Source organism: Actinokineospora bangkokensis (genome assembly GCF_001940455.1).
Lineage (GTDB): Bacteria > Actinomycetota > Actinomycetes > Mycobacteriales > Pseudonocardiaceae > Actinokineospora > Actinokineospora bangkokensis.
Map to the genome: position 1 here is coordinate 124,754 of NZ_MKQR01000009.1, position 115,343 is coordinate 240,096.

Annotated in this window: 59 protein-coding genes (1 of these 59 cut by a window edge); 32 read left to right on the forward strand and 27 right to left on the reverse strand. The window is 75.8% G+C overall.

The window, feature by feature from the left end; translation table 11 throughout:
* Positions 1-75 precede the first annotated feature (75 nt).
* Entirely contained in the window at positions 76-2,097 is a 2,022-nt protein-coding gene (locus BJP25_RS09105; protein WP_075974407.1) for an MMPL family transporter, read from the forward strand.
* Here BJP25_RS09105 and BJP25_RS09110 read toward each other — a convergent pair.
* A complete protein-coding gene (locus BJP25_RS09110) occupies positions 2,056-3,114 on the reverse strand; it encodes a glycoside hydrolase family 43 protein (protein WP_075974408.1) in 1,059 nt (352 codons plus the stop codon). The two genes, BJP25_RS09105 and BJP25_RS09110, sit on opposite strands and share 42 nt — an antisense overlap.
* Positions 3,115-3,298: 184 nt before the next feature.
* Positions 3,299-3,703: a VOC family protein gene (locus BJP25_RS09115; protein WP_075974773.1), complete on the reverse strand. Its 405-nt coding sequence runs from the start codon at positions 3,701-3,703 to the stop codon at positions 3,299-3,301.
* A 125-nt stretch (positions 3,704-3,828) separates the two neighbouring features.
* Between BJP25_RS09115 and BJP25_RS09120 the strand changes: the two genes are divergently transcribed.
* Positions 3,829-4,785: a helix-turn-helix transcriptional regulator gene (locus BJP25_RS09120; protein ID WP_075974409.1), complete on the forward strand. Its 957-nt coding sequence runs from the start codon at positions 3,829-3,831 to the stop codon at positions 4,783-4,785.
* A 40-nt stretch (positions 4,786-4,825) separates the two neighbouring features.
* Here BJP25_RS09120 and BJP25_RS09125 read toward each other — a convergent pair whose 3' ends face one another.
* The 3 genes from BJP25_RS09125 to BJP25_RS09135 form a co-directional block, all read right to left on the reverse strand.
* Entirely contained in the window at positions 4,826-6,232 is a 1,407-nt protein-coding gene (locus tag BJP25_RS09125) for a S8 family peptidase (RefSeq protein ID WP_198943402.1), read from the reverse strand.
* Positions 6,233-6,462: 230 nt separating this feature from the next.
* Entirely contained in the window at positions 6,463-7,419 is a 957-nt protein-coding gene (locus BJP25_RS09130; protein WP_075974411.1) for a GlxA family transcriptional regulator, read from the reverse strand.
* 7 nt (positions 7,420-7,426) lie between these two features.
* Positions 7,427-7,978 (reverse strand): cysteine hydrolase family protein, encoded by a 552-nt coding sequence (locus tag BJP25_RS09135; RefSeq protein ID WP_075974412.1) that lies wholly within the window; start codon positions 7,976-7,978, stop codon positions 7,427-7,429.
* 86 nt (positions 7,979-8,064) lie between these two features.
* Between BJP25_RS09135 and BJP25_RS09140 the strand changes: the two genes are divergently transcribed.
* From BJP25_RS09140 to BJP25_RS09150, 3 genes are all read left to right on the forward strand, one after another.
* Entirely contained in the window at positions 8,065-9,222 is a 1,158-nt protein-coding gene (locus BJP25_RS09140; RefSeq protein WP_075974413.1) for a winged helix DNA-binding domain-containing protein, read from the forward strand.
* 121 nt (positions 9,223-9,343) lie between these two features.
* A complete protein-coding gene (locus BJP25_RS09145; RefSeq protein ID WP_075974414.1) occupies positions 9,344-10,840 on the forward strand; it encodes an MFS transporter in 1,497 nt (498 codons plus the stop codon).
* Between the two features lie 2 nt (positions 10,841-10,842).
* The gene (locus tag BJP25_RS09150) at positions 10,843-11,427 is read left to right on the forward strand and encodes a TetR/AcrR family transcriptional regulator (protein ID WP_075974415.1); all 585 of its coding nucleotides are present in this window, start codon (positions 10,843-10,845) and stop codon (positions 11,425-11,427) included.
* On the opposite strand, the gene BJP25_RS09155 is transcribed toward BJP25_RS09150, so the two are convergent.
* The gene (locus BJP25_RS09155) at positions 11,419-11,964 is read right to left on the reverse strand and encodes a TetR/AcrR family transcriptional regulator (protein ID WP_075974416.1); all 546 of its coding nucleotides are present in this window, start codon (positions 11,962-11,964) and stop codon (positions 11,419-11,421) included. The genes BJP25_RS09150 and BJP25_RS09155 overlap by 9 nt on opposite strands.
* A 63-nt stretch (positions 11,965-12,027) precedes the next feature.
* Between BJP25_RS09155 and BJP25_RS09160 the strand changes: the two genes are divergently transcribed.
* Entirely contained in the window at positions 12,028-12,924 is an 897-nt protein-coding gene (locus BJP25_RS09160) for an alpha/beta fold hydrolase (RefSeq protein ID WP_143218962.1), read from the forward strand.
* Between the two features lie 25 nt (positions 12,925-12,949).
* Here the strand turns inward: BJP25_RS09160 and BJP25_RS09165 are convergent, their stop codons facing one another.
* From BJP25_RS09165 to BJP25_RS09175, 3 genes are all read right to left on the reverse strand, one after another.
* A complete protein-coding gene (locus tag BJP25_RS09165) occupies positions 12,950-13,846 on the reverse strand; it encodes an alpha/beta hydrolase fold domain-containing protein (protein WP_084793814.1) in 897 nt (298 codons plus the stop codon).
* Positions 13,847-14,096: 250 nt separating this feature from the next.
* Positions 14,097-15,602, reverse strand: a complete 1,506-nt coding sequence (locus tag BJP25_RS09170) for an MDR family MFS transporter (protein WP_084793815.1) — start codon at positions 15,600-15,602, stop codon at positions 14,097-14,099.
* 137 nt (positions 15,603-15,739) lie between these two features.
* Positions 15,740-16,393, reverse strand: coding sequence for a TetR/AcrR family transcriptional regulator (locus BJP25_RS09175; RefSeq protein ID WP_158075622.1), 654 nt, complete (start codon positions 16,391-16,393; stop codon positions 15,740-15,742).
* A 241-nt stretch (positions 16,394-16,634) separates the two neighbouring features.
* Here BJP25_RS09175 and BJP25_RS09180 point away from each other — a divergent pair, with 241 nt between their 5' ends.
* Both BJP25_RS09180 and BJP25_RS09185 read left to right on the forward strand, forming a co-directional pair.
* On the forward strand, positions 16,635-17,546 hold the full coding sequence (locus BJP25_RS09180) for an AurF N-oxygenase family protein (RefSeq protein ID WP_075974418.1): 912 nt from the start codon (positions 16,635-16,637) through the stop codon (positions 17,544-17,546).
* Between the two features lie 5 nt (positions 17,547-17,551).
* Positions 17,552-19,027, forward strand: a complete 1,476-nt coding sequence (locus BJP25_RS09185; protein ID WP_075974419.1) for an FAD-dependent oxidoreductase — start codon at positions 17,552-17,554, stop codon at positions 19,025-19,027.
* Between the two features lie 42 nt (positions 19,028-19,069).
* Here BJP25_RS09185 and BJP25_RS09190 read toward each other — a convergent pair whose 3' ends face one another.
* Together BJP25_RS09190 and BJP25_RS09195 are read right to left on the reverse strand one after the other, a co-directional pair.
* Entirely contained in the window at positions 19,070-19,513 is a 444-nt protein-coding gene (locus BJP25_RS09190; RefSeq protein ID WP_075974420.1) for an SRPBCC family protein, read from the reverse strand.
* Between the two features lie 100 nt (positions 19,514-19,613).
* Positions 19,614-20,390 carry an isocitrate lyase/PEP mutase family protein gene (locus BJP25_RS09195; protein ID WP_075974421.1) on the reverse strand — a complete coding sequence of 259 codons (777 nt, stop codon included), beginning with the start codon at positions 20,388-20,390 and terminating at the stop codon, positions 19,614-19,616.
* Between the two features lie 175 nt (positions 20,391-20,565).
* Here BJP25_RS09195 and lysS point away from each other — a divergent pair, with 175 nt between their 5' ends.
* Complete coding sequence (gene lysS / locus BJP25_RS09200; protein ID WP_233157977.1) at positions 20,566-22,185, forward strand: lysine--tRNA ligase; 1,620 nt, start codon at positions 20,566-20,568, stop codon at positions 22,183-22,185.
* 66 nt (positions 22,186-22,251) lie between these two features.
* Here the strand turns inward: lysS and BJP25_RS09205 are convergent, their stop codons facing one another.
* Positions 22,252-23,130: an ArgP/LysG family DNA-binding transcriptional regulator gene (locus BJP25_RS09205; protein WP_143218996.1), complete on the reverse strand. Its 879-nt coding sequence runs from the start codon at positions 23,128-23,130 to the stop codon at positions 22,252-22,254.
* A gap of 69 nt (positions 23,131-23,199) precedes the next feature.
* Here BJP25_RS09205 and BJP25_RS09210 point away from each other — a divergent pair, with 69 nt between their 5' ends.
* Positions 23,200-23,784, forward strand: coding sequence for a LysE/ArgO family amino acid transporter (locus tag BJP25_RS09210; RefSeq protein WP_075974424.1), 585 nt, complete (start codon positions 23,200-23,202; stop codon positions 23,782-23,784).
* Here the strand turns inward: BJP25_RS09210 and BJP25_RS09215 are convergent, their stop codons facing one another.
* Positions 23,785-25,221, reverse strand: coding sequence for an MFS transporter (locus BJP25_RS09215; RefSeq protein WP_075974425.1), 1,437 nt, complete (start codon positions 25,219-25,221; stop codon positions 23,785-23,787). It lies immediately after the preceding gene.
* Between the two features lie 245 nt (positions 25,222-25,466).
* On the opposite strand from BJP25_RS09215, the gene BJP25_RS09220 reads away from it, so the two are divergent.
* Together BJP25_RS09220 and BJP25_RS09225 are read left to right on the forward strand one after the other, a co-directional pair.
* Positions 25,467-25,661 (forward strand): ferredoxin, encoded by a 195-nt coding sequence (locus BJP25_RS09220; protein ID WP_075974426.1) that lies wholly within the window; start codon positions 25,467-25,469, stop codon positions 25,659-25,661.
* A gap of 43 nt (positions 25,662-25,704) precedes the next feature.
* Positions 25,705-26,916 (forward strand): cytochrome P450, encoded by a 1,212-nt coding sequence (locus BJP25_RS09225; protein WP_075974427.1) that lies wholly within the window; start codon positions 25,705-25,707, stop codon positions 26,914-26,916.
* A 54-nt stretch (positions 26,917-26,970) separates the two neighbouring features.
* Here BJP25_RS09225 and BJP25_RS09230 read toward each other — a convergent pair whose 3' ends face one another.
* Positions 26,971-27,621, reverse strand: coding sequence for a response regulator (locus tag BJP25_RS09230; RefSeq protein WP_198943403.1), 651 nt, complete (start codon positions 27,619-27,621; stop codon positions 26,971-26,973).
* On the reverse strand, positions 27,618-28,766 hold the full coding sequence (locus BJP25_RS09235; protein ID WP_075974428.1) for a sensor histidine kinase: 1,149 nt from the start codon (positions 28,764-28,766) through the stop codon (positions 27,618-27,620). Before BJP25_RS09235 ends, BJP25_RS09230 begins: the two co-directional genes overlap by 4 nt.
* Positions 28,767-28,928: 162 nt before the next feature.
* Between BJP25_RS09235 and BJP25_RS09240 the strand changes: the two genes are divergently transcribed.
* Together BJP25_RS09240 and BJP25_RS09245 are read left to right on the forward strand one after the other, a co-directional pair.
* A complete protein-coding gene (locus tag BJP25_RS09240; protein WP_075974429.1) occupies positions 28,929-29,693 on the forward strand; it encodes an ABC transporter ATP-binding protein in 765 nt (254 codons plus the stop codon).
* On the forward strand, positions 29,693-32,137 hold the full coding sequence (locus BJP25_RS09245; protein ID WP_075974430.1) for an ABC transporter permease: 2,445 nt from the start codon (positions 29,693-29,695) through the stop codon (positions 32,135-32,137). Before BJP25_RS09240 ends, BJP25_RS09245 begins: the two co-directional genes overlap by 1 nt.
* A 34-nt stretch (positions 32,138-32,171) precedes the next feature.
* Here BJP25_RS09245 and BJP25_RS09250 read toward each other — a convergent pair whose 3' ends face one another.
* Positions 32,172-32,774: a TetR/AcrR family transcriptional regulator gene (locus tag BJP25_RS09250; protein WP_075974431.1), complete on the reverse strand. Its 603-nt coding sequence runs from the start codon at positions 32,772-32,774 to the stop codon at positions 32,172-32,174.
* 101 nt (positions 32,775-32,875) lie between these two features.
* On the opposite strand from BJP25_RS09250, the gene BJP25_RS09255 reads away from it, so the two are divergent.
* Together BJP25_RS09255 and BJP25_RS09260 are read left to right on the forward strand one after the other, a co-directional pair.
* Positions 32,876-33,511, forward strand: a complete 636-nt coding sequence (locus BJP25_RS09255; RefSeq protein ID WP_075974432.1) for a DUF998 domain-containing protein — start codon at positions 32,876-32,878, stop codon at positions 33,509-33,511.
* 122 nt (positions 33,512-33,633) lie between these two features.
* On the forward strand, positions 33,634-34,047 hold the full coding sequence (locus tag BJP25_RS09260; protein ID WP_075974433.1) for an ATP-binding protein: 414 nt from the start codon (positions 33,634-33,636) through the stop codon (positions 34,045-34,047).
* Positions 34,048-34,112: 65 nt separating this feature from the next.
* On the opposite strand, the gene BJP25_RS09265 is transcribed toward BJP25_RS09260, so the two are convergent.
* The 8 genes from BJP25_RS09265 to BJP25_RS09300 form a co-directional block, all read right to left on the reverse strand.
* Positions 34,113-36,896: an AbfB domain-containing protein gene (locus BJP25_RS09265; protein ID WP_084793885.1), complete on the reverse strand. Its 2,784-nt coding sequence runs from the start codon at positions 36,894-36,896 to the stop codon at positions 34,113-34,115.
* Positions 36,897-37,022: 126 nt separating this feature from the next.
* Entirely contained in the window at positions 37,023-38,033 is a 1,011-nt protein-coding gene (locus BJP25_RS09270; protein ID WP_075974434.1) for an ABC transporter permease, read from the reverse strand.
* The gene (locus tag BJP25_RS09275) at positions 38,030-38,995 is read right to left on the reverse strand and encodes an ABC transporter permease (protein ID WP_075974435.1); all 966 of its coding nucleotides are present in this window, start codon (positions 38,993-38,995) and stop codon (positions 38,030-38,032) included. The genes BJP25_RS09270 and BJP25_RS09275 overlap by 4 nt, the downstream gene beginning before the upstream one ends.
* Positions 38,992-40,524, reverse strand: a complete 1,533-nt coding sequence (locus BJP25_RS09280; RefSeq protein WP_075974436.1) for a sugar ABC transporter ATP-binding protein — start codon at positions 40,522-40,524, stop codon at positions 38,992-38,994. Before BJP25_RS09280 ends, BJP25_RS09275 begins: the two co-directional genes overlap by 4 nt.
* Positions 40,525-40,570: 46 nt before the next feature.
* Positions 40,571-41,668, reverse strand: a complete 1,098-nt coding sequence (locus BJP25_RS09285; RefSeq protein WP_075974437.1) for an ABC transporter substrate-binding protein — start codon at positions 41,666-41,668, stop codon at positions 40,571-40,573.
* Between the two features lie 116 nt (positions 41,669-41,784).
* Positions 41,785-42,612, reverse strand: coding sequence for a DeoR/GlpR family DNA-binding transcription regulator (locus BJP25_RS09290; protein WP_075974438.1), 828 nt, complete (start codon positions 42,610-42,612; stop codon positions 41,785-41,787).
* 108 nt (positions 42,613-42,720) lie between these two features.
* Entirely contained in the window at positions 42,721-43,149 is a 429-nt protein-coding gene (locus tag BJP25_RS09295; protein WP_075974439.1) for a response regulator, read from the reverse strand.
* Positions 43,128-45,065 carry a PP2C family protein-serine/threonine phosphatase gene (locus tag BJP25_RS09300; RefSeq protein WP_075974440.1) on the reverse strand — a complete coding sequence of 646 codons (1,938 nt, stop codon included), beginning with the start codon at positions 45,063-45,065 and terminating at the stop codon, positions 43,128-43,130. Before BJP25_RS09300 ends, BJP25_RS09295 begins: the two co-directional genes overlap by 22 nt.
* Positions 45,066-45,172: 107 nt before the next feature.
* On the opposite strand from BJP25_RS09300, the gene BJP25_RS09305 reads away from it, so the two are divergent.
* Positions 45,173-47,464: an ATP-binding protein gene (locus BJP25_RS09305; RefSeq protein ID WP_198943404.1), complete on the forward strand. Its 2,292-nt coding sequence runs from the start codon at positions 45,173-45,175 to the stop codon at positions 47,462-47,464.
* Here BJP25_RS09305 and BJP25_RS09310 read toward each other — a convergent pair.
* Complete coding sequence (locus BJP25_RS09310) at positions 47,446-48,156, reverse strand: SdrD B-like domain-containing protein (RefSeq protein WP_075974441.1); 711 nt, start codon at positions 48,154-48,156, stop codon at positions 47,446-47,448. The two genes, BJP25_RS09305 and BJP25_RS09310, sit on opposite strands and share 19 nt — an antisense overlap.
* A gap of 157 nt (positions 48,157-48,313) precedes the next feature.
* Here BJP25_RS09310 and BJP25_RS34055 point away from each other — a divergent pair, with 157 nt between their 5' ends.
* Positions 48,314-48,763 carry a MarR family winged helix-turn-helix transcriptional regulator gene (locus BJP25_RS34055; RefSeq protein ID WP_075974442.1) on the forward strand — a complete coding sequence of 150 codons (450 nt, stop codon included), beginning with the start codon at positions 48,314-48,316 and terminating at the stop codon, positions 48,761-48,763.
* Entirely contained in the window at positions 48,760-49,371 is a 612-nt protein-coding gene (locus tag BJP25_RS09320; RefSeq protein ID WP_075974443.1) for a VC0807 family protein, read from the forward strand. Before BJP25_RS34055 ends, BJP25_RS09320 begins: the two co-directional genes overlap by 4 nt.
* Here the strand turns inward: BJP25_RS09320 and BJP25_RS09325 are convergent.
* Complete coding sequence (locus tag BJP25_RS09325; RefSeq protein WP_143218965.1) at positions 49,316-50,497, reverse strand: FAD-dependent oxidoreductase; 1,182 nt, start codon at positions 50,495-50,497, stop codon at positions 49,316-49,318. The genes BJP25_RS09320 and BJP25_RS09325 overlap by 56 nt on opposite strands.
* Before the next feature lie 167 nt (positions 50,498-50,664).
* Between BJP25_RS09325 and BJP25_RS09330 the strand changes: the two genes are divergently transcribed.
* From BJP25_RS09330 to BJP25_RS09345, 4 genes are all read left to right on the forward strand, one after another.
* Entirely contained in the window at positions 50,665-51,615 is a 951-nt protein-coding gene (locus BJP25_RS09330) for a TIGR03557 family F420-dependent LLM class oxidoreductase (RefSeq protein WP_075974778.1), read from the forward strand.
* Between the two features lie 108 nt (positions 51,616-51,723).
* Complete coding sequence (locus BJP25_RS09335) at positions 51,724-52,110, forward strand: STAS domain-containing protein (RefSeq protein ID WP_075974445.1); 387 nt, start codon at positions 51,724-51,726, stop codon at positions 52,108-52,110.
* A gap of 63 nt (positions 52,111-52,173) precedes the next feature.
* Positions 52,174-52,953 carry an alpha/beta fold hydrolase gene (locus tag BJP25_RS09340; RefSeq protein WP_075974446.1) on the forward strand — a complete coding sequence of 260 codons (780 nt, stop codon included), beginning with the start codon at positions 52,174-52,176 and terminating at the stop codon, positions 52,951-52,953.
* 170 nt (positions 52,954-53,123) lie between these two features.
* Entirely contained in the window at positions 53,124-53,903 is a 780-nt protein-coding gene (locus BJP25_RS09345; RefSeq protein WP_233157978.1) for an SAM-dependent methyltransferase, read from the forward strand.
* A gap of 10 nt (positions 53,904-53,913) precedes the next feature.
* Here the strand turns inward: BJP25_RS09345 and BJP25_RS09350 are convergent, their stop codons facing one another.
* Positions 53,914-54,555, reverse strand: a complete 642-nt coding sequence (locus BJP25_RS09350; RefSeq protein WP_075974447.1) for a CBS domain-containing protein — start codon at positions 54,553-54,555, stop codon at positions 53,914-53,916.
* 683 nt (positions 54,556-55,238) lie between these two features.
* Here BJP25_RS09350 and BJP25_RS09355 point away from each other — a divergent pair.
* The 9 genes from BJP25_RS09355 to BJP25_RS35280 all read left to right on the forward strand — a co-directional run.
* A complete protein-coding gene (locus BJP25_RS09355) occupies positions 55,239-58,100 on the forward strand; it encodes a helix-turn-helix transcriptional regulator (RefSeq protein WP_075974448.1) in 2,862 nt (953 codons plus the stop codon).
* Complete coding sequence (locus BJP25_RS09360; protein WP_075974449.1) at positions 58,097-60,868, forward strand: AAA family ATPase; 2,772 nt, start codon at positions 58,097-58,099, stop codon at positions 60,866-60,868. Before BJP25_RS09355 ends, BJP25_RS09360 begins: the two co-directional genes overlap by 4 nt.
* A 2-nt stretch (positions 60,869-60,870) precedes the next feature.
* A complete protein-coding gene (locus BJP25_RS09365; protein ID WP_075974780.1) occupies positions 60,871-63,636 on the forward strand; it encodes an AAA family ATPase in 2,766 nt (921 codons plus the stop codon).
* Between the two features lie 976 nt (positions 63,637-64,612).
* The gene (locus BJP25_RS09370; RefSeq protein ID WP_084793821.1) at positions 64,613-65,338 is read left to right on the forward strand and encodes a helix-turn-helix transcriptional regulator; all 726 of its coding nucleotides are present in this window, start codon (positions 64,613-64,615) and stop codon (positions 65,336-65,338) included.
* A 76-nt stretch (positions 65,339-65,414) separates the two neighbouring features.
* Positions 65,415-66,623: a cytochrome P450 gene (locus BJP25_RS09375; RefSeq protein WP_075974450.1), complete on the forward strand. Its 1,209-nt coding sequence runs from the start codon at positions 65,415-65,417 to the stop codon at positions 66,621-66,623.
* A 14-nt stretch (positions 66,624-66,637) separates the two neighbouring features.
* Positions 66,638-66,838, forward strand: a complete 201-nt coding sequence (locus BJP25_RS09380; RefSeq protein ID WP_075974451.1) for a ferredoxin — start codon at positions 66,638-66,640, stop codon at positions 66,836-66,838.
* 134 nt (positions 66,839-66,972) lie between these two features.
* Positions 66,973-89,547: a type I polyketide synthase gene (locus BJP25_RS35275; protein WP_075974452.1), complete on the forward strand. Its 22,575-nt coding sequence runs from the start codon at positions 66,973-66,975 to the stop codon at positions 89,545-89,547.
* A 49-nt stretch (positions 89,548-89,596) separates the two neighbouring features.
* On the forward strand, positions 89,597-100,102 hold the full coding sequence (locus tag BJP25_RS09390; protein ID WP_075974453.1) for a type I polyketide synthase: 10,506 nt from the start codon (positions 89,597-89,599) through the stop codon (positions 100,100-100,102).
* A gap of 35 nt (positions 100,103-100,137) precedes the next feature.
* Positions 100,138-115,343 carry the 5' portion of a type I polyketide synthase gene (locus BJP25_RS35280; RefSeq protein ID WP_084793822.1) on the forward strand. Its footprint extends 7,852 nt past the window's final position, so the window shows 15,206 of its 23,058 coding nt (coding positions 1-15,206); it begins with the start codon at positions 100,138-100,140; the stop codon falls past the right edge of the window.

The window sequence follows — 115,343 nt, forward strand, 5'->3', positions numbered from 1 at the left end:
CCCCCCGACTTGCACCCCCACCCCCACCCAGCTACATTTCGCCCGTCGAACAATCCGCCGATCGAAGAGGTAGGCATGGGGACGAGACTGCGGTGGCTGCTGCCCGCGCTGCTGGCCGTCGCGTGGTTGGCGTTGGGTGGGGTGTCCGGGTCCTTCGCGGGCAAGCTCAGCTCGGTGGCGGAGAACGACGGCAGCGCGTTCCTGCCCGCGGAATCCGAGTCCGTGGAGGTCTCCGCCCTCCAGCGGCAGCTCGGCGAGGGCAAGTCCATCCCGGCCATCGTGGTGGCTGAGCGGCAGGGTGGCCTCACCGACGCCGACCGGGCGTTCCTCGCCACCCTCGCCAAGGGGTCACCCGTGATCCCCGCCCAGAACGCCGCCGAGGTGTTCGTCCCGCTCGATCCGGCAACCGGTGTCGCGGAGGCGGTCGAGGCGTTGCGGGCGGACATCGCGAGCACCGCACCGGAAGGGCTCACCGCCCTGGTCACCGGTCCTGCCGCGCAAGCCGCTGATCTCGTGGACGCGTTCGGGGGGATCGACGGGCTGCTGCTGCTCGTGGCGGGGGCGGTGGTGGCGCTCATCCTGGTCGTCGTCTACCGCAGTCCGCTGTTGCCGGTCTTCGTGCTCCTGTCGGCGGTGTTCGCGCTCGGGTTGGCGAGCCTCGTCGTCTACCTGTTGGCGGACAACGGTGTCATCGCGTTGAACGGGCAGAGCCAGGGGATCTTGTTCATCCTCGTGTTCGGGGCCGCCACCGACTACGCGCTGCTGCTCGTGGCGCGGTTCCGCGAGGAGTTGCGGGACACCGAGGACAAGTACGCGGCGATCAAGGCCGCGTGGCGGGGGACGGTGGAGCCGATCGCGGCGTCGGCGGGCACGGTCATCCTGGGGGTGCTGTGCCTGCTCCTGTCCGACCTCAACTCGACCCGGGGGCTCGGGCCGGTGGCGGCCATCGGGATCGGGGCGTCGCTGGTGACCACGGTGACGTTCCTGCCCGCGGTGCTGGCGCTCACGGGGCGGGCGGCGTTCTGGCCGTTCCGGCCCGCGTTCGGGTCCGAGCACCCGGAGAAGTCCGGGGTGTGGGCGCGGATCGCGGGTGCGGCGACGCGCAAGCCGCGGGTCGCCTGGGTGTTGAGCGCGCTGGTGCTGGTCGTCGGGGCGGCCTTCCTGCCGCAGCTCAAGGCGGGTGGCACCGACCAGTCCGCGGTGTTCCTCACCGACGTGGAATCCGTGCGGGGTCAGGAAATCCTGTCCCGGTACTTCCCAGGGGGATCGGGGTCCCCGGCCGTCGTCATCACCCCTGAGGCCACTGTGGACCAGGTGACGGCGGCGGCGCGGGTGGACGGGGTGGCCGACGTCCGCCGCGGGGTGGCCCGGGACGGTCTCGCTGAGGTGCAGGTCGTGCTGTCGGACGCGCCCGGGTCCGAAGCGGCGCTGGCGACGGTCGAGCGCCTGCGCGAGGCCGTGCACCCCGCGGGCGCGAAGGTCGGGGGGACGACCGCGACGCTGCTGGACACGCGGGACACCGCCGCGCGCGACCGGCTCGTCATCATCCCCGTGGTGCTGCTGGTGATCTTCCTGCTGCTGGCCCTGCTGCTGCGGGCCCTGCTCGCGCCGCTGCTGCTCATCGGGACCGTGGTGCTGTCCTTCGCGGCCACGATGGGGGTCTCGGCGCTGGTGTTCAACCACGTCCTCGACTTCCCCGGCGCCGACCCCGTGGTGCCGCTGTTCGGGTTCGTCTTCCTGGTGGCGCTGGGGATCGACTACAACATCTTCCTCATGACGCGCGTGCGGGAGGAGGCGAGGTCGGTCGGCACGCGGGCCGGTGCGCCGCGCGCGCTGGTGCTCACCGGCGGGGTGATCACCTCGGCGGGGGTGGTGCTGGCGGCGACGTTCTCCGCGCTGGCGGTGATCCCGATCCTGTTCCTGGCGCAGATCGCGTTCATCGTGGCGTTCGGGGTGCTGCTCGACACGCTGCTGGTGCGGTCGGTGCTGGTGCCCGCGCTGGTGGTCGACCTCGGGCCGCGCACGTGGTGGCCGTCGCGGCTGGACCAGGGCGGGTCACTCGAAGAACTTCAGGCCCCAGCCCGTGTCGGTGGGTGACCCGGGGACGTTCTGCCTGCTGTAGGTGGTGCCGCCCCACCAGGTGAAGCTGCCGGTGTACCAGAAGCGGTTGTCCCAGCTGTACGGCGTGCCCTTGGCGACGGCGTGGTACATGAGCGGGAACGTGGGCCCGGGCGGCGGGCTGGTGGCGATGTCGCCGTCGAGCAGGACGAAGGTGTGGTGGCCGGGGCCGTTGACGTACAGGGTCGGGTCCCAGCCGCCCATCATCGTCGAGCGGTTGGAGCCGAACAGGCAGCCGTTGGACTTGTACCAGTCCCACTCGTAGGTGGGGTCGCCGCCCGCGCGCAGGCGCAGGTCGGCCAGGCAGTACTGGTCGCTCCAGCTGCCGTTCGCGGAGTAGACGACGTGCAGTTGGCCGTTGGGGTCGCGGATGGCCTCGGGCGCCTCGTTGATGAACGGGTTGCCGACCACCCGCTCCCACGGCTCCCGCGGCTGGGAGATGATGAACCGGCCGCCGGTCGGGGTCTGCGGGTCGGACATCCGCGCGATGTAGAGGTTCTGCTCGACGTTGGTGTCGCCCTCCCAGCCGGACCAGACGAAGTAGCGCTGGCCGCCGAAGGTGAACAGGGTGCCGTCGATGGCGAACTTGTCGCCGGGCAGGCGCAGCTGGGTGTGCCCGGAGTAGCCGGAGTCGGGGCTCGCGGAGCTGATGACGTACATCCGGTGCGCCGCGTCGTTGCCCGCCGCGAAGTAGATGTAGTACCGGCCGCTGTCGCGCACCAGTTCCGGCGCCCACACCGACCCCAGGCCGGGGTCGGTCCACACCCGCCGCGGCGCGGCCCCCGCCAGCCCGCCCGGCGAGCCCGCCTGGCGCACCTCGATGCCCCCGCCCGCGGACTGCACCGAGTAGTACGTGCCGCCGACGCGGATCACGCTCGGGTCGGCCGCGCGCAGCCCGGTCGCCCCGGTCGCGCTCACCTCCCCGGCGCTCGCGGGCAGTGCCGCCAGCAGGAGGAAGGCGATCAGCAGGGCGCACAACCGGCGCAGTGGAGCCATCGTCGAACTCCTCGGGACAGGTCCGGTGGACCTTGCCGGGGCGGTGCGGGGCAACGCTTTCGACAAGCCTTCACCGGATGCGGGCGCGTGCTGAAAGTAACACGCGCCCGCGACCCGGGGAAGCGCGCGGCCGGTCCCTCGACCGCGGAGAGGTTCGACGGCGGAACGGGCGAGCCCGCGGGGATCAGCGGTGGCAGACGGCTTCCAGGTTGATCCCGTGCGGGTCGGCGACGAACGCGCCGTGGTAGGTGTCGTGGTACATCGGGTGCTCGCCGGGCGCGTGCAGGGTGGTGGCGCCGTGCGCGAGCGCGGTGTCGTAGAACGCGCGCACCGCCGCCCGGTCGTCCACGGTGAAGGCCAGGTGCATGTTCGAGCCCACCACCCCGCCGTCGATGAGCCAGAAGTACGGCTTGTGCGCCGAGCCGAACGCGTGCATGGCGGGCAGTTCCGGTGAGGCGGGCACCGTCATCGTCGTGCCGATGCCGATGGCGGCGAGCACGGGTTCGTAGAAGGCCACCGCGCGGGCCAGGTCCGGCACCGCGATGTTGAGGTGGTCGATGCGCGATCCGGTGAAGTCGACGTCGTCCATGGCGGGCACTGTGCCCGCCCTTGCGGACAACCGCTGTCCGCGAGGCGCCGGTGCTCCGTTGGGGTGCGCGGCGTGTCGGCCGGGTGGCCCGCACCTCTTCCCGGGTGTGATCACCGGGAGGTGGGATGGGGCTGCTGGAACCCGTGGGCTTCGGGCCCGACGACGACCGGGTGTACCTGGCGCTGCTCGACCGGCGCCGCGGCGGTGCCGCCGACCTCGCGCTGGTGCTGGGCCTGACCGTGACCGCCGTGGGCGCCGCGCTCGACCGGCTGGCCGAGGCGGGGCTGGTCTCGGAGCTGGGCCGGGCGCCCGCGGAGTACGTCGCGGTGCCGCCGGAGGTCGGCGTGACCGCGCTGGTGCACCGGCGGCGCGCGCAACTGGCGGAGGTCCAGGTGGAGGTGGAGCGGATCGCCGACCGGCTGCGCCGCGAGGTCGCCGGCGCGGGGGGCCGGGTGGTGGAGGTGGTCGAGGGCGAGGACGCGGTGGTGGCGGAGGTCTCCCGGGCCCAGGCGCGGGCGCGCTCGGAGGTGCTGGTGGTCGACGCGCCGCCCTACCTCGGCGGGGTGTCCGCGCCCAACCACGCCGAGCTGGGGCTGCTGGCCGACGGCGTGGCGTTCCGCGTCGTCTACGCCCCCGAGGCGCTGGAGAACCCCGCGCAGGCCGAGCACATGCACCGCTGCGTGCTGGCGGGGGAGCAGGCCAGGGTGCTGCCGGGGGTCGCGCGCAAGATGGTGATCGTCGACCGGGAGGTGGCGGTGCTGCCGCTGTCCTACGACGAGCCCGACCCCGCCCGGCGGGTCGTCGTGCGCCGCTCGTCGCTGCTGGACGTGACGCTGTCCTGCTTCGAGGCGCTGTGGGCGGGGGCCTCGCCGGTGTCGGTGCGCGACGGGGCGGGCATCTCCTCGCGCGACCGGCAGCTGCTCACCCTGCTCTCGGCGGGCATGGCCGACCGGTCGATCGCCCGCACGCTGGGGGTGACCGACCGGACGGTGGGGCGCAGGCTCACCGAGCTGATGCGGGTGCTCGGCGCGCAGACCCGGTTCCAGGCCGGGGTCCTCGCCGCCCGGCGGGGGTGGATCTGACGCCGTCCCGGCCGCGGGGGGCCGCGGCCGGGACGGGTGCTCAGCTGACGGCCTGCACCGTCTTCGTCGCGTCCACCAGCCCGGTGCCGCACCCGCCGGTGCAGGTGCCGGGCAGCGGCCGGGTGTTGGCCTTCAGCAGCGACTCCACGGTCGCCGGGGTGAGCGCGGGCTTCTTGGCGACCATGAGCGCCACCAGGCCCGCCACGTGCGGGGCGGCCATGCTGGTGCCCATGTAGGGCTTGTAGGTCTCCGCCGCGGGGGTCGTGGCGCCGGAGTTCAGCGTGGAGAGGATGCCGTTCTCCGGGGTCGTGGTGGTGCCGGAGGCGTCGGTCTCCCGGCGGGTCTCGCCACCCGGGGCGGTCACGTCGATCTTCGCGCCGAAGTTGGAGTAGAAGGCGCGGTTGCCCGCCCGGTTGCTCGCCGCGACGGCCACGACGTTGTTGCAGTTGGCGGGGGTGAAGCCGGAGACGTCGGCGTTGGAGTTGCCCGCCGCGACGACCACCGTGGTGCCCCGGGACACCGCGCCGTTGATGGCGTTCTGGTAGGTCGCCAGGCACGACGACTGCCCGCCCAGGCTCAGGTTGATGACCTTCGCGGGGGTGCGGTTGGCCGGGACGCCGCTGACGGTGCCGCCGGAGGCCCAGGTGATCGCGTCGGCGATGTCGGAGGTCGCGCCGCCGCAGCGGCCCAGCACGCGCACCGGCTGCACCTTCGCGCCGAAGGCGATGCCCGCCACCCCCTTGCCGTTGTTGGTGGCCGCCGCGATCGTGCCCGCGACGTGGGTGCCGTGCCAGCTTGAGGAGTGCGACGGCTGCAGGAAGCACTCGAAGTAGCCCGCCGAGTCACCGGGGTCGGACGGGTCTGCGTCGCGGCCGTTGCCGTCCTTGGCGTTGGAGGCGTCGGAGATGAAGTCGTAGCCCGCCACGACCTGCCCGGCGAGGTCGGAGTGCGCGACGTAGCCCGTGTCGATCACCGCCACGGTGACACCGGTGCCGGTGGTCTGGTCCCACGCGCCTGGCACGTTCATCCCCGCCGTCGGCTCGTACAGGTCCCACTGCTTGCCGTACTCGGTGTCGTTGGGCGCGGCCAGCGGCTGCACGACCAGGTCCGGTTCCACATAGGCCACCGCGGGGTCCGAGCGGTAGGCGGCCATCACCGACGCCACGCTGCTGCCGTCGGCCACCTCGACCAGCGCCGCACCGGTCGAGAGCCTGCGCAGCAGCTTGCCCTGCGCCCGGCTCGACTTGCGGCCCGCGTCCTGCGCGGCGGCGGTGTCGGACACCGCCGCCGCGGCGCCCGCCCGGTACCCCACGATGATCCGGGCGCTCGGCCCGGACTGCGGCTGGGCCGCCGCGGTGGGCGCGGCCACCACGGCCACCGACACGCCCATCGACACTGCCGCCCCGACAGCGGCGGCGAGCACGGCCTTGCTCCGTCTGCGCTTCACGTGTTCAGGTCCTTCCGTCCGGGGAGGGGTCGAACCGTAAGCGCGCCCTCACGCACGGCGACAGTGCCGAACCCGACATTGCGCCGAACCGGACAACCGGCACGGCCCAGACGGCCCGGCTCCCGTGCCCGAAGGGGCAAGCACCAGCCCGCTCGCCACCGTGCCGGACCGTCTTCGCAGAAGCGGGCGGCGCTGTGCCGGGGCAGGCCATGGCGGACCGGGCTGGAAGTTCACCGCCGCTGCCGGGCCGGGGACGATGCCGGGCGGGGCGAGGGGGCGGGCGGCGGGGGGCGATGTCTCAACCTGCGGAGCATCCTGGCGTCCTCGAAGCCCACGGCGCGGGCAGCGGCCTCGGCCGTCGCGCCGTGGGCCATGAGGTGCTCGGCGCGCTCGACGCGCAGGGCCTGCTGGTAGCGCAGGGGTGTCATGCCCGTGGCCTTGGTGAACAGGCGGGTGACGGTGCGCTCGCTGCACGCGGCCAGGGCGGCGAGCTCGGCCAGCGGCAGGCGCTCGGACAGGCGGGACTCGATGGTGTCCTGGATGCGGTGGACGGCCTCGCTGAGGTGGGAGCGGTGCCGCAGCAGGGCGCTGTGCTGCTGCTCGTCGCCGTTGCGCCGGGCGTAGACGACCATGGCGCGGGCGATGCGGGCGGCGGGGGCCGGGCCGTGGCGGGTGGCGACCAGGTGCAGGGCCAGGTCGATGCCGCTGGCGATGCCCGCCGAGGTCACCACCGGCCCGTCGACCACGTACAGCACGTCCGGCACGACCGTGGCCGCCGGGTAGCGGCGGGCGAGGTCGTCCTGGAGTTCGTGGTGGGTGGTGCAGCGCCTCCCGTCGAGCAGTCCCGCCCGGCCCAGCGCGTCGGCGCCCGCGCACACGCTCGCCACCGTCCCGCCCGCGGCGTGGTGCGCCCGCAGCCAGTCCAGCGCCCGCTGCCCCAGCGGGGTGGCGCGCAGCCGTCCGCCGACCCGCCACCCCGGTACCACCACGAGGTCGTCCGGGTCGGTGCTCGGCAGGTCCGCCGCGCGCACCACCAGGCCCTGCGCGGTGGGCACGTCGGGCTGCTCGGCGGCGTGCACCAGTTCGTAGGGCAGGCCCAGGTCGGCGGCCCCGGAGAACACCTGCGCGGGACCGGCGAGGTCGAGCAGGTGGACCCCGGGTGCCAAGAGGAACACCACACGGCTCACGATCCGGTCACGCTACCCCGGTGATCTCCGCGACCGTCGCGATGGTGGCGAAGCGCCCCGCGAGGGCGTACTCGGTGCGCTCGACCAGCTCGGCGGTGCCGAGCACGGCACCGGTGCGCCAGTGCGGCAGCGGGGTGGTGGCGGTCGCGTCGGTGACGAAGGTGATGCCGAAGCCGAGGTCCGAGCCCACCCGGGCGGTCGTCTCGCAGCACTGCTCGGTCCTGATCCCGCACACCCGCAGGTCGCGGGTGCCGCGCGCGGTGAGCAACTGCTGGAGGTTGGTGGTGGTGAAGGCGTTGTGGGAGGTCTTGTGCAGCAGCGGTTCGCCGTCGGTGGGGGACAGGCCCTCGATGAGCCGCACGTGCCCCGAGGCGGGGTCGAACGCGGTGCCGCTGCCCGGCTCGCTGTGCAGCACCCACACGACCAGGTCGCCCTCGGCGCGGGCGTGCTCGACCAGCGCGCCCACCTGCCCCACTACCCCCGGGTTCGACACCTGGGCCCAGTCGGGCCGCTGGCGGAAGGACTCCTGCACGTCGATGACGACGAGTGCGCTGCTCATGCCACCAGCCTGTCCCGGCGACCGCCGCGCGACCAGGGCGCGGCACGCCGTCCCGCGGAACGATCCGGTCATGGCAGGATGGCCCGGTGCGGCACGTGAGCGACGACGAACGACGCGCCCGCCTGGCCACCCGGCAGGCGCTGGCGCCCGCGAGCCGCCTGGGCTCCCCGGAGGCCGTGGCGGCGGCGATGACGGCGCTGCACGCCACCGAACCCCCGACCGTCCACCTGTCCTGCTGGGCGCGGGTGCCGGGGTTCGAGATCGCCGACGTCGACCGGGCGCTGCACCGGGACAAGACCCTGGTGAAGCAGTTGGCGATGCGCCGCACGCTGTTCGCCTTCCCCCGCGACCTGCTGCCCGCGGTCTGGGCGAGCGCGTCCGCGCGCGTCGCGGGCCAGGAGCGGGCCAAGATCGCCAAGGAGGTGCTGGCCGCCGGGCTCACCACCGACGCCGACGCCTGGGTGGACCGCGCCCGCGAGCAGGTGCTCGCCGTGCTCTCCGACGCCCCGGGCGGCTTGCAGGCCGCCGAGCTGCGCGCGGCCGTGCCGATGATCGACCAGCGGACCGGGCACTCGACCGGCGGCACCTACCTGGCCACCAACGTGATCGTGTACCTGGGCGCCCGCGGGGACGTCGTGCGCGGCCTCAACAGCGGCGGCTGGCGGGTCTCGCGTCCACAGTGGACCACCAACGCGCACTGGCTGGGCGCGCCACCGCCCGGGGTGGGCGCCGCGCAGGGGTACCGGGAGCTGGTCGGGCGCTGGCTGCGCACCTTCGGGCCCGGCACGGAGGACGACGTCGTGTGGTGGTTGGGCGCCACCAAGGCGATCGTGCGCGCGGCGCTGGCCGACCTCGACGCGGTGCGGGTGTCGCTCGACGGCGGCGGCACCGGGTGGCTGCTGCCCGACGACCTCGACGAGGTGGCCGACCCCGGGCACTGGGTGGCGCTGCTGCCGACCCTCGACCCGACGGTGATGGGCTGGCGCGGCCGCGACTTCTACCTGGGCCCGCACGGGCCGCAGCTGTTCGACCGCGCGGGCAACGCGGTCACCACGGCCTGGGTCGACGGGCGCATCGTCGGCTGCTGGGTGCAGGACGAGGCGGGCGTGGTGCGCGTGCGGCTGCTGGCGGACGTGCCCGCCGCCGCGCGCCGGGAGCTGGACGCCGAAGCCGCCCGGCTGACGGAGTGGCTGGGCGGCGAGCGGGTGACGATCCGCTACCGCGCCCCCGCCGTCCTGGGCTGACCTGCCGCGGTCCACGAACGCCGATACCTGCTGGTCAACGGGGTCCCGCCAGGGTGACGCCGGTCCCACTGGCGGCATCAGGATTGCGAAACTGTACCGGCTGGACGGTACAGTGAGCGTAATGAGCGTGGTGGAGGACGGCGTCCGGGTGGGGCGCGGGAGGTGGGCGGCGCTGGCCGTGCTGGTCGGTGCCGTGCTGCTGCTGGCGATCGACGGGACGGTGCTCTACCTGGCCGTGCCGTCGCTGGCGCGGGACCTGGCGCCCAGCGCCGCCGAGGTGCTGTGGATCGGGGACGTCTACTCGCTGGCCCTGGCGGGCCTGCTGGTGGTGGCGGGCACCCTGGCCGACCGGTTCGGGCGCAAGCGGACCCTGCTGCTGGGCACCGCCGCGTTCGGCGCCGCCTCGGTGCTGGCCGCGTTCGCGCCGACGGCCGAGGTGCTCATCGCCGCCCGGCTGCTGCTCGGGGTCGCCGGGGCGACGGTGATGCCGTCCACGCTGTCGATCATCCGCACCCTGTTCCCGGACGCCCGCGAGCGCACCCGCGCGATCGCGGTGTGGTCGGCGGCGTCCGCGGGCGGGGTGGCGCTGGGCCCGGTCGTCGGCGGGCTGCTGCTGGAGCGCTTCTGGTGGGGATCGGTGTTCCTGGTGAACGTGCCGGTGGTGCTGGTGTTCCTGGTGGCGGGCGCGGTGCTGCTGCCGGAGTCGCGCGACCCGCGGCCGGGGCGGTTCGACCTGCCCTCCGCCGCGCTGTCGATGGCCGCGGTCGTGCCGCTGGTCTACGCGGTCAAGCACGCGGTGTCCGCGGGCCCGGACGCGCGGGCGCTGTTCGCCGCGGCGGTGGGCCTGGGCTGCGGCGCGCTGTTCGCGCGCAGGCAGCGGCGGCTGGACTCGCCCATGATCGACGTGCGGCTGTTCGCCAACCCGGCGTTCAGCGGTGCCGTCGTCGCCGGGTTCGTGGCGATCTTCGCCCTCGTCGGCACGCTGTTCTTCTTCTCCCAGTACCTGCAACTGGTGCGCGGGTTCGGCCCGCTGGCGGCCGGGCTGGCGGAGCTGCCCGCCACCCTCGCCTCGATCGCGGTCATCGCCCTGGTCGGCGTGCTCACCGCCCGGTTGGGGCGCGGCCGGACCGTCGGCGCCGCGCTGCTGACGACCGCGCTGGGCCTGGTGCTCGTGGCCGTGGCGGAGGGCGCCGAGGACTACCTGTGGCTGGGGCTGGCGCTCGTGCCGATGGGGCTGGGCGTGGGGCTGGCGCTCACGGTGACCGTCGACGCGGTGGTCTCCGCCGTCGCCCCGGAGCGGGCCGGGTCGGCCTCGGCGGTGTCGGAGACGGCCTACGAGCTGGGCACGGCCCTGGGGATCGCGGTGCTCGGCTCGGTGGTGACCCTGCTCTACCGGTCGATGCTGCCCGCCTCGGTGACCGACGCGGCCACCCGCGACTCGCTCGCCACCGCGGTCGCGGCGGGGCACGCCGACGTCGCGCGCGTGGCGTTCACCGGGGCCATGCAGGTCACGGCCCTGATCGCGGCCGCCATCACCGCCGCGGGCGCCCTCATCGCCTGGCGCGCGATCCCCTCCGGTAAGAACACCGGTGCACGCACGGGTGAGGTGGAGGGCTGAGCATGCCGCGCAAGGCCGGTCGGTCGCCGGAGGACACGCGCCGCGCCCTGATGACCGCCGCCGCGGCGGCCATCCGCACCGGCGGCCTGTCGGTGCCCCTCGGCGGCATCGCGACCGCGGCGGGGGTGTCCAAGGGCGGGTTGCTCTACCACTTCCCGACCAAGGACAGCCTGGTGCTGGCGCTGGCCCAGGAGTCCGTGGACACCTTCCGCGCGGAGGTGCTCGCCGCGGTCGACCCGGACGACACCGCGCCGGGCAGGCTGTGCCGGGCCTACGTCCGCGCCTGCCTCGACACCCTCGACGACGACCAGGCCGTGCGCAACAACCTGGCCCTGGTCGCCCAGCTGCTCACCGACCCCGCCGTGGCGGACCTGCTGGCGGCCGACGCCCGGCGCTGGAACGCCGACCTGGCCGCCGACGGCCTGCCGAGGCCGATCCTGGACCTGGTCGTCGCCGCCGCCGACGGGGCCTCGGTCGCCCCCATCTGGGCGGCGACCCTCCAGCCGGGCCCGCTGGTGGGCCTGCGCCGGGTGCTGCTGGCCCTGACCAGCGACGAGGCGCTGTGGGAGCGGTTGGGGTCAGCCTGACAGCCGGGCCAAGTGGCGGTCCACCAGGGCGAGCGCCCCGGCGGGGGAGTGGTGGCCCAGCAGGACGGCGTCCGACAGGCCGGTGACGACGGCCAAGAGCAGGTCGGCCTCGGCGCCCGGGTCGGGGCAGCCGGGGTGCTCGGCGGCCAGCAGCGCTGTGAGCACCGAGCGCAGTTCGGCGTACCCAGCGCGGAAGCGCTGCGCGATCTCCTCGTCCTTGAGCGCGCGCACCAGGAACGCGGTGGCCACCAGCGCGTCCGAGCGCGCGGTGGCGTCCAGGGGGAGCAGGGAGACCAGCAGCGAGCGCAGGTCGGTGGGGGCGGCCCGGTCGCGCACCTGGTCGCGCAGGGTCGCCGTGGCGTGCCGCAGCATGGCGTCCTTGGTGGGGAAGTAGTGCTGCACCAGGCCCTTGGAGATGCCCGCCTCGGCGGCGACCTCGCCCAGGCTCACGCCCTCCAGGCCGCGGTCGGCGGCGATGCGCCGGACCGCCGCGGAGATCAGCCGCCTGCGTTCCTCGTGGTCCACCCGCTTCGGCACGGCGGCAGCGTATCGCGATACGAGCGGATTGCGAAAACCGACGCATCGCGATACGTTCGTATCGTGAAAAAGACGGGCGCACTCGGCCGCTTCACCTCCGAGCGGGCCCGCGCCGACTACGACGCCGCCTACCAGCGGGGGTTGGACGCGCTGCCCGCCCCGGACGAGGTGGTCGACGTGGGCACGGGGTTCGGCACCGTGCGCTGCTACCGCTTCGGCGCGCCGGGGCCGAACCCGGTGCTGCTGCTGCCGGGACGGGCCGGGGGGGTCGTGATGTGGGAGCCGAACCTGCCCGCCTTCGCGGGCAGCCGCCCGGTCTACGCGCTCGACCTGCTCGGCGAACCGGGGCGCAGCGTGCAGACCGCGCCGGTGCGGACCGCCGCCGACCAGGCGGCTTGGCTGGTGGACGTGCTGGAGCGGTTGGACCTGCGGGGAGCCCACCTGCTCGGGTACAGCTTCGGCGGGTGGCTGGCCGCCAACCTCGCCCTGCGCGCCCCCGAGCGCTTGGCCTCGTTGGTGCTCGTCGACCCGGTGCAGACCTTCGCCCGGTTCCCCGTCCAGCTGCTGCTGCGCAGCGCGCTCAGCGTGCTCCCGGTCGTCCAGCGGTGGGGGCGGCCCGCGTTCCTGCGGTGGATCGCGGGCGGCGCCGAGGTCGAGCCGGGCGACCCGGTGGCGACCGTGATCAACGAGGGCATCCGCACCTACCGCATCGCACTGCCCACCCCGGTGCCGTTCACCGACGAGCAGTTGCGCGGCCTCGCGGTTCCCGCGCTCGCCCTGATCGCGGGGCGCAGCGTCCTGCACGATGCCCGCCGGGCCGCGGCGAGGGCGGAGCGGTTCGGGGTGCGCGCGGAGGTCTGGGAGACCGCGACACACGCCATCGCGGGGGAACGCGCCGACGAGGTCAACACCAGGGTCCTCGCCTTTTGGTCCGAAGTGGAGGCCTCGCGCCGGGGGTGACCGCGCTGCGCGCAGGTGCGGCCGACTACGCCGAGACCGCGTCCGACACCTTGCCCGCGAGGTAGGAGTAGGCGGCGTGCACGAGGCCGGGGGAGGCGCCGGTCTGGTCGTAGCCGTGGTCGACCCCGGGCACGTCGTGGTGGTCGACCAGGGCCCCGACCTCCGCGAGCCGGGCCGCGTAGGTGACCGCCTCGGCGCGCAGCAGGTCCTGCTCGGCGGTGATCACCACCGCGGGCGCGATCCCGGTGAGGTCCTCGACGTCGGCGCCCCAGGCGGGGGAGACCAGCGGGTCGCGCCGCCGGGCCGGGTCGGGGACGTAGGCGGTGTCGAACACCTCCGACATCCACGGCCGCAGCATCGGCCGGGTCCCGGGCGGCACCGGCTTGTCCCGAGCCGGGGTCGCCAGGTCCAGCGGCGGGTAGTGCAGCACCTGCAACGCGAGGTCGGGGCCGCCCGCGCGCAGCGCCAACCGGGCCGCGGCCGCCGCCAGCGACCCGCCCGCGCTCTGCCCGCCCACGCAGACGCCCAAGCCCGCCCACTCGCGCTCGGGCTCCGCCGCCCACACCGCGGCGTCGTAGAGCTGCTCGCAGGGTGCGGGGAAGCGGTGCCCCGGCGCCAGGACGTAGTCGACGTTCACCACCACCACACCGGTGTGCTCGGCCAGGAACCGGCACAGGGCGTCATCCATGTCCGGCTTGCCCAGGACGAAGCCACCACCGTGGGCGTTGACGTAGGCACCGCCTGGGCGCCCCGGCGGGTGGTACAGCGTCGCGGGCAGCGGGCCGTGCCGGGTGGGGATCGTCGTCCCGGTGGTGCGGCGGGGGATCTCGGGGAACAGCGCACGGGGCGTGGCGCGGCGCGCGCCCGCGGCGAGCACCCGGGCCACGACGTCGGCGACGGGGCGGCGGGACAGCAGGGACATCGGCGTCCTCACTTCGTCCGGACGTGAGCCGCGGAGTCGGGCTCGGAGTCGTCGAGCAGCCGCACCGCCGGGCTCTGCACACCGGGGATCCTAGACAGCTGTCACGCGAGGTCCCAGACCTCGGCACGGCTCCACGATCCCCCCGCCGCACTGAGGTGCAGGGACGACCACGACCCCGGCGCGGTGGCGCGGGGCCGTGGTCACGAGGGGACGCCCGACCGCGTGGATGTCCCCGGGTGGACGCGGGAGGTCAGACGGTGACCTCCCCGACCTCCCCGACCTTGCCGACCTCACCCTCGGTGTCCACGGCTCCCGCGTTCGGCGCCGGGCGCTTGGGCACGGCCAGGACGGCGACCGCCACCGCGGCCAGGGCGATGCACCCGGCCACCACGAAGCCCAGGCGCAGGCCCGCCATGTCCGGGATGCCGGTGTCCGAGGCGCTGCCCAGGGTGGCCAGGCTGACGAACACCGCGCTGCCGAACGCACCCGCCACCTGCTGCAGGGTGGACAGGATGGCGCTGCCGTGGGAGTAGAGGTGGTCGCTGAGCGAGCTGAGCGAGTCGGTCATCAGCGGGGTGATCATCAGCGCGATGCCGATCATGAGGACGGTGTGGATGCCGATCACCGCCACCAGCGGCGAGCCCGGGCCGAGCAGGGCGAACAGCCACAGCGCCGCGGCCAGCGCGATCGACCCGGGGATGATCAGGGTGCGGGCGCCGAGGCGGTCGTAGAGCCTGCCCACCGGCCTGCCGAGCAGGCCCATCGCCAGCCCGCCGGGCAGCATCGCCAGACCGGTGACGAACGTGCTCTCGCCCAGCACCGTCTGCAGGTACAGCGGCACCATGATCGCCGCGGCGCCCAGCAGGGCCATGAACAGCAGCGCCGAGAGCACCACGCCCACCACGAACGTGCGGTGGGTGAACGGCCGCAGGTCGAGCAGCGCCCGGTCGTCGCGCTGCAGGCGCAGCTGCCGCCAGGTGAACAGCACCAGGGCCAGCACGCCGAGCGCGATCGGCGCCCACGGCGGCAGCACCGGGTCGCCGTGCGCGGACTCGCCGATGGCCGCCAGGCCGAACAGCACACCGCTGAACCCGATGGCCGAGAGCACCACCGAGAGCACGTCCAGCGGGATCACCCGGGACCCCGACTCCAGCCGCATCAGCCGCACGCCCGCGGCCAGCGCCGCCAGCGCCAGCGGCAGCACGAACCAGAACATCCACCGCCAGCCCAGCGAGGACAGCACGGCGCCGCCGATCGTCGGGCCGATGGCGGGCGCCACCGCGATGACGATGGAGATGGTGCCCATCGTCGCGCCGCGCCGGTCGACCGGCACCAGCCGCATCACCGAGGTCATCAGCAGCGGGATCATCATCGCGGTGCCCGAGGCCTGCACGACCCGGCCCGCCAGCAGCACGGCGAAGCCCGGGGCCAGCGCGCTGATCAGGGTGCCCAGGCTGAACAGCGCCAGCGAGGCGGTGAACACCTGGCGGGCGGTGAACCGCTCCAGCAGGTAACCGGTGGTCGGGATGACCACCGCCATGGTCAGCAGGAAGCCGCTGGTCAGCCACTGCACCGTGGTGGCGGTGACGCGCAGCTCCACGGTCAGGTCGCGCAGCGCGACGCTCATGATGGTCTCGTTGAGGACCATCACGAAGGCGGACAGCACCAGGGTCCCGATGAGCAGCACGGTGGCCCGGGGCATCGGCCCCGGTGGCGCCACCGGCGCGTCGGCGTTCGTGCTCGGGTCGGCGTTCATGCGGTCGTGTCTCCTCAGGGGCTCCCACCGCGGCGCGGCACGGGTGCGCGGTCGCGGGGGTGTGGTCAGTGTGGGCCGGGGTGGCCGCTGCGTCGCGGGTCCGGCGGTCGGGCTGGTGGTCTACCCGGTGGCGGGCGTCATGCCGCGCCCCCGCGCGGCGCGACCCGGTCGACCGCGTCGACCAGGGGTGTCGGGCTGGTCGCGCACAGGCCGTCGACCAGGATGTCCAGGTGCCGGTGGGCGGTGACGTCGACGCCCGTGGCGCTCGTCCCCGGCAGCGGCCTGCTCAGCTTGCACAGGCCGAGGAACACGTCCTCGACCCGCGCGTCCCCGCGCAGCCGCCCGAGCCGCTGGCCCCGCTCCAGCAGCCGCCCCAGCGCGGCCACCAGCCGGTCGTTGGCCGCGGCGAACTCCGCCGCGCACACCGGCGGGGGCTCGCCCGCCGCGGACCCGACCGCGCTGACGCGGCCGTCGGCGGCCCGGTGCAGCACGGCCCGCAGGGCCGCCACCGGGTCGGCGCCCGCGTCGGCGGCCAGCTCCTCGGCGGTGTCGGCGGTGCGCACCGCCGCGGCGAGGACCAGGTCCCGGATCAGCGCCTCCCGGGACGGGAAGTGCCGGTACACCGTCGCGTTGCCCACCCCGGCACGCTTGGCGATCCGGTCCAGCGGTGCGCCGACGCCCTCCTCCAGGACGACGTCGAGCGCGGCGGCGAGGATGCGCTCGTGGTTGCGCGCGGCGTCGGACCGCCTGCGCTGCGCGGTGCCGGTCGGGTTCTCGGGCACGCCCGCCACGACCATCCCCTCCCCCCTTGGTTCGAGCGATGCAGTTCGAGCGATGTGGTCCGAGCGATCTCGCGTGAACGATCTCGCGAGCCACCTCGCGAAGCGGGGACTGGCTCCCCGCTTGTGCATCCCAGCATAGCCAGGGGGGCCGACAAAACCGGTTTTCCGCCCCCCGCGCCCTCTGGTGTGACCCGGGGTTACATGTTACCTTTGGTAATAGTGAATCGGAGTCACAGGTGAGGAGGCGGTCGTGACCAGCATCGATGAGCAGCGCAGCCCGGCGGGTGACGCACGCGCGGAGACCGCGCGGCGATTGCTGGACTCGGCGCAGAAGCTCTCGTACGACCCCCTGCGGGAGGTCGACTGGGAGACCCCGCTGGACACGTCGTACCACGGGATGAGCCCGGAGTGGAGCACCCTCTACGGCACCCCGTACTGGGCGGAGCTGACCGAGGACCAGCGCAAGGCGCTGACCAGGCAGGAGGCCGCCTCGGTCGCCAGCACCGGCATCTGGTTCGAGATGATCCTGCAGCAGATGGTGCTGCGCGACTTCTACGCCAAGGACCCGACCGACCCGGCGTTCCAGTGGGCGCTGACCGAGATCGCCGACGAGTGCAGGCACTCGATCATGTTCGCCCGCGGCGCCGCGAAGCTGGGCGCGCCCGCCTACCGGCCGCAGCGGCTGGTGGTGGAGCTGGGCCGGATCTTCGCCGCGACCGCCAACGGCGAGGCCGCCTACGCCGCCATCCTGGTCGCCGAGGAGGTGCTGGACGTGATGCAGCGGGCCAGCATGCGCGACGAGCGGGTGGTGCCCTTCGTGCGCACGATCAACAACATCCACGTGGTCGAGGAGTCCCGGCACATGAAGTTCGCCAGGGCCGAGACCAAGGAGCGGCTGCAGGAGGCCGGTCGGGTGCGCCGCGAGGCGAACGCCCTGGTCATCTCGATCGTCTCCTACTTCATCGTCAGCAGCATGATCAACAAGGACGTCTACGCCGCCGCGGGCCTCGACGCCAAGCGGGCGCTGCGCGAGGCCAAGCGCAACGAGCACCACCGCTCGGTGCTGCGGTCGAGCTGCGCGGGCCTGATGGAGTTCCTCGACTCCTGCGGCCTGCTGACCAAGCCCGCCCTGCGGTTCTACCGCCGCGCCAACCTCGTCTGACGGCCATGGCGTTCGCGATCACCCAGGCGTGCTGCAACGACGCCACCTGCGTGTCGGTGTGCCCGGTCAACTGCATCCACCCGACCCCGGACGAGCCGGACTTCGCCACCGCGGAGATGCTCTACGTCGACCCGGCCACCTGCATCGACTGCGGCGCGTGCTCCGACGCCTGCCCGGTCGACGCGATCCACCCGATCGACGAGCTGACCGGGGCGCTGGCGGCCTACGCCGACATCAACGCCGCCTACTACGCCGACCGGGCCCGCCCGGTGGTCGACGGGCCGAACTTCCACGCCTGGTCCCAGCCGACCTTCGCCCACGACATCCCCAGCGACATGCCCGCGCTGGACGTGGCGGTGGTCGGCACCGGCCCGGCGGGCATGTACGCGGTGCAGGACCTGGTCCTGCACACCAGCGCCTCGGTCACGCTGTTCGACCGGCACCCCGTGCCGGGCGGGCTGGTGCGCTTCGGCGTGGCGCCGGACCACCCGTCCACCAAGATGATCGGCGAGACCTTCGCCCGCTTCCACGACCACCCCCGCGTCCGGCTGCGCTTGGGCGTGGAGGTGGGCGAGGACGTGAGCCTGGACGAGCTGCGCTCCCGGCACGACGCGGTCATCTACGCCGTCGGCGCGGCGTCCGCGCGCAGGCTGGGCATCCCGGGGGAGGACCTGCCCGGCAGCACCACCGCGACGACGGTGGTGGGCTGGTACAACGGCCACCCCGACGTCCCCGCCGACGTGGTGGACCTGTCCGCCGAGCGCGTCGTCATCGTCGGCACCGGCAACGTGGCGCTGGACGTGGCCCGCATCCTCACCGCCGACCCGGCGGAGCTGGCGGGCACGAGCATCGCCCCGCACGCGCTGGCCCGGCTGCGCTCCAGCAAGGTCCGCGAGGTCGTGCTGGTCGCCCGCCGCGGCCCGGCGACCGCCGCCTACACCGCGCCGGAGCTGCTGGCGCTCACCGCGCGCCCGGACGTCGACCTGGTGGTCGACGACCACGACCCCCAGGTGGGGCAGGCGATCGACGAGGGCACCGGCAAGGCGGGCGTGCTGCGCGGGGTCACCCGCGAGGCCGTGGACTGGTCGGTGCCGCCGCGCGGCGACCGCAAGCGGATCGTGCTCAGCTTCCACCGCCCGCCGGAGGCCATCACCGGCGAGACGGGGGTGCGCGGGCTGCTCGCGGGCGGGGTGGAGATCGCGACCGGGCAGGTCATCAGCGCCATCGGCTACAAGGGGACGCCGGTCGCGGAGCTGCCCTTCGACGACCTCACCGGCACGGTGCCGAACACCGCGGGCCGGGTGGAGGGGCTCCCCGGCGTGTACGTGGTGGGGTGGATCAAGCGCGGGCCCTCCGGCGGCATCGGGGCCAACCGCACGTGCGCGCAGGAGACGGTGGCGTCGCTGCTGTCCGACGTCACCTCCGGCGCGCTGCCGGTCCGGGCCCGCCGCCGCTTCGCGTCGGTCCTGCGCAGGCGCTGACGGGGCGCCCTGGCCCGGGGACCCGGGCCAGGGCGCGACCGGTCAGGCGTGGACGGCACCGAGGACGCGCTTCAAGCTGTCCTCGGTGTCGCTGCCCACCTTCTCGAACACGGCCTTGGCGATCGGCGAGGCGAGCTTGGCCGCGCCGTGGAACTCGATCGTCGCCTGGTAGGTGATCCGCGTCGTGCCCGCTGCCTCGCCCTCGGCGAGGGTGATCTCGTCGGTGGACGTCGCCGTCTTGTTGCGGCCCACGAACCGGATCAGCTCCGGCGTCAGCTCCTCCAGCTCGTAGACCAGCTCGGTCTCCACGCCCGCGATCTTCGACGTGTTGTGCCAGCGCGCGCCCACGCGCACCGGGCCGGACTCCATCCGCTCGCAGGACTCCGTGCCCGGGTCCCACTCCACGGCGTTGGAGAAGTCGCTGAGGTAGGCGCCCACCTCCGGCAGCGGCTTGGCGACGGTGAACGTTCGGCTTACCTGGACCATGGGCTCCTCCGCTCTCGGTGTTCCCCACGGCGGTACCCGACGGGCGCGGACCGCACACCACCGCCGAACCGGACGCGGGCGCCCGGACCCGGCCGCGAACTCAGTTCAGCGGGCGGGTGCCCGCGGGGATGCCACCGCCGGTGTGCACCGACTCCACCAGCTCGGCCAGCGCCGTCAGCGCGACCTGCTGCGACAGCGGGCCGAAGGACACCCTGGCCACCCCGAGCTGCTGGAGCTCGGTCAGCGGGGGAGTGCCCGGGATGCCGATGGTGGTGAGCTTCTGCGGGCCGAAGGCGTCGACGAGCACGCGCACCTGCTCGGTGGTGAGCCTGCCCGGCACGAACACCACCGGGGCGCCCGCGTCGAGGTAGGCCTTGCCGCGCTCGACGGCCTCCGCGAGCAGCGCGTCGGGGTCGCCGTCGCGGTTCTTGACGAACACGTCGGTGCGGGCGTTGAGCACGAAGTCCGGGACACCGGCGTCGGCCGCGGCCTTCACCACGGCCGCCACCTGCGCTGCGGCCTCGGGCAGCGGCTTGAGCTGGTCCTCCAGGTTCGCGCCGACGACACCGACGTCGATGGCCCGGCGGATGGTCTCCGGGGCGTCGCCGTAGCCGCCCTCCAGGTCGGCGGTGACCGGCAGCGCCGTCGCGGCCACGATCCGGCCGACCTCGGCGATCATCTCCGCCACCGGGATGTTCTCCCCGTCCGGGTAGCCCCGGCTCGCGGCGATGGAGTGGCTGGCGGTGGCCAGCGCGGTGGTGCCGGGGACGTCCGCGACCACCTTGGCGCTGATGACGTCCCACACGTTCACCACCGTGAGCAGGGCGGGTTCCTGGTGCAGGCGCAGCAGCTGCTGGGCGAGGTCGTTCGACGGCATGCGTGAGCTCCTATCGGTGCGGTGTGCCACGCCTGCATACCCGAACCCGCGAGCGGGCGAAACCACACGCGGGGGTGCCCGCGCCCGCTTCCCGGTGGGCGGGATACTGGTGCCGCTCGACGTGCGGAGTTAGGGAGTTGGTCGGCCAGTGGATCAGGCGGTAGAGGCGGATTGGGTGTCCCGGTTCGCCGACGAGGTTGTCGAGGCCGCGCGGCGGCGGGGGGCCGAGCGGGTCGTCTGCGCCTCCGGGCTGAGCCCGTCCGGGCCGGTGCACCTGGGCAACCTGCGCGAGGTCATGACCCCGCACCTGGTGGCCGACGAGATCGCCCGCCGCGGCGTGCCGGTCGAGCACCTGATCTCCTGGGACGACTTCGACCGCTACCGCAGGGTGCCCGCGGGCGTCGACCCGTCCTGGGCCGAGCACATCGGCAAGCCGCTGACCGCCGTCCCCGCGCCGCCGGGCAGCCGGTACGACAACTGGGCCGACCACTTCCGCGCGCCCATGGTGGCCGCGCTGGAGCAGCTGGGGGTGCCGTTCCGCGGCATCAGCCAGACCGGGATGTACCGGTCGGGCGCCTACCGCGACCAGGTGCTGCTGGCCATGCGCCGCCGCAAGGACATCGACGCCATCCTGGCCAAGCACCGCACCAAGAAGCCGGTGGACGACCCGGACGGGTCCTCCGCGGGCGCGGCGGGCGCGGAGTACTACCCGTACAAGCCGTACTGCACCGCGTGCGGCCGCGACCTGACCACCATCACCTCCTACGACGACGAGACCACCCGGCTGAGCTACACCTGCGAGTGCGGCCACGCCGAGGAGGTGCTGCTGTCGGAGTTCACCAGCGGCAAGCTGGTGTGGAAGGTCGACTGGCCGATGCGCTGGGCCTACGAGGGGGTGCACTTCGAGCCGTCCGGGGTGGACCACTCCTCGCCCGGCTCGTCGTTCGAGGTGGGCGGGCGCCTGGTCGGGGAGATCTTCGGCGGTGAGCAGCCGATCGGGCCGATGTACGCCTTCGTCGGGATCACCGGCATGGCCAAGATGAGCAGCTCGGCGGGCGCCGTGCCGACCCCCGGCGACGCCCTGTCCATCATGGAGCCCGCGGTGCTGCGCTGGCTCTACGCCCGGCGCAAGCCCAACCAGTCCTTCAAGATCGCCTTCGACCAGGAGATCCACCGGCTCTACGACGAGTGGGACAGCCTCACCGCGCGCGTCGCCGCGGGCACCGCCACCGCGGGCGACCGGTCCGCGCACGCCCGCTCGGCGCGCACCGCCGAGCGGGAGCTGCCCGACACCGAGCGCCACCTGGCCTACCGCACGCTGGCCTCGGTCGTCGACATCACCACCGGCGACCCCGAGCAGACCCTGCGCATCCTGCGCGGCGTGGACACCGACCTGGTCGACCTCGACCAGGTGCGCCCCCGGTTGGACCTGGCCGCCACCTGGGTCGAGCAGTACATGCCCGCCGACCAGCACACCGCCGTGCGCGCCGAGCCCGACCGCGAGCTGCTGGCCGGGATGGACGACGAGCAGCGCAAGATGGTGGGCCTGTTCCTCGACGAGCTGAGCCGGGACTGGACCCTCGACGGCCTGACCGACCTGGTCTACGGGGTCCCCAAGGACATGCTGGGCCTGCCGCGCGACCTCAAGAAGCCCACGCCGGAGCTCAAGGCGGCGCAGCGCTCGTTCTTCGTGCTGCTCTACCAGCTGCTCATCGGCCGCGACACCGGTCCGCGCCTGCCCACGCTGCTGCTGGCGGTGGGGGAGGACCGCGTCCGCGCGCTCCTGGACGCCTGACACCGCGCACCCCGCCCCCGCTCCGGACCCCGGAGCGGGGGCGGCGGTGTGTTCAGGGCGGTGTGATCAGGCCCGCGCGGGGTCCCAGTGCAGTTCCGCGCGCGCTGCCGAGGTGACGGCGGCGGCCACCGCGGACAGCGTCGGGGAGTCGAGCTTCCACTGCTGCCAGTGCAGCGGGACGTCGACGGGGTGGTCGGGCGCCAGCAGCACGAGGTCGGGGTAGCGCCGGACCTGGTGCTCGGTGAGCATCGCCCAGCCCAACCCGGCCGACACCGCCTCCTCGAACGCGTGGCTGTCGGCGACGAAGTGGCGGTGGTCGGAGGCGGGCTTGCCGGTGCGGGCGCGGCAGAACGCGTCCTGCAACCGGTCCTTCTCGTCGAAGGCGACGACCGGTGCCGCGGCCAGTCCGTCCACCTCGGACAGCCTGCGGGCGGCGAAGGACGCCGTGGCGGCGGCGTGGTAGCGCATGCTGCCCAGCGGGGTCGAGCGGCAGCCCTGCACGACCGTGGGGTCGGTGTTCACCGCGGCGATGACCTGCCCGCGGCGCAACCAGTCCGCGGTGTGGCCCTCGTCGTCGCGGTGCACGGTCAGCACCACGCCGTCGGTGCCCGCCAGGGCCGCGATCGCCCGGCGGAACCAGGTCGACAGCGAGTCGGCGTTGACCGCCACGGCGATCCTGGCCGGTTCGTCGAGCAGCCCGAGCGCGACGCGGGTGTCGTGGTCCAGCAGGGCCTGCGCCCGCCCGTGCCGGGCGACCACCTCGCCGGGCTCGGTGAGCCGGGCGGGCTTGCCGCGCACCAGCAGCACCCGGCCCGTGCGCTGCTCCAGCTGCTTGATGCGCTGGCTGACCGCGGACGGGGTGACGTGCAGGGCCTTCGCCGCGGCGTCGAGGGTGCCCTCGTCCACCACGGCCAGGAGCGTGCGCACGCACTCGGGGTCGAGCATCACGGCTGCTGACGATACTGAAGAAACTTGAGCTGGTGTTACCCTTTGCGCGTCCTTAACGTCGTCGCCGTGCTCAACGCAGTGCTCGCCGGGCTCGGCACCGGACTCTCGCTCATCGTCGTCATCGGCGCCCAGAACGCCCTGGTCCTGCGGCAGGGGGTGCTGCGCCAGCGGGTGCCGGTGGTCGTGGCCATCTGCGCGGCCTCGGACGCGCTGCTCATCGCCCTCGGCGTGGGCGGGGTCGGGTCGGCGCTCATGGCCTGGCCGGTGGTGCTGGAGGTCGTGCGCTGGGTGGGCGCCGCGTTCCTCATCGGGTACGGGGTGCTGGCGGTCCGGCGCGCGGTGCGCCCCGCCGCGCTGGTGGTGGGCGCTGGCTCGGCCGGGGTGGTCGCGACCTGCCTGGCGCTCACCTGGCTGAACCCGCACGTCTACCTGGACACCGTGCTGCTGCTCGGCACGGCGTCGACGGGGTTCGGCGACCAGCGGTGGTGGTTCGGCGCCGGTGCCGTGCTCGCCAGCGCGGCCTGGTTCAGCGCGCTCGGCTTCGGCGCCCGCGGGTTGTCCGGGGTGCTCGCCAAGCCCACCGCGTGGCGGGTGGTCGACCTGGGGGTGGCCGCCGTGGTGACGGCCACCGGGGTGTCGCTGGTGCTGTGATCAGGCGGTGGCGGGCTCGGCCAGTTGCTCCGCGGGCTTGACCGAGGGGGAGCGCGGGATCAGCAGCGCGATGGCGGCGGCGAGCACCGCGGCGCCCGAGCCCATCGCCAGCACCACCCGCAGGCCCGCCTGGGACGGCAGGTCCACCGGGCCCAGGGACACCGTCATGCCCGCCAGCACCGCGCCCGCCACCGCGCTGCTCACCGAGGAGCCGATGGAGCGCATGAGCGCGTTGAAGCTGTTGGCCGCCGCGGTCTCCGACACCGGCACCGCGCCCATCACCAGGGCGGGGATGGCGCCGTAGCCCAGCCCGATGCCCGCGCCGATCACCGACGACACCAGGACCAGGTGCCACACCTGGGACATGAGCACGATGCCGAGCGCGTAGCCCACCGCGACGACCACCGCGCCCGCGGCGAGGGTCACCCGCGGCCCGGCCGCGCGCGAGAGGCGGGCGGTCAGCGGGGACATGGCCATCATGACCAACCCGGACGGCGCCATGGCCAGGCCGACGACCACCAGCGACTGCCCGAGGCCGTAGCCGGTCGCGGTGGGCACCTGGAGGACCTGCGGCAGCACCAGCGACTGGGCGAACATGGCGAAGCCGAACACCACCGAGGCGGTGTTGGTCAGCAGCACCTGGCGGCGCGCCGAGGTGCGCAGGTCGACCAGCGGCGCGGGCGTGCGCAGTTCCCACCAGCCCCACGCGACCAGCACCAGCGCCGCGCCGCCGTAGAGCGCGGCGTTCGTCGCCGCGCCCCACTGCGACCCCTTGGAGATCGCCAGCAGCAGCATGATCAGCGCCGCGGACAGCCCGAGGGCGCCGAGCAGGTCGAACCGGCCGCCGCCGCGCACCGGCGACTCCGGCACCAGCACCACGACCAGCACCAGGCAGACGGCGCCGAGGGCGGAGGCGAGCCAGAACAGCGCGTGCCAGTCCAGGTGGTCGACCAGCAGCGCCGAGGCGGGCAGCCCGAGCGCGCCGCCGACGCCCAGCGACGCGCTCATCAGGGCGATGGCCGAGCCCAGCCGCTCGGCGGGCAGTTCGTCGCGCATGATGCTGATGCCCAGCGGGATGACCCCGGAGGCCGCGCCCTGGAGCACCCTGGCCACGACCATCGGGCCCAGCGTGGAGCTCAGCGCCGCCAGCACCGACCCCGCGACCAGCACCACCAGGCTCACCAGCAGCATCCGGCGCTTGCCGTACATGTCCCCGAGGCGCCCCACGGTCGGCGTGGCCACGGCTGCGGCCAGCAGGGTCGCGGTGATGGCCCACGCGGTGTCGCCCGGGTCCGCGGACAGCAGCTCGGGCAGGCGCGGGACCAGCGGGATCACCACGGTCTGCATGAGCGAGACGGTGATGCCGCCGAACGCCAGCACCGCGACGACCGCGGCGGGGTTGGTGACCCGGGTGGTGGGGGAGTGCCCAGCGGGCATCGTCGAGCCTTCCGCAGTAGGGACCCCGGGACGGGGGCGAGCGGGCCGCGCACCGGCGGCCCGGGGGCGGAGCGTACCGGGTGCGGGGTATCTAAGTCAGCTGCTTGACTTACTTCGACCCGGTCTGTTGACTTTCCGTATCAGGGCCGACACGCAAGCAGAACCAGGGGACGCCCTGCGGCCAGCAGGGCGACAACGCCGCCGCGGGCAGCGGACAGGCCCCACCACCGATCGGAGATGACACCGTGAAGGTCACCGTCGACCAGGACAAGTGCTGCGGCGCGGGGTCCTGCGTGCTCGCCGCGCCCGACGTGTTCGACCAGCGCGACGAGGACGGCATCGTCGTGCTGCTCGACGAGACCCCCGGCACCGCGCTGCACGAGGCGGTGCGCGAGGCCGCCGAGGTGTGCCCGGCGGGGGCCATCGAGGTGCACGGGTAGGCCGCGCGCACCGCCCCGACCCAGCCCGAGGAGAGAAGGTCAGATGACGTCCACGGCCGACCCGTCGCAGCAGGTCCCCGACTACCCGATGCCGCGCGCCGCGGGCTGCCCGTTCGACCCGCCGCCCCCGCTGCGCGAGCTCCAGCGCGACCGACCGGTGAGCCGGGTGCGGATCTGGGACGGCAGCACCCCGTGGCTGGTCACCCGCCACGCCGACCAGCGCGCCGTGCTGCGCGACCCGCGGGTCAGCGCGGACATGACCCACCCGGACTACCCCGGCCAGGCGCCGGGCCGGGGCAAGTCGCTCAGCTTCATCGGCATGGACGACCCCGAGCACGCGCGGCTGCGCCGGATGGTGGGCTCGGCGTTCGCGATCAAGAACGTCGAGGCGATGCGCCCCGCGGTGCAGCGCGTCGTCGACGGGCTGCTCGACGAGCTGGCCGCCGGGCCGAACCCGGTGGACCTGGTGCGCGCCTTCGCGCTGCCGATGCCGTCGCTGGTGATCTGCGACCTGCTCGGCGTGCCCTACGACGACCACGACTTCTTCCAGGACAACACCCGCGTCCTGATCAACCGCGGGTCCACCCCGGACGAGCGCACGGCCGCGATGGGCAACCTCGGCCGGTACCTGCGCGGGCTCGTGGAGGCCAAGGTCGACCACCCGCGCGACGACCTGCTGTCCGCGTTGGGCAAGCGGGTGCCCGCGGGGGAGCTGTCGGTCGACGAGGTCACCGACATGGCCGTGCTGCTGCTCATCGCCGGGCACGAGACCACCGCGAACATGATCGGCCTGAGCACGCTCCTGCTGCTGCGCAACCCCGGGCAGCTGGCCCTGCTGCGCGACTCCGACGACCCCGGGGTGGCCCGGCGGGCGGTGGACGAGATGCTGCGCTACCTCACCATCACCCACGGCGGGCGCAGGCGCCTGGCCCTGGCGGACCTCGAGGTCGGCGGGCAGCTGATCAAGGCGGGCGAGGGCATCGTCCTGCCCAACGAGATCGGCAACCGCGACCCGGAGGCGTTCCCCGACCCCGACCGGGTCGACATCACCCGCCCCGCCCGCCACCACCTGGCCTTCGGCTTCGGCGTGCACCAGTGCCTCGGGCAGCCGCTGGCCCGGCTGGAGCTGGAGGTGGTCTACCGCTCCCTCTTCCGCCGCTTCCCGACCCTGGCGCTGGCCGCGGACTTCGACGAGGTGCCGTTCAAGCACGACGGGTTCGTCTACGGCGTCTACGAGCTGCCGGTGACCTGGTAGCCCGGACTCCGGTGGTGCGCCCCGGCTGGTCGGGCTCGTGCGCGCACGCGCGGGTCAGCCGGGGGTGCACAACCCCGTCCGCCACGCCCAGGCCGCCACCTCCACCCGGTTGCGCACGCCGAGCTTGCGCTGGACGTTGCCCAGGTGCGTCTTCACCGTGGCGAGGGTGACGAACAGGGACCGGGCGACCTCGTCGTTCGTCTTGCCCTCGGCCACCAGCCGGGTCACCGCGATCTCCCGCTCGGTCAGCGGCTCGACCAGCCGCGGCGCCTCGGCGCGGGCGGGGGCGAGGTGGCGCAGCAGGCGCACGGTGATCGACGGGGAGATCAGGCTGGTGCCCGTCGCCGCCGCGCGCACCGCCTCGACGAGCAGGTTCGGCGAGGAGTCCTTGAGCAGGAAGCCGCAGGCGCCGTTGTGCAGCGCGCGGTGGACGTACTCGTCGAGGTCGAACGTGGTCGCGATGAGCACGTTGCGCGGGTCGGCCACCTCCGGCCCGGCCAGCAGCCGGGTGGCCTCCAGGCCGTCGAGCACCGGCATCCGGATGTCGAGCAGGCACACGTCCGGGCGCAGCCGCCGGGCCTCGTCGACCGCGGCCCGGCCGTCCGCGACGACGGCCACCACCTCCAGGTCCGGCTGGGTGTCGAGGATCATCCGGAACGCCGAGCGCACCATCTCCTGGTCGTCGGCGATGAGCACGGTCGTCACGCGGGCAGCACCGCCGCCACGCGCCAGCCGGACCCGGTGGGGCCCGCGGTGAGCGTGCCGCCGACCGCCCCGACCCGCTCGGTGAGGCCCACCAGGCCGTGCCCGCCCGCGGAGGCGGGTCCGGCCGCGGACCCGTCGTCGGTCACGGTGACCTCCACGCGGTCGCCGGGGCGCAGGTGCGCGCCGATCTCCACCTGGCTGACGCCGGTCGCGTGGCGCAGCACGTTCGTCAGCGACTCCTGCACCACGTGGTGCGCGGCGTCCAGCGTGCCGGGCGGCAGCGGCCGGTCCGCGACGCCCGCGCCCAGGCGCGCCACGGCCCGCGGGCCCGCGGGCGCAAAGCCCTCGACGGCCGCCGCGACGACCTCGCCCAGGGTGCGGTGCCGGGGGGTGGCCGCCCGGTGGTCGTCGCGCAGCACGGCCACCATGTTCCGCATCGACACCAGGGCGCGGGACCCGGCGTCCTCGATGGCCGCGAGCATCCCGTCCAGCTGCTCCGGCGACGGCGGCGCCCCCTGCGCCGCGGCGAAGCGCACCGCCTTGGCCTGGGTGACGATCGCGGTGACGTGGTGGGCGACGAAGTCGTGCAGGTCCCTGGCGTGGTCGAGGCGCTGGTTCTGCCTGGCCAGGTCGTCGGCGTCGGCGCGGTGGCGCTCGCGCAGCCGCAGCTGCGAGCCGATGAGCAGCAGGAACCCCGCCCCGGCCACGAGCGCGGCGCCGAGGAGCGCCATGAGCGACTCGTCCTCCCCGGTCAGCCGCAGCGGTTGCAGCCCGAGGGCGAAGGCCAGCAGCAGCGCGGCCGGGACCGCCCGGCGCGGCCGGTGCTGCACGACGACCTGCACCACCACCCAGCCGATGCCCGCCGCCTCGACGAGCCCGAAGGTGTTCTCCGACCCGCCCTCCAGGAGCACGCACGCCGCCGTCAACCCGACCGAGAGCACCCCGAGGAGCACGACGCTGCCGACGGTCATCTCCCCGCGCAGCAGCAGCGCCACCGGCAGCAGCGCGCACACCAGGTACCCGACCTTGGTCTGCACCACCCCCGCGGTCTGCGCCTCGACCAGGGCCACGAACGCCGCGGCGAGGACGAGCGCCCCCACCAGCACGCGCTGCGGCACGCTCAGCCGCGCGATCATCCCGACCATGCGGCCACGCTACGACAGCGCCGCCCGCGCGGCCTCAACCTTTCGGTTGAGACCGGGCCCAGGCCGCTCGACCGCGCGGTCGATCCGCCGCACCCCGCACCCGCAGCACGATCGTCCCCAGCACCGGGACGCGGTGCGGACGCGACGATCGGGGAGCGGGAGATGGCAGGGGAGACGGGGACGCCGGGCGCTGTGGTGGCCGAGGCGGTGGGGTTGGGGAAGGTGCACGGCAGCGGGTCGGCCGCCGTGGTCGCGCTCGACGGGGTGTCGGCCCGGTTCCGCCGCGGGGAGTTCACCGCGGTGATGGGGCCGTCCGGGTCGGGCAAGTCCACGCTGCTGCACTGCCTGGCGGGGCTGGACACCCCGTCGTCGGGCAGCGCCCGCGTCGGCGGGGTGGACCTGGGGTCGCTGGACGACGACGGGCTGACCGCGCTGCGGCGCGAGCGGATCGGGTTCGTGTTCCAGTCGTTCAACCTGCTGCCGACGCTCACCGCGGCGGAGAACATCCTGCTGCCGCTGTCGTTGGGGCGCAAGCGCCCCGACCGGGCGTGGGTCGACCGGGTCGTCGAGGTCATGGGGTTGGGCGACCGGCTGGACCACCGGCCCGCCGAGCTCTCCGGCGGCCAGCAGCAGCGGGTGGCGTGCGCGCGGGCGGTCGTGACCCGCCCGGACATCGTGGTGGCCGACGAGCCCACCGGGAACCTGGACTCGCGCTCGGGCGCGCGGGTGCTGGCCCTGCTCGCCGAGTGCAGCAGGCAGTGGGGCCAGGCCGTGCTCATGGTGACCCACGACCCGGCCGCCGCCGCGTACGCCGACCGGGTGCTGTTCCTGGCGGACGGGCGGGTGGTCGACGAGATGCCCTACCCCACCGCGGACAGCGTGCTCGACCGCATGCGCCGCTTCGACGACGAGCAGGTGCGCGGCTGATGGCGAGCTTGACCGTGAACTCGCTGCGCGCCGGTGGCACCCGGCTCGTGCTGCCCTTCCTCGGCGTCGTCCTCGGTGTCGGGCTCGTGGTCGCGGCCCTGCTCTACGGGCAGGCCGTGCGCGAGACCGCCGAGGGCCTGCGCGCCACCGCCCCGCCCGACGTCGCGGTGCGGATCAGCCCGCTGCGGGTCGACACACCCGTCACCGACGACCTCGTGCGCGCGGTGGGCGGGGTTCCCGGGGTGGCGGCGGCGCGCCCGATCTCCGAGGGGCGCGCGTTCGTCGTCGACCGCGAGGGCGACCTCGTCGGCCCGCCCGGGTACGCGGGCGGGGTCACCTTCACCGGCGCCGTCGACACCCTCACCGCGGGCCGGGCGCCCGAGCGCGCCGGGGAGGTGGCGCTGGACCGCAACACCGCCGAGCGCACCGGGTACCGCGTGGGGGAGCGCGTGCGCGTGGTCGTGGCCGGGGAGGCGCGCGAACTGGCCGTCGTCGGTGAGTTCACCGCCGTCGACGCGCGCATCACCGCGGGCGGCACGATGACCGCCTTCGACGGGGCGACCGCCCGTGCGCTGTTCGGGCCCGCGCCCGACTCCTACACCGCCGTCGACGTGGTCGCCGCCCCGGGCGCGGGCGACCTCCGGGCGGCGCTGCGCGAGGTCGTGCCCGACGACCTGGAGGTGCTCAGCGGCGCCGACCTCGACGGGTCCCTGTCCTCTTCGGACAAGGTGACCACGATCCTGCTGGCGTTCGCCGGGCTGGCGCTGTTCATCGCCGCCTTCCTCGTGGGCAACACCTTCACGATGCTCACCGCCGCCCGCGCCCGCGAGCACGCGCTGCTGCGCACCGTGGGCGCGTCCCGCAGGACGGTGCTGCGCTCGGTGCTGGCGGAGGCGGTGGTGGCGGGCTTGGCCGCCACCGTCCCCGGCTACGCCCTCGGCGTCCTGGGCGCCGTGGCGATGGGCAGGTTGTTCGAGGTGACGGACGGGCCGACGCCGGACGTGCCCGTGTTCACCCCCACGGCGGCGCTGGCCGCGGTGGGGGTGGGCATCGCCGTGACGGTGGTGGCGGCGTGGGTGCCCGCCCGGCGGGCCGCCACCGTGCCGCCGATCGCCGCCCTGCGCGCGGAACTGCCGCCGGACCGGCGTTCGCTGCGCCGCCGCACGGCCGCGGGCGTCGTCGTGACCGGGCTGGGCGCGGCCGTGGTGGCGGCGTCGACGCAGTCCTACGAGCTGATGTACCTGGGGGCACCCGTCCTGCTGATCGGGCTGGTCGTGCTGACGCCGTGGTTGGGCACGAAGCTCACCGCGCTGCTGCGGCGGCCGCTGGGCGGGGTCGCGGGCGTGCTCGGCACCATCGCGGTGGAGAACACCCGCCGCAACCCGCGCCGCACGGCGGCCACCGCGGGCGCGCTGATGATCGGCCTCGCCTCCTGCGCGGCCGTCACCGTGCCGATCGCCTCCGTGGCCGAGTCGGACCGGGCGCGGGTGGCGCTGGGCGACCGCGCGGACCTGCGGGTGGAGGCGCTGCCCTTCGCCGAGCTGGGGCAGGGCATGGTCGAGCAGGTCCGGCGCGTGCCCGGGGTGCGCGCGGTGACCCAGGTGACCACCGGGTACGTGCGGGTGGGGGAGTCGGCGCTCGACATCGCCTCCGTGGACCCGCGCGGGGTCGGGGCCTTGGTGCCGATGGCCGTGGTGTCCGGGTCGCTGGACGACCTCGACGGTGCGATCGCCGTGGCCTCGCCCCAGGCCCGCGCGCACGGGTGGTCGGTGGGCTCGCGGGTGAGCGGGTCGCTGGCGGGCTCCGGCGAGCCCGTGCGGCTGCGCGTGGCGGCAGTGGTGGACATGCCCGAGGGCTTCGACCACGACGCGGTGGTGGGCGGCACGGGGTTCGGGGGAGCCGCGTTCGACGACCACCCGGACACCATCCTGATCGGAGTGGACCGCGACAGGCTGGCGGCGGTCCAGGCGGGCGTGCGCGCCGCGCTGGGCAACCCCACGGCCGTGGTGATGACCCGCGAGGAGTACCAGGAGCAGGCGGTGGCGCCGCTGATGCTGGTGCTGAACATCCTCTACGCGCTGCTGAGCGTGTCCGTCCTCATCGGCGCGCTGGCCGTGTTCACCACGATGGCGATGTCCACCCTGGAGCGGACGCGGGAGATCGGGCTGCTGCGCGCGGTGGGGTTGAGCCGCCGGGGCGTCGGCGCGGTGCTGTGGTTGGAGGCGGTGCTGGTCTCGCTGCTCGGCGCCGCGATCGGCTTGGTGGCCGGGTGCGCGATCGGCGCGGCGGCGGTCGTGGGGCAGGACAGCGTGGCCGTGGTCGTGCCCTGGGGCCGGATGGCGGTGTTCGTCGCGGTGACGGTGCTGATCGGCGTGCTCGCCCCGCTGCTGCCCGCCCGCCGCGCGACCCGCACCCCGGTGCTGTCGGCGCTGGCGTCGGGGTGATCGCCGCCGCCTACCGCCCCTGGCCTGGAGCGGGTCAGGGGCGGTAGGCGCGCAGGAACGCCTCCGCGCCCGCCCGCGCCCGGCCCGGCTGCGGCGGCTCGTCGGTGAACAGGGCCCGGTCGAGGGAGGCGCCGAGCACCAGGAACGCGAAGTGCTCGGCGGCGAGGTCGGGATCGGGGGCGGCGAGCAGGCCGCGGCCGTGGTAGTCCCGGAACGCCGCCGACAGCGTCGTCATGACGCGGCCGGGGCCGCGTTCGTAGTACTCCCGGGCCAGGTCGGGGAAGCGGCCCGCCTCGGCGATGAGCAGCCTGCGCAACCGCAGCACGCGCGGCGCGTGCACCACCGCGGCCAACCGCTCCGCGAGGTCGAGCAGCGTCTCGGGCGTGTCGGCCAGCTCCCGCGTCGCCGCCCCCGCGAACGCCGCCGCGGTGCCCAGCACCTCGGCCACCACGTCGCGGAACAGCTGCTCCTTGCCCCCCACGACGTTGTAGATCGTCCGCTTGGACACCCGCGCCTCGGCCGCGATCTCGTCCACGTTGGCCGCCAGGTAGCCCACGCGCAGGAAGTGCTCGGCCGCCGCCGCGGTGATCACCGCCCGGGACCGGGCCACGCGCGGGTCGGTCGAGGATGCGGGCACACCGCACCCTACCGCCCCCCGCCCGAGGTGCTGCACTCACCGGTTTACTATTGCCCTCCTCAGTGCAAAACTTCCCCTCACCTGCGAAGAAGGAGAGCGCCATGGCGTCTCGACCCGGTTTCGACGGCGCCGCGGCCGTCACGAGGTCCCTGCTCGGCTGGGGCGTCGTGGCGCCCGTCTTCTACCTGGTCTTCGGGTTGGTCCTCGCCCTCACCCGCCCCGGCTTCGACCTGTCGAAGCACGCCCTGAGCCTGCTGACCTTGGGCGACGGCGGCTGGTTGCAGATCCTCAACTTCGTCCTGACCGGGCTCATGGTGCTCGCGGCCGCGTACGGCTTCTGGCGGGCGCTGCCCCGGCGCGCCACCGGCGCCCTGCTCGCGGTGTACGGGGTGTGCTTGGTGCTGAGCGGGGTGTTCCGGCCCGATCCCGTGGGCGGGTTCCCGCCCGGCGCGCCGGAGGGGGCCTCCGCCAGCGGGGTGCTGCACCTGGCGTTCGGCGGGGTGGGGTTCCTGTGCTTGGCGGCTGCCTGCTTCACCGCCGCCGGGGTCGTGGGGGCGGCTTCCCGGGTGGCCGGGGTCGTCGTGCTGCTGGGGTTCGCCGGTGGCGCCGCCACCGGTGGGGCCCCGGTGGGGGTGCTGCTGCTGTGGGTGGCCGTGGTCGTGGGGTTGGGGTGGCTGGCGTTCGCCTCCGTCCGGGCGTACCGGCAGGTGCCGCACCCGGTCCTCGCCCGGCGGTGACCCCCCGGCAAGGCCTGGTCAGCGCGGGCGCGACCCCGTGGGGGCAGTGGGGTGCGGACGGACCCGGGTGACTTCACGAGGGGCAGGTGTGAAATCCGGGCGAAGTGGGTAACAGCACCTCGATGGGCACCTCCGGTCTCCACATCGTCGTGCGCGCCGACTCCGCCGAGCTGGGCGGGGTGCGCCGCGCTGTGTCCGCGTGGCTGCGCGATCGCGGCGCCCCCGCGGGCCTGACCAGCGACGTCCTGCTCACCGTCGACGAGGCCGTGGCCAACAGCGTCGAGCACGGCTACCGCGGTCTTGTCCCCGGTCCCGTCGTGGTCGACCTCGACCTCGACCACGACGGCCTGCTGGTCAGCATCAGCGACGAGGGGCGGTGGCGCCCCCCGGTGCACGACCCCGCGTCCTTCCGGGGGCGCGGGCTGGGCATCATGCGCACCCTCGCCACGGCCGTCGCGCTCGACACCGACTCCGGCACCACCGTCACCGCCCGGTTCGCCGTGGCCGCGCCCCAGTTGGTCGCTGTCCGGACCTGAGCCGACGACCAGCGCCCCGCACCGGTGTCCGGTGCGGGGCGCTGGGGTTCGGCGACGGGATCAGGTCACGGCGTCCAGGGGTTCACCACCGCCCAGCTGCTGTCGTCGCCCCACGAGGTCGCGGTGTCGTAGCGGTGGGCGCCCCCGTTCTGGGCCACCCACACCTCCTCCGCGTAGTGGCGCCAGCTGGCGAACAGCTCGTTGACCGAGGTGAGCCGCACGCTGCCCGCGGCTTGGCCGGGGGAGGCGCAGAAGGTGGCGTCCCGCGCGAACAGGTCGCCGCCGTCGTTGCCCGCCAGGCGCAGCCGGTAGTCGGCGTGCCGGAGGAACTGGCCGGGCAGGTTCCTGGCCTCGAAGGAGTAGCAGGAGCTGTCGGCCAGGCCGCGGCGGACGACGAAGGTCGCGTCGCCCTTGAGCAGCGCGTCGCTGCCCGCGGTCACCACGTCGGTGCGGGCCAGGCCCTCGCGGTGGCGCAGGAACCGGTCGGTGAAGCCCGGCGTGGTCACCTGGAACGACTTCGCCTGGCCCAGCGGCAGGTCCGCGGTGGAGCGCCAGTAGCCGGTCGCGACCGCCCAGGAGGCGTCCGCGGCGAAGCCGGTGGCGGTGTCCCACGGGTTGGGGCCACCGGGGGTCGCCACGTAGACGCCCTCGGCGTAGTGGCGGATGAAGGAGCCCGGCTTGTTCTTCGACTCCAGCGAGGTGCCGCCGCTGAGCCCCGCGCGGGGGCAGAACGTGGCGTCGCCCGCGAACAGCGCGGAGCCGTCGTTGGCCTCGTTGCGCACGCGCGCGTCCCGGTGGCGCAGGAAGCGGCCGGGGAAGTTGCGCGACTCGAACGACACGCACGCCGCGTCGGCCAGGCCGGGCCTGGTGAGGAACGTGGCGTCCTGCTTCAGCACGTCCGAACCGGCGTCGGTGACGACGTCGGTGCGCGCCAGGCCGTCCTGGTGCCGCACCGACCGGTCGGTGTACCCGGGCGTGGTCACCCGCAGCGACACCGGCTCGCCGCGCGGCACGTCGGTGCCGTTCGCCAGCGCCAGCACGCCCAGGTTGGCCGCCCGCACCCGCGACTCCGACATCTTCAGGACCTTGCGGTCGTAGGTGTAGAAGCCGTTGACCTCGTTCTCCACGTCGTAGGGCTCGGTGAAGACCGACGCGGACAGCCCCCGGGTCTGGACGTACCGCCCGACCTGCCCGGTGATGTCGACGTAGCGGTTGGTCAGCGTCGTCTCGTCGGGGAACAGCTCGCCGTAGGCGAAGCCGCGGCCGGGCTGCCACTCGTGGCCCTCGACGCGCCTGCCGAGCCCGCCGAACTCGCCCAGCACGGCCACCCGGGTCGCGGTGGGCGGGCGCGTGCCGGTCGAGATCTGGTAGGCGTGGTCGTCGACGACGTCGCCGTTGGCGGGCTCGGGGTCGGACAGGCAGCAGTTCGAGCCCGAGTCGTGGTTGATCAGCCGGGTGCTGTCGATCGAGCGCACCAGGTCGACGATGCGCCCGTTGTCGTACTCGCCCCAGCCCTCGTTGAACGGCACCCACTGCACGATCGAGGTGATGCCCTTGAGCTGGTCGACGATCCGGCGCAGTTCCGACTCGAAGTTGGCGTGGCTGGCCGCGGGGGTCTCGTCCACCGCGTCGAGCGCGGGCATGTCCTGCCACACCATCAGGCCCAGCTTGTCCGCCCAGTAGTACCAGCGGGCGGGCTCGACCTTGATGTGCTTGCGCACCATGTTGAAGCCCAGGCGCTTCTGCTGCTCCAGGTCGAAGCGCAGGGCGGCGTCGGTGGGCGCGGTGTAGATCCCGTCCGGCCAGTAGCCCTGGTCCAGGGTGCCGATCTGGAAGACGAACTTGCCGTTGAGCAGCGGGCGCAGCGCGCCGCCGACGACCGCCTTGCCCAGCGAGCGCATGCCTGCGTACCCGCCGACCTGGTCGCCGCCGCCGGAGCCGGTCAGGGTGACGCGCAGGTCGTAGAGGAACGGGTCGTCCGGCGACCACAGGCGGGCGTTCGGCACCGGCACGCGGAGCCGCGCGCCCACCGCGCCGGTGGCGGTGCCGACGATGCGACCGCCGGTCAGCACCTCCACCTTCGCCTGCTGCCCGGTGACCCCCGTGGCCTGCACCGCGACCTGCAACGCGCCCCCGGGCACGTCCGGGGTGGTGTCCAGGCGCGTGATGTGCGCGGGCGCCACCGGCTCCAACCACACCGTCTGCCAGATGCCCGACGCCGCGGTGTAGAAGATGCCGTCGGGGTTCTTGCGCTGCTTGCCGACCGGGTAGAGCTGTCCATCCACTGTTGACTTCACGCCGACGACGATCTCGTTGGTGGCGTTGCGCTTGAGCGCCGAGGTGATGTCGAAGGAGAACGCGTCGAACCCGCCGGTGTGCGCGCCGACGTCCTTGCCGTTGACCCAGACGCGGGTCTCCCAGGTGACGGCGCCGAAGTTGAGGACGACGTTCTTGCCGTTCCAGCCGCTGGGCAGGGTGAAGGTGCGGCGGTAGAACATGTTGTCCTCGTGCCGCTGCACGCCGGACAGGGCGGACTCGATCGGGTAGGGCACCAGGACGCCCTCACCCAGTGGCCTGCCGATCGGCGGGTTGGTGAGGTTGGCCGCGCCGGAGAACTCCCAGACGCCGTTGAGGTTCTGCCAGTCCGCGCGGGTCAGCTGCGGGCGCGGGTAGTCCGGCAGGGCGTTGGTGGGGCTGACCTGGCCCGTCCACGGGGTGCTCAGCGGCGGGGTCTTGGGCGCCCAGGTGACGCTGCCTGCCGGTGGCCGGGGGTCCTTGCCCTTCCCCTTGTCCCCCTTGGCCTGCGCGCCCGCGTCGGTGACGCCCAGGACGAGGGAGGTGGTGGCCATCAGCATCGTGAGGGCTACTCTGAGTAGTGGTCTCCGGACGTGCGAGGGTGATCGAGCCACGGTGCTCTCCGGTTTCTCTCAGGGTGGGACGGACCGGGACGGGTGGATCGGGGGACGCGCCGCGCGTCAGCGCCTGCGCACCCGGGACAGCACGGTCTGGGTGACCACGACGACGATGAGCACGGCGCCGCTGACCACGGCCTGCATGTTGGAGTTGACCGAACCGCTCTGGTTGATCAGCTCCTGGATCGCGTAGAGCAGGGCGACCCCGGCGAGGGTGCCGCTGACCGCGCCCTGCCCGCCGGTGAGCAGCGTGCCGCCGATGACGACCGCGGCGATGGCGTTCAGCTCCAAGCCCACGCCGATGACGGTGACGCCCGAGCCCAGCTGCGCGGCGTTGAGCGCGCCCGCGAGCCCGGCCAGCCCGCCGGACAGCGCGTAGGTGACGACCTTCGTGCGCGCCACCGGCAGCCCCATCAGCGACGCGGCGTCCTCGGACCCGCCGATGGCGAACAGCCGCATGCCGAACGCGGTGCGCTGGAGCAGGAGCCCGCCGAGCAGGAACAGCACCAGCACGACCCACACCGGGACGCCGATGCCGAGCACCGCACCCTGGCCCAGCCACCGGAAGGCCGAGCCCGCGGGCACCAGGAACGTCTGGCTGCCCTCGTCGGTGAGGAACTGGAGCAGGCCGCGGGCGAACAGCAGCCCGCCCAGGGTGACGATGAACGGCGCCATGCCCCACCTGCCGATCAGCAGGCCCTGCACCAGCCCGATCGCCAGGGCCACGGCCAGCGGCAGCAGCAGCGCGCCGAGCACGCCCCACCGCGAGCCGTAGGCGGCCAGCACGCCGGACAGCGCGTACACCGAGCCCACCGACAGGTCGATGCCGCCGCTGACGATCACCAGGGTCATGCCCAGCGCGATCACCGCCAGGAACGACGCCTGCACGGCGACGTTGCCCAGGTTGTACCCGGTGAGGAAGGTGTCGTAGGCGATGCCGCCGTAGGCCAGCAGCAGCGCCAGCACCACCAGCGCGCCGTGCCGCTGGGCCAGCGCGGCCACCGCGGCGGCGGTGGACCGGCGCCGCGGGGCGGCGGTGGCGGTGGTGCCCGGGCGCAGGTCGGTGGTGCTCATCGCGTGGCTCCCCGGTCGCGTTGCAGCAGCACGGCCGCGGCGATGATGACCGCCTGGGCCATCTGCGCCACCGACACCGGCACGTCGTTCTTGATCAGGGTCGCGGTGATGAGCTGCATCAGCACCGCGCCCGCCACCGTGCCCGCCACCCGCACCCGCCCGCCGGAGAGCGGGGTGCCGCCGACGACGACCGCGGTGATGGCCGACAGCTCGATCAGCTCGCCCAGCCGGGACGGGTCGCTGGCGCCCAGGCGCGCGGTGCCGAGCACCCCGGCGATCCCGGCCAGCACCCCGGACACCACGTAGACGACCACCAGCGTGCGCTTGACCGGCAGGCCCGCGAACTCCGCGGCCCGGCGGTTGCCGCCGATGGCGACGACGTGCCTGCCGAAGGTGGTGCGCCCCACCAGGAACGCCACCACCAGCACGGCGACCACCGCCACCAGCACGGTGTACGGGATGCCGAGCACGGTGCCCGCGCCCAGTTCCCGGATGCCGGGGTCGCGGACGTCCTTGAGCCTGCCGTCGGCGATCACCAGCGCGAGGCCGCGGCCGCCGACGAGCAGCGCCAGGGTGGCCACGATCGGCTGCACGCCGACGAAGGCGACCAGCGACCCGTTCACCAGCCCCGCCACCGCGCCCGCGGCGACGACCAGCAGGACCGCGGGCACCGGGCCGTAGCCCAGGTACAGCGGCAGGATCGCCGCGCCGATCGCCATCACCGACCCCACCGACAGGTCGATGCCCTCGGTGCCGATCACCAGCGCCATGCCCAGCGCCACCACCAGCACCGGCACCACCTGCACGGCCAGCGTGCGCAGCGTGTCGACGGCCAGGAAGTTCGGGGTGATGGCGACGTTGACGAGCACCAGCAGGACCAGCGCGGCGTAGGCGCCGTAGTCGCGCAGCAGGCCGACCGCCTGCGCCCGGTCGACCCGTCGGGCCGCGGTTCGCGCCGTCATCCGGACTCCTTCCCGGCCCGGGCGATCGCCGACAGCACCCCGTCGGCGTCGACCTCCCCGCCCGCCAACTCCGACACCGACACCCCGTCGCGCAGCACGACGACCCGGTCGGCGCCCGCCACCAGCTCCTCCAGGTCGCTGGAGACCAGCACGATGCCCAGGCCCTGCTCGGCCAGCTCGTCCACCAGCGCCTGCACCTCGGCCTTGACACCGACGTCGATGCCGCGGGTGGGCTCGTCGAGCAGCAGCACCCGGGGCGCCATGGCCAACCAGCGCGCCAGCACCACCTTCTGCTGGTTGCCGCCGGACAGCTCGCCCACCTTCTGCTCGGGGCTCGCGGCCTTGATGCGCAACCGCCGCATGAACGCGCCCACCACCGCGTCCTGCTTGGCCCGCGACACCACACCCGCGCGGGAGAGCCGCGGCAGCGCGGCGAGCACGATGTTCTCCCGCACGGACAGGTGCGGGATGATGCCCTCGGCCTTGCGGTCTTCCGGCACGAGCACCACGCCCGCGCGGATGGCGGCGGCGGGGGAGCCGGTGCGCACGGGCTTGCCGTCCACGACGACGGCACCGCCGTCGAGCGCCTGCAACCCGGCCAGCGCCTGCACCGTCTCGCTGCGGCCGGAGCCGAGCAGCCCGCCGAGCCCGACCACCTCGCCGCGGCGCACGGTCAGGTCCACCCCGCTGAGGACGGTCGAGCGGCGCAGCCCGGTCGCCACCAGCACCGGCTCGTCCCGCTCGTCCTGCGCGGCGTGCTCGCCGGAGAACGCGGTGGTGCCCTCGGCGCGCACGGTGGCGACCTCCCGGCCCAGCATCGTCGCCACCAGCCGCACCCGGTCGAGCCCGGCCAGGGCGCCGGTGTGCACGACCTGCCCGTCGCGCAGGACGGTCACCGAGTCGCACACCCGGTACAGCTCGTCCACCCGGTGGCTGACGAACACCACGCCCACACCGCGCTCGGCCAGCCGCCGCACCAGGGCCAGCAGGGTGTCCACCTCGCGCGGCTCCAGCGAGGACGTGGGTTCGTCCATGATGACCACCCCCGCGTCCACGTCGACCGCCCTGGCCACCGCGACCATCTGCCGCACGCCCAGCCCGAGCGTGCTGAGCCGCCTGCCCGGGTCGACGTCGATGCCCAGGTCGGTCAGCAGCGCGCCCGCCCGCCGCCGCATCCCGCGGAAGTCGACCAGGCCGCGCTTGCGCGGTTCCCGCCCCAGGTAGAGGTTCCCGGCCACCGTCATCGACGGCACCAGGTTCACCTCCTGGTACACGGTGCTGATCCCCGCGGCCTGCGCGGCGGCGGGCCCGTCGAAGCGGACCGGACCGCCGCGCAGCAGCAGCGACCCCTCGTCGGGGCGGTGCACCCCGGTGAGGACCTTGATCAGCGTGGACTTGCCCGCGCCGTTCTCGCCCACCAGCGCCCGCACCTCACCGGCGCGGACCTCCAGGTCGACGCCGCGCAGCGCGTGCACGCCCGCGAACCGCTTGTGGATCCCGGACGCGGCGAGCACCACTTCCTCTGCCACGACTGCGCGCCTCCTCGCACGTCCTGCCGGTGGGTTCTGCCGCGGGTCAGTACGCGGCGGAGACCTCGGCGGCGGCGTTGTCCCTGTCGTACTGCTTGTCCTCGATCACGACCGAGGACTGGATGGACTCGCCGGAGAGGAACTTGGCGATGGTGTCGAAGGCCAGCGGGCCGAAGCGGGGGTTGGACTCGATGACGGCGTTGACCTCGCCGTCGACGATGCCCTGCACCGCGTTGCGCGTGCCGTCGACCGAGACGACCTTGACGTCGGTGCCCGGCTTCCTGCCCGCGGACTTGATCGCGGTCACCGCGCCCAGGGCCATCTCGTCGTTCTCGGCGTAGACCGCGGTGATGCCGGGGTTGGCCTGGAGCAGGTTCTCGGTGACCGTCTGGCCCTTCTCCCGGGAGAAGTCGCCGGTCTGCTCGGCGACGACCTCGATGCCGGGCGCGTTGGCGGCCACGTAGTCCTTGAAGCCGGAGGTGCGGTCGGTGGTGACGTTGTTGCCCGAGGACCCCAGCAGGATGGCGACCTTGGCGGTGCCGCCGGTGGCCTTGGCCATCGCCTCCCCGGCGCGCTTGCCCTGCTCGACGAAGTCCGAGCCGATGAAGGTCAGGTAGTCCTTGCAGGCGGTCGCGGACGTCAGCTTGCGATCGACCGTGATCACCGGGACGTTCTTGGCGCGCGCGGCCTGCAGGGCCGGTTCGAGGCCCTCGGAGTTCAGCGGTGCCACGATGAGCACCTGCGCGCCCTGGGCGAGCATCGACTGGATGTCGGAGACCTGCTTGCCCAGGTTGGAATCCGCGTTGGTGGTGAGCAGCTTGCGCACGCCCCGCTCCTGCGCCTCGGCCTTGATCGAGGCGGTCTCCGCGATCCGGAAGGGGTTGGCCTCCTTCTCCGACTGGGAGAACCCGACCACCGCGTCCTTGAGCTCGACCTTGGTCGCGCCGTACTGCTCCAGCGTGCACCCCGGGCCGCTCGCGGTCCCGGTCTTGACCACCTGCGTGCCCCCGGACTGCTCGGTGGTGCCGGAGCCGGAGCCCTCCGGGTTCGCGCACCCGGCGAGCGCGATGGCCGCCGCGGCGACCAGCGCGGCCGGGCGGGCCACGCGGTGGGAGGTGTTGGGGCGCAACGGGACCCGGGTCATCTGCCACTCCTTCGGGGCTGGGTGGACCGCGGTGGGGACGTCGCGGTCCCGCGAGGCCGACCGCTCCTCGCGTGTTCAGGACTTAACCCCGGGCGCACACCGGAGGGCAAGAACTGTCAGTGTTCTGAACGAAACCGATCGTTTGCATCCGGGAAACGGTCATCGCGGCCCGCGCCGCCCGCCTCGGCCACGTGCACGGTCGCCCCGGCGGCGCGCAGCCCGGCCAGTTCCGAAGGCGAGGCGCCGTCGTCGGTCACCACGTGCGCGATGCCGCCCGGCGGCACGGTCTGGATCATGGTGTCGACGCCGATCTTGGTGTTGTCCGCGACCACGACCACCTCGTCGGCGATCGCGGCCATGGCCCGGTCCACCGCGGCCACCGTCGCGTTCGGCGTGGACAGCCCGCGCGCGGCCGACAACCCGTTGCCGGACAGGAACGCCCGCTGCACGCGCAGCCCGGCGAACCCGTTCTCCGCCGAACTGCCCACCAGCGCGTAGATCGACCCGCGCAGCACCCCGCCCGGCATGATCACCTCCGGGCCCTTGGCCCTGGCCAGCACCTGCGCCACCAGCAGCGAGTTCGTCACCACCGTCAGCTCGGCCAACCGGGCCAGCCGCCGCGCCAGCGCCAGCGTCGTGGTGCCCGCGCCGATCACGACCGCGTCGCCGGGGGCCACCAGCTCCGCGGCCAGGTCCGCGATCGCGGCCTTCTCCGCGCTGGCCACGTGCGTCTTCTCGGTGTGGGTCGGCTCGTAGGACGGCCGCTCGGTGGCCACCGCCCCGCCGTGCCTGCGCGCCAGCAACCCCTGCTCCTCCAGGGACCGCAGGTCCCTGCGCACCGTCACCTCGCTGGTCTTGACGATCCTGGCCAACTCGCGCAGCGACACCGCGCCATTGGTCCGGACCAGCTCCAGGATGACCTGCCGACGCTCCGCCGCGAACATGCGACGACGCTAGCCCAGGCGGGGGTGTCCCGGGGAGGTCGAACCCGATCGCAATTGGTCAGGGGGTGGCTCTCCGTGATCCCGCGTGATCGGTGCCGGTCGCCGGTGTCACGTGGCGAGGTTCTGCTGCCAGTAGTCGACCGCGCCGCGCAGGACCGTGCGGAACAGCGCGAAGTTGACGGGCTTGTAGACGTAGCTGTCGGCCCCAGCGGCGTAGCAGCGGTCGATGTCCGCCGAGGCCGTGGAGGAGGTGAAGACGATGATGGTGAGCGGGCCGAGGTCGGGGTCGGCGCGGACCTGGGTGAGGACCTGGTAGCCGTCGACGCCGGGCATGTTGAGGTCGAGGAACAGCAGCGCGGGCCAGCGCTGCTCGCGGTCGCGCAGGCGGTCGAGGACGAGGTTGCCGTCCGGCAGGAACTCCAGGTCCAGCTCCGGGTGCGACCGGCTCAGCGCGCGGTCGATGGCCTCGCGGTCCTCGGCGCTGTCCTCCACGACCAGCACCAGCCGCCGGTCGTTCACGCCGTCAGCTCCGTCCACGCGACCTCGCCCTCCTCGTCGGTGATCTCCACGCGGGTCCACCGCGCGTCCCCGTCCACGGTCACCCGCACCGGGCCGGTGGCCCTGGCCAGGTGCGCCACCGCGTCGTCGGGCAGCGGGGGCGCGGTGCCGCGCAGGTCCCGCACCGCCGTCGCCACCGCGCCCGCGACCTCGTCCGGGGGCAGGCTGGCCGCCAGCGCCCGCCTGCCGAGGTGGCGCACCGCCAGGACGGCGGCGTCGTCGCCGACCCGGAACCGGCCCGCGCCGTCGAGCAGCGCGGCGGTGAAGCGGGGCAGCGGCAGCCCGCGCAGCCGGGTCAGCGTCTGCACCAGGTCGGTCTCGCCGAAGAAGCCGCCCGCCGCGTCCCTGGCCTCGGTGAGGCCGTCGGTGTGCAGGACGAGGGCGTCGCCGGGGCGCAGTGCGGTGGTGTCGGTGCGCAGCCGCAGGTCCGCCAGCACCCCGACCAGCCTGCCGCCGCACCCCATCGCCTCCACGGCGCCACCGCGGCGCAGCACCAGCGGCGGCGGGTGGCCCGCGGCGAGCGCGCGCACCGGTCGCTCGCCCGCGGCGTCGGTGGCCTCCAGGGTCACCGCGGCCAGGGTGAGGAACCGGCTGACCCGGTTGTCGATCATCTTGGCGTTGAGCGCGGCGACCGCGTGCTGGGCGGAGCGGCCGTCGGCCAGCATCGTCTCCAGGGTGTGCCGGGCCAGGCCGGTGAGCCCGGCCGCCGCCGCGCCGCGGCCGCACACGTCGCCGATGAGCGCGGTCGCCCCGCCCTGGGGCCGGTCCACCACGCCGTAGAAGTCGCCGCCGATGTCGAGGGTGTGGTCGGCGACGGTGTAGGCGGTGGCGAACTCCAGCCCCGCCACGGCGGGCAGCACGGAGGGCAGCAGGTGCTGCTGGAGTTGCAGCACGTCCTGGCGGCGCTGGTCGTAGAGGGTGGCGTTGTCGATCGACAGCGCCGCCCGGCCCGCCAGGTCGCGCAGGAACGCCCCGGACGGGGTGCGCGCCGAGCCCTGCCGGTGGAAGAAGGTCAGCAGCCCGACGTCGCGGCCGCGGGCGCGCAGCACGCTGATCGTCATGGCGTCGAGGCCGGTGTCGGCGGGCAGCCCGGTCGGGTGCGGCACGTCGTCCCAGCCGGAGCGCTCGCCCCCGCGCACCACCGCCTCGCCCGCCCAGCGGCCCGCGGACAGGTGCTCGGCGAGCAGCCGCTCGCGGTGGGCGTCGACGTGCGCCACGGCGATCTGCACCATCTCGCCGTCGCGGTTGATGTGCACCGCGGCGCCGTCGGCCAGGCCGGGCACCGCCATGCGCACGGTGGCCCGCAGGGTGTCCTCGATGTCGAGCGAGGCGTCCATCCGCAGCGAGGCCTCGGCCAGGATCGCGTCCATGGCCTGCTCGTCCTCCAGCGCCCGCTGCTCGGTGATGCGGCGCTGGGCGGCCGTCACCACCTCCGCGGCCTGGCGCAGCGCCACGGCGGCGTCCTCGGCGGCCTGCGCGCCGTCGGTGCCCAGCCCCAGCCAGCCGCGCTCGCCCTGCGCCATGGCGAACGGCAGCGCCAGCAGCTCGGTCGCGCCTGCCGCCGCCAGCCGCCGCGCCAGGTCGGGGGAGCGCTGCTCGGCCTCCGCGAGCCCCACCCCGCCGGGTTGCGCGCCGCCCGGGGCCGCCAGCCAGGCCAGCACCTCGGCGGCGAGGCCGGGGGGCGCGGTGCGGGTGCCGTCCACATCGGTCCAGCGCACCACGCGCAGCGCCCCGTCGCCGCGCAGGTGGGCGCCGACCACCGCGCACACCCCCGGGAGCGCCAGCAACCCCGGGTACAGCTCCGCACCCAGCTCCTCGACGCTGTGCGCCGAGAAGGCCGTGCGCCACAGCTCGTGCAACCTGCTCGACCAGGGCAGCCGCGGGTCCGCTCCCAAGCTGGTGCTCCGCTCGCTCCGGCACGCCGGGCCCGGCGCGCCCCCGGTCTGTAGGGTCCCCGGTACGGTAGCCGGCCGCGGCCGCCCCGGCAGGACGAGGAGACCGCGTGGCGGGCAGCGAACGGGCGGACCAGGTGCCCTGGACCCCCGACGAGCGCGACCGGGCCGCCGAGGCCGTCGCGGGCCCGGCCTTCGACCTCTCGGTGTGCCTGAGCGAGCCGATCCACCGCCTCGGCGGTATCCAGTCGCACGGCGCGCTGCTCGCGGTGGGCGGTGAGCGGGTCGCGGTCGCCAGCGAGAACGCCGCCGCCGTGCTCGGGCTGCCGCCGGGCGAGCTGGTCGGCGCGCCCGTCGCGGACCTGCTGGGCGCTGCGGTGGTCGACGCCGTGCGCGCGACGCTGGACGCGCCGACCGGGGACAGCGGGCTGGTGTCGGTGCGGCTGGGGGAGCGGGAGTTCGACGTCACCACCTACCGCGCCGACGGGTTGGCGGTGCTGGAGTTCGAGCCCGCCCTCGCGCAGCGCCCGTTCGCCTTCTCCCGGTTCTTCCCCGGCGTGCGCGCCGCGCTCACCAAGCTCCAGGCGGGCCGCTCGGTGGTCGAGGTGTGCGCCGCCGCCGTCGCGGAGGTCCGCGGGCTCACCGGCTACGACCGGGTGGTCGCCTACCGGTTCGAGGGACCGGAGGGGCCGGGGGAGGTGATCGCGGAGGACGTCGCCCCCGAGTTGGAGCCGTGGCTGGGCCTGTGGTTCCCCGCCACCGACATCCCGCCGCAGGCGCGCAGGCTCTACGAGCGCAACTGGATCCGGGTCATCGCCGACGTCGACGACGCGACCGCCGGGCTGGTGCCGCCGGTGCTGCCCGGCCTCGGCACCCCGCTGGACCTGTCCGGCTCCGCGCTGCGCACGGTGTCCGGCTTCCACCTGGAGTACCTGCGCAACATCGGCGTGACCTCGTCGATGTCGGTCTCGCTGCTGCACGAGGGCAGGCTGTGGGGCCTGATCGCCTGCCACGGCCTGCGGCCCACGGTGCTGCCCGCCGAGGTGCGGGCGGCGTGCGAGTTCTTCGGGGTGGCGCTGTCGCTCCAGCTGTCCGCGCTCGGCGAGGCGCAGGCCGCCCGCGCCCGCCAGCGGGCCAGGACGGCGCTGTCGCGGCTGGTGACCGGCCTCGACGTCGACGTGCACGAGTCCGTCCTCGGCGGCAGCGACCTGCTGGCCGAGCTGATCACCGCCGACGCGCTGGTGCTGCGCCTGGCCGGGGCCACCACCGCCACCGGCGGGGAACCGCCGGACGAGGCGGCGCTGGCCGCGCTCTGGGCGCACCTGCCGCCGCTGGCCGCGGGCCAGGTGTGGCGCAGCGACGACCTCGGTGGGCTGGGCCCGGGGATGGCCGAGCACGCCGAGCGGCTCAGCGGCGCCCTGGTGCTCGCCCTCGACGGCGACGGCGACGTGGTCGCCTGGACCCGCGGGGAGCGGCGCGCCGCGCGCACCTGGGCGGCCGACCCGCAGGCCCCGGTGCTGCTGGGCCCGCACGGGCAGCGGCTGACCCCGCGCGGCTCCTCGGCGGTGTACCGGGAGGTGGTGCGCGGCCGCAGCCTGCCGTGGACCAGGGCGGACGCCGCGGTGGCCCAGGAGTTCGGCCACGCGGTGACCACCGTGGTGCTGCGCCACAGCGCCCACCTCGCCGCCCTCAACACCGAGCTGCGCAGGGCGAACCTGGACCTGGACACCTTCACCCACGTGGCCGCGCACGAGATGAAGGAACCCCTGCGCGGCATCGCCAACAGCGCCGCGTTCATCGTCGAGGACGCCCCGGACCTCGACCCGGTGACCGCCCGCAGGCTCGACACCATCCAGGACCTCGCGGTGCGGATGGACGAGCTGGTGAACTCGCTGCTGCACTTCGCCCAGCTCGGCCAGGCCGACCTGCGCCGCACCGAGGTGGACCTGCGCGCGGCCACCGAGCTGGCGTTGCAGATCGCGGGTGCCCGGCTGGCCGAGAACCAGGTCGAGGTGCTGCTGCCGCCGCCGGGCACCACCCTGTTGGCCGACCTCGACCGGTTGCAGGAGATCCTGGTCAACCTGCTGGTCAACGCCGCCAAGTACGCCCGCGACGAGCACCCCCGCACGGTGGCGGTGGGGCTCGTCGACGGGGCGGTGTTCGTCCGCGACAACGGCATCGGCATCCCCGAGGCCCAGCAGGTCGAGGTGCTGCGGCTGTTCCGCAGGCTGCACCCGAAGGACTCCCGGGGCGGTGGCCACGGCGCGGGCCTGGCCATCGTGGACCGGATCATCGAGCGGCACGGCGGGCGGCTGTGGCTGGAGTCGACCCCCGGCGAGGGCACCACCGTGTGGTTCACCCTCGCCGAGGACGTCCCGGGACCTCAGCCGACCGGCGCGTAGCCGATGGTGACGACCTCGTCGGTGTCGGCGGTCATCGGGAAGGTCGCCGAGGACCCGGTGGCGGGGTCGATGTCGGAGTCGCCGCCGGGCGTGGTGAAGGTGTACCCCTCCAGCGCCTGCGGCTGGACCTTCCCGCTGCCCACGACGGGCAGGTCCTCGACCTGGTAGTTGCCCTGGGCGTCGGTGGTCGCGTACGCCAGGTACGGGGTGTTGACGTAGAGCGGGGCGTGCGCGGCGGCGGGCTCGCCCGCCTCGCGGACGCCGTCGCCGTCGGTGTCGATCCAGGCCGAGCCGCCCACCCGGGCACCCCGGGCGCCGAAGTCGACCACGACCGCCTGACCGGCCTCTACGCGCACCCGGACGGTCTCCGGGGTGGTCTTGGCGTACCAGCCGGTGCGGCCCAGGATCTCGTAGTCGCCGGGGGCGAGGTCGTCGACGGAGTAGGTGCCGTCCTGGTTGCTCCACAGCTTGTAGGTGACCTCGCCGGTGGCCAGGTCGGTCACCACGTAGGAGGGCGACCCGCCCATCGGGCGGTCACCGGCGCCGAAGATGCCGTCGGCGTCGCGGTCGAAGAACGACAGCCCGGTGATGCTGCCGGTGGTGGCCGGGTCCGCGGCGGCGCTGCCCGGGGTGAGCAGGGCGCCGAGGGCGAGGGCGGCGGCGACGGTGGCGGTGGTGGCGGTGCGGTTCACGGTGGTCTCCCCAGTCGCGGTGCGGGTCCGGGTGGTCCGGCCCGCGGTGTTCGTGCTGATGGGGAGAACTCTGACCGCCCGACCTCCAAGCCGACGCCGAGCCGGTCTAGAGGCCGCCTATAAGCGCCACTATCAGGATCCTGATAGCGTCGGCCGGGTGACCGGAGAGTGGAGCGAGCAGCGCCTCGACGGGCTGCCGCTGTGGACCCTGGTGCGCGCGTCGCACCTGGTCGGGCAGGACTTCGGCCAGCTGTTCGCCCGGCACCGGCTCTCGCCGGTGCAGTTCGGGGTGCTGGCCCAGCTGGCGGCAGCGCCGGGGCTGACCCAGACCGAGCTGGCGCGGCGCGTGCTGGTGCGCCCGCAGAGCATGGCCGAGCTGATCGGCGGGCTCGTCGAGCGCGGGTTGCTGGTCCGGGAGGGGCCCGGCGGGCGCGGTCGACCCGTGCCGCTGGGGCTGACCGACGACGGCCTGGCGCTGCTGCGCGCCGCCGAGCGCGACGTGGTGGAGTTCAACTCGCCCGGCGCCCTGGGCCTGACAGCGGCCGAGGCCGGGCAGCTCAACGCGCTGCTGCACAGGGTGATCGCGACCCGGCGGCCGGGCGCGTGAGGCGGTTGGCGGCGGCCGTCGCGGAGAACGTCGCCCTCCCGGTGGCGGTGTACCTGCTGCTGGGGTGGGTCGGCTGGCAGCCGGTGTGGGCGCTCGTCGGTGCCTCCGCCGCCTCGGTGCTGGTGCTGGCCGCGCGCTACCTGCGGACCGGGGAGGTCGCCGCGCTGGGGGTGCTGGTGCTGGCCCGCTTCGCCGTCGGGGTGGCGGTCGCGGTCGTCACCGGCGACGCCCGGCTGGAGCTGGCGAAGGACTCCGCGGTCACCGGGGTGGTGGGCGTCGTGGCCGCGGTGTCGCTGCTGCTGCGCCGCCCGCTCATCGCCCGCATCCGCCGCGACCTGGCCGAGGACCGCGAGCTGTTCGACCGGCGCTGGCGCGAGCTGCCCGGGTTCCGCGCCCTGCACCGCGGGCTCACCCTGGTCTGGACGGTGGGCCTGGTCGGAGAGGCCGCGCTGGCCGTGGTGCTGATCTACTCCCTGCCGCTGACGGCGGCGGTGGTGGCGACCAGCGTGCTCAGCCCGGCCGTGCTGGCGGGTCTGATCGGGTGGACGGAGGTCAGCGCCCGGCGGTGGACGGCGCGGCACGCCGCAGCGCCCGCACCGCGGAGCTGACCGCCGCTGCCACCCGGACGGCGCCGAACCCCACCGGCGAGCTGACCGCGCGACGCCACCGCAGGGGTTGCAGCGACTCCCGGACCGCCGCGGCGGCGTAGTCCGCCATGCCCCGCTGGTAATCCCGCACGGCCAGCGGGATGGTGTCGACGTCGGCGGCGGCCAGGGACGACGCCAGCAGCCACGCGTCGCGGATCGCCGTCCCGGCGCCTTGGCCCCCGGTGGGCGGCATGGCGTGCACGGCGTCGCCCAGCGCGGTCACCCGGCCCGCCTGCCACGGCGTGAGGTCGGCCGCGGGATCGACGGCGTGGAAGGGGAAGCGGGTCACCGCGCCCGCGGGCGTGCGGTCGAGCAGCACCCGAACCCAGGGCGCCCAGCGCGCCACGGCGTCGACGTCCACGTCGTCGTGGGAGATCACCCCCCACAGCACCGTGGCGGGCTGGGCGGGGGCGCCCACCGCGACCGGGTCGATGTCCGAGCTCGACGGGTCGTGCGCGGAGAGGAACATCGCCACGCCGTCCGGGCCGATGACGAAGGCCGGGCCCGACAGCAGTTCCTCGGGCATCCCGCTCGCCACGTCGTCCCACTCGGCCTGCCCCGCGAACCCGCGCTCGGGCAGCGCACGGGCCAACCGCCGCCCTGCCAGCTGGCGCACGACCCGGGACCGCACGCCGTCCGCGCCCACCAGGAGGTCGCAGTCGTCAGCGGTGCCGTCGGCGAAGTGGGCCGTGATCTGCTTGCCGCTTCGGGAAAAGGTCGTGAACTCCGAAGAGAACCGGGTGGTGGTGGGCAGGCTGTCCGCGAGCAACGACCGCAGGGCGACCCGCCCGATCAACAGGTTCTCGCCCGGTTCGGTCGCCAGCGAGGTCAACAGCCGCAACCGGTGGTCGAACATCGAGAACTGCCGGAAACCCGCCGCGCCCGCGGAACTGGCCACGACTGCTTGGTAGACGGCGGCGGGGACGGCGTGGCGCAGGGCCGCGCACGCGTCCGGGCCCAGGTGCAACCGGTACCCGCCGGTGTCGGCCGCGCGCGCGTCGCGCTCGTGCACCCGCACCTCGATCCCGTTGGCCGCCAAGCCGTGCGCGAGCACCAACCCGCCCATCCCCGCTCCGACGACCACCACGCGCACGGCGCACCCCCGTAATCAGGAACCTGATACTTGAGGGTACCCGCTCGCCGGGGTTCCGCAGCGCGGGAGGCCCCGGCCGCCGACGTGCCACCGCTGGGGGGAGCCCGATCGTGGTGGTCGTGACAGGCGTGAACCGCGCGGGAACGGGGTAAGCGATGGCCATGGTGAGCATCGGGTACTTCCTCTCCAGCGAGGAGTTCGGGCCCAAGGAGCTGGTCAGGCAGGCCAAGATGGCGCAGGACGCCGGGTTCGAGCGGTTGTGGATCTCCGACCACTTCCACCCGTGGCTCGACGACCAGGGCAGCAGCCCGTTCGTCTGGTCGGTCATCGGCGCGCTGTCCGAGGCGGTGTCGCTGCCCATCACCACCGCCGTCACCTGCCCCACGGTCCGCATCCACCCGGCGATCGTCGCGCAGGCCGCCGCCACCGCCGCCGTGCAGACCGACGGGAGGTTCACCCTCGGGGTGGGGTCGGGGGAGATCCTCAACGAGCACATCCTGGGCGACCCGTGGCCCTCGCCCGGTCAGCGGCTGGCGATGCTGGAGGAGTCGGTCGAGGTCATCCGCAAGCTGTTCGGCGGCACGGAGATCTCCTTCCACGGCGAGTTCTACGAGGTCTCCGAGGCGCGCCTGTACACCCTCCCCGAGGAGCAGGTGCCGATCTACGTCTCCGGCTTCGGCCCCCAGGCCACGGACCTGGCCGCGCGGATCGGGGACGGGTTCATCACCGTGATGCCCGACGCCGAGCTGATCTCGCGGTTCAAGGAGGCCAGCGGCGGCAAGACCGTGCAGGCGGGCACCAAGGTGTGCTGGGCCCCGACCGCCGAGGAGGGCGCCAAGACCGCGCACCGCAAGTGGCGCAACGAGGCGCTCACCGGTCAGCTGACCGTGACCCTCCCGCGCCCCAAGGACTTCGAGGCGGCCACCGAGCCGATCACCCCCGAGGCCGTGGCCGAGCAGATCCCCTGCGGCCCGGACGTGGACAAGCACATCCAGGCCGCGCGCGAGTTCGTCGAGGCGGGCGTGGACGAGCTCTACGTCCAGCAGATCGGCTCCGACCACGAGGAGTTCTTCCGGGTCTGGTCCACAGAGGTCATCCCCGCCCTGCGCTGACCTGCCCTGCGCCGCTTTGCGCTGACCTGCCCTGCGCCGCTTTGCGCTGACCTGCCCTGCGCCGGTCCGCCCGACCCCCCGATGTCCCCGCACCAGGAGGTTCCCCACATGCTGGTCCCCGCCAAGGCCGACTGGGCGAGCTGGCGCCCCGACCTGTCGATGGCCGTGCTCACCCCGACCGACGACCTAGACCTGGAGTACACCGTGCGCCTCGGCGAGGCCGCCGACGAGGTCCTGGCGATCGCCGAGCAGCACGCCGAGACCTGCCGCGCGGTGGTGGTCGACATGCGGGCGGTGGAGTTCATCGACTCCACCGGGCTGAGCAAGCTGATCGGCCTGCGCGAGGGCCTGGAGGGCTCGTCCACGACCGCGCAGCTGCACCTGGTGGTCTCCGCCGACCAGGACATCGTGCGCAGGCTGTTCGAGATCACCGGCCTGGGTGACGTGCTGTCGATCCTGCCGGACATGGAGTCGGTGGTCTCCGCGGTCGACTGAGCCGGGATACTGGGGTCCGAGCCGGGGCACCGGGTCGCCACCTCGGCCGGACGGGAGCGGACCATGAGCGCACACCGGTCGGTGTTCGTCAGCGCGCCTGACGGCACCCGCCTCGCCGTCCAGCCGACCGGGGACGGCCAGCCGCTGCTCCTGCTGGCGGGCCAGTCCAACAACCACACCTGGTGGGACCGGGTCCGCCCGGACTTCGAGCCGCACCGGCGGGTGATCACGCTGGACTGGCGCGGCACCGGGCGCAGCGGCGCGCCGGACGAGCCCTACTCCACGCCGGGGTTCGCGGAAGACCTGGTGGCGGTGCTGGACGCGCTGGAGGTCGACGAGGCCGACGTGTACGGCACGTCCATGGGCGGGCGGGTGGCGCAGTGGCTGGCCGCCCGCCACCCGCGCCGGGTGCGCAAGCTCGTCCTGGGGTGCACGACACCCGGCGGGGCGCACGCCGTCGAGCGCTCGAACGACATCCGCCGGGCGCTGGCGAAACCGGACCACGCCCAGGCCCTGATCGACCTGATGTACACACCGGGGTGGTGCGAGCGCAACCCCGGCCCCTACGCCGTGCTGGGCGACCCGGGGCTCACCGCCCACGCCCGCGTCCACCACCTCAAGGCCAGCAACAACCACGACGCCTGGGACGTCCTGCCCGACATCGCGGCGCCGACGCTGGTCCTGCACGGCAGCGACGACCTGATGGCCCCCGTGGCCAACGCGCGGCTGCTCGCCGAGCGGATCCCGGGGGCCGTGGCGCACGTGTTCCCCGGCGCCCGGCACGCCTACTTCGACGAGTGCGCGCCCGAGGCGAGCCGGGTGGTGCTGGACTTCCTGGGCTGATCGTCGGCCGATCGGAGCAGCACCGCGGTGGCGACCGCTCGCTCCGCGACCCCCGGACGAGGGAATTGCCCCGCCATGGGGATTTCCGGGGTGGGGAAAGGCCCACTCGGGGTCGTACCGGGGTGGCGCGGGCTCGTATCGTGTCCCGGGTGACGACCAACGTGGCAAAGGTGCCTGGTGGAGTTGGGGCCACCGCCATCGGCGTGGCCGCTGTGCGGGCTCGCGAGAGCCTCCGCAGGGATCGGCTGTTCCACGATCCCCACGCGCAGCGGTTCCTGCACGCCGCGGGCTGGCCGACCCCCGCGGGGGAGTACGAGCGGCCCGACCGCGACGGGCTGCCCCGCTGGAACATGGTCGTGCTGTCCATCCCGATCCGGACCCGCTTCGTCGACGACTGCCTGCGCGACGCCACCGCGGGCGGCTGCGGGCAGGTCGTGGTCCTGGGGGCCGGGCTGGACACGCGCGCCTTCCGGCTGGACTGGCCCGCCGGGACGACCGTGTTCGAGGTCGACGTCCCCGAGGTGCTCGCGTTCAAGGACAGCGTGCTCGCCGGTGAGGGCCCGCGCTGCGCCCGCCGGGTGAGCATCCCCGCCGACCTGACCCTGGAGTGGGCCGCGCCGCTGCTGGCGGCGGGCTTCGACCCGGCCGCGCCGACGGCGTGGGTCGCCGAGGGCCTGGTGGGCTACCTGAGCACCGAGCAGAACGACAGCGTGCTGCGCGAGCTGGGGCGGCTCTCGGCCCCCGGCAGCAGGCTGGTGGTGACCACCTCCGCCGACGACCCCGCCGCGAGCGCGGGCGACGGGGCGGCCTGGCTGTCCGGCTACGGCTGGACGGCGGCGTCGTTCGACCCGGCCGAGTGCGCCGCGGCCTACGGCAGGCCCGGGGTGTTCGACCGGTTCGAGCCGCGGCCCAGCCACCGCGGCTACCTCACCGCCGTCCGCACCGGCTGACCCGACCCGCTCAGGCCACCGCCGGGGCCCCGGCCGCGCGCACCTCGACGTGGACCACACCGGGGACGCCCTCGGCCAGGGCCTCGGCGGCGTACCGGTCGGTGGGGTCGGTGCCGTCCGGGTCACCGGTGCCGTGCGCGGAGTCGGTGAGCACGACCTCGCCCGCCACGACCTCGACCAGCCAGCGGTCGTCGGCGGCCAGGGCGCGCAGCCGGTGGCGCAGGTCGCCCGCGATGGCGGTGTCCGGCCGGGTGACCACGCGCAGCAGGTCGCGGCGGGTCACCACGCCCACCAGGCGGCCGAACGGGGTCACCACCGGCACGAGCGGGTGGTCGCCGTCCTGGAGCACCCGGCTGACCGCGGCCAGGTCGGCGTGCTCGCGCACCGCGTGCGCCTCGCCCATGACCTCGCCCACCGACCGGGCGGGGCGCGGCGGGCGGGCGTCGGCCTCGGCGCGGCGGGCGCGCGGGTCGACCGGGAACCGGTGGCGCAGCAGGTCGGCCTCGGTGACCACGCCCAGGACCCGCTCGTGCTCGTCGACGACCGGGGCCGCCGCCGCGCCCGCGTCCGCGAGCAGCGCCGCCGCCCGCTTCACCGCCGTCGCCGGGTGGACCACCAGGGGTGCCTTCGACATGACCTGCTGCGCGCGCATCGCCGCTCTCCTTCTCCCGTCCGTCCTTCGAGGGTGCCCCACGAAGCTGAGCCCAGCGTGTGAGATGCGGCGGCGGAGCTGTGATCCTCACCCGCGCTGAGACCCCGGCCACCCGCACCCGGGTGGGCGGGCTTGCCCCAGGTGGGTGACGTCCTGGGTGCGGCTCGGCGGTCGTCGGGGGAGAAATGGGCGTGCGGGAGCGGGCGTGAACCTGCGCGTGCAGCCGGTTGTGCGGTTCCGCTGTGAATTCTCTCAGCACCGGTGTGCGCAATCGTCCGGCCGCGGGATGTCTGTGACACAACTGGCCGGAATGTTCCACGGCGGGTGCGCCGGGTTTGCGCGTGTCCCCCGGAATGGGCCGACAGGGGCAGCCGGAACCCGTCGTGCGGCGCAAGGTCGTGCGCAGCACGTGGCACGCCGATCCCGGTGGGCGGGACGGGGGTGCGGGTCGGCGCGGCGCTCGGGAAAGTGAGCGGATATCGCGGGTATCGGCGGGCCTGCCGTTGTTCCCACTCGTTCACGCAGGGTGATTGGGCAGTTCTGCGGGGCTGCCGGGGAAGAGTTCTCCCGGGTGTTGGTCATTTGTGGGCCGAACCGCTATACCGTGAGTAGGGGGAGTGGCGCGGTGCGTCAGCGCGCGCCGGGTGTCGTGGTCCGGTTGTGGTCACCGGGAGGGGAGGCGCGTGGCGGTCTGGAACCCCGTGCGGGGCAAGCTTGTCGGGCGGGACGACGTGTGGGCGTCGGGGTTGTCGCACCTGGCCTCGGCGCGCGCGGGGGACGGGCACGCGCTGCTGCTGCACGGCGCCGCGGGCATGGGCAAGTCGAGCCTGCTGGCCGCGCTGGCCGACGCCGCGGGGGAGCAGGACGTCACCGTGCTGCGCGCGGCGTGCGGGGAGGACGGCCGCACGGTCGCCTTCGGCGCGGTCCGCCAGCTGCTCGGCGCCTACGCCGAACCCGACCACCTCGACGACGGCCTGTGGGCGGGCAGCGCCCGCCTGGCCCTGCCGGTGCTGCGCCCGGAGGGCGGGGACGAACCCGCCGCGGACAGCTACGCGGTGCTGCACGGCCTGTACTGGCTCGTGGCCAACCTCGCCGCGCGCGGGCCGCTGATGCTCTGCGTCGACGACGTGCAGCGCTGCGACGAGGCCTCGCTGCGCTGGCTCGGGCACCTGCTGCGGCGCGCCGCGGCGCTGCCGGTGCTGGTCGCGGTCACCTGCCGCACCGGGCCCGACTGCCCCGGCGACCACGCCGAGGCGCTGCCGGGGGTGGCGGTGGTCGAGATCGGGCCGCTGACGCCGGAGGACGTGGCGGTGCTGGTCACCCTGGAGTACGGCACCGAGGCCGACCCGGGCTTCAGCGCCCGCTGCGGGCAGGCCACCGGCGGCAACCCGCTGCTGCTGCACCGGCTGGTCACCGACCTGCGCCGCGGCGGCGTGCAACCGGAGGCGACCGCGGTCGACGAGGTGAGCAGGCTCGGCCCGGCGCTGACCGCCTCGGTGCTGTCGCGGCTCTCGCCGGACGCGCTGGCCGTCGCGCACGCGGTCGCCGTCCTGGGTCGGGAGCCGGACCTGCTGGCCCCGTTCTCCGGGCGCTCGGAGGCGGTGGTGGCCTCGGTGCTGGAGCTGCTGCGCGGCGCGGAGGTGCTGCGCCCCGGCAGCCTGGAGTTCACCCACGACCTCGTGCGCGCCGCGGTGCTCGGCACCATCGGGGACGCGCAGCTGGCCCGGCTGCGCGAGCAGGCCGCCCAGCTGCTCAACGACACCGGCCGCCCGGCCGAGACCGTGGCGGGCCAACTGCTGCACCTGCCCACCGACGGCCCCGGCGGGGCGGGCCAGCCGTGGATGCGGGTGGTGCTGCGCGACGCCGCCGCGGCCGCCCGCCGCCGGGGCGCGCCCGCCGCGGCCGCCCGCTACCTCGAACCCGTCGCCGCCGCCGTGCCCGAGGACGTGGTGGTGAAGGTGGAGCTGGCGAAGGTGCTCGCCCAGCTCCAACCCCGGCGGGCCATCGAGCTGCTGGAGCGGGCGATGGAGCAGGTGCCGGTGGCGCGGGCGAGCGCGCCGGTCGCCATCCAGCTCGGCATGACCGCGCTGGGCGCGCACACCGCGCCGCAGGCCTTCCGGGTGCTCGGCGACGTGCTCGACCGGCTCGACGCGGAGCTGGGCCCCGAGCCCACCGGTGAGGACCGGGTGCTGCGCACGCTGGTGGAGTCGATGCTGGTGCTCACCGGCATGGACGAGAAGTCCACCATCCAGGCGGTGTGGGAGCGGGTGCGCCACCGCAGGCCGCCCGCGGGCGACACCCCCGTCGAGCGGCAGCTGCTGGCGATGTACGCCGCGGCGGGCACGCTCGCGGGCGACTCCGCGGCGACCGTCGTCGGGCACGCCCGCCGGTCGCTGCGCACCGACGACATCGGCGTCGGCGGCTGGGTGGTGCTGGCCTCGGCGCTGCCGCTGTACCTGGCCGACGAGCTCGACACCGCCCACCGCGCCCTGGACACCCTCATCGAGCACGCCCAGCGGCGCGGCGAGGCGTGGACCTACTGCCTGGCGCTGAGCACCCGGTCGCAGATGTGGCACTTCGCGGGCAACCTGGTCGAGGCGTTCGCCGACGCGCAGAGCGCGCACGACCTCGCCGTGGGCGAGTCCTGGGGCGCGGGGGCGACGATGCCGCAGATCGCGCTGGCCGACGTGCTGGTGCACCGCGGCGAGCTCGACCGGGCCGAGGACGCGCTGTCCACCATCACCCGGCGGCGGTTCGACCAGTTCGCCCTGGAGTACCACCACTTCCTCATCACCCGGGGGCGGCTGCGCCGGGCGCGCGGGGACTCCGAGGGCGCCCTCGACGACCTGCGCACCTGCGGGGACAGCCTGGCCGACTCCGGCATCCGCAACCCGCTGCTGGCGCCGTGGTGGCTGGAGGCCACCGAGGTGCTCGCCGAGCAGGACCGGGCGGGCGAGGCCGCGCCGGTGGTGGCGGTGGGCGCCGAGCTGGCCGAGAACTGGGGGACCCCGCGGGCGATCGGGCTGGCGCTGCTGGCCAGGGGGCTGGCGGCGGGCGCGGGCGGCCGGGACCCGCTGGGCACCGGGGCGGGCGAGGTCGACCTGCTCACCGAGGCGGTGGAGACGCTGGCGGGCACGCCCGCCCGGTTGGAGCTGGCCAGGGCGGAGTACCACCTCGGGTCGGCGCACCTTCGCCGCGGCGACCAGCCCGAGGCGCGCAAGCACCTGCGCACGGCGCTGGACGCCTGCGTGCGCTGCGGCGACCGGGTGCTGCTGGAGTCCGCGCGCCAGGCGCTGCTGGAGGCGGGCGGGCGGCTGCGGTCGAGCCTGGAGTCCCCCGTGGACGCGCTCAGCGGCCGGGAGATCAGGGTCGCCCAGCTGGCCGCGACCGGGCACACCAACCGCGAGATCGCCGAGTCGCTGTTCATCACCGTGCGCACCGTGGAGGTCCACCTGACCAGCGCCTACCGCAAGCTCGGGGTGCGCAGGCGCTCGGACCTGTCCGGCGCGCTGAGCAACCGCGACGGGGCGGGGACGGCCCGGTGACGGCGATCGCGCCGCGCGCCCCGGCCCCCGGCCAAGACGGGCAGGCCGCCGGGGCGCACCGCGCGCTGGTCGAGCGGGACGAGCAGGTCGCCGCGCTGGCGGGCCTCGTGCGCGGGGTGCTCGGCGGCCGCTCCGGGCTGGCGCTGGTCGCCGGCGCGCCCGGCAGCGGCCGCACCGCCCTGGTCGAGCGGGCCGCCGGGCTGGCCGAGGACCTGGGTGTGCCGGTGCTGCGCGCCCGGGGCACCAGCACCGAGTCGTGCCTGCCGCACGGGCTGGTGTCCCAGCTGGTCGCCGCGCTGCCGCCGGAGCGGGCCCGCCACGTCCTCGAACCCCTGTGGGCGGACCTGGGCCCGGTGGCCACCGACCACGCGGTGGTCGGGCGCCTGCTCGACGCCGTCGACCGCGGCCCGGCGCTGGTGCTGCTCGACGACGTGCACCTGGCCGACCCGCAGTCGCAGGCGTGGACGAGGGTGCTGCTGCGCCGGTTGCGCGGCAGCGCGCTGCTCGTGGTCGCCGTCGGGGCCGGTCGGGGCCCCGCCTGGCTGCACGAGGAGTGCGCGGTGCGCGCGGACGACGCGCTGCTGCTCGACCTGCGGCCGCTGAGCCGCGACGGCGTGGCGGCGCTGCTGCGCGGCAGGCCCGAGGCCGGGGTGGGCGCCCCGGCGCTGCACGCCGCGACGGGCGGGTCGCCCGGCCTGATCGCCGACGTGCTGGCCGAGGGGCCGGTGGACGACCTGCGCCGCCGCGCCCGCGCCGCCCGCGCCGCGCGGGCGGAGCGCGCGGTCGCCGGGCTGCGCGGGGCGCCGCTGGCGCTGCTGCGCGCGCGCTCCGCCGCGGGCACGGCGTTGGAGCCCAGCCGCGTGCGCGGCCTCGCGGGCCTGTCCGCGCGGGACGCCGACGTGGCCGGGCGCCACCTGGTCGACCTCGCGCTGCTGCCCGCCGACCCCGGCGCCGCGCCGGACCCCGCGGTCGCGGAGCGGGCGCTGGCCGGGATGGACCGCGCGGACCGCCGCGACCTGTTCGGCCGGGCCGCGGAGCTGGCGCACCGGTGGGCCGCGCCGGACGTCGCCGTCGCGCGGCTGCTGCTGGAGGCCTGCCCGGTCGGGCGGCCGTGGGCGCAGGCCGCCCTGCGCGCGGGGGCCGCCCGCCGCCGGGGCGAGGGCGACACCCGCGGCGCCACCCGGTTCCTGCAGCGCGCGCTGGCCGAACCGCTGCCCGAGGACGCGCGCCGCGCGCTGGTGCTGGAGCTGGCCGCGGTGGAGACCTCCGGCGCCAGCAGCACCAGCGACCTGCGGCTGGCCAGGGTGATCCTCGACCGGGCCACCGCCGAGGACACCCGCGTCCGGCTGGCCGCCGCCGACTCGCTGCTCGTGCGCGGCGCGACCACCCTGGCCCGCCGGGTGCTGTCCACCGAGCCGCCCGGCAGCGAGGACGACGACCTGGCCGCGCTGCGCCTGCTCGCCGAGGACCTGACCCAGCACCCCGGCGACGGCCCGGCGCGGCCGTGGCCCGCCCGCGGCTGGCACTCCCGCCCGGCCCAGGCCGGGGTCGCGGCCTGGCTGGCCGCGGTCGAGGGCCGCGACGCCGCCCGCGCCCGCGACCTGGCCAGGGTGGCGCTGGCGGGCAGGCTGCGGGCCGGGTTCGACGGCGCCCTGCTCTCGCCGCGGATCACCGCCGCCAGGGCGCTCATGCTCACCGACGACGTGCTGGAGGCCCGGCAGGCGCTCGACGCCACCATCACCGACGCCCGCCGCCGGGGCGCGCGCAGCGCCGCCGCGCTCGCCCTCGTCGCCCGCGCGCAGCTGCACCTGCAGTGCGGGCGGCCTGCCGCCGCCGAGGAGGACGCCGCCGCGGCGGGCGAGTCGCTGCCGCACGAGGACTGGCACCCCTCGACGCTGCCGCTGGCGCTCGGGCTCCAGGTGATGCTCGCGCTGGGCGCCGACCGGCCCGACGACGCCGAGCGGGCCATCGCCGCGGCCAGCGGCCCGCCCCAGGAGGACGGCTACGCCTGGTCGTACCTGCTGTTCACCCGGGGCGCGCTGGAGCTGCGGCTGGGCAGGCCGCGCGCCGCGCTCGACCACTTCCGCGAGTGCGGGCGGCGGATGCGGCAGAAGGGCTGGCACAACCCGGCGGTGCTGCCCTGGCGGTCGCTGACCGCGGTGGCGCTGCGCCGCGCGGGCATCGCGGGCCCGATCGACGAGCTGCTGGCCGCGGACCTGGCCCGCGCGAGCGCGTGGGGCACCCCGGCGTGCGTGGGGCAGGTCCACCTGTGGGCCGGGCAGGCGCTCACCGGCGCGGCCGCGCTGCGCAGGCTGGCCGAGGGCGTGGCCGCCCTGGAGCGCTCGCCCGCCCGGGACTGGCACCTGCAGGCCCTGCTCGCCCTGGCGGGCGCGCGGCTGGACGCCGGGCAGGTCGCCGAGGTCGACCGGCACCTGGCGCAGGCCGAGCGGCTGGCCCGGCTGCACCGCCTCGACGGCCACCTGCCGCGCATCCGGGAGCTGGGGCGCCGCTTCGCCGAGCGCACCGGCGCCGAGGTCTCCCGGCTGCCCGGCCCCGGGTCCGCCCCGGCCCGCTCGGCGCTGCCGGTGGCGGCCAGGGACGTGGCGGACCTGGTGGTGCGCGGGCTGTCCAACGGGGAGATCGCCCGCGCGCTCGACATCAGCAAGCGCACCGTCGAGCAGCACCTGACCCGGATCTACCGGATCTACGGCGTCGAGGGCCGCAGCGCGCTGCGGGCCCTGCTGGCGCCCTCGGACGAGGTGTGCTGACCGTGCTCGTCGAACGCGCCGCCGAACTGGCCGCGCTCACCGCCGTCGTCGACACCGCCCGCGCGGGGCGTTCGCAGGTCGTGCTGGTCGGCGGCCCGCTCGGGGGCGGGCGCACGGCGCTGCTGCGCGCCGCCGCCGACCACGCCGCCGCCGCGGGCGCCGAGGTGCTGCGGGCCGAGTGCGCCCACGCCGAGCGCGACTTCCCCTTCGGCGTGGTGCTCCAGCTGCTCGAACCCACCCTCCAGCGGCTCGGCCACGGCGCCCTGCTCGACCGGCTGCTCGGCGGCCACGACCCCGGCCAGGAGCACGCGCTGCTGCACGACACCGCCGCGGTGGTGCGCGAGCTGGCCGAGCTCGGCCCGCTGGTGCTCGTCGTCGACGACCTCCAGTGGGCGGACCGGGATTCCCTGCGCTGGCTGCTGTTCCTGGCCCAGCGGGTGCGCGGGCACGGCGTGGCGTTGCTGCTCGCGCGCACCTGCGGGCTGCCGCCCACCGACGCCGCCGCGCTCGCGGACCTGGCCGGGGTGGCCGACACCCGCGTCGACGTGGCGCCGCTGAGCGCCGACGGGGTCGCGGCCGTGCTCACCGCCACCGCGGGCCGCGCCCCGGACGCGGCGTTCCTGGCAGCCGCCGTCGACGCGGGCGCGCGCACCCCGGTCTTCGCCACCGCGCTGGGCCGCGCCCTGGCCGAGCACGACCTGGCACCGGACGCCGCGCACCTGCGCCGGGCGCTGGAGCTGCCGCTGCTCGGGCCCGCCGCCCGGGTGGCCCGCTACCTGCGCGGCGGGCCGCGCGCGCTGGTCGACCTGGCCTGCGCGGCCAGGGTGCTGGGCGACAGCGCGACCCCGGAGCTGCTGGGCGAGCTCACCGGGCTGCCCGCCGCCGAGCTGGCCGAGTGCGCCAAGACCCTGCGCGAGCTGGGCATCACCACCGGCGACACCCGCCTGCTGCCGCTCGTGGCCGCCGCGGTGTGGCAGGCGCTGGAGCTGCTGCTCACCGCGGGGGAGCAGGAGCGGCTGCGGGCGGGCGCCGCCGACGTGCTCTACCGCGGCGGCGGCAGCCCGGAGGTGATCGCCGGGCACCTGCTGGCCACCACCGCGCCCCCGCCGCCGTGGGCCACCGACGTGCTGCGCGTGGCCGCAGCGGCGGCCACCGCCGCCGGTGACGCCCGCCGCGCCACCACCTACCTGCGGCACGCGCTGCTGCACTGCGACCCCGACGGCGACCTGCGGGGTGTGCTGCTCGCCGACCTCGCCGCCGCCGAGCGCCGCTACGACTTCCCCACCTCCACCCGGCACCTGCGCCAGGCGCTGCCGCTGCTCAGCTCGGCCAGGGCGCGCGCGGAGGCGGTGTGCGCCGCCCCGGTGTGCGTCACCGGCACGCTGGCCATCGGGCTGCCGCGGCTGCGCGAGATCGCCGCCGCCCTCGACGCCGACGGCCAGGAGCGGGAGCTGGCGCTGCGCGTGCGCGCCCGCATCCGGTTCGCCTCCCAGGGCGACCGGGCGGCGGTGGCGGGCTCGGCGCTGCGCGCGGCCGAGCTGGCCGGGGACTTCCCGCTGGCCACCGCGGCCGAGCGCGAGCTGACCGCGGTGCTGGCGCACGCGGCGATGGCGGCGGGCACGGTCGGGCGCGACGAGCTGGCCGCCGCCGTGCGCGAGATCGTCGCCTGCGAGCCCGCCTCGGCGGTGCCGACCTCGGCGGTGCTGCCCACCGCGGTGCCGGTGCTGCTGGCCGCCGACGCCACCGACGGGCTGGAGCCGTGGCTGGCCACCGCGCTGCGGCTGGCCGAGGACGGCCGCGACCACCTCGGCGCCGCCGTCGTCGGCGCGCAGCGGGCGGTGCTGCTGGCCGGGGTCGGCTCGCTGGCGCAGGCCCGGCAGGCCGCCGAGGAGGCGCTGGGGCGCCTGGAGCACCCGCTGTTCGACGTCTCGGCCAACTGCGCGATCGCGCTGGCCACCGTGGCGGGCGAGCAGCACGACAGCGAGCTGGCCACCGCCGCGCTGCACGCCTGCGGGCGCGAACCGGACGGGCTGCTCTCCCCGAGCCTGCGGTCGCTGCTGCACGGCACGGTGTCCTGGACCGGCGGCGACCTCGCCGCCGCGGCCGAGCACTTCGCCGACCTCGGCCGCCAGCTGGAGGACGAGGGCGTGGCCAACCCGGGGCTGACCCCGTGGCGGCTGCGGGTGGCGAGCCTGTGCGACCGGATGGGCGAGCACCAGCGCGCGGTGCGCCTGGCCGAGGAGGAGCAGGAGCGGGTCCGGCTCTGGGGCGCGCCCGCGGCCATCGGCCGGGCGCTGCGGGTGCGCGCGGTGCTGGCGGGCGACCACGGCGGCCGCGCCCTGCTGCGCGAGGCCATCGAGGTGCTGGAGGGCTCGGGCAACCGGCTGGAGCTGGGCAAGGCGCTGGTCCTGCTGGGCAGGCGCACCCTGGCCGACGACCGGGCGGGCGCGGAGGCGCTGCTGCGCCGCGGCCACGGCCTCGCCACCCGCTGCGGGGCGACCCGGCTGGCCGAGCAGGCCGCGCTCGCCCTGGGCGGCGAGGCGCCCGCGTCGGCGCCGGACGCGGCCTCGCTGCTCACCCCCGCCGAGCGGCGGGTGGCCGAGCTGGTGGTGGCCGGGCAGCGCAACCGGGAGATCGCCGACGAGCTCGGCGTCTCGCTGCGCGCGGTGGAGAAGACGCTCACCGGTGCCTACCGCAAGCTCGGCGTGTCCGGGCGCGCGGACTTCGCCCGCGCGGTGCAGGACCTGCGCGGGCCCCGCGCGGGCTAAGGCCTGTCCTCAAGCCTCGCCCAGCGATAGCCACGCCGACGGCACCGGCGGCTGTGGTGCCGGGTGGGAAGTCGGTGCCGGGGGCGGGTTCGTGGAACACCGCCTGGGAGTTCGTCCTGAGTGGATGACCGGTGGCCGCGGCCACCCCTGGGTGTTCCACCAGTGCGCCTCCCCGGGGTCCCCTGGCCGCAACAGTTCCCGGGTACCCCGCCGCGGTCGGGGATCCGCCTCGACCGCCACCCCGACGGGCTCGCGGCGCGGTCGAGCACCCCGGATCGGGGCCGCTGCGGCCGTTCGCGCCACGGCGGGCCGCCATCCAGACGATTCGCCCATCCCGGGCCCGGTTCCGCTGCGATCCCCTTAGCACCGGGGAGGCGGTCCCGCTCGACGTCGGCTCGCGGGGGCGACCCCGGGCTTGACGCGGGGCCGCCGGCGCCACCCGAGGTCTTTCCCCAGGCAGCAGACGCGGGGTGATCGGCGCAAGGGTCGGGTTCGTTACTCCCCAGTCGCGCGCGGCTTCTGCCGTTCTCGACCGCCCTTCGAGCGGACGTCGAGAATCCCCGCGCGTGTGGTTCCGGTCACCGGTTGCCCGTTCGGGCGCAAAAGCGCAGGCCCACCGCCCCTGGTGCGGTGTCCCTGCGGTGGGCGGTGCGGGGCGCGGGGTGCGGTGTGGTGTGGTGCGGTACCGCACCTGGGGGCGGAACCGCAGGTCAGCGCGGTGCGGTGGGGGGTGCCGTACCGGTGGCCGTGCGGGGGTGCGGCGGGGGTGCGGGTGGTCGGGCCGAACCACAGTTTTAGCGCCCGCCGGTTCCGGCTCCCTGGTGCGCCGCCCCGCCGTCAGTAAGTTGGAAACCAACCGGGCGGTCGGTTCTGAAACGCGGACCGGCACCACCGCAGGGGGTGGGCCCGCGCCCCGCAGCCATCCACCAGCACAGCCCGCTCACCCGAGCAGGAGACCGGAAGGGGTTGATCTCCCGTGGCACACCGGGATCACACCGCAGGCACGACCGCGACGCTGGAGGCGCCCCGACCGGTCGCCCAGGCCGTCGAGGCGGACTTCCTCGGCGCGCTGTCCGAGCGCTCGGGGCTCTGCCTCGCCCGCCTCGACCTCGACCTGGCCATCCGCGGCGCCAACGACGGCTTCGCCCGCCGCTTCGCCGCCGACGGCCGCCGGGTCCCCGGCAGGCGCGTGCTGGACCTGCTGGACCCGCAGAGCCGCGAGCGGCTGCGCGGCCGGTTCACCCAGCTCGCCGCCGGGCGCGGCAGCTGGTTCGCCGAGCGGGTCGTGGTCGACGGGTGCGCCGGGCCCGCCTTCCGCAGCGAGCTGACCGTCGTCGTCCGCCACGACCAGGCCCGCCGGGTGGTCGGGTTCGTGGCGATCTTCGCCCCCGAGGCGCCCAAGGAGAGCGACCTGACCGGGGCGGGCGAGCGCCGCGACCGGATGTTCACCCCCGTCGCCGCCCGGGTGCTGGAGCTGATCGCCGCGGGGGACTCCACCACCCGCATCGCCAGCCAGGTGCACCTGAGCAGGCAGGGGGTGGACTACCACATCGCCGCCATGCTGCGCCGCTTCGGCGTGCCCAACCGCGTCGCGCTGGTCTCCCGCGCCTTCGCCGCCGGGATCCTCGACGCCGAGGTGTGGCCGCCGCGGGTGGAGCCGGAGTTCGTCCGCGGCAACGCCCTGTCCCCGCAGGCCGCCTGAGCGGCGGGGGCAGCAGCACCGACCAGCGAGGCCGACCGACCGCACCGCACCGCCGCACCGTCCCAGGAGGACACAGATGACCAGCACCGCCGAGCAGGCACCGGCGTTCCCGGTGGCCCGCCCCCAGGGGTGCCCGTTCCACCCGCCCGCGCCGTTCGCCGAGTTCCGCGCCCAGGCGCCGATGAGCAGGATGACCTACCCCGACGGCCACGTCGGCTGGGTCGTCACCGGCCTGGAGACGGCCAAGGAGGTGCTGCTGGACACCCGGTTCAGCTCGCTGCCCCAGGGCAAGCGCTCCCCGGTGAAGGTGCCCGGCAGCGAGCTGAGCACCGACGAGCTGCCGCCGTCGATGTTCGTCAACACCGACCCGCCGGTGCACACCCACTACCGGCGCCTGCTCAACAAGCACTTCACGGTCAAGCGCATCCAGGGCTTCCGCGAGCGGGTCGAGGAGCTGGTGGACGGGCTGCTCGACGACCTGGCGGGCAGGCGGGCGCCGGTGGACCTGGTGCAGGTGCTGGCCAAGCCGCTGCCGATGCTGGTGACCGCCGACCTGCTCGGGCTGCCCGAGGCGCAGCGCGACGACTTCTCCCACCACGTCGACACGATGTTCAGCCTGTCCTCCACCGGTGAGGAGATGGGCGTGTCGATGTACACCCTGGACCGGATGCTGCGCGAGCTGATCGCCAACGCCCGCCAGGACAAGGGGTCCGACATCCTCGGGCGGCTCTGCGACGAGACCGAGCTGACCGACGACGAGCTGATGGGCATCAGCCTGGTGCTGCTCATCGCGGGCCTGGAGACCACCACCAACATGCTCGGCCTGGGCACCTACGCGCTGCTCAAGCACCCCGAGCAGCTGGCCGAGCTCAAGGCCGACTGGTCGCTGCTGCCCGGCGCGGTGGAGGAGCTGCTGCGCTACCTCAGCGTCGTGCAGGTGGGCCCGATCCGCGTCGCCGCCGAGGACTTCGAGTTCCAGGGCCTGCCGATCACCCGCGGCGAGGTCATCACCGTGTCGCTGCCCGCGGCCAACCGCGACCCGCTGGGCTTCGCCGACGCCGACGCCTTCGACATCCACCGCCGCGACACCACCGGGCACGTCGCCTTCGGCCGCGGCCCGCACCAGTGCATGGGCCACCACCTGGCCAGGCTGGAGCTGTCGGTGGCCTTCGAGCGGCTGTTCACCCGCTTCCCGGACCTGCGGGTCGCGGTGCCCGACGACGAGATCGAGACCAGGGAGATGATGGTGACCTACGGGGTCCAGTCGCTCCCGGTCACCTGGTGAGCGGGGGAGTGGCCATGCGCGTCGAGATCGATGAGGACCGCTGCTGCGGCGCGGGCATGTGCGTGCTCGCCGCGCCCGAGGTGTTCGGGCAGCGCGACGAGGACGGGGTGGTGATCCTGCTCGACGCCGCGCCCGGCGAGGAGCAGCGCGCCGCCGTCTCCGACGCCATCGCCCAGTGCCCGGCGCTGGCCATCACGCTGGACGGGGCGGGCTGACCGACCGTCCCGACCGGGCACCACAGCAGATCCACCCCCCGCTTCCCACCGCGGGGGCCGGGCGACCCCGGCCCCCGCGGCGTTCCCCGCTGCCCTCCTGAGCTGCTGCCTCCCGAACCCGCTGGAGCACGGACATGCGCGCTGACCGACAGAACCCGACCCCCGCCGACCAGCACCCCGAGGACGTCGCGGTCGTCGGCCTCGCCTGCCGGGTGCCCGGTGCCCCGGACCCGCGGGCGTTCTGGCGGCTGCTCGTGGGGGGCGTGGACGCGATCACCGACCCGCCGCCCGGGCGCGAGGTCGCGGGCCGCCGCGGCGGGCACCTCGACGACGTCGAGGGCTTCGACGCCGGGTTCTTCCACGTGTCCCCGCGCGAGGCCGCCGCGATGGACCCGCAGCAGCGGCTGGTGCTGGAGCTGTGCTGGGAGGCGGTGGAGGACGCGCGGGTGCCCGCCGAGCGGTTGCGCGGCAGCCGCACCGGCGTGTTCGTCGGCGCCATCTGGGACGACTACGCCACCCTGCTGCGCCGCTCCGGGCCCGACAGCGCCACCGCGTTCTCGGTCACCGGCCTGCACCGCAGCGTCATCGCCAACCGGGTGTCGCACTTCCTCGGGCTCACCGGCCCCAGCCTCGCGGTCGACTCCGGGCAGTCCTCGTCGCTGCTGTCGGTGCACCTGGCGTGCGAGAGCCTGCGCGCGGGCGAGTCCGAGATCGCCCTCGCGGGCGGGGTCAACCTGAACCTGGCCGAGGACTCCACGGTCGGCGCGGAGAAGTTCGGCGGGCTCTCGCCCGACGGCCGCTGCTTCACCTTCGACGAGCGCGCCAACGGCTACGTGCGCGGCGAGGGCGGCGGCGTGGTCGTGCTCAAGCCGCTCTCGCGCGCGCTGGCCGACGGCGACCCCGTCTACGCGGTCATCCGCGGCAGCGCGGCGGGCAACGACGGCGGCGGCGAGTCGCTGACCGTGCCGCTGCGCTCGGGGCAGGAGGACGTGCTGCGCCGGGCGTGCGCCGACGCGGGCGTGTCGGCGGGGCAGGTGGAGTTCGTCGAGCTGCACGGCACCGGCACCAAGGTCGGCGACCCGGTCGAGGCCGCCGCCCTGGGCGCGGTGCACGGCGCCGCGCCCGACCGCGCGCACCCGCTGCGCGTCGGGTCCGTCAAGACCAACATCGGCCACCTGGAGGGCGCGGCAGGCATCGCGGGCTTCATCAAGGCCGTGCTTTCGCTGCACCACCGCCAGCTGCCGCCGAGCCTGAACTTCGCCCGGCCGAACCCGGCGATCCCGCTCGACGAGCTGAACCTCACCGTGCAGACCGAGGTCGAGCCGCTGCCCGAGGGGCCGGTGCTGGCGGGCGTCAGCTCCTTCGGCATGGGCGGCACCAACTGCCACGTCGTGCTCGCTACCCCCGAGCCCGCTCCCCAGCCCGCCCCGGCAGGCGGGTTCGCCCCCGCCCCCGCCCCCGTCGCGCTGCCCGTCTCCGGCACCACCGACGAGGCGCTGCGCGCCCAGGCCGGGCGGCTGGCCGACCACCTGGAGCAGGAGCCGGGCACCCGGCTCGCGGACGCCGCCTGGTCGGTGGCCACCACCCGCACCGCCTTCGCCCACCGCGCCGTCGTCGTGGCCGAGGACGGCGCCGAGGCCGTGCGCGCGCTGCGGGCGCTGGCGGACGGCGGCGTCGACCCCGCCCTGGTGACCGGTGAGACCCGCACCGGCGGGGTCGGGTTCCTGTTCTCCGGCCAGGGGTCGCAGCGCGTCGGCATGGGCCGCGCCCTCTACGCGGAGTTCCCCGCCTACGCCGCGGCGTTCGACGAGCTGTGCGCCGCGATCGACCCGCTGCTGGGCCGGTCGCTGCTGGAGCTGGTGCACGCCGAGACCGAGGGCGAGTCCCCGCTCGACCGCACCGAGTTCACCCAGCCCGCGCTGTTCGCCGTCGAGGTCGCGCTCGCCCGGCTGCTGGGCGCCTGGGGCATCGAGCCGTCGGTGCTGGTCGGCCACTCCATCGGTGAGCTGGCCGCCGCGCACGTCGCCGGTGTGCTGTCGCTGGCCGACGCCGCCCGCCTGGTGGTCGCGCGCGGCAGGCTGATGCAGGCGCTGCCCGCCGGTGGCGCGATGGTGGCGCTGGAGGCCACCGAGGAGCAGGCCCGCGAGCTGCTGGCCCCCCACGCGGGCCGGGTCGACATCGCCGCGCTGAACGGCCCCGGCTCGGTCGTGGTCTCCGGTGACGAGGACGCCGTCCTCGCCGTCGCCGAGGCCTGCCCCGGCCGCACCAGCAGGCTGCGGGTGAGCCACGCCTTCCACTCCCCGCACGTGGACGCGGTGCTGGAGGACTTCCGCGCCGTCGCGGAGTCGGCCACCTACCACCCGCCGCGCGTGCCGGTCGTGTCCAACCTCTCCGGCGCCCTCGCCACCGGCGACGACCTGGTGACCGCCGACTACTGGGTGCGGCACGTGCGCGGCGCGGTCCGCTTCGCCGACGGCGTGCGCGCCGCGGCCGCCACCGGCGCGGGCGTGCTGCTGGAGATCGGCCCCGGCGGCGTGCTCGGCTCCATGGCCCGCGAGAGCCTGGCGGGCACCGAGGACGCCCCCGAGGTCGTCGCCGCGCTGCGCGCCAAGCGGCCCGAGGCGCGCGCCCTGCTGGCCGCCGTCGGCGCCCTGCACACCCTGGGCACCGACCCGGACTGGGCCGCCCTGCTCCCGGGCGCCCGCCGCGTCGCGCTGCCCACCTACGCCTTCCGTCGCCGCCGCCACTGGCTGCCCACCGAGGGCCCCCGCCGGGGCGGCGCGGCCCCCGACCCGCTGCCCGCGCCGCCCGAGGCGCCCGCCGAGCCCGCCGGTGCCCTGGGCAGGCGGCTGGTGGAGCTGCCCGAGGCCGAGCGCGACCGCGCGGTGCTCGACGTCGTCCGCGCGCACGTCGCCGCCGTCCTCGGGCACGCCGACGCCGCCGAGGTCGACCAGACCAGCACGTTCAAGGAGCTGGGCTTCGACTCGCTGTCCTCGGTGGAGCTGCGCGACGGCCTGGGCGCGGCCACCGGCCTGCGCCTGCCCACCGGGCTGCTCTTCGACCACCCCACCCCCGCCGCCCTGGCCGCCCACCTGCGCGCCGAGGCGCTGGGCCTGGCCGCCCGCGCCGTCGACGACCGGCGCCCGGTGCACGCGGGCGACGAGCCCATCGCCATCGTCGGCATGAGCTGCCGGTTCCCCGGCGGCATCGGCTCGCCGGAGCAGCTGTGGCAGTTCGTCCTCGACGGCGGCGACGCGATCGGGGAGTTCCCCACCGACCGCGGCTGGGACCTCGACGCGCTGTTCGCCGCGGAGCTGGGCTCGGCCACCCGCCGCGGCGGGTTCCTGCCCGGCGCCCCGGAGTTCGACGCCGCCTTCTTCGGCATCTCCCCGCGCGAGGCGACCGCGATGGACCCGCAGCAGCGGCTGCTGCTGGAGGCGTCCTGGGAGGCCTTCGAGCGCGCCGGGGTCGACCCGACCACCGTGCGCGGCGACCGCGTCGGCGTGTTCGTCGGCGCCACCGCGGGCGAGTACGGGCCGCGCCTGGCCGACCCGGCCGAGGGCGTCGAGGGGCACCTGCTCACCGGCACCACCACCAGCGTCGCCTCCGGGCGCATCGCCTACGTCCTGGGCCTGGAGGGCCCGGCGGTCACCGTCGACACCGCCTGCTCGTCGTCGCTGGTCGCCCTGCACCTGGCCGTGCAGGCCCTGCGCTCCGGCGAGTGCACGATGGCCCTGGCCGGTGGCGTCACCGTCATGTCCAGCCCCGGCATGTTCCTGGAGTTCTCCCGCCAGCGCGGGCTGTCCTCCGACGGGCGCTGCAAGGCCTTCGGCGCGGGCGCCGACGGCACCGGCTGGGCCGAGGGCGTCGGCCTGCTGCTGGTCGAGCGGCTCTCCGACGCCCGCAGGCTCGGCCACGAGGTGCTCGCCGTCGTGCGCGGCACCGCGGTCAACTCCGACGGCGCCTCCAACGGCCTCACCGCCCCCAACGGCCCCGCCCAGCAGCGGGTGATCCGCCAGGCGCTCAGCGCCGCCGGGCTCGCCGCCGACGAGGTCGACCTGGTGGAGGCGCACGGCACCGGCACCACCCTGGGCGACCCGATCGAGGCCGAGGCGCTGCTGGCCACCTACGGCCGCGCCCGCCCCGCCGACGCCCCGGTGTGGCTGGGCTCGCTCAAGTCCAACCTCGGGCACACCCAGGCCGCCGCGGGCGTGGGCGGGGTGATCAAGCTGGTGCAGGCCATGCGGCACGGCCTGCTGCCCGCCACCCTGCACGCCGACGAGCCCACCCCGCACGTCGACTGGTCGTCCGGGGCGCTGCGCCTGGTCACCGAGACCGCGCTGTGGCCGGAGACCGGTCGCCCCCGCCGCTCGGCGGTGTCCTCGTTCGGCATCAGCGGCACGAACGCGCACGCCGTGCTGGAGCAGGCGCCCGCCGCCCAGCCCGCCGAGCCCACCCAGCCCGACCAGGTGCCGCCGCTGCTGCCCTGGCTGCTGTCGGCCCGCGACGCCGAGGCCGTCCGCGACCAGGCCGCCCTGCTCGCCGTCGCCGCCGAGGGCGGCGACCTCGACCCCGTCGCCGCCGCGCGCACCCTGGCGACCGGGCGGGCCGTGCTGGAGCACCGCGCCGCCGTCGTGGCCCCCGCGGGCGAGGTCCCGGTGGCCGCCCTGCGCGCGCTCGCCCAGGGCGACCCGCACCCGGCCGTCGTGGAGGGCTCGGGCACCGCGGGTCTGGTGGCGTTCCTGTTCTCCGGTCAGGGTTCGCAGCGCGCGGGCATGGGGCGTGAGCTGTACGAGGCGTTCCCGGTGTTCGCTGAGGCTTTTGACGCTGCGTGCGAGTTCCTGCCTGAGGGTTTGAAGGATGTTGTCTTCGACGTCGAGTCGGAGGAGCTGCGGCAGACCGGGTGGACTCAACCCGCGCTGTTCGCGATCGAGGTTGCGCTGTTCCGCCTGGTTCAGTCGTGGGGTGTCACCCCGGACTTCGTTGCCGGGCACTCCATCGGTGAGATCGCCGCTGCCCACGTCGCCGGTGTGCTGTCCTTGCGGGATGCCGCCACCCTGGTGTCTGAGCGTGCTCGGCTGATGCAGGCATTGCCGACCGGTGGCGCGATGGTCGCTGTCCAGGCGACCGAGGACGAGGTCATCCCGCTGCTGTCGGAGACCGTGAGCATCGCCGCGATCAACGGGCCGCAGTCCATTGTGGTCGCTGGTGATGAGGTCGAGGCGGAGCGGATCGGTGCGCACTTCAAGGAGTTGGGTCGCAAGACTTCGCGCCTGAAGGTGTCGCACGCGTTCCACTCGCCGTTGATGGACCCCATGCTGGACGAGTTCCGGGCCGTGGTCGAGTCCCTGGAGTTCGCCCAGCCGGTCGTCCCCTTCGCCGCGTCCGGTGACGTCACCACCGCCGACTACTGGGTGCGCCACGTCCGCGACGCCGTGCGCTTCGCCGACACCGTGGCGACCCTGCACGCGGCCGGGGTGCGCACCACGCTGGAGATCGGCCCCGGCGGCACCCTCACCGCCCTGGCCCGCGGCTGCGCCCCCGAGCTCACCGCCGTCCCCGCGCTGCGCGCCGACCGCCCCGAGGCCGAGGCCGCCGTCCTGGCCCTCGCCCACGCCGAGGTCGCGGGCGTGCCGGTCGACCGGGCGGCGTACTTCGCCGGGGTCCCGGCGCGGCGCGCCGAGCTGCCCACCTACCCCTTCCGCGGGCAGCGGTTCTGGCTGGAGAACCCGCGCGGGGCCGAGGACCCCGCCGACGCCGTCTTCTGGGCGCAGGTCGAGCGCGAGGACACCACCGCGCTCGCCGCCAGCCTCGGGCTGCCCGCCGACGACCTCGCCGCCGTCCTGCCGCGGCTGTCCGCGTGGCGCCGCGCCCGCCGCGAGAACGCCGTCGTCGACCGCCTGCGCTACCGCACCGCCTGGACCCCCGTCAGCGCGCCCACCGCGCCGCGGCTGTCCGGCACGTGGCTCGTGGTCGGGGACGCGCCCGCCGAGGCCGTCACCGATTACGGCGGCGAGGTCGTGCGCGTCGGGTTCACCGCCGACCGCGCCGCCCTCGCGGCCGCGCTGACCGGGGTCGAGGCCACCGGTGTGCTCGCCGAGCTGCCCGGCACCGCCGACTCCGCCACCCTCGTGCAGGCCCTCGGTGACGCCGGGGTCGAGGCACCGCTGTGGCTGCTGACCCGCGGCGCCGTCCCGGACGACGGCACCGCCGACCCGCGGCGCGCGGGCGTGCTGGGCCTGGGCCGCGTCGCCGCCCTGGAGCACGCGGGCCGCTGGGGCGGCCTGCTCGACCTGCCCGCCGACGGCGAGGTGCCCACCGCGCCCGTCGCCGCGGCCCTCTCCGGTGCCACCGGTGAGCCCGAACTGGCCGTGCGCGACGGCAAGCTGCTCGCCCGGCGCGTCGAGCGCGCCCCGCTCACCGGCCGGGGGGAGTGGACCGCCCGCGGCACCGTCCTCATCACCGGTGGCCTCGGCGCCATCGGCGGGCACGTCGCCCGCTGGGTCGTCGGCCTCGGCGCCGAGCACGTGGTGCTCACCGGCCGCCGCGGCGCCGACACCCCCGGCGCCGCCGAGCTGCGCGCCGAGCTGGTCGAGGCGGGCGCCCGGGTCACCATCGCCGCCTGCGACGCCGCCGACCGGGCGCACCTGGCCCTGCTGCTCGACGACCTGCGCGCCGACGAGCTGCCGCTGACGGCGGTCTTCCACGCCGCGGGCGTGCTCGACGACGGCGTCCTCGACGGGCTCACCCCCGAGCGGCTGGCCGGGGTGTTCGCGCCCAAGGCGGGCGCCGCGGTCGCGCTCGACGAGCTGACCCGCGACGACGACCTCGACGCGTTCGTCCTGTTCTCCTCCATGGTCGGCACCTGGGGCAACCCGGGCCAGGCCGCCTACGCCGCGGCCAACGCCGTGCTCGACGCGGTGGCCGCCCGCCGCGCCGCCGCCGGGCTGCCCGCGCTGTCGGTCGGCTGGGGCTCCTGGGACACCGGCGAGGCGGGCATGGCCGACGGCGCCGCGGGCGAGAACCTGCTGCGCCGCGGCGTGCGCGGGCTGCTGCCCGCCACCGCCCTGGCCGCCCTGCGCGGCGCCCTGGCGGCCGGGGAGACCCGGCTGACCGTCGCGGACGTGGACTGGGAGCGGTTCGTCGCCGCCCTGCCCGCGCCCACCCCCCTGCTGCGCGGCATCCCCGAGGCCAAGGCCGCCCTCGACGCCGCCGCCCCCGCCGCGGGCACCGGGCTCGCGGGCCGCGTCGCCGCCCTGGCCCCCGAGGCGCGCCCGGCGCTGCTGCTCGGCCTCGTCCGCGACCAGGCCGCCGCCGTCCTCGGCCACGGCGACGGCACCGCCCTGGCCGCCGACAAGGCCTTCCGCGACGCGGGCTTCGACTCGCTGGCCGCCGTGGAGTTCCACGGCCGGATGACCGCCGCCACCGGTCTGCGCCTGCCCGCCACCCTCGTCTACGACTTCCCCACCCCCGACGCGCTCGCCGCGCACCTGCTCGACGAGCTCGTCGGCGCCGAGGACACGGGCACCGTGGTGCCCGGGGCGGTCGCCGCTGGCGACGACCCCATCGCCATCGTCGCGATGAGCTGCCGCTTCCCCGGCGGGGTCAGCACCCCCGAGCAGTTCTGGGAGCTGCTGGTCTCCGGCACCGACGCGGTGGGCGGGTTCCCCACCGACCGCGGCTGGGACCTGGAGTCGCTCTACGACCCCGACCCCGACCACGCGGGCACCAGCTACGCCCGGCACGGCGCCTTCCTCGACACCGCCGCCGGGTTCGACGCCGGGTTCTTCGGCATCTCCCCGCGCGAGGCGCTGGCCATGGATCCGCAGCAGCGGCTGCTGCTGGAGGCGTCCTGGGAGGCCTTCGAGCGCGCGGGCGTCGACCCCACCTCGCTCCGGGGCAGCCGCACCGGGGTGTTCGTCGGCACCAACGGCCAGGACTACGGCTCGACGCTGACCAACCCGCCCGGCGACGTGGAGAGCTACCTGCTCACCGGCCGCGCCGCCTCGGTGCTCTCCGGCCGCGTCTCCTACACCTTCGGCTTCGAGGGCCCGGCGCTGACCATCGACACCGCCTGCTCCTCGTCGCTGGTCGCCCTGCACCTGGCCGTGCAGGCGCTGCGCTCGGGCGAGTGCGACCTCGCCCTGGCGGGCGGGGTCACCGTCCTGACCACCCCGCAGCTGTTCGTCGAGTTCTCCCGCCAGCGCGGCCTGTCCACCGACGGGCGCTGCAAGGCGTTCTCCGACGACGCCGACGGCACCGGCTGGGGCGAGGGCCTGGGCCTGCTGCTCGTCGAGCGGCTCTCCGACGCCCGCCGCCACGGCCACGAGGTGCTGGCCGTGGTGAAGGGCTCCGCGGTGAACCAGGACGGTGCGTCCAACGGGCTCACCGCCCCGAACGGCCCGTCGCAGCAGCGGGTGATCCGCCAGGCGCTCGCCGCGGGCGGGCTCACCCCCGCCGACGTCGACGTGGTGGAGGCGCACGGCACCGGAACCGCGCTGGGCGACCCGATCGAGGCCCAGGCGCTGCTGGCCACCTACGGCCGCGACCGCGCGCACGAGCTGCTGCTGGGCTCGGTGAAGTCCAACATCGGCCACACCCAGGCCGCCGCGGGCGTCGCCGGGATCATCAAGGTCGTGCTGGCCATGCGGCACGGCGTCGTGCCCGGCTCGCTGCACGTGGGCACCCCCTCGACCAAGGTCGACTGGGCCGCGGGCGCCGTGCGCGTCGTCACCGGGGCCGAGGACTGGCCCGCGGTGGACCGCCCGCGCCGGGCCGCGGTGTCCTCGTTCGGCATCGGCGGCACCAACGCCCACACCGTGCTGGAGGCGCCGGAACCGGTGGCCGAGCGGGCGCCGGTGCGGGTCGTCGAGGCCCCGGTGGTGCCGTGGGTGCTCTCGGGCCGCGACGCCGCCGCCGTGCGGCGGGTGGCCGGGCGGCTCGCCGCCGTGGAGGGGGACGCGGCCGACATCGCGTACTCGCTGGCCACCACCCGCGCCGCGCTCGACCACCGCGCGTTCGTGGTGGGCACCGACCTGCCGAGCCTGCGCGCCGGGCTGGCCGAGCTGGCCGACGGGCGCGGCGAGGTGCACGAGCTGACCGCGTCCGCCGCGGGCAAGGTCGCGTTCCTGTTCTCGGGTCAGGGTTCGCAGCGCGCGGGCATGGGGCGTGAGCTGTACGAGGCGTTCCCGGTGTTCGCTGAGGCGTTCGACGCTGCGTGCGAGTTCTTGCCTGCTGGGCTCAAGGATGTCGTGTTCGACGTCGAGTCGGAGGAGTTGCGGCAGACGGGGTGGACCCAGCCCGCGTTGTTCGCGATCGAGGTCGCGCTGTTCCGGCTCGTCGAGTCGTGGGGTGTGACTCCGGACTTCGTTGCGGGGCACTCCATCGGTGAGATCGCCGCTGCCCACGTTGCTGGCGTGCTGTCGCTGGCTGACGCGGCTCGCCTGGTGTCGGAGCGCGCGCGGTTGATGCAGGCGCTGCCGAGTGGTGGCGCGATGGTGGCGGTGCAGGCGACCGAGGACGAGGTGCTGCCGCTGCTGTCGGAGTCGGTGAGCATTGCGGCGATCAACGGGCCGCGGTCCGTTGTGGTCGCTGGTGATGAGGTCGAGGCGGAGCGGATCGGTGCGCACTTCGCCGGTCTGGGGCGCAAGTCGACGCGGTTGAAGGTGTCGCACGCGTTCCACTCGCCGCTGATGGACCCGATGCTGGACGACTTCCGCGCTGCCGTGTCCACACTGGACTTCGCGCAGCCGCGGATCCCGTTCGCCGCCTCCGGTGACGTGACCTCGCCCGACTACTGGGTCGAGCACGTGCGCGGCGCAGTCCGGTTCGCGGGCACCGTGGCCGCCCTGCGCGCCGACGGCGTGCGCACGACCCTGGAGATCGGCCCCGGCGGCGTGCTCACCGCGCTGGCCCAGCAGAACGCCGACGACCTCGTGGTCATCCCCGCGCTGCGCGCCGACCGCCCCGAGGCCGAGGCCGCCGTCACCGCCCTGGCCCGGCTGCACACCACCGGCGTCCGGGTGGACTGGGACGGGTTCCTCGCGGGCACGGGTGCCCGCCGGGTCGCCCTGCCGACCTACCCGTTCGCCGAGGACCGCTACTGGTTGGCCCCCTCCGCCGCCACCGGCGACGTGTCCGCCTTCGGCCTCGACGCCCTCGACCACCCGCTGCTCGGCGCCGCCGTGCCGCTCGACGGCGGCGACGCGCACGTGCTCACCGGCAGGCTGGCCCTGCGCGAGCTGCCCTGGCTGGCCGACCACGCCGTCGACGGCGCGGTGCTGCTGCCCGGCACGGCGTTCGCCGACCTCGCCCTGCGCGCGGCGGCCGAGACCGGCTGCGCGGGCGTGGAGGACCTGACCCTGGAGGCCCCGCTGGTGCTGCGCGGCGAGGCCGCCACCACCCTGCAGGTCTCCGTGGGCGCCGACGAGGGCGGCAGGCGCGCGCTGGCCGTCTACTCCCGCGCCGGGGTCGACGAGCCGTGGACCCGGCACGCCAGCGGCTTCGCCACCACCACCGCCCCGCCGGAACCCGCCACCGACCCGGTGTGGCCGCCCGCGGGTGCCGAGCCGGTCGACGTGGCCGGTTTCTACGAGCGGCTGGCGGGCTTCGCCTTCGCCTACGGGCCCGCCTTCCGCGGCCTGCGGGCGGCCTGGCGGCACGGCGAGACCGTGCACGCCGAGGTCGTGCTGCCCGAGGAGGCCGGGGACACCGCCGGGTTCGGCGTGCACCCCGCGCTGTTCGACGCCGCGCTGCACGCGGTGTGGCTGGGCGCGGTCTCGCCCGACGAGCGCACCGGCCGCGGCCTGCTGCCCTTCGCCTGGACCGACGTCCGCCTGCACGCCGCGGGCGCCTCGACCGTCCGCGTCGCGGTGACCCCGGTCGGCACCGACACCGTCTCGGTGGAGCTGTCCGACACCGAGGGCCGCCCGGTCGCCTCCGTGGGCGCGCTCGCCCTGCGCGCGGTCTCCGGCGACGACCTGGGCTCGGCCGCCGCGCCGCTGTTCGACGTGGAGTGGACCCGGGTCCCCGCGACCCCGGTCGACCCGGCGGGCGCCACCGTCGCGGTCTGCCCGGACGGCGACGCCCACGGCAACGCCGAGTGGGCCCTCGACGCCCTGCGCGGCTGGTTGGCCGCCGACACCGATGGCCAGCTGGTCGTCGTGACCCGGGGCGCGGTCGCGGCGGGCTCGCCCGCCGACCCGGAGCAGGCCGTGGTGTGGGGCCTGGTGCGCGCGGCGCAGGCCGAGCACCCGGACCAGGTCGTCCTCGTGGACGTCGAGCCGGGGGCGGGGGTCGTGGCCGACGCCGTGGCGGCCGTCCTGGGCTCCGGCGAGCCGCAGGCCGCGGTCCGCGGCGGCGAGGTCCTGGTGCCGCGCCTGGCCCGGGTCACCGGCACCGGCGGCAGCACCGGCTTCGGGGACGGCGCGGTGCTCATCACCGGCGCCTCGGGCACCCTCGGCGGGCTCATCGCCCGCCACCTGGTGACCACCCACGACGTGCGGTCGCTGCTGCTGGTCAGCCGCCGCGGCGCGGACGCCCCCGGCGCGGCCGAGCTGGCGGACGAGCTGTCCGCGCTCGGCGCCGAGGTCACCTGGGCCGCCGCCGACGTCGCCGACCAGGGCGCCGTCGACGCGCTGTTCGCCGCGCACCGCGTCACCGGTGTCGTGCACACCGCGGGCGTGCTCGACGACGGCGTCGTCGACGCGATCACCCCGCAGCGGCTCGCCGCGGCGTTCCGGCCCAAGGTCGACGCCGCGCGGGCGCTGGACGCGGCCACCCGCGCCGCGGGCGTGGCGCAGTTCGTCCTGTTCTCCTCGGTGGCGGGCCTGCTCGGCACCGCCGGGCAGGGCGCCTACGCCGCCGCCAACACCTACCTCGACGCCCTCGCCACCCGCCGCCACGCCGACGGCCACCCGGCCACCGCGCTGGCCTGGGGCCTGTGGGCGCAGGCCAGCGGCATGACCGGGGCGCTGGGCGAGACCGACCTGCTGCGCCTGCGCCGCACCGGCCTGGCCCCGATCCCCTCGGCGGAGGGCTTGGCGCTGTTCGACGCGGCGCTGGCCGCCGGGCGGCCCACCGCCGCCCCGGTCCGGCTCGACACCGCGGGGCTGCGCGCCGCGGGCGGCCCGGTGCCGCCGCTGCTGCGCGGCCTGGTGCGCCCGGCGGTCCGCCGGGTCACCGAGCGCACCGCGGCCGAGGGCCGCACCCCGCTGCTGGCCGCGGTCGCGAACCGCCCCGAGGCCGAGTGGGACGACGCCCTGCTGGAGCTGGTGCGCGCCCAGGTCGCCGACGTGCTCGGGCACAGCGACCCGCACGCCATCTCCGCCGACCGGCCGTTCAAGGACATCGGCTTCGACTCGCTGACCTCGGTCGAGCTGCGCAACCGGGTCAACGCCGTCGCCGGGCTGCGGCTGCCCGCGACCCTGGTGTTCGACCACCCCACCCCCGCCGCCCTGGTGCGGGTGCTGCGCGAGCAGTTGGGCGCGGCGGACACCCCGGTGCGCACCGCCGCCACCAAGACCCGGTCGAGCGACGACCCGATCGCCATCGTCGGCATGGCCTGCCGCTACCCCGGCGGGGTCAGCTCGCCGGAGGAGCTGTGGCAGCTGGTGTCCGAGGGCCGTGACGCCATCTCCGGGTTCCCCACCAACCGCGGCTGGGACCTCGACGCCCTCTACGACGCCGACCCGGCGCACTGGGGCACCTCCTACGCCAGGGAGGGCGGCTTCCTGCACGACGCCGCCGACTTCGACGCCGAGTTCTGGGGCATCAACCCGCGCGAGGCGCTGGCCATGGACCCCCAGCAGCGGCTGCTGCTGGAGACCGCCTGGGAGGCCTTCGAGCGGGCGGGCATCGACCCGGCCACCGCGCGCGGCAGCCGCACCGGCGTCTTCGCGGGCGTGATGTACCACGACTACGGCGGCCGGGTGGCCAACGCGCCCGACGGCCTGGAGGGCTACCTGATCAACGGCAGCGCGGGCAGCGTCGCCTCCGGCCGGGTGGCCTACGAGCTCGGGCTGGAGGGCCCGGCGGTCACCGTCGACACCGCCTGCTCGTCGTCGCTGGTCGCGATGCACTGGGCGATCCAGTCGCTGCGCTCGGGCGAGTGCGCCATGGCGCTGGTCGGCGGCGTCACCGTGATGGCCTCCCCGCAGGTGTTCGTCGAGTTCTCCCGCCAGCGCGGGCTGTCCCCGGACGGGCGCTGCAAGGCCTTCGGCGCCGGGGCCGACGGCACCGGCTGGGCCGAGGGCGCGGGCATGCTGCTCGTCGAGCGGCTCTCCGACGCGCGCCGCAACGGCCACCGGGTGCTCGCGGTCGTCCGCGGCTCCGCGGTGAACCAGGACGGCGCCTCCAACGGCCTCACCGCCCCGAACGGCCCCGCGCAGCAGCGGGTCATCCGCGCCGCGCTCGACGCCGCGGGCCTGACCCCGCGCGACGTCGACGCCGTCGAGGCGCACGGCACCGGCACCTCGCTCGGCGACCCCATCGAGGCCCAGGCCGTGCTCGCCACCTACGGCCAGGACCGCGACACCCCGCTGTGGCTGGGCTCGCTGAAGTCCAACATCGGCCACACCCAGGCCGCGGCGGGCGTCGGCGGCGTCATCAAGACCGTCATGGCCCTGCGCGCCGGTGTCCTGCCGCGCACCCTGCACGCCGACGAGCCCAGCCCGCACGTGGACTGGACCGCGGGCGAGGTGCGCCTGCTCACCGAGGCGGTGCCGTGGCCGGAGACCGGCCGCCCGCGCCGCGCCGGGGTGTCGTCGTTCGGCGTGAGCGGCACGAACGCCCACGTCGTGCTGGAGGTCGCGGACGAGCCCGCGACCGCGCCGGAGCCGGTGGTCGTGCGCCGCCCGGTCGTGCCGTGGGTGCTGTCGGGCCGCACGCCGGAGGCCGTGCGCGGCCAGGCCGCCGCCCTGGCGCCGCTGGACGCGGGTGCCCTCGACACGGCGTTCTCGCTGCTGACCACGCGGTCGTCGCTGGAGCACCGGGCCGCGGTCGTGGGCGCCGACCTCGACGAGCTGCGCGCGGGCCTGGCCGCCGTCGCCGAGGGCCGGGCACCGGTGTCCGGCAGTGGTGGGGTCGGGCGGGTGGCGTTCCTGTTCTCGGGTCAGGGTTCGCAGCGCGCGGGCATGGGGCGTGAGCTGTACGAGGCGTTCCCGGTGTTCGCTGAGGCGTTCGACGCTGCGTGCGAGTTCTTGCCTGCTGGGCTCAAGGATGTCGTGTTCGACGTGGAGTCGGAGGAGTTGCGGCAGACGGGGTGGACCCAGCCCGCGTTGTTCGCGATCGAGGTTGCGCTGTTCCGCCTGGTTCAGTCGTGGGGTGTCACCCCGGACTTCGTCGCCGGGCATTCCATCGGTGAGATCGCGGCGGCTCACGTGGCCGGTGTGCTCTCGCTGGCGGACGCGGCCAAGCTCGTCTCCGAGCGCGCCCGTCTCATGCAGGCGTTGCCCACCGGTGGCGCGATGGTCGCTGTGCAGGCGACCGAGGACGAGGTGCTGCCGCTGCTGTCGGAGTCCGTCAGCATCGCCGCGATCAACGGGCCGCAGTCCATTGTGGTCGCTGGTGACGAGGTCGAGGCCGAGCGGATCGGCGCTCACTTCACCGGTCTGGGGCGCAAGTCGACGCGGTTGAAGGTGTCGCACGCGTTCCACTCGCCGCTGATGGAGCCGATGCTGGCGGAGTTCCGGGCGGTCGTCGAGACCCTGCGGTTCACCGAACCCACCACCGAGTTCCTCGCCTCCGGCGACGTCACCACCCCGGACTACTGGGTGGACCACGTCCGCGACGCCGTGCGCTTCGCCGACACCGTGCGCGCCCTGCACGAGCGCGGTGTGCGCACCACGCTGGAGATCGGGCCCGGCGGCACCCTCACCGCCCTGGCACCGCAGACGGCCGACGACCTCACCGCCATCCCGGTGCTGCGCGCCGACCGGCCCGAGGCCCACGCCGTCGTCACCGCCGCGGCCGCGCTGCACTGCGCGGGCGGCCGGGTCGACTGGGCCGCGTACTTCGCAGGCACCGGCGCCCAGCGCGTCGACCTGCCCACCTACGCCTTCCAGCGCACCCGGTTCTGGCTGGACCTGCCCGCGGGCACCGGCGACCTGCGCGCCGCCGGGCTCGACGCCCCCGGGCACCCGCTGCTCGGCGCCGCCGTGCCGCTGGCCGAGGGCGACGGGCTCGTCCTCACCGGCGCCCTGTCCGTCGCGGCGCACCCGTGGCTGGCCGAGCACACCGTGTCCGGCGCGGTGGTCGTCCCCGGCACCGCGCTGGTCGACCTGGCCATCCGCGCCGCCGACGAGGTCGGCTGCCCCGGCGTCGACGACCTGACGTTGCAGTCCCCGCTCGTGCTGCCCGCCACCGGCGCGGTGGTCGTGCAGGTGAGCGTGGACGAGGAGGTCGTGGACCAGCCCGACGGCGTCTCCCGCCGCGCGCTGGCCATCCACTCCCGCCCGGCCGACGCGCCGGGGGCGCCGTGGACCCGGCACGCCACCGGTCTGCTCGCCGCCGACGCCGAGGACGAGGCCGACGACCTCACCGCCTGGCCGCCGCCGGGCACCCCGGCCGACGTCGAGGCGCTGCGCGCCGCCCTCGCCGCGCGCGGCCTGGGCTACGGCCCGCTGTTCCAGGGCCTGCGCGCGGCGTGGGTCGACGGCGAGCAGGTGCACGCCGAGGTCGCGCTGCCCGAGGGCACCGACGTCACCGACTTCGGCCTGCACCCGGCGCTGTTCGACGCCGCGCTGCACTCCAGCGCCCTGCTCTCCGCCGACGACAGTGCGCCAAGGCTGCCGTTCGCCTGGCAGCAGGTGCGCCTGCACGCCGCCGGAGCCACGGAGCTGCGCGTCCGCATCACCGCCGTTGGCGGGGACGCGGTGTCCCTGCTGCTCGCCGACGCCACCGGCGCGCCGGTCGCCACGGTGGGCGCGCTGACCCTGCGCCCCCTCACCGGCGAGGTCACCGCCACCACCGCGCTCGACCTGTTCGAGCTCGGCTGGACCCCCCTGGACCCGGGCACCACCCGGGTCGAGGTCGCGGTGGCCGAGTGCCCGACCGGCGACGCCCGCGCCACGACCGGCTGGGCGCTCGACGCGGTCCGCGCCCACCTCGACGGCGCCGGCGCCGACAGTGGTGACGGCGACAGTGGTGACGGTGACAGCGGCGACCGCGTGCTCGCCGTCGTCACCCGCGGTGCCACCGGCGACAACCCGGACCCGGACCAGGCCGCCGTGTGGGGCCTGGTGCGCGCCGCCCAGTCGGAGAACCCCGGGCGCCTGCTGCTGGTCGACCTCGCCCCCGGCGAGCCCGTGCCGGACCTGGCCGCCCTGGCCGGGTCGGCGGAGCCGCAGTGGGCGCACCGGGACGGGACGTGGGCCGTGCCGCGCCTGGCCCGGGTCGCCGCCGACCCGGCGGCGGTGGCCGACTTCGGCGCAGGCACCACCCTGGTCACCGGCGCGTCGGGCACCCTGGGCGGGCTCGTCGCCCGGCACCTGGTGACCCGGCACGGCGTGGCGTCGCTGCTGCTGGTCAGCCGCCGGGGCGCCACCGCGCCCGGCGCCGCCGAGCTGGAGGCCGAGCTGGTGGGCCTGGGCGCGCGGGTCCGCTGGGCCGCGTGCGACCTGGCCGACGCGGGCGCCGTGGCCGAGCTGGTCGCGGGCGCCGACCTCAGCGCCGTGGTGCACACCGCCGGTGTGCTCGACGACGCCGTGGTCACCGCGCTGACCCCGGAGCGGGTCGACGGGGTGTTCCGGCCCAAGGTCGACGCCGCCACCCACCTGCACGAGGCCACCGCGGGCACCGACCTGGCGCAGTTCGTCCTGTTCTCCTCGGTGTCCGGCGTGCTGGGCAGCAGCGGGCAGGGCAACTACGCCGCCGCCAACACCCACCTCGACGCCCTCGCCGCCCGCCGCCGCGCGGCCGGGCTGGTCGCCACGTCCCTGGCGTGGGGCCTGTGGGCGCAGGGCAGCGACATGACCGACGCGCTGGACGAGGCCGACCTGGCCCGCATCCGCCGCACCGGCCTGCGCCCGCTGCCCTCGGCGGAGGGCCTGCGGCTGCTCGACGCCGCGCTGGCCACCGACCGGGCCGCGCTCGTCCCCGCCGGGGTGGACACCGCCGCCCTGCGCGAGGTCGAGGTGGTGCCCCCGGTGCTGCGCGGCCTGGTCCGCGGCCGCGCCCGGCGCACCGCCGCGGCCGCCGCGGGCACCGCCTTCGCCGACACCCTGGCCGCGCTGCCCGCCGCCGACCGCAGGAAGAAGGTGCTCGCCGCGGTCACCGCCGCCGTCGCGGAGGTGCTGGGCCACGCGCCCGGCACGGCCGTCGACCCGGAGCGGGCGTTCACCGACATCGGGTTCGACTCGCTGACCGCGGTGGAGCTGCGCAACCGGCTCGGCGCGGCGGTCGACCTGCGGCTGCCCGCCACCCTGGTGTTCGACTTCCCCACCCCGTCCGCGCTGGCCGCGCACGTGCTGGCCGAGGTCGCGGGCGGTCTCGACGACGGCCCCGGCGCCGAGGTGGCCACCGCCTCCGACGAGCCGCTGGCCATCATCGGCATGGCCTGCCGGTTCCCGGGCGGGGTGAGCACCCCCGAGCAGCTGTGGGAGCTGGTGCTGGCGGGCACCGACGCCATCACCGGGTTCCCCACCGACCGCGGCTGGGACCTCGACGCCCTCTACGACACCGACCACACCGTGCAGGGCACCACCTACACCCGCCACGGCGGCTTCCTGCACGACGCCGCCGACTTCGACCCGGAGTTCTTCGCGATCAAGCCGCGCGAGGCGCTGGCCATGGACCCGCAGCAGCGGTTGCTGCTGGAGACCACCTGGGAGGCCTGCGAGCGGGCGGGCATCCCGGTGGACTCGCTCAAGGGCACCAGGACCGGCGTGTTCGCCGGGATCATGTACCACGACTACGCCAGCCGGGTCACCGAGCCGCCGGAGGGCCTGGAGTCCTACCTCGGCAGCGGCAGCGCGGGCAGCATCGCCTCCGGCCGGGTGTCCTACACCTTCGGCTTCGAGGGCCCGGCGGTCACCGTCGACACCGCGTGCTCGTCGTCGCTGGTGGCCCTGCACCTGGCCGGGCAGGCGCTGCGCAGCGGGGAGTGCTCGCTGGCCCTCGTCGGCGGCGCGACCGTGATGGCCACGCCCACCTCCTTCGTGGAGTTCGCCCGCCGCAAGGGCCTGTCCCCGGACGGGCGGTGCCGGGCCTTCTCCGACGCCGCCGACGGCACCGGCTGGGCCGAGGGCGCGGGCATGCTGCTGGTGGAGCGGCTGTCCGACGCCCAGCGCAACGGGCACCGGGTGCTGGCGGTCGTGCGCGGCACGGCGGTCAACCAGGACGGCGCCTCCAACGGGCTCACCGCCCCGAACGGGCCGTCGCAGCAGCGGGTCGTGCAGGCGGCGCTGCGGGCCGCGGGGCTGAGCCACACCGAGGTCGACGCCGTGGAGGGCCACGGCACCGGCACCCGCCTGGGCGACCCGATCGAGGCCCAGGCCCTGCTCAACACCTACGGCCAGGACCGCGAGGTCCCGCTGTGGCTGGGCTCGATCAAGGCCAACATCGGCCACACCCAGGCCGCCGCGGGCGTCGCGGGCATCATCAAGATGGTGCACGCCATGCAGCACGGCGTGCTGCCGCGCACCCTGCACGTCGACGCGCCGTCCTCGCACGTGGACTGGACGTCGGGGCAGGTCCGGCTGCTCACCGAGGACACCGCGTGGCCGGAGACCGGGCGCCCGCGCCGGGCGGCCGTGTCGTCCTTCGGCATCAGCGGCACCAACGCCCACACGGTGCTGGAGCAGGCCCCCGAGCCCACCCCGGCACCGGCGGCACCGCAGGCGCCCGCGCTGGCGTGGGTGCTGTCCGGCCACACCCCCGAGGCGGTGCGGGCGCAGGCCGCGCGGCTCGCGGACGTGGCCGCCCCCGCCGCCGACATCGCCTACTCGCTGGCGGTCTCGCGCTCGGTGCAGGCCCACCGCGCCGCGGTGGTCGGCGCCGACGAGGCGGAGTTGCGCGCCGGGCTGGCCGCGGTCGTCGACGGCCGGGCGCCCATCTCGGGCACCGGCACCCCGGGCGAGGTCGCGTTCCTGTTCTCCGGTCAGGGTTCGCAGCGCCCGGGCATGGGCCGCGAGCTGTACCAGGCGTACCCGGTGTTCGCCGCGGCGTTCGAGGCGGCGTGCGCCGTGCTTCCCGCGGGGATCAAGGACGTCGTGTTCGACACCGAGTCCGAGCAGTTGAAGCAGACGGGGTGGACGCAGCCGGCGCTGTTCGCGATCGAGGTCGCCCTGTACCGGCTGGTCGAGTCGTGGGGCGTGCGGCCCGACGTGGTGGCGGGCCACTCCATCGGTGAGATCGCCGCCGCGCACGTGGCCGGGGTGCTGTCCCTGGCGGACGCGGCCAAGCTGGTGTCTGAGCGGGCCCGCCTGATGCAGGCGTTGCCCACTGGTGGCGCGATGGTGGCGGTGCAGGCGACCGAGGACGAGGTGCTGCCGCTGCTGACCGACACCGTGGGCATCGCGGCGATCAACAGTCCGCAGTCCGTTGTGGTCGCGGGTGATGAGGTTGAGGCGGAGCGGATTGGTGCTCACTTCGCGGAGTTGGGTCGCAAGACTTCGCGGTTGAAGGTGTCGCACGCGTTCCACTCGCCGTTGATGGACCCGATGCTCGACGAGTTCCGCGCGGTGGTCGAGACGCTGACCTTCGCGCAGCCCACGATCCCGTTCGCCACCAACGGCGACGCCACCGAGCCCGGGTACTGGGTGCGCCACGTCCGCGACGCCGTGCGCTTCGCCGACACCGTGCGCACCCTGCACGAGCGCGGTGTGCGCACCACGCTGGAGATCGGCCCCGGTGGGACGCTGACCGCGCTGGCCCAGCAGAACGCCGACGACCTCACCGCCGTCCCGGTGCTGCGCGCCGACCGGCCGGAGCCGCTCGCCGCGGTCACCGCGCTGGCCACCGCGCACTGCGCGGGCGTCCCGGTCGACTGGGCCGCCGTCGTCACCGGCAACCGGGTCGACCTGCCCACCTACGCCTTCCAGCGCAGGCGGTTCTGGCTCGACGCCACGACCTCGCGGGCCGACGTGCGCGCCGCGGGCCTGGACGTGGCCGGGCACCCGCTGCTCGGGGCCGCGGCCCCGGTCGCGGGCGGCGACGGGCACCTGCTCACCGGCGCGCTGTCGCTGCGCACCCACCCGTGGCTGGCCGACCACGCGGTCGCGGGCTCGGTGATCCTGCCCGGCACCGCGTTCGTCGAGCTGGCCACCCGGGCGGGCCAGGAGACCGGCTGCCCGGTCCTGGTCGACCTCACCCTGGAGGCGCCGTTGGTCGTCCCGGACACCGCGGCGGTGGCCCTGCAGGTCTGGGCGGGCGCGCTGGTGGACGGGCAGCGGCCCTTCACCGTGCACACCCGCGACGAGGACGGCGGGTGGACCCGGCACGCCACCGGCGTGCTCGGCACCACCGCCCCGGCCGCCCCCGCGGCCCCGGCGCAGTGGCCGCCCGCGGGCGCCGAGCCGGTCGGCGCGGACGAGCTGGCGGACTTCTACGCCGACCTCGCCGGGACGGGCCTGGACTACGGCCCGGTGTTCCAGGGCCTGCGGGCCGCCTGGCGTGACGGAGAGGTGGCGCACGCCGAGGTGGCGCTGCCCGAGGCCACCGCGGTCGACGGGTTCGCCCTGCACCCGGCGCTGTTCGACGCCGCGCTGCACGCCATCGCCCTCAGCGGCGCGGGCCGCGGCGACGGCGGGCCCCGCCTGCCCTTCGCCTGGGGCGGTGTCCGCCTGCACGGCGCGGGCCGGTCGAGCGGGGTGCGCGCGCTGCGGGTCACGGTGACGCCGACCGGCTCGGGCGAGGTCGCGCTCAGCGCCACCGACCCGTCCGGCACCCCCGTCGTCACCGTGGGGTCGTTGGTGCTGCGGCCGTTCACCCCGCCGAACGCGGGCGTGGACGACCTCTACGGCGTCGACTGGGTCACCGGCCCGGCCGCCGCGGGCACCGCCGAGGTCGAGGTCGCCGAGTGCCCGGGCGGCGACGCCCGAGCCGCGGCGGGCTGGGCGCTCTCGCTGGTGCACGAGCGGTTGGCCGGGGGCAGCTCGACCCCGCTGGTGATCGTCACCCGCGGCGCCGTGGCCGTCACCCCGGACGAGCTGCCCGACCCGGCGCAGGCCGCGGTGTGGGGCCTGGTCCGCACCGCGCAGACCGAGGAGCCGGACCGGTTCGTCCTGCTCGACCTGGCCGCGGGCGCCGACCTGCCCCGGGAGCTGGGCGGGCTGGTGGCCACCGGGGAACCGCAGTGGGCCGTGCGCGGCGAGCGCGCCGCCGTGCCCAGGCTGGTCAAGGTCTCGGCGCGGGCGCCGGAGGCGCCGCTGTTCGGCGCCGGGACGGTCATGGTCACCGGTGCCTCGGGCACCCTGGGCGGCCTCGTCGCCCGGCACCTGGCCGCCGAGCACGGCGTCCGCTCGCTGCTGCTGGTCTCCCGGCGCGGCGGCGAGGCGCCCGGCGCGGTGGAGCTGGAGGCGGAGCTGGCCGCCCGCGGCGCCCAGGTGCGCTGGGCCGCGGCCGACCTCGGTGACCCGACCGCGGTGGCCGAGCTGGTGGAGTCGGCCAGGATGGTCGCCCCGCTCTCCGCGGTGGTGCACGCCGCGGGCGTGCTGGACGACGCGGTGATCACCGCGCAGACGCCGCAGCGCCTCGACGGGGTGTTCCGCCCCAAGGTCGACGCCGCGCTGCTGCTCGACGCGGCGACCGCCGGGCTCGACCTGGCGCAGTTCGTGCTGTTCTCCTCGGCGGCGGGCGTTCTCGGCGCCGCCGGGCAGGCGAACTACGCCGCCGCCAACACCACCCTGGACGCCCTCGCCCAGCGGCGCCGCGCCGAGGGCAGGCCGGTGACCTCGCTGGCCTGGGGCCTGTGGCAGCAGGACAGCGACCTCACCGCGAGCCTGGGCGAGGCGGACAAGGCGCGGATGGCGCGCGGGGGAGTGCTCCCGCTCGCCAGCGCCGACGGCCTGCGGCTGCTCGACGCCGCGCTGGTCAGCGGTCGGGCCGCGCTGCTGCCCGCCGCGCTGGACCTGGCCTCGGTGCGCCGGGCGGACACCGTGCCGCCGCTGCTGCGCGGGCTGGTGCGCACCCCGGCCAAGGCCGCCACCACCGCGGCCCCGGCCGCGGCGGGCCCCGGGCTCGTCGAGCGGCTGGCCCGGCTCGGCGCCGAGGAGAAGGCGGCGGAACTGCTGCGGGTGGTCTGCGCGGAGGTCGCGGAGGTGCTCGGCCACGGCGACGCCGCCGCGGTCGACGTCGACGCGGCCTTCGGGGAGATGGGGTTCGACTCGCTCACCGCGGTGGAATTGCGGAATCGACTCGGGAAGGTGACCGGGTTCACCCTCGGCGCGGGATTGGTGTTCGACCACCCGGCGCCGGTCGCGCTCGCCGCGCACTTGGGCGACCTGCTCGCCAAGGCGGGCCGCCGACCGGTCGACTCCCTACTTGAAGAACTCGATTCCCTCCAACAGGATCTGTTGGGCAGGGCCCAGGACGACGGGGGTCGTGCGGCCGTCACCCAGCGGTTGCAGCAGGTGCTGGACAGCCTCGGCGCACCGGCGGTGGGTGCGCACGCCCCCGCCGGGGAGCACGAGGACATCGCCGGCGAGGAATGGGAAACGGCGACGGACGACGAGATGTTCGATTTGCTCGGAAAGCGGTTCGGGATCTCCTGAGGCGGCGCACCACGACCGTCGTCCGACATTTTCTGGAGAGGTGAGCGCAGTGACGAACGCGAAGAACCCCGGACCGCAGGGCGCGGCGGGCAGCACCGAGGACAAGCTCCGGTACTTCCTCAAGCGGGTCACCGCGGACCTGCAGGACGCCCAGCGCAGGCTCTCCGACTTCGAGGCCGCCTCGAAGGAGCCGATCGCCATCGTCGGCATGGCCTGCCGCTTCCCCGGCGGCGTCGACAGCCCCGAGCGGCTGTGGGAGCTGGTGGAGCAGGGCCGCGACGCCATCTCGGCCTTCCCCGCCGACCGCGGCTGGGACACCGAGGCGCTCTACGACCCGGACCCGGAGAACCGGGGCACCAGCTACGCCAGGGAGGGCGGGTTCCTCGACGACCTGGCCCGCTTCGACGCCGAGCTGTTCGGCATCTCCCCGCGCGAGGCGCTGGCCATGGACCCGCAGCAGCGGTTGCTGCTGGAGGCGTCCTGGGAGGCCTTCGAGCGGGCGGGGGTCGTGCCCGCCACGCTCAAGGGCAGCCGCACCGGGGTGTTCACCGGGGTGATGAACCACGAGTTCCTGGGCGCCATGCAGCAGGCCGCCGAGGACGTGGAGGGCTACCTGGGCACCGGCAGCTCCGGGTCGGTGGCCTCCGGGCGCATCGCCTACACCTACGGCCTGGAGGGGCCCGCGGTCACCGTCGACACCGCGTGCTCCTCCTCGCTGGTGGCCCTGCACCTGGCGGTGCAGTCGCTGCGCACCGGCGAGTGCGACCTGGCCCTGGCGGGCGGGGTCACCGCGATGGTCGGCCCGGCCACCTTCGTCGGGTTCTCCCGCCAGCGCGGCCTGGCCCCGGACGGGCGCTGCAAGGCCTTCGCCGAGGCCGCCGACGGCACCGGCTGGGGCGAGGGCGTCGGCCTGCTGCTGGTCGAGCGGCTGTCGGACGCGCGGCGCCTCGGGCACACCGTGCTCGCGGTGGTGCGCGGCTCCGCGGTGAACCAGGACGGCGCGTCCAACGGGCTCACCGCCCCGAACGGCCCGTCGCAGCAGCGGGTGATCCGGCAGGCGCTCGCCTCGGCGGAGCTGTCCACGGCGGACGTCGACGTGGTGGAGGCGCACGGCACCGGCACCCGGCTGGGCGACCCCATCGAGGCCGACGCGCTGCTGGCCACCTACGGGCAGGACCGGACCACCCCGCTGCTGCTGGGCTCGGTGAAGTCGAACATCGGCCACACCCAGGCCGCCGCCGGTGTGGCCGGGATCATCAAGATGGTCGAGGCGATGCGGCACGGTGTCGTCCCCAAGACCCTGCACGTCGACGCCCCGACGTCGCACGTGGACTGGTCCGCCGGGGGCGTGCGGGTGGTGGCCGAGGCGACGCCGTGGCCGGAGACCGGCCGCCCCCGCCGGGCGGCGGTGTCGTCCTTCGGCATCTCCGGCACCAACGCCCACACCATCATCGAGGCCGCCCCGGCCGCCGAGCCCGACGCCGAGCCGGTCGCCCAGGCGGCGCCGCCGGTGCTGGCGTGGGTGCTCTCCGGCCGCACCCCGCAGGCCGTCGCGGACCAGGCCGCCCGCCTGGCCGAGGTCGACGCGGCGGCGCTGGACGTGGCGCACTCGCTCACCGCGACCCGCACCGCCCTCACCCACCGCGCCGCCGTCGTCGGTGCCGACGAGGCGGAGCTGCGCGCCGGGCTGGCCGCGCTCGCCGAGGGCCGGGCGCCGATCTCCGGCACCGCCGAGCCTGGGCGCGTCGCGTTCCTGTTCTCCGGGCAGGGTTCGCAGCGCGCGGGCATGGGTCGCGAGCTGTACCAGGCTTATCCGGTGTTCGCTGCCGCGTTCGACGCCGCGTGCGAGCACCTGCCCGCCGGGCTGAAGGACGTCGTGTTCGACGTCGAGTCCGAGCAGTTGAAGCAGACGGGGTGGACGCAGCCCGCGCTGTTCGCCGTGGAGGTCGCCCTCTACCGGCTCGTCGAGTCGATGGGTCTGGTGCCCGATTTCGTGGCCGGGCACTCCATCGGTGAGATCGCCGCCGCGCACGTGGCCGGGGTGCTGTCCCTGGCGGACGCGGCCAAGCTCGTGTCCGAGCGGGCTCGGCTGATGCAGGCATTGCCGTCCGGTGGGGCGATGGTGGCGGTGCAGGCGACCGAGGACGAGGTTACGCCGCTGCTGTCGGAGACCGTGAGCATTGCGGCGATCAACGGTCCGCAGTCTGTTGTGGTCGCGGGTGATGAGGTTGAGGCGGAGCGGATTGGTGCTCACTTCAAGGAGTTGGGTCGCAAGACTTCGCGGTTGACGGTCTCGCACGCGTTCCACTCGCCGTTGATGGAGCCGGTGCTGGAGGAGTTCCGGGCGGTCGTGCGCGGGCTGACCTTCGCCGCCCCCGTGATCCCCGTCGTGGCCACCGGCGACGTCACCTCCCCGGACTACTGGGTCGACCACGTGCGCGGCACCGTGCGGTTCAGCGAGAACGCCGCCACCCTGCGCAAGCTCGGCGTCCGCACCGCGGTCGAGATCGGCCCCGGCGGCACCCTCGCCGCCCTGGTGCCGCAGACCGTCGAGGACATGACGGCCGTCCCGGCCCTGCGCGCCGACCGCCCCGAGCCGCACGCCGTCGTCGGGGCACTGGCCGCCGCCCACTGCGCCGGCGCTCCGGTCAGGTGGGAGACCTTCCACGCGGGCACCGGCGCGCGCCGCGTCCCGCTGCCCACCTACGCCTTCCAGGGCGAGCGCTACTGGCTCGACGTCGCCCCCACCGTCGACGCGACCGCGCTGGGCCTGGGCGCCGCGGGCCACCCGCTGCTCGGCGCCGCGGTCTCGCTGGCCGACAGCGACGGCCAGGTGCTCACCGGGCGGCTGTCGCTGCGCACCCACCCGTGGCTGGCCGACCACGCCTTCGACGGCACCGTGATCCTGCCCGGCGCCGCGTTCGTCGAGCTGGCCATCCGCGCGGGCGACGAGCTCGGCTGCGCCACCCTCGACGAGCTGACCCTGGAGGCCCCGCTCGTCCTCACCGCCACCGGTGCGGTGGACGTGCAGGTCATCGTCGGTGCGGACGAGGGCGGCAGGCGCGTCGTCGGCATCCACTCCCGCACCGACGACGGCGAGTGGACCCGGCACGCCACCGGTCTGCTCACCGACTCCACCAACAACACCGACAACACCGAATCCACCGGGTCCATTGGGGAGCCGGTCGCGGTGTGGCCGCCCGCTGGCGCCACCGCCGTCCCGCAGGACGAGCTGACCGCCGTCTACGACACCTTCGCCGCCCGCGGCCTGGGCTACGGCGCCGCGTTCCAGGGCCTCACCGCCGCGTGGCGCGCGGGCGACACCCTGCACACCGAGGTCCGCCTGCCCGAGTCCGGCGCCCCCGGGGCCGACCGGTTCGTCGTGCACCCGGCGCTGCTCGACGCGGCGCTGCACGGCCTGGTGCTCGGCGGGCCGGTCGCCGACGACGGCACCCCGCAGCTGCCGTTCTCCTGGGCGGGCGTGCGGGTCGCGGCCACCGGCGCGCAGACCCTGCGGGTCACCCTGAGCCCGGCCGCGCACGGCGCGGTGCGGCTCTCGGCCGTCGACCCGGCGGGCACCCCCGTGCTGGTCGTCGACGCGCTCACCCTGCGCCCGGCGACGTCCCCGGCCACCGGCCCCGAGGGCCTGCACGGCCTGGACTGGGTGCCCGCCACCACCGCGACCACCCCCGCCGCGGACGTCGTCGAGCTGCCCGGCGGCGGCGCGCGCAGCCGCACCGCGTGGGCGCTGGAGACGGTGGTCGCGCGGCTGGAGGGCGACGACGAGACGCCGCTGGTGGTCGTCACCCGCGGCGCCACCGAGGCCACCACCGACCGCCCCGACCCCGCCGCCGCCGCGGCGCGCGGCCTGATCGCCTCCGCCCAGGCCGAGAACCCCGGCCGGTTCGTCCTGGCCGACCTGCCCATCGGCGCCCCCCTGGGCGCCCTCGCCGTGCCCGCCGACGAGCCCCGGTTCGCCGTGGTGGACGGCGAGGTCCTGGTGCCGCGCCTGGTGAAGGTCCGCCCGGAGGGCACCGCGCCCGAGCTGACCGGGCCGGTGCTGCTCACCGGTGCCACCGGCACCCTCGGCGGCGCCGTGGCCCGCCACCTCGTCACCGCGCACGGCACCCGCGACCTCGTGCTGGTCAGCCGTCGCGGCGCCACCGCGCCCGGCGCGGATGAGCTGGCCGCCGAGCTGACCGCCCTCGGCGCCGCCGTGCGCTGGGCCGCCTGCGACCTCGCCGACGCCACCGCCGTGTCCACCCTGGTCGCCGACGTGCGCCCCGCGGCCGTCCTGCACGTCGCGGGCGCCACCGACGACGGTGTGGTCACCGCGCTGGACGCCGACCGGGTCGACACCGTGTTCCGCCCCAAGGTCGACGCGGCGGCCAACCTCGACGCCGCCACCCGCGAACACGGGCAGGCGCTGACCGCGTTCGTGCTGTTCTCCTCGGCCGCGGGCGTGTTCGGCAACCCCGGCCAGGGCAACTACGCCGCCGCGAACAGCCACCTCGACGCGCTGGCCGCCCGCCGCCGCGCCGACGGCCTGCCCGCGCACTCGCTCGCGTGGGGCCTGTGGGCCGAGGGCAGCGACCTCACCGGTGCGCTGGCCGACGGCGACCGCGCCAGGATGGCCCGCGGCGGGGTGCTGCCGCTGACCACCGAGCAGGGGCTCGCCCTGCTCGACGCCGCGCTGGCCACCGACCGCGCCCTGCTGGTGCCGGTCGCGCTGTCGCAGGCCGCGCTGCGCGAGCAGCCCCGCGAGTCGCTGCCCGCCGTGCTGCGCGGCCTGGTCCGCTCCCGCGCCCGCCGCGCCACCGCCGGGCAGGCGGGCACCGGCTTCGCCGCCACCCTCGCCTCCCTGGCCGAGGGCGACCGGCGCGCCGCCGTGCTCGACGCGGTGCGCACCGCGGTCGCGGAGGTGCTGGGCCACGGGTCGGCCGCCGCGGTGGACCCGGTGCGCTCGTTCGCCGAGATCGGCTTCGACTCGCTGACCGCGGTGGAGCTGCGCAACCGGCTCGGCGCGCAGACCGGCCTGCGGCTGCCCGCCACCCTGGTGTTCGACTTCCCCACCCCGGTCGCGCTCACCGACCACGTCCTCACCGAGCTCGCGGGCGGGCTGCCCGCCCCGGTGGCGGCCCCGGCCCGGGGCGAGGCGGCCGACGAGCCGCTGGCCATCATCGGCATGGCGTGCCGCTTCCCCGGCGGGGTCAGCTCGCCGGAGCAGCTGTGGGAGCTGGTCGCGGGCGGCACCGACGCCATCACCGCCTTCCCCGACAACCGCGGCTGGGACGTCGACGCGCTCTACGACCCCGACCCGGCGCGCACCGGCACCACCTACACCCGGCACGGCGGGTTCCTGCACGACGCGGGCGAGTTCGACGCCGGGTTCTTCGGCATCTCCCCGCGCGAGGCGCTGGCCACCGACCCGCAGCAGCGGTTGCTGCTGGAGACCTCCTGGGAGGCCTTCGAGCGGGCGGGCATCGACCCCACCTCCGTGCGCGGCAGCCGCACCGGCGTGTTCGTCGGCGTGATGTACCACGACTACGGCCAGGGCGACGGCCCGCTGCCCGAGGGCATCGAGGGGCTGCGCAGCACCGGCAGCTCCGGCTCGGTGGCCTCCGGCCGGGTGTCCTACGTGTTCGGGCTGGAGGGCCCGGCGGTCACCGTCGACACCGCGTGCTCGTCGTCGCTGGTGGCCCTGCACCTGGCCTGGCAGGCCCTGCGCGGCGGCGAGTGCTCGCTGGCCCTGGTCGGCGGCGCGACGGTGATGGCCCAGCCCGCGACCTTCGTGGAGTTCTCCCGGCAGCGCGGGCTGTCCACCGACGGGCGCTGCAAGGCCTTCGCCGAGGCCGCCGACGGCACCGGCTGGGGCGAGGGCGCTGGCGTGCTGCTCGTCGAGCGGCTGTCCGACGCCCTGCGCAACGGCCACGAGGTGCTGGCCGTCGTGCGCGGCTCCGCGGTCAACCAGGACGGCGCCTCCAACGGGCTCACCGCCCCCAACGGCCCGTCGCAGCAGCGGGTGATCCGGCAGGCGCTGGAGTCCGCCGGGCTCGGCTTCGCCGACGTCGACGCCGTCGAGGCGCACGGCACCGGCACGCGCCTGGGCGACCCGATCGAGGCGCAGGCGCTGCTGGCCACCTACGGCCGCGACCGCGCCGAGGACGCCCCGCTGTGGCTGGGGTCGGTCAAGTCGAACATCGGCCACACCCAGGCCGCGGCCGGTGTCGCCGGGGTCATCAAGATGGTCGGCGCGCTGCGCTCCGGCGTGCTGCCCAAGACCCTGCACGTGGACGCGCCGTCGTCGCACGTGGACTGGGCGGCGGGCGCGGTGCGGCTGCTGACCGAGAACACCGAGTGGCCCGACACCGGGCGCCCGCGCCGGGCCGCGGTGTCCTCCTTCGGGGTCAGCGGCACCAACGCGCACACCATCCTGGAGGCCCCGCTCGCCCCGCCTGCGCCCGCGCCGGTCGAGGCGCCCACCGCGCTGGAGACCGACGTGGTGCCGTGGGTGTTCTCCGCGCGCGGCGCCGAGGCCGTCCGCGCCCAGGCGGGGGTGCTCGACCCGGCGGTCGCCGGGCCGCGCGACCTCGCGCACGCCCTGCTCACCACCCGCGCCGCGCTGCCCGACCGGGCCGCCGTCGTCGCAGGCCCGCAGGAGGCCGCCGCCGCGCTGGCCGCGCTCGCCGCCGGGGAGCCCTCCGCCGCCGTGGTCACCACCGCCGCCCGCACCAGCGGCAAGGCGCTGTTCGTCTTCCCCGGCCAGGGCTCGCAGTGGGTCGGCATGGGCGCCGCGCTCTACGACGCCTCCCCGGTGTTCCGGGCCCGGGTCGACGAGTGCGCCGCCGCGCTGGCCCCGCACACCGACTGGTCGCTGGTCGCGGTGCTGCGCGACGAGCCGGGCGCGGCCTCGCTGGAGCGCGTGGACGTCGTGCAGCCGGTGCTGTGGGCGATGATGGTGTCGCTGGCGCAGCTGTGGACCGCGTTCGGGGTGAGCCCGGCGGCCGTCGTCGGCCACTCCCAGGGCGAGATCGCCGCCGCCGTCGTCGCCGGGGGCCTGAGCCTGGCCGACGGCGCGAAGGTCGTCGCGCTGCGCAGCCGGGCGATCATCGCCCTGTCCGGCCAGGGCGGCATGGTCTCGGTGCCGCTGGGCCACGAGCGGGTGCTGGAGCTGATCGCGCCGTGGTCGGGCCGCGTGGGCGTCGCCGCGGTGAACGGCCCGGCCGCGGTCGTGGTCTCCGGCGACGCCGACGCGCTCGACGAGCTGGAGGTGGCCTGCGCCGAGCAGGGCGTGCGGGCCCGCCGGGTCGCGGTGGACTACGCCTCGCACTCCCCGCACGTGGAGGCCATCGAGGAGGAGCTGGCGCGGCTGCTCGCGGGGCTCACCCCGACCGCGCCGACCGTGCCGTTCTACTCGACGCTGACCGGCGCCCGCCTGCCCGAGGACGGCCTCGTCGACGGCGCCCCCGCCTTCGACGGCGACTACTGGTACCGCAACCTGCGCAACCCGGTGGAGTTCGACCGGGCCGTGCGCGCCGCGCTGGCCGACGGGCACGACGTGCTCGCCGAGATGAGCCCGCACCCGGTGCTCACCATCGGCCTGCAGGCCATCGCCGAGGCCGCCGCCGAGGACGGCACCGCCGGTGCCGTGGCCGTGGTGCCGACCCTGCGCCGCGCCGACGGCGGCCCGGACCGGTTCCTGCGCTCGCTGGCGCAGGCCTGGGCCGACGGCGTGGCCGTGGACTTCGCGCCGCTGTTCGCCGGGCACGCCCCGGCCAGGGTCGCGCTGCCCACCTACGCCTTCCAGCGCGAGCACTTCTGGCTGGTGCCCGCCTCCGGCGCAGGCGACGTGGAGTCGATGGGCCTCACCGCCGCCGACCACCCGCTGCTGGCCGCCGCCGCGCCGCTGGCCGGGGGCGACGGTGTGCTGCTCACCGGCCGGGTCTCCCGGCAGAGCCACCCGTGGCTGCTCGACCACGCCGTCAACGGGACTGTCCTGCTGCCCGGCACCGCGTTCGTGGAGCTGGCGCTGCGGGCGGGCGACGAGGCGGGCTGCGACGTCCTGGACGAGCTGACCATCGAGGCGCCGCTGGTGCTGGCCGACACCGCCCCGGTGACCGTGCAGGTCGTCGTGGGCGGGGCGGGCAGCGCCGACGGCGAGACCGCCCGCACCGTCGAGGTGCACTCGCGCTCCGGGTCGGGCGCCTGGGTCCGGCACGCCACCGGGGTGCTGACCGCCGGGCAGATCCCCGACCAGGGCCGCACCGCGGTCGACGGCGCGTGGCCGCCCGCGGGCGCCGAGGCCGTCGACGTCAGCGCCGCCTACGACGACCTGGCCGCGCTGGGCCTGGAGTACGGGCCGGTGTTCCAGGGGCTGCGGGCGGCGTGGAAGACCAAGGACGGCGTGGTGGCCGAGGTCGCGCTGGACGCCGAGGGCGAGGCGGTGGCCGACGCCGCGCGGTTCGGCGTGCACCCGGCGCTGCTCGACTCGGCGCTGCACGCCATCGCGCTCAGCGGTCTGCTGCCCGCCGCCGACGGCCCGCTGCTGCCGTTCCTGTGGAGCGGGGTGAGCCTGGGCGCCGCCGGGGCCACCGCGCTGCGGGTCGGGGTCAGCGCCGCGGCCGACGGCGCGGTGCGCCTCGACCTGGCCGACGCCGAGGGCGGCCACGTGGCCACCGTCCGCTCGCTGACCCTGCGGCCGCTGCCCGAGGGCGCGCTGGCCGCCCCGGGCGGTGCCGACGCGCTGCACGGCCTCGACTGGGTGGAGCTGCCCGCTGCCGCGGGGGCGCCCGGGGGGTGGGGCCGCTACGACGGCGACCTCGCGACCTGGCCGAGCATCCCGCCCACCGTCGTCGCGCAGTGCCCGGCGGAGCTGGGCGAGACCGGCGCGGAACTGGTGCGCGAGACCGTGGTCAGCGCCCTGGCGCTGGTGCAGGAGTGGCTGGCCGACGAGCGCACCGCCGAGTCGACGCTGGTGCTGGTCACCAACGGCGCCGTCGGCGTCGGCGGGGACTCCCCGGCCGACCTGGCGCACGCCGCGGTGTGGGGCCTGCTGCGCACCGCGCAGTCGGAGAACCCGGGCCGCCTGGTGCTGCTCGACGTCCCCGGCGGCACCCCGGACGAGGGCCTGCTCGGCGCCGTGCTCGCCGCGGCGGGCACGGGGGAGACCCAGTTGGCGGTGCGCGACGGGAAGCTGCACGCCCCGCGGCTGGTCGCCCTGCCCACCGACCGCACCGGCACCGCCGACTACGGCACCGGCACCGTCCTGGTCACCGGCGCGTCGGGCACCCTGGGCGGCTTCGTCGCCCGCCACCTTGCCGCCGAGCACGGCGTGCGGTCGCTGCTGCTGGCCGCCCGCCGCGGCGGTGCCGCCCCCGGTGCCGCCGAGCTGGTCGAGGAGCTGGCCGGGCTGGGCGCCGAGGCCATCTGGGTCGCCTGCGACGTGGCCGACCCCGGTTCGGTCGCCGACGCGCTGTCCGGTGTGGAGCTGAGCGCAGTCGTGCACACCGCCGGTGTGCTCGACGACGGCGTGCTCACCGCGCTGACCCCCGAGTCGGTCGACGCGGTGCTGCGGCCCAAGGTCGACGCCGCGTTCACCCTCGCCGAGGCCACCGCCGGGCACGACCTGAGCGCGTTCGTGCTGTTCTCCTCGCTGGCGGGCACGTTGGGCACGCCGGGGCAGGCGAACTACGCCGCGGCCAACGCCTTCCTCGACGCCTTCGCCCAGCAGCGGCGCGCGGCCGGTCTGCCCGCGCTGTCGCTGGCCTGGGGCCTGTGGGCGGCCGAGAGCGCGATGACCGGGGAGATGGCCGACGCCGACAAGGAGCGGCTGGCCCGCGGCGGTGTGCTGCCGATGTCCACCCAGGAGGGGCTGCGGCTGATGGACGCCGCGGCGGGCACCGACCGGGCCGTCGCGGTGCCGGTGGCGCTCGACGTGCGGGCGCTGCGCGAGGCCGGGGCCACCCCGCCGCCGCTGCGGGGGCTGGTGCGCCCGGCGCGCCGGACCGCGGCGGGCGCCGCGGCCGCCGACGCCGGGTCCGCGCTGGTGCGCAGGCTCGACCCGCTCGACGACGCCGACCGCGAGGCCGCGGTCACCGACCTGGTCCGCGGCGAGGTCGCCGCGGTGCTGGGGCACGGCTCCGCCGCCGCCATCCCGACCGGGACGTCGTTCTCCGAGCTGGGCTTCGACTCGCTCACCGCGCTGGAGCTGCGCAACCGGCTCGCCGGGTCCACCGGCCTGCGGCTGCCCGCCACGCTCATCTTCGACCACCCGAGCCCGATCGCCCTGGCCCGGCACGTGCTCGCCGCCCTGCCCGGCCTCGGCGCCCCGGCGTCGGTGCTCGACGAGCTCGACCGGCTCGCCGAGCGGCTGGCCGCCACCGAGGCCGACACCCTGACCCACGCCAAGGTCCGGCTCCGCCTGCAGACCCTGCTCGCCCACTGGGAGGGCGGCGGGTCCGGCGAGGGGGGCGCCGACGACGACGTCGACGACCTCAGCTCCGCGTCCGACGACGAGCTCTACGACCTGCTCGACGACGAGCTGGGCATCGACTGACCCCGCACCTGAGGCTGCTGAGGAGCTGACGAGCAATGCAGAACGAGGACAAGCTTCGCGATTACCTCAAGCGGGCGACCACCGACCTGCGCGGTGCCCGCAAGCGGGTCCGCGAGCTGGAGGCCCGCGACACCGAGCCGATCGCCATCGTCGGCATGGCCTGCCGCTTCCCCGGCGGGGTGCGCTCGCCGGAGGACCTGTGGGCGCTGGTGACCGAGGGCCGCGACGCGGTGTCCGGGTTCCCCACCGACCGGGGCTGGGACCTCGACGCGCTCTACGACCCGGACCCGGACAAGCCCGGCACGGTCTACACCCGCGAGGGCGGGTTCCTGCACGACGCCGCCGACTTCGACCCCGGGTTCTTCGGGATCAACCCGCGCGAGGCGCTGGCGATGGACCCCCAGCAGCGGCTGCTGCTGGAGACCGCGTGGGAGGCCTTCGAGCGGGCGGGCATCGACCCGACCGGGCTGGCGGGCAGCCGCACCGGCGTGTTCACCGGCGTGATGTACCACGACTACGCCTCGCGGCTGCACGCCTTCCCCGAGCACGTCGAGGGCCTGCTGAGCACGGGCAACTCCGGGTCGGTGGCCTCCGGGCGCATCGCCTACACCCTGGGCCTGGAGGGCCCGGCGGTCACCGTCGACACCGCCTGCTCGTCCTCGCTCGTCGCCCTGCACATGGCCGTGCAGGCGCTGCGGGCCGGGGAGTGCACCATGGCGCTCGCCGGTGGTGTGACGGTGATGGCGGGGCCGAGCGCGTTCGTCGAGTTCGCCCGCCAGCGCGGCCTGGCCCCCGACGCCCGCACCAAGGCGTTCGCCGAGGGCGCCGACGGCGCGACCTGGGCCGAGGGCGTCGGCCTGCTGCTGGTGGAGAAGCTGTCCGACGCCCGCCGCAACGGCCACGAGGTGCTGGCCGTCGTGCGCGGCTCCGCGGTCAACTCCGACGGCGCCTCCAACGGGCTCACCGCGCCCAACGGCCCGTCGCAGCAGCGCGCCATCCTGGCCGCGCTGGGCTCGGCCCGGCTGGGCCCCGGTGACGTCGACGTCGTCGAGGCGCACGGCACCGGCACCCCGCTGGGCGACCCCATCGAGGCCCAGGCGCTGCTGGCCACCTACGGCCAGGGCGACCGCGCGCACCCGCTGCTGCTGGGCTCGGTGAAGTCCAACATCGGCCACACCCAGGCCGCCGCCGGTGTCGCCGGTGTGATCAAGGTGGTGCAGGCGATCCGGCACGGCGTCGTGCCCCGCACCCTGCACGCGGCCACGCCCTCCAGCAAGGTCGACTGGGAGTCCGGCGCGGTCGAGCTGGTGCAGGACGAGACCGCGTGGCCGCGGACCGGGCGCCCGCGCCGGGCCGCGGTGTCGTCGTTCGGCATCTCCGGCACCAACGCGCACACCATCATCGAGCAGGCGCCCGAGCCGGAGCCGGTCGAGGACGCCGAGACCCCGCAGGTCGTCGAGGAGGTCCGCCCGCTCGCCGTGGTGCCGTGGGTGCTCTCCGGCCGCACCGCGCCCGCCCTGCGCGCCCAGGCCGCCCGCCTGCTGTCCGCTGTGGACGCCGGTGCGTCCGCTGTGGACCTGGGCTTCTCGCTGGCCACCACGCGCGCAGCCCTGGACCACCGCGCCGTCGTCACCGGGGGCGACCTGGCGTCGCTGACCGAGGGCCTGTCCGCGTTCGTCGCGGGTGAGCGGCACCCGTCGGTGGTCGAGGGCCAGGCCACCGCCGAGGGGCGCGTGGCGTTCCTGTTCTCCGGCCAGGGTTCCCAGCGGCCCGGCATGGGGCGCGAGCTGCACGAGGCGTACCCGGTGTTCGCGGAGGCGTTCGACGCCGCGTGCGAGCACCTGCCCGAGGGCCTGCGCGAGGTCGTCTTCGCCGACGACGCCCCCGAGCTGCGGCAGACGGGGTGGACCCAGCCCGCGCTGTTCGCGATCGAGGTCGCGCTGTTCCGCCTGCTGGAGTCGTGGGGTGTCAAGCCGGATTACCTGGCCGGTCATTCCATCGGTGAGATCGCCGCCGCGCACGTGGCGGGTGTGCTGTCGCTGGCTGACGCGGCCAAGCTGGTGTCGGAGCGAGCCCGTTTGATGCAGGCGTTGCCCACGGGTGGCGCGATGGTCGCTGTGCAGGCGACCGAGGACGAGGTCACCCCGCTGCTGTCGGAGACCGTCAGCATCGCCGCGATCAACGGTCCGCAGTCCATCGTGGTCGCTGGTGCGGAGGCCGAGGCCGAGCGGATCGGCGCGCACTTCACGGGCCTGGGGCGCAAGACGACCCGGTTGACGGTGTCGCACGCCTTCCACTCCCCGCTGATGGAGCCGATGCTGGAGGAGTTCCGCGCGGTCGTGCGCGGCCTGTCCTTCACCGAGCCCACCACCCCCCTCATCACCGGCGGCGACGTCACCGACCCCGAGCACTGGGTGCGCCACGTCCGCGACGCCGTGCGCTTCGCCGACACCGTGCGCACCCTGCACGACCGCGGCGTCCGCACCACCGTCGAGATCGGCCCCGGCTCGGTGCTGACCGCCCTGGCCCGGCAGAACGCCGACGACCTGACCGCCGTGGCGCCGCTGCGCGCCGACCGCCCGGAGACCGGCGCCCTCGCCCGCCTGCACACCGCGGGCGTGCGGGTCGACGCCCCGGCCTACTTCGCCCGCTCCGGCGCGCGCCGGGTCGACCTGCCCACCTACGCCTTCCAGTACGAGCGGTTCTGGCTGGAGGCCCCGGCGGGCACCGGCGACGTCTCCGCCGCGGGCCTGGGCTCGGCCGACCACCCGCTGCTCGGCGCCGCCACCGCGCTGGCCGACGCCGACGGCTTCCTGCTCACCGGCCGCCTGTCCACCGCCACCCACCCGTGGCTGGCCGACCACACCGTCGGCGGCACCGCCGTGCTGCCCACCGCGGCCTTCGCCGAGCTGGCGATCCGCGCGGGCGACCACGTCGGCTGCGCCACGCTGGCGGAGCTGTCCGTGCAGACCCCGCTGGCCCTGCCCGACGGCGGCGCCGCGGTCGTCCAGGTCGCGCTCGGCGCCCCGGACGCCGAGGGCCGCCGCCCGCTCAGCGTGCACTCCCGGCTGGCCGACGCCGCCCAGGACGCCCCGTGGACCCGGCACGCCACCGGCGTGCTCGCCCCCGCCGTGCGCTCCGGCGGCCCCGGCCTGGTCGAGTGGCCCCCGGCGGGCGCCGTCGCCGTGGACCCCACCGCCACCGCCGCGCGCGCCACCGCCGCCGGGGTCGCCCTCGGGCCGGTGTTCGACGGCCTGCGCGCCGCCTGGCGCCGGGGCGACGACCTGTTCGCCGAGGTCGCGCTGGACACCGAGGCCGCCGCCGACGCCGCGGCCTACGGCCTGCACCCCGCCCTGCTCGACGCCGCCCTGCGCGTGGCCCAGTACGCCGCCGACGTCGAGCCGGGCGCGCACCGGTTCGCCGCGGGCTGGGCCGAGGTCACCCTGCACGCCTCCGGCGCCACGCACCTGCGCGTGGCCCTGCCCGCCGCCGGTGGCGCGCTGCTGGCCGACGCCGAGGGCAGCGCGGTCGCCAGCATCGGATCGCTGTCGTTCGCGGAGGTCTCCGCCGCCGCGCTGGGCGCCTCCGCCGTCGGCGACGCCCTCTACGCGGTGGAGTGGGTCGAGCTGCCCACCGCGGGCACCGCCGACGCCGAGCCGATCGCCTCGGTGACCGTGGACTCGGTGCCAGCGGCCCTCGACGCCGTCCAGCGGTGGTTGTCCGACGCGGACACCGCCGCCCGGCAGCTGGCCGTCCTCACCCGCGGCGCCATCGCCGCCGTGCCCGGCGAGCCCGTCCCGGCCCTCGACGCCGCGGGCGTGTGGGGCCTGCTGCGCGCCGCCCGCACCGAGCACCCCGGCCTGCTCGTCGTCGGGGACGTGGCGCAGGACGCCGACCCCGCCGCCGTCGAGGCCGCGCTGCGCAGCGGCGAGCCGCAGTTCGCCGTGCGCGGCACCACCGTCCTGGTGCCGCGGCTGGTCGCGGTGCGCCCGGAGGAGGGCACCGCGCCCGAGCGGTTCGCCGCCGACGCCACCGTCCTGGTCACCGGTGGCACCGGCGCCCTCGGCGGGCTGCTGGCCCGCCACCTCATCACCGCCCGCGGCGCCCGCCACCTGGTGCTCACCTCGCGCCGCGGTCTGGCCGCCCCGGGCGCCGCCGAGCTGCGCGACGAGCTGACCGCCCTCGGCGCCCGGGTCGAGGTCGCCGCCTGCGACGCCGCCGACCGCGCCGCCCTGGCCGCCCTGCTCGACGGGCTGGCCCAGCCGCTCACCGCCGTCTACCACGCCGCCGCCGTCGTCGACGGCGGTGTCGTCACCGGGCTCGGCGCCGAGGCGCTGGAGCGGGTGCTCGCCGCCAAGGCCACCGCCGCCCGCCACCTCGACGAGCTGACCCGCGACCGCCCGCTCACCGAGTTCGTGCTGTTCTCCTCGCTCGCCGGTGTCCTCGGCGGCGCGGGCCAGGGCGCCTACGCCGCCGCGAACTCCGCCCTGGACGCCCTCGCCCAGGACCGGCGGGCCGCGGGCCTGCCCGCGCACTCGCTGGCCTGGGGCCTGTGGGACGCCCGCGGCGAGCAGACCACCCTCGACCGCGCCGAGCTGGAGCGGATGGCCCGCACCGGCGTGCTGCCGCTGACCGCCGAGCAGGCCCTCGCCCTGCTGGACCTGTCCGTGGCCACCGACGCCGCGCTGCTCGTGCCCGCCCGCCTCGACCCGGGCGCGGCCGCCGGGCACGGCGAGGTGTCGCCGCTGCTGGCCGGCCTGCTGCGCGGCCGGGGCAGGCGCACCGCCGCGTCCGCCGCCACCGGCGGCCTGGAGCGGCAGCTGCTCGCCCTGGCCCCGGCCGACCGGGTGGCGCCGGTGCTCGACGTCGTGCGGCGCGAGGTCGTCGCCGTGCTCACCCTGTCCTCGGCGGACGCGGTCGAGGCCACCAGCGCCTTCAAGGACCTGGGCTTCGACTCGCTGACGGCGATGGAGCTGCGCAACCGGCTCGCCGCCGCCACCGGGCTCACCCTGCCCGCCACCCTCACCTTCGACTTCCCCACCCCGACCGCCCTGGCCGCGCACCTGGTGGCCGAGCTCGTGGGCGACCGGGCCCAGGAGGTGCCCACCCGGCTGGTCGCCGCCGACGACGACCCGGTGGTCATCGTGGGCATGGCCTGCCACTTCCCCGGCGGGGCCGACTCGCCGGAGGCGCTGTGGCGGCTGGTCGCCGACGGCGTGGACGCGGTGGCGGGCATGCCCACCGACCGCGGCTGGGACCTCGACGCCATCTACGACCCCGACCCCGAGGTCAGCGGCACCACCTACGTCCGCGAGGGCGCCTTCCTGGCCCGCGCGGCCGAGTTCGACGCGGAGTTCTTCGGCGTCTCCCCGCGCGAGGCCGTCGCCATGGACCCCCAGCAGCGCCTGCTGCTGGAGACCTCGTGGGAGGCCTTCGAGCGCGCGGGCATCGACCCGGCCGCCGCGCGCGGCAGCCGCACCGGCGTGTTCGTCGGCACCAACGGCCAGGACTACGCGACCCTGCTGGCCCAGGGCGGCAAGGACGTCGAGGCGCACCTGGTCACCGGCACCAACGCCGCGGTGGTGTCCGGGCGCATCTCCTACACCTTCGGCTTCGAGGGCCCGGCGGTCACCGTCGACACCGCGTGCTCGTCGTCGCTGGTCGCCCTGCACCTGGCCGCGCAGGCGCTGCGCGCCGGGGAGTGCGACCTGGCGCTGGCCGGTGGCGTGACGGTCATGACCACGCCCAACTCCTACATCGGCTTCTCCCGCCAGCGCGGGCTGGCCACCGACGGCCGGGTCAAGGCCTTCGCCGAGGCCGCCGACGGCACCGCCTGGGGCGAGGGCGTCGGCCTGCTGCTCGTCGAGCGGCTGTCCGACGCGCGCCGCAACGGCCACACCGTGCTCGCGGTCGTCAAGGGCTCCGCGGTCAACCAGGACGGCGCCTCCAACGGCCTCACCGCGCCCAACGGGCCCGCCCAGCAGCGCGTGATCCGCCAGGCGCTCGCCGCCGCGGGCCTGTCCACCCAGGACGTCGACGCGGTGGAGGCGCACGGCACCGGCACCACGCTGGGCGACCCGATCGAGGCGCAGGCGCTGCTGGCCACCTACGGCCGCGACCGCGCCGAGGGCACCCCGCTGTGGCTGGGGTCGATCAAGTCGAACATCGGTCACACCCAGGCCGCGGCGGGCGTCGCGGGCATCATCAAGATGGTCGAGGCGATGCGCCGCGGCGTGCTGCCCAGGACCCTGCACGTCGACGCGCCCTCCTCGCACGTCGACTGGTCCTCCGGCGGCGTCCGGCTGCTCACCGGGGACGTCGACTGGCCGGAGACCGGGCGCCCCCGCCGGGCCGCGGTGTCGTCCTTCGGCGTCAGCGGCACCAACGCGCACACGATCCTGGAGCTGCCCGAGCCGGAGCCGGTGGTCGTCGAGCAGGTCGACGTCGAGCACCCGGTGCTGCCGTGGGTGCTCTCCGGCCGCACGCCCGAGGCCGTGCGGGCGCAGGCCGCCGCGCTGCTGGAGCTGGACGTGCCCGCGCTGGACGCGGCGCACTCGCTGGTGGCGACCCGGTCGGTGCTCGACCACCGGGCCGCCGTCGTCGGCGCCGACCTCGACGAGCTGCGCGCGGGCCTGACCGCCGTCGCGCAGGGCCGTGCCGCGGTGTCCGGCAACGGCAGCGCGGGCAAGGTCGCGTTCCTGTTCTCCGGGCAGGGTTCGCAGCGCCCGGGGATGGGCCGCGAGCTGTATGAGGCGTACCCGGTGTTCGCCGCGGCGTTCGACGCCGCGTGCGCGGTCCTGCCCGAGGGCGTGAAGGACGTCGTGTTCGACGTCGAGTCCGAGGAGCTGCGGCAGACGGGGTGGACCCAGCCCGCGCTGTTCGCGATCGAGGTGGCGCTGTTCCGCCTGCTGGAGTCGTGGGGTGTCAAGCCGGATTACCTGGCCGGTCACTCCATCGGTGAGATCGCCGCCGCGCACGTTGCGGGTGTGCTGTCGCTGGCTGACGCCGCCACGCTGGTGACCGAGCGGGCCCGGCTGATGCAGGCACTGCCGACCGGTGGCGCGATGGTCGCTGTCCAGGCGACCGAGGACGAGGTCATCCCGCTGCTGTCGGAGACCGTGAGCATTGCGGCGATCAACGGGCCGCAGTCCATTGTGGTCGCTGGTGATGAGGTCGAGGCGGAGCGGATCGGCGCTCACTTCGCGGAGTTGGGTCGCAAGACTTCGCGGTTGAAGGTGTCGCACGCGTTCCACTCGCCGCTGATGGAGCCGATGCTGGAGGAGTTCCGCCAGGTCGTTGCGGGCCTGCGCTTCGACGACCCCGCCATCCCCGTCGTCGCCGCGGGCGACGTGAGCACCCCCGGGTTCTGGGTCGCCCACGTCCGCGACGCCGTGCGCTTCGCCGACACCATCGCCACCCTGCGCGAGCAGGGCGTGCGGACGGTGCTGGAGGTCGGCCCCGGCGGCGTGCTCACCGCGCTGGCGCAGCAGAACGCCGACGACCTGACCGCCATCCCGACCCTGCGCGCGGACCGCCCCGAGCCGCACGCCGCCGTTACCGCCCTCGCCGCCGCGCACGCCGCGGGCGCCCGGGTGGACTGGTCGGCCTTCTACGCGGGCACCGGCGCCCGCCGGGTCGAGCTGCCCACCTACGCGTTCCAGCGCACGCGGTTCTGGCTCGACGCCCCCGCCCCCACCGCGGGCGCGGTCACCGAGAGCGCCGTCGACACCGCGTTCTGGGACACCGTCGAGCGCGAGGACCTCGACGCCCTCGCCACGACCCTCGGCCTGGACAGCGGCGACCTCGCCCCCGTCCTGCCGCGCCTGTCCGCCTGGCGCCGGGCGCGCCGCCGCGCCGACACCGTGGACGGCTGGCGCTACCGCACCACCTGGCAGCCGGTGCCCACCAGCGGCACCCCCGAGCTGACGGGCGCGTGGCTGCTCGTCCACGGCGAGGCCGAGCAGGCCGCCGACGCCGTGGCCGCGGCGCTGACCCGCCACGGCGCCGACGTCACGGCCCTGGCCCTGCCCACCGGCGCCACCCGCGAGGACGTCGCGGGCCTGCTGCCCACGGGTGCGGTCGCGGGGGTGGTGTCGCTGCTCGGCGACGACCTGGCCGCCACCCTGGCGCTCACCCAGGCCCTCGACGGCCACGACGGCCATGACGGCCTCGATGACGCCCCGCTGTGGGTGCTGACCCGGGCCGCGGTCACCACCGGCCGCGCCGACGCCGCACCGGACCCGGCGCACACCGCCGTCTGGGGCTACGGCCGCTCGGCCGCCCTGGAGCTGCCGCGCCGCTGGGGCGGCCTGCTCGACCTGCCGGAGACCCTGGACGAGCGCGCCGCCACCCGGCTCGCGCACGCCCTGGCGGGCACCGGCGAGGACCAGTTGGCGCTGCGCGGGTCCGGCCTGTTCGCCGCCCGCCTGGTGCCCGCCCCGCGCCCGACCACCGCGGGCACCTGGACCCCGCGCGGCACCGTCCTGATCACCGGCGGCACCGGCGCGCTGGGCGGGCACGTGGCCCGCTGGGCCGCGGCCAACGGCGCCGAGCACCTGGTGCTCACCAGCCGTCGCGGCGCCGACGCCCCCGGGGCCGCCGAGCTGACCGCCGAGCTGGAAGCCCTCGGCGCCCGCGTCACCCTCACCGCCTGCGACGTGGCCGACCGCGCCGCGGTCGAGGCGCTGCTCGCCGGGGTCGACGACCTCACCGCCGTGGTGCACACCGCGGGCGCCGAGCAGTTCCAGCCGCTCGCCGCCACCACCCCGGCCGACCTCGCCGCCGTCCTGGGCGCCAAGGTCGACGGCGCCGCGCACCTCGACGCCCTGCTGGGCGAGCGGGAGCTGGACGCGTTCATCCTGTTCTCCTCCATCGCGGGCACCTGGGGCGGTGGCCAGCAGGCCGCCTACGCCGCGGGCAACGCCTACCTCGACGGGCTCGCGGAGTCCCGCCGCGCCCGCGGCCTGGTCGCCACCGCGGTGGCCTGGGGCCCGTGGGGCGACGGCGGCATGGCCACCGGGGAGGCCGAGGAGCAGCTGCGCCGCCGCGGCTTGTCCAGCCTGCCCGCCGCGCTGGCCGTCACCGCCCTCGCCCACGCGGCGGGGGAGCGGGCCGCCACCCTGACCGTGGTCGACGTCGACTGGCCGCGCTTCCACGCGCCGTTCACCGCCGCCCGGCCCAGCCCGCTGCTGTCCGAGCTGCCCGAGGTGGTCGCCGCGCAGGCCGCGCCCACCACCGGCGGCACCGGCCTGGCCGCCACCCTCGCCGGGCTGCCCGCCGCCGAGCGCGGCAAGGTGCTCACCGACCTGGTGCGCGAGCAGGCCGCCGCCGTCCTCGGGCACAGCGGCATCGACGCCGTGCCCGCCGACCGGGCGTTCGCGGAGCTGGGCTTCGACTCCCTCACCGCGGTGGAGCTGCGCAACGGGGTCACCGAGCGCACCGGCCTGGCGCTGCCCGCCACGCTGGTGTTCGACTTCCCGTCCCCCCAGGTGCTCGCCGCGCACCTGCTCGCCGAGCTGGGCGGGGCCGCCACCACCGGCACCGAGGTCGCGGTGACCGCCGCCGCCGACGACGACGACCCCATCGTCATCGTCGGCATGAGCTGCCGCTTCCCCGGTGGCATCGCCTCCCCGCAGGACCTGTGGCGGGTCGTGGCCGAGGGCGTGGACGCGGTGTCGCCGTTCCCCACCGACCGCGGCTGGGACCTCGACGGCGTCTACCACCCCGACCCCGAGCACCCCGGCACCACCTACAGCCGCTCCGGCGGGTTCCTCGACGACGCCGCCGGGTTCGACGCCGCCTTCTTCGGCATCTCCCCGCGCGAGGCGCTGGCCATGGACCCGCAGCAGCGGCTGCTGCTGGAGGGCGCGTGGGAGGCCTTCGAGAGCGCGGGCATCGACCCGACCTCGGTGCGCGGCAGCAGCGCGGGCGTCTTCGTCGGCATGGCCTACCAGGGCTACGGCGCCGTCGTCGGCGAGGTGCCCGAGGGCGTCGAGGGGCACCTGCTCACCGGCAGCGCCGCCTCGGTCGTCTCCGGCCGCATCGCCTACGCCCTGGGCCTGGAGGGCCCGGCGGTCACCGTCGACACGGCGTGCTCGTCGTCGCTGGTGGCGCTGCACCTGGCCGCCCAGGCGGTGCGCTCGGGCGAGTGCTCGATGGCGCTGGCCGGTGGCGTGACCGTGATGGCCACCCCGAACACCTTCGTCGAGTTCTCCCGCCAGCGGGGGCTGTCCGAGGACGGCCGCTGCAAGGCCTACTCCGACGACGCCGACGGCACCGGTTGGGCCGAGGGCGCGGGCCTGATCCTGGTGGAGCGGCTGTCCGACGCCCGCCGCCTGGGCCACGACGTGCTCGCCGTGGTCAAGGGCTCGGCGGTGAACCAGGACGGCGCGTCCAACGGCCTCACCGCCCCCAACGGCCCCGCGCAGCAGCGGGTCATCCGCGCCGCGCTGGCCAACGCGGGCCTGACCACCGCCGACGTCGACGTCGTGGAGGGCCACGGCACCGGCACCACGCTGGGTGACCCGATCGAGGCCCAGGCGCTGCTGGCGACCTACGGCCAGGACCGGGAGACCCCGCTGTGGCTGGGCTCGCTGAAGTCCAACATCGGCCACACCCAGGCCGCGGCGGGCGCGGGCGGCATCATCAAGCTCGTCATGGCCCTGCGCCACGGCGTGCTGCCGCGCACCCTGCACGCGGGCACCCCGTCCTCGCACGTGGACTGGGCGGCAGGCGACGTGCGGCTGCTCACCGAGGCCGTGCCGTGGGTGGGCGGCGACGACCGCCCGCGCCGCGCGGCGATCTCGTCCTTCGGCGTCAGCGGCACGAACGCGCACACCATCCTGGAGGAGCCCGCGCCCGAGGACCGGGTCCGGGCGGGCCAGGCCGTCACGCCGCCGCCCGCGACCCCGTGGGTGCTCTCCGGCGCCGACCCGGCCGCGGTGGCCGGGCAGGCCGCGCGCCTGCTCGACGCGCTGGCCGAGGAGGCCGACCCGACGGCGGTGGCGCTCGCCCTGGCGACGACCCGCGCCACCCTGGCGCACCGGGCCGCCGTCGTCGCGGGCGACCCCGACGAGCTCAAGGCCGGGCTCGCGGCGATCGCGGGCGGCCGGGCGCCGATCTCCGGCAGCGGCGACGCCGGCCGGGTCGCGTTCCTGTTCTCCGGCCAGGGTTCGCAGCGCGCGGGCATGGGTCGTGAGCTGTACGCGGCGTTCCCGGTGTTCGCCGAGGCGTTCGACGCGGTCTGCGCGCAGGTCGACGCGTTCGTGGAGCGGCCGCTGCGGGAGGTGGTGTTCGACGTCGAGTCGGACCTGCTGACCCAGACCGGTTGGACCCAGCCTGCTTTGTTCGCGATCGAGGTTGCCCTCTACCGGCTGGTCGAGTCGTGGGGCGTGCGGCCGGACTTCCTGGCCGGGCACTCCATCGGTGAGATCGCCGCCGCGCACGTCGCGGGGATCCTGTCGCTGGTCGACGCCGCCCGCCTGGTGTGCGAGCGCGCCCGGCTGATGCAGGCGCTGCCGACCGGTGGCGCGATGGTGGCGGTGCAGGCGACCGAGGACGAGGTGCTGCCGCTGCTGTCGGAGTCGGTCAGCGTTGCCGCGGTCAACGGGCCGCAGTCGGTCGTGGTGGCCGGTGTGGAGGCCGAGGCCGAGCGCGTCCGCGGGCACTTCACCGCTCTGGGGCGCAAGACGTCGCGCCTGACGGTCTCCCACGCGTTCCACTCGCCGCTCATGGAGCCGATGCTCGACGAGTTCCGCGCGGTGGTCGAGTCGCTGACCTTCGCCCAGCCGAGCACCCCCCTCGTGACCACCGGCGACCCCACGACCCCGGACTACTGGGTCGACCACGTCCGCGACGCGGTGCGGTTCGCCGACAACGTCACCGCGCTGCACGGCCGCGGCGTGCGCACGGTGCTGGAGATCGGGCCGGGCGGCGTGCTCAGCGCGCTGGCGCAGCAGAGCGCCGACGGCCTGACCGCCGTCCCCGCCCTGCGCGCCGACCGGCCGGAGCCGCAGGCCGCCGTCACCGCGCTCGCCGCCGCGCACTGCGCCGGTGCCCGCGTGGACTGGGCGGCGTTCTTCGACGGCACCGGTGCCCGCCCGGCCCCGCTGCCCACCTACGCCTTCCAGCACCAGCGCTTCTGGCTGGAGCCGGGCCGCCCGGCCGCGGCGGCGGGCGCCGACCCGCTGGACGCGGAGTTCTGGGCGACGGTGGAGCGCCAGGACGTCGACGCGCTCACCGCGTCGCTGGGCATCGAGGCCGACGACACCGTCGCCGCCCTGCTGCCCAAGCTGGCCGTGTGGCGCCAGGCGCGCCGCACCGAGTCCACCGTGGACGGGTGGCGGTACCGGGCCGCTTGGACCCCGGTCGCCACCGGCGACGCCGAGCTGGACGGCACCTGGCTGCTCGTCACCGGCACCCCCGGCGCCGACGCGGCGCGCGACCTGCTGGTCGCGCACGGCGCCGAGGTCGTCGAGGTCGACGTCCCGGCCGAGGCCGACCGCCCCACCACCGCCGCCCTGCTGGGCGCGCTGACCACGACCCGGTTCACCGGCGTGGTCACCACCGCGGGCTCCGCGGACCCGTCGCTGCGCGTGCTGCGGGTCGTGCAGGCCCTCGCCGACGCCGAGGTGGACGGCCCGCTGTGGGTGCTCACCCGCGGCGCGGTGAGCACCGGGCGCGCCGACGGCGCCCCGGACCCGGCGCTGGCCCGGGTGTGGGGCCTGGGCCGCGCGGTGGCCCTGGAGACCCCGCAGCGCTTCGGCGGGCTGGTCGACCTGCCCGCCGAGCTGGACGCGCGGGCCGCCGCCAGGGTGGCCGCGGTGCTGTCCGGCGCCACCGGCGAGGACCAGGTGGCCGTCCGCGGCTCCGGCGCGCAGGCCCGGCGCCTGGCCCGCGTCCCGGCCCGCAAGGACCGCGCCGCCTGGACCCCGCGCGGCACCGTCCTGGTCACCGGCGGCACCGGCGCCCTGGGCGGGCACGTGGCACGCTGGCTGGCGGGCGCGGGCGCCGAGCACCTGGTGCTCACCAGCCGCCGGGGCCTGGCCGCCCCGGGGGCCGCCGAGCTGGCCGCCGAGCTGGAAGGCCTCGGCGCGCGGGTGACCGTGGAGGCCTGCGACGTCGCGGACTTCGACGCCGTGTCCCGCCTGGTCGGCTGCCTCGACGACCTCACCGCGGTGGTGCACACCGCGGGCGCCGACCACGTCACCCCGCTCGCGGAGCTGACCGAGGCCGAGTACACCGCCGTACTCGCGGCCAAGGTCGACGGCGCCGACAACCTCGACGCCGCGCTCGACGGCGTGGAGCTGGACGCGTTCGTGCTCTACTCGTCGATCTCCGGCATCTGGGGCGCCGGCTACCAGGCCGCCTACGCCACCGCGAACGCGCACCTGGACGCCCTCGCCGAGGCCCGCCGGGCCCGCGGCCTGACCGCCACCGCGGTCGCCTGGGGCCCGTGGGCCGAGGGCGGCATGGCCGAGGGCGAGGCCGAGGAGCACCTGCGCCGCCGCGGCCTGCGCCGGATGGACCCGCAGCTCGCGGTCTCGGCGCTGCGCGCCGCGCTGACCGAGGACCTGACCGGCGTCACCGTCGCGGACGTGGAGTGGGCGACGTTCATCGCGCCGTTCACCGCCGCCCGGCCCAGCCCGCTGCTGTCGGAGCTGCCGGAGGTGGTCGCCGCGCTGGCGAGCACCCCGGCCGCCGCGGACGGGTCCGCGCTGGTCACCCGGCTGACCGCGCTGGACGGCCCGGGCCGCCGCAGGCTGCTGACCACCCTGGTGCGCGAGCAGGCCGCCGCCGTGCTCGGCCACGCCGGGGTGGACGCGGTGGACCCGGCGCGGGCGTTCTCCGAGCTGGGCTTCGACTCGCTGACCGCGGTCGAGCTGCGCAACAAGCTCGGCGCGGAGACGGGGCTCGCCCTGCCCGCCACCCTGGTGTTCGACTTCCCGACCGCGACCGCGCTGGCCGAGCACCTGGTCACCGAACTGGTGCCCGCCGCGGACTCGGCGCTGGCCGCGGTCGACACCGCGGGCGCCGCCGCCGACGACCCGATCGTCATCGTAGGCATGAGCTGCCGGTTCCCCGGCGGCGTCGGCTCGCCCGCGGACCTGTGGCGGCTGGTGGCCGAGGGCACCGACGCGGTGTCCGGGTTCCCCACCGACCGCGGCTGGGACATCGACTCGCTCTACGACCCGGACCCGGAGAGCACCGGCACCACCTACACCCGCGAGGGCGGCTTCCTGCACGAAGCGGGGCTGTTCGAGCCCGGCTTCTTCGGGATCTCCCCGCGCGAGGCGGTGGCGATGGACCCCCAGCAGCGGCTGCTGCTGGAGATCTCCTGGGAGCTGTTCGAGCGGGCGGGCATCGACGCGGACACCCTGCGCGGCAGCCGCACCGGCGTGTTCGTCGGCTCGGGCTACCAGGACTACGCCAACCAGGTGCTCGCCGCCGCGGACGGCACCGAGGGCTACGTGGGCACGGGCAACTCGGCCAGCGTCATCTCCGGGCGCCTGTCCTACACCTACGGGCTGGAGGGCCCGGCGGTCACCGTCGACACCGCGTGCTCGTCGTCGCTGGTCGCCCTGCACCTGGCCGCCCAAGCGCTGCGGGCGGGGGAGTGCACGCTCGCGCTGGCCGGTGGTGTGACGATCATGTCCACCCCCGGGCCGTTCGTGGAGTTCTCCCGCCAGCGCGGCCTCGCCGCGGACGGGCGCTGCAAGGCCTACGCCGACGCCGCGGACGGCACCGGTTGGGCCGAGGGCGTGGGCCTGGTCCTGGTGGAGAAGCTGTCCGACGCGCGCCGCAACGGCCACGAGGTGCTGGCGGTCGTGCGCGGCTCCGCGGTCAACCAGGACGGCGCGTCCAACGGCCTCACCGCCCCGAACGGCCCCGCGCAGCAGCGGGTCATCCGGCAGGCGCTGGCCGCCGCGGGCCTGACCACGTCCGAGGTGGACGCGGTCGAGGGCCACGGCACCGGCACCACGCTGGGCGACCCGATCGAGGCCCAGGCCCTGTTGGCCACCTACGGCCAGGACCGGGAGACCCCGCTGTGGCTGGGCTCGCTGAAGTCCAACATCGGCCACTCGCAGGCCGCGGCGGGCGTCGGCGGCATCATCAAGATGGTCGAGGCGATGCGCCACGGCGTGCTGCCCAGGACCCTGCACGTCGACGAGCCGTCGTCGCACGTGGACTGGACCGCGGGCGCGGTGCGGCTGCTCACCGATCAGACCGCGTGGCCGGAGCT

Bases quoted from the DNA above. Each gene is read 5' to 3' on its own strand.
- BJP25_RS09330 (WP_075974778.1), top strand. From the start codon at position 50,665: ATGGTGAGCATCGGGTACTTCCTCTCCAGCGAGGAGTTCGGGCCCAAG.
- BJP25_RS09135 (WP_075974412.1), bottom strand. From the start codon at position 7,978: ATGAGCAGCGCACTCGTCGTCATCGACGTGCAGGAGTCCTTCCGCCAG.
- BJP25_RS09110 (WP_075974408.1), bottom strand. From the start codon at position 3,114: ATGGCTCCACTGCGCCGGTTGTGCGCCCTGCTGATCGCCTTCCTCCTG.
- BJP25_RS09215 (WP_075974425.1), bottom strand. From the start codon at position 25,221: ATGCCCGCTGGGCACTCCCCCACCACCCGGGTCACCAACCCCGCCGCG.
- BJP25_RS09235 (WP_075974428.1), bottom strand. From the start codon at position 28,766: ATGGTCGGGATGATCGCGCGGCTGAGCGTGCCGCAGCGCGTGCTGGTG.
- BJP25_RS09190 (WP_075974420.1), bottom strand. From the start codon at position 19,513: ATGGTCCAGGTAAGCCGAACGTTCACCGTCGCCAAGCCGCTGCCGGAG.
- BJP25_RS09150 (WP_075974415.1), top strand. From the start codon at position 10,843: ATGCCGCGCAAGGCCGGTCGGTCGCCGGAGGACACGCGCCGCGCCCTG.
- BJP25_RS09335 (WP_075974445.1), top strand. From the start codon at position 51,724: ATGCTGGTCCCCGCCAAGGCCGACTGGGCGAGCTGGCGCCCCGACCTG.
- BJP25_RS09170 (WP_084793815.1), bottom strand. From the start codon at position 15,602: ATGAACGCCGACCCGAGCACGAACGCCGACGCGCCGGTGGCGCCACCG.
- BJP25_RS09195 (WP_075974421.1), bottom strand. From the start codon at position 20,390: ATGCCGTCGAACGACCTCGCCCAGCAGCTGCTGCGCCTGCACCAGGAA.
- BJP25_RS09340 (WP_075974446.1), top strand. From the start codon at position 52,174: ATGAGCGCACACCGGTCGGTGTTCGTCAGCGCGCCTGACGGCACCCGC.
- BJP25_RS09255 (WP_075974432.1), top strand. From the start codon at position 32,876: ATGGCGTCTCGACCCGGTTTCGACGGCGCCGCGGCCGTCACGAGGTCC.
- BJP25_RS09290 (WP_075974438.1), bottom strand. From the start codon at position 42,612: ATGTTCGCGGCGGAGCGTCGGCAGGTCATCCTGGAGCTGGTCCGGACC.
- BJP25_RS09380 (WP_075974451.1), top strand. From the start codon at position 66,638: ATGCGCGTCGAGATCGATGAGGACCGCTGCTGCGGCGCGGGCATGTGC.
- BJP25_RS09165 (WP_084793814.1), bottom strand. From the start codon at position 13,846: ATGTCCCTGCTGTCCCGCCGCCCCGTCGCCGACGTCGTGGCCCGGGTG.
- BJP25_RS09270 (WP_075974434.1), bottom strand. From the start codon at position 38,033: ATGAGCACCACCGACCTGCGCCCGGGCACCACCGCCACCGCCGCCCCG.
- BJP25_RS09105 (WP_075974407.1), top strand. From the start codon at position 76: ATGGGGACGAGACTGCGGTGGCTGCTGCCCGCGCTGCTGGCCGTCGCG.
- BJP25_RS09265 (WP_084793885.1), bottom strand. From the start codon at position 36,896: ATGGCCACCACCTCCCTCGTCCTGGGCGTCACCGACGCGGGCGCGCAG.
- BJP25_RS09225 (WP_075974427.1), top strand. From the start codon at position 25,705: ATGACGTCCACGGCCGACCCGTCGCAGCAGGTCCCCGACTACCCGATG.
- BJP25_RS09120 (WP_075974409.1), top strand. From the start codon at position 3,829: ATGGGGCTGCTGGAACCCGTGGGCTTCGGGCCCGACGACGACCGGGTG.
- BJP25_RS09285 (WP_075974437.1), bottom strand. From the start codon at position 41,668: ATGACCCGGGTCCCGTTGCGCCCCAACACCTCCCACCGCGTGGCCCGC.
- BJP25_RS09350 (WP_075974447.1), bottom strand. From the start codon at position 54,555: ATGCGCGCGCAGCAGGTCATGTCGAAGGCACCCCTGGTGGTCCACCCG.
- BJP25_RS09185 (WP_075974419.1), top strand. From the start codon at position 17,552: ATGGCGTTCGCGATCACCCAGGCGTGCTGCAACGACGCCACCTGCGTG.
- BJP25_RS09245 (WP_075974430.1), top strand. From the start codon at position 29,693: ATGGCGAGCTTGACCGTGAACTCGCTGCGCGCCGGTGGCACCCGGCTC.
- BJP25_RS09115 (WP_075974773.1), bottom strand. From the start codon at position 3,703: ATGGACGACGTCGACTTCACCGGATCGCGCATCGACCACCTCAACATC.
- BJP25_RS09240 (WP_075974429.1), top strand. From the start codon at position 28,929: ATGGCAGGGGAGACGGGGACGCCGGGCGCTGTGGTGGCCGAGGCGGTG.
- BJP25_RS09275 (WP_075974435.1), bottom strand. From the start codon at position 38,995: ATGACGGCGCGAACCGCGGCCCGACGGGTCGACCGGGCGCAGGCGGTC.
- BJP25_RS35275 (WP_075974452.1), top strand. From the start codon at position 66,973: ATGCGCGCTGACCGACAGAACCCGACCCCCGCCGACCAGCACCCCGAG.
- BJP25_RS09260 (WP_075974433.1), top strand. From the start codon at position 33,634: ATGGGCACCTCCGGTCTCCACATCGTCGTGCGCGCCGACTCCGCCGAG.
- BJP25_RS09205 (WP_143218996.1), bottom strand. From the start codon at position 23,130: ATGCTCGACCCCGAGTGCGTGCGCACGCTCCTGGCCGTGGTGGACGAG.
- BJP25_RS09145 (WP_075974414.1), top strand. From the start codon at position 9,344: ATGAGCGTGGTGGAGGACGGCGTCCGGGTGGGGCGCGGGAGGTGGGCG.
- BJP25_RS09375 (WP_075974450.1), top strand. From the start codon at position 65,415: ATGACCAGCACCGCCGAGCAGGCACCGGCGTTCCCGGTGGCCCGCCCC.